The 115,343-nt window shown below is 54.3% G+C and carries 91 protein-coding genes, 1 tRNA gene and 25 pseudogenes (1 of these 117 running past the window's edge); 45 read left to right on the top strand and 72 right to left on the bottom strand.

Annotated elements, in window-relative coordinates; translation table 11 throughout:
- Positions 1 to 39: 39 nt before the first annotated feature.
- Complete coding sequence (locus TKWG_RS09165; RefSeq protein WP_014750563.1) at positions 40 to 801, bottom strand: SDR family oxidoreductase; 762 nt, start codon at positions 799 to 801, stop codon at positions 40 to 42.
- 257 nt (positions 802 to 1,058) lie between these two features.
- Here TKWG_RS09165 and gmk point away from each other — a divergent pair, with 257 nt between their 5' ends.
- From gmk to TKWG_RS09150, 3 genes and pseudogenes are all read left to right on the top strand, one after another.
- On the top strand, positions 1,059 to 1,667 hold the full coding sequence (gmk, locus tag TKWG_RS09160) for a guanylate kinase (RefSeq protein ID WP_014750562.1): 609 nt from the start codon (positions 1,059 to 1,061) through the stop codon (positions 1,665 to 1,667).
- Between the two features lie 42 nt (positions 1,668 to 1,709).
- The gene (rpoZ, locus tag TKWG_RS09155; protein ID WP_014750561.1) at positions 1,710 to 1,916 is read left to right on the top strand and encodes a DNA-directed RNA polymerase subunit omega; all 207 of its coding nucleotides are present in this window, start codon (positions 1,710 to 1,712) and stop codon (positions 1,914 to 1,916) included.
- A 237-nt stretch (positions 1,917 to 2,153) separates the two neighbouring features.
- Positions 2,154 to 4,287 (top strand): annotated as a pseudogene (locus TKWG_RS09150) (RelA/SpoT family protein).
- Here the strand turns inward: TKWG_RS09150 and TKWG_RS09145 are convergent.
- Positions 4,259 to 4,954 (bottom strand): ABC transporter ATP-binding protein, encoded by a 696-nt coding sequence (locus TKWG_RS09145; protein ID WP_014750560.1) that lies wholly within the window; start codon positions 4,952 to 4,954, stop codon positions 4,259 to 4,261. The pseudogene TKWG_RS09150 and the gene TKWG_RS09145 overlap by 29 nt on opposite strands.
- On the opposite strand from TKWG_RS09145, the gene TKWG_RS09140 reads away from it, so the two are divergent.
- Complete coding sequence (locus TKWG_RS09140; RefSeq protein WP_014750559.1) at positions 4,953 to 5,609, top strand: arylesterase; 657 nt, start codon at positions 4,953 to 4,955, stop codon at positions 5,607 to 5,609. The genes TKWG_RS09145 and TKWG_RS09140 overlap by 2 nt on opposite strands.
- Here TKWG_RS09140 and TKWG_RS09135 read toward each other — a convergent pair.
- Positions 5,584 to 7,548 carry a SurA N-terminal domain-containing protein gene (locus TKWG_RS09135; RefSeq protein WP_014750558.1) on the bottom strand — a complete coding sequence of 655 codons (1,965 nt, stop codon included), beginning with the start codon at positions 7,546 to 7,548 and terminating at the stop codon, positions 5,584 to 5,586. The two genes, TKWG_RS09140 and TKWG_RS09135, sit on opposite strands and share 26 nt — an antisense overlap.
- A gap of 220 nt (positions 7,549 to 7,768) precedes the next feature.
- Between TKWG_RS09135 and ugpQ the strand changes: the two are divergent.
- Both ugpQ and TKWG_RS09125 read left to right on the top strand, forming a co-directional pair.
- Positions 7,769 to 8,529, top strand: a pseudogene (gene ugpQ / locus TKWG_RS09130) (glycerophosphodiester phosphodiesterase).
- A gap of 11 nt (positions 8,530 to 8,540) precedes the next feature.
- Positions 8,541 to 9,398: a 23S rRNA (adenine(2030)-N(6))-methyltransferase RlmJ gene (locus TKWG_RS09125; RefSeq protein WP_014750556.1), complete on the top strand. Its 858-nt coding sequence runs from the start codon at positions 8,541 to 8,543 to the stop codon at positions 9,396 to 9,398.
- Here the strand turns inward: TKWG_RS09125 and greB are convergent.
- The 4 genes and pseudogenes from greB to TKWG_RS09105 all read right to left on the bottom strand — a co-directional run bounded on the left by greB (position 9,379) and on the right by TKWG_RS09105 (position 14,404).
- Positions 9,379 to 9,934 (bottom strand): annotated as a pseudogene (gene greB / locus TKWG_RS09120) (transcription elongation factor GreB). The gene TKWG_RS09125 and the pseudogene greB overlap by 20 nt on opposite strands.
- A gap of 4 nt (positions 9,935 to 9,938) precedes the next feature.
- A pseudogene (locus TKWG_RS09115) lies at positions 9,939 to 10,786 on the bottom strand (3',5'-nucleoside bisphosphate phosphatase).
- Positions 10,787 to 10,999: 213 nt separating this feature from the next.
- Entirely contained in the window at positions 11,000 to 11,923 is a 924-nt protein-coding gene (locus tag TKWG_RS09110) for an alpha/beta fold hydrolase (protein WP_014750554.1), read from the bottom strand.
- A 135-nt stretch (positions 11,924 to 12,058) separates the two neighbouring features.
- A complete protein-coding gene (locus tag TKWG_RS09105) occupies positions 12,059 to 14,404 on the bottom strand; it encodes a DNA internalization-related competence protein ComEC/Rec2 (protein WP_014750553.1) in 2,346 nt (781 codons plus the stop codon).
- Positions 14,405 to 14,654: 250 nt separating this feature from the next.
- Here TKWG_RS09105 and TKWG_RS23620 point away from each other — a divergent pair, with 250 nt between their 5' ends.
- On the top strand, positions 14,655 to 15,041 hold the full coding sequence (locus TKWG_RS23620; RefSeq protein WP_041709259.1) for a hypothetical protein: 387 nt from the start codon (positions 14,655 to 14,657) through the stop codon (positions 15,039 to 15,041).
- 61 nt (positions 15,042 to 15,102) lie between these two features.
- Here the strand turns inward: TKWG_RS23620 and TKWG_RS09095 are convergent, their stop codons facing one another.
- The 5 genes and pseudogenes from TKWG_RS09095 to TKWG_RS09070 form a co-directional block, all read right to left on the bottom strand.
- Complete coding sequence (locus tag TKWG_RS09095) at positions 15,103 to 15,903, bottom strand: TatD family hydrolase (RefSeq protein ID WP_014750551.1); 801 nt, start codon at positions 15,901 to 15,903, stop codon at positions 15,103 to 15,105.
- Between the two features lie 44 nt (positions 15,904 to 15,947).
- Entirely contained in the window at positions 15,948 to 16,658 is a 711-nt protein-coding gene (gene lolD / locus TKWG_RS09090) for a lipoprotein-releasing ABC transporter ATP-binding protein LolD (protein WP_014750550.1), read from the bottom strand.
- Positions 16,651 to 17,882 (bottom strand): annotated as a pseudogene (locus TKWG_RS09085) (lipoprotein-releasing ABC transporter permease subunit). The gene lolD and the pseudogene TKWG_RS09085 overlap by 8 nt, the downstream one beginning before the upstream one ends.
- Before the next feature lie 616 nt (positions 17,883 to 18,498).
- Positions 18,499 to 19,005 (bottom strand): OmpA family protein, encoded by a 507-nt coding sequence (locus TKWG_RS09075; protein WP_171815151.1) that lies wholly within the window; start codon positions 19,003 to 19,005, stop codon positions 18,499 to 18,501.
- Positions 19,006 to 19,130: 125 nt separating this feature from the next.
- Positions 19,131 to 19,610, bottom strand: a complete 480-nt coding sequence (locus TKWG_RS09070; RefSeq protein ID WP_014750546.1) for a hypothetical protein — start codon at positions 19,608 to 19,610, stop codon at positions 19,131 to 19,133.
- A 444-nt stretch (positions 19,611 to 20,054) separates the two neighbouring features.
- Here TKWG_RS09070 and TKWG_RS09065 point away from each other — a divergent pair, with 444 nt between their 5' ends.
- The 9 genes and pseudogenes from TKWG_RS09065 to lysS all read left to right on the top strand — a co-directional run bounded on the left by TKWG_RS09065 (position 20,055) and on the right by lysS (position 28,950).
- Complete coding sequence (locus TKWG_RS09065) at positions 20,055 to 20,264, top strand: hypothetical protein (RefSeq protein ID WP_014750545.1); 210 nt, start codon at positions 20,055 to 20,057, stop codon at positions 20,262 to 20,264.
- 261 nt (positions 20,265 to 20,525) lie between these two features.
- The gene (locus tag TKWG_RS09060) at positions 20,526 to 20,858 is read left to right on the top strand and encodes a DHCW motif cupin fold protein (protein WP_014750544.1); all 333 of its coding nucleotides are present in this window, start codon (positions 20,526 to 20,528) and stop codon (positions 20,856 to 20,858) included.
- A gap of 663 nt (positions 20,859 to 21,521) precedes the next feature.
- Positions 21,522 to 21,917, top strand: a complete 396-nt coding sequence (locus tag TKWG_RS09055; RefSeq protein ID WP_014750543.1) for a hypothetical protein — start codon at positions 21,522 to 21,524, stop codon at positions 21,915 to 21,917.
- Between the two features lie 445 nt (positions 21,918 to 22,362).
- On the top strand, positions 22,363 to 23,322 hold the full coding sequence (locus TKWG_RS09050) for a hypothetical protein (protein WP_148274512.1): 960 nt from the start codon (positions 22,363 to 22,365) through the stop codon (positions 23,320 to 23,322).
- A pseudogene (gene recJ, locus TKWG_RS09045) lies at positions 23,310 to 25,020 on the top strand (single-stranded-DNA-specific exonuclease RecJ). The gene TKWG_RS09050 and the pseudogene recJ overlap by 13 nt, the downstream one beginning before the upstream one ends.
- Positions 25,021 to 25,163: 143 nt before the next feature.
- Entirely contained in the window at positions 25,164 to 25,310 is a 147-nt protein-coding gene (locus TKWG_RS23615; protein ID WP_171815150.1) for a hypothetical protein, read from the top strand.
- A gap of 141 nt (positions 25,311 to 25,451) precedes the next feature.
- A protein-coding gene (gene prfB / locus TKWG_RS09040; protein ID WP_148274511.1) for a peptide chain release factor 2 occupies positions 25,452 to 26,556 on the top strand; the annotation gives its coding sequence in 2 pieces (ribosomal slippage) (positions 25,452 to 25,532 and positions 25,534 to 26,556; 1,104 coding nt in all).
- Between the two features lies 1 nt (position 26,557).
- Positions 26,558 to 27,310: an SDR family NAD(P)-dependent oxidoreductase gene (locus TKWG_RS09035; protein WP_014750540.1), complete on the top strand. Its 753-nt coding sequence runs from the start codon at positions 26,558 to 26,560 to the stop codon at positions 27,308 to 27,310.
- 114 nt (positions 27,311 to 27,424) lie between these two features.
- Positions 27,425 to 28,950, top strand: a pseudogene (gene lysS / locus TKWG_RS09030) (lysine--tRNA ligase).
- 60 nt (positions 28,951 to 29,010) lie between these two features.
- On the opposite strand, the gene TKWG_RS21430 reads toward lysS, so the two are convergent.
- Both TKWG_RS21430 and TKWG_RS25955 read right to left on the bottom strand, forming a co-directional pair.
- Positions 29,011 to 29,808, bottom strand: a complete 798-nt coding sequence (locus TKWG_RS21430) for a hydantoinase/carbamoylase family amidase (RefSeq protein WP_171815149.1) — start codon at positions 29,806 to 29,808, stop codon at positions 29,011 to 29,013.
- The gene (locus tag TKWG_RS25955) at positions 29,705 to 30,256 is read right to left on the bottom strand and encodes a M20/M25/M40 family metallo-hydrolase (protein WP_014750536.1); all 552 of its coding nucleotides are present in this window, start codon (positions 30,254 to 30,256) and stop codon (positions 29,705 to 29,707) included. The genes TKWG_RS21430 and TKWG_RS25955 overlap by 104 nt, the downstream gene beginning before the upstream one ends.
- A 361-nt stretch (positions 30,257 to 30,617) precedes the next feature.
- Here TKWG_RS25955 and TKWG_RS09020 point away from each other — a divergent pair, with 361 nt between their 5' ends.
- A complete protein-coding gene (locus tag TKWG_RS09020; RefSeq protein ID WP_148274510.1) occupies positions 30,618 to 30,833 on the top strand; it encodes a hypothetical protein in 216 nt (71 codons plus the stop codon).
- A gap of 102 nt (positions 30,834 to 30,935) precedes the next feature.
- On the opposite strand, the gene TKWG_RS09015 is transcribed toward TKWG_RS09020, so the two are convergent.
- Complete coding sequence (locus TKWG_RS09015; protein ID WP_014750534.1) at positions 30,936 to 31,700, bottom strand: alanyl-tRNA editing protein; 765 nt, start codon at positions 31,698 to 31,700, stop codon at positions 30,936 to 30,938.
- A gap of 380 nt (positions 31,701 to 32,080) precedes the next feature.
- Between TKWG_RS09015 and TKWG_RS09005 the strand changes: the two genes are divergently transcribed.
- Positions 32,081 to 33,967, top strand: a complete 1,887-nt coding sequence (locus tag TKWG_RS09005) for a PhoX family protein (RefSeq protein ID WP_014750532.1) — start codon at positions 32,081 to 32,083, stop codon at positions 33,965 to 33,967.
- A 148-nt stretch (positions 33,968 to 34,115) separates the two neighbouring features.
- Here TKWG_RS09005 and TKWG_RS09000 read toward each other — a convergent pair whose 3' ends face one another.
- Together TKWG_RS09000 and TKWG_RS08995 are read right to left on the bottom strand one after the other, a co-directional pair.
- Positions 34,116 to 34,898: an IclR family transcriptional regulator gene (locus TKWG_RS09000; RefSeq protein ID WP_014750531.1), complete on the bottom strand. Its 783-nt coding sequence runs from the start codon at positions 34,896 to 34,898 to the stop codon at positions 34,116 to 34,118.
- Entirely contained in the window at positions 34,891 to 35,685 is a 795-nt protein-coding gene (locus TKWG_RS08995) for an IclR family transcriptional regulator (protein ID WP_014750530.1), read from the bottom strand. Before TKWG_RS08995 ends, TKWG_RS09000 begins: the two co-directional genes overlap by 8 nt.
- Before the next feature lie 165 nt (positions 35,686 to 35,850).
- Here TKWG_RS08995 and TKWG_RS08990 point away from each other — a divergent pair.
- The 8 genes and pseudogenes from TKWG_RS08990 to TKWG_RS24790 all read left to right on the top strand — a co-directional run bounded on the left by TKWG_RS08990 (position 35,851) and on the right by TKWG_RS24790 (position 43,338).
- Positions 35,851 to 37,016, top strand: a pseudogene (locus TKWG_RS08990) (acyl-CoA dehydrogenase family protein).
- Between the two features lie 69 nt (positions 37,017 to 37,085).
- Positions 37,086 to 38,056 (top strand): annotated as a pseudogene (locus TKWG_RS27030) (Bug family tripartite tricarboxylate transporter substrate binding protein).
- A gap of 20 nt (positions 38,057 to 38,076) precedes the next feature.
- Positions 38,077 to 38,670 (top strand): Bug family tripartite tricarboxylate transporter substrate binding protein, encoded by a 594-nt coding sequence (locus TKWG_RS25950; RefSeq protein WP_264300289.1) that lies wholly within the window; start codon positions 38,077 to 38,079, stop codon positions 38,668 to 38,670.
- A 32-nt stretch (positions 38,671 to 38,702) separates the two neighbouring features.
- Positions 38,703 to 39,038, top strand: coding sequence for a Bug family tripartite tricarboxylate transporter substrate binding protein (locus TKWG_RS25945; protein WP_264300288.1), 336 nt, complete (start codon positions 38,703 to 38,705; stop codon positions 39,036 to 39,038).
- A gap of 18 nt (positions 39,039 to 39,056) precedes the next feature.
- Positions 39,057 to 40,213: pseudogene (locus TKWG_RS08975) on the top strand (acyl-CoA dehydrogenase family protein).
- Between the two features lie 10 nt (positions 40,214 to 40,223).
- Positions 40,224 to 41,213, top strand: a complete 990-nt coding sequence (locus TKWG_RS08970) for an acrylyl-CoA reductase family protein (RefSeq protein ID WP_014750529.1) — start codon at positions 40,224 to 40,226, stop codon at positions 41,211 to 41,213.
- A 23-nt stretch (positions 41,214 to 41,236) separates the two neighbouring features.
- Positions 41,237 to 42,709: an acetate--CoA ligase family protein gene (locus tag TKWG_RS08965; RefSeq protein ID WP_238534345.1), complete on the top strand. Its 1,473-nt coding sequence runs from the start codon at positions 41,237 to 41,239 to the stop codon at positions 42,707 to 42,709.
- The gene (locus tag TKWG_RS24790; protein WP_238534344.1) at positions 42,703 to 43,338 is read left to right on the top strand and encodes an acetate--CoA ligase family protein; all 636 of its coding nucleotides are present in this window, start codon (positions 42,703 to 42,705) and stop codon (positions 43,336 to 43,338) included. Before TKWG_RS08965 ends, TKWG_RS24790 begins: the two co-directional genes overlap by 7 nt.
- 859 nt (positions 43,339 to 44,197) lie before the next feature.
- Here the strand turns inward: TKWG_RS24790 and fdx are convergent.
- The 11 genes from fdx to rimM form a co-directional block, all read right to left on the bottom strand.
- On the bottom strand, positions 44,198 to 44,539 hold the full coding sequence (gene fdx / locus TKWG_RS08960) for an ISC system 2Fe-2S type ferredoxin (protein WP_014750528.1): 342 nt from the start codon (positions 44,537 to 44,539) through the stop codon (positions 44,198 to 44,200).
- Positions 44,540 to 44,563: 24 nt separating this feature from the next.
- On the bottom strand, positions 44,564 to 46,426 hold the full coding sequence (gene hscA, locus TKWG_RS08955; RefSeq protein WP_014750527.1) for a Fe-S protein assembly chaperone HscA: 1,863 nt from the start codon (positions 46,424 to 46,426) through the stop codon (positions 44,564 to 44,566).
- Positions 46,427 to 46,438: 12 nt separating this feature from the next.
- Positions 46,439 to 46,966: a Fe-S protein assembly co-chaperone HscB gene (hscB, locus tag TKWG_RS08950; RefSeq protein WP_041709245.1), complete on the bottom strand. Its 528-nt coding sequence runs from the start codon at positions 46,964 to 46,966 to the stop codon at positions 46,439 to 46,441.
- A gap of 2 nt (positions 46,967 to 46,968) precedes the next feature.
- Positions 46,969 to 47,292 (bottom strand): iron-sulfur cluster assembly protein IscA, encoded by a 324-nt coding sequence (gene iscA / locus TKWG_RS08945; protein ID WP_014750525.1) that lies wholly within the window; start codon positions 47,290 to 47,292, stop codon positions 46,969 to 46,971.
- A 5-nt stretch (positions 47,293 to 47,297) separates the two neighbouring features.
- The gene (iscU, locus tag TKWG_RS08940; RefSeq protein WP_014750524.1) at positions 47,298 to 47,681 is read right to left on the bottom strand and encodes a Fe-S cluster assembly scaffold IscU; all 384 of its coding nucleotides are present in this window, start codon (positions 47,679 to 47,681) and stop codon (positions 47,298 to 47,300) included.
- Between the two features lie 20 nt (positions 47,682 to 47,701).
- Positions 47,702 to 48,913, bottom strand: a complete 1,212-nt coding sequence (locus TKWG_RS08935) for an IscS subfamily cysteine desulfurase (RefSeq protein ID WP_014750523.1) — start codon at positions 48,911 to 48,913, stop codon at positions 47,702 to 47,704.
- 15 nt (positions 48,914 to 48,928) lie between these two features.
- Positions 48,929 to 49,432: a Fe-S cluster assembly transcription factor gene (locus tag TKWG_RS08930; RefSeq protein WP_014750522.1), complete on the bottom strand. Its 504-nt coding sequence runs from the start codon at positions 49,430 to 49,432 to the stop codon at positions 48,929 to 48,931.
- Positions 49,433 to 49,743: 311 nt separating this feature from the next.
- The gene (locus TKWG_RS08925; protein WP_014750521.1) at positions 49,744 to 50,235 is read right to left on the bottom strand and encodes a low molecular weight protein-tyrosine-phosphatase; all 492 of its coding nucleotides are present in this window, start codon (positions 50,233 to 50,235) and stop codon (positions 49,744 to 49,746) included.
- A gap of 301 nt (positions 50,236 to 50,536) precedes the next feature.
- A complete protein-coding gene (locus tag TKWG_RS08920; protein ID WP_014750520.1) occupies positions 50,537 to 51,541 on the bottom strand; it encodes an LLM class flavin-dependent oxidoreductase in 1,005 nt (334 codons plus the stop codon).
- A gap of 210 nt (positions 51,542 to 51,751) precedes the next feature.
- Positions 51,752 to 52,519, bottom strand: a complete 768-nt coding sequence (trmD, locus tag TKWG_RS08915) for a tRNA (guanosine(37)-N1)-methyltransferase TrmD (RefSeq protein ID WP_014750519.1) — start codon at positions 52,517 to 52,519, stop codon at positions 51,752 to 51,754.
- On the bottom strand, positions 52,519 to 53,109 hold the full coding sequence (gene rimM, locus TKWG_RS08910) for a ribosome maturation factor RimM (RefSeq protein WP_014750518.1): 591 nt from the start codon (positions 53,107 to 53,109) through the stop codon (positions 52,519 to 52,521). Before rimM ends, trmD begins: the two co-directional genes overlap by 1 nt.
- Between rimM and TKWG_RS23610 the strand changes: the two genes are divergently transcribed.
- Entirely contained in the window at positions 53,102 to 53,377 is a 276-nt protein-coding gene (locus tag TKWG_RS23610; protein WP_171815148.1) for a hypothetical protein, read from the top strand. The two genes, rimM and TKWG_RS23610, sit on opposite strands and share 8 nt — an antisense overlap.
- Before the next feature lie 172 nt (positions 53,378 to 53,549).
- On the opposite strand, the gene rpsP is transcribed toward TKWG_RS23610, so the two are convergent.
- From rpsP to alaS, 3 genes and pseudogenes are all read right to left on the bottom strand, one after another.
- Positions 53,550 to 53,807 carry a 30S ribosomal protein S16 gene (gene rpsP / locus TKWG_RS08905; protein WP_014750517.1) on the bottom strand — a complete coding sequence of 86 codons (258 nt, stop codon included), beginning with the start codon at positions 53,805 to 53,807 and terminating at the stop codon, positions 53,550 to 53,552.
- Positions 53,808 to 53,927: 120 nt separating this feature from the next.
- Positions 53,928 to 54,149, bottom strand: a complete 222-nt coding sequence (locus TKWG_RS08900) for a sulfurtransferase TusA family protein (RefSeq protein WP_041709240.1) — start codon at positions 54,147 to 54,149, stop codon at positions 53,928 to 53,930.
- A gap of 98 nt (positions 54,150 to 54,247) precedes the next feature.
- Positions 54,248 to 56,862 (bottom strand): annotated as a pseudogene (gene alaS, locus TKWG_RS08895) (alanine--tRNA ligase).
- Positions 56,863 to 56,974: 112 nt separating this feature from the next.
- Here alaS and TKWG_RS25940 point away from each other — a divergent pair.
- The gene (locus TKWG_RS25940; protein ID WP_264300287.1) at positions 56,975 to 57,109 is read left to right on the top strand and encodes a hypothetical protein; all 135 of its coding nucleotides are present in this window, start codon (positions 56,975 to 56,977) and stop codon (positions 57,107 to 57,109) included.
- Between the two features lie 87 nt (positions 57,110 to 57,196).
- Here the strand turns inward: TKWG_RS25940 and TKWG_RS08890 are convergent, their stop codons facing one another.
- From TKWG_RS08890 to TKWG_RS08880, 3 genes and pseudogenes are all read right to left on the bottom strand, one after another.
- The gene (locus TKWG_RS08890) at positions 57,197 to 58,237 is read right to left on the bottom strand and encodes a CDP-6-deoxy-delta-3,4-glucoseen reductase (RefSeq protein WP_014750515.1); all 1,041 of its coding nucleotides are present in this window, start codon (positions 58,235 to 58,237) and stop codon (positions 57,197 to 57,199) included.
- 4 nt (positions 58,238 to 58,241) lie between these two features.
- Positions 58,242 to 60,568: pseudogene (parC, locus tag TKWG_RS08885) on the bottom strand (DNA topoisomerase IV subunit A).
- Entirely contained in the window at positions 60,568 to 62,574 is a 2,007-nt protein-coding gene (locus tag TKWG_RS08880) for a DNA topoisomerase IV subunit B (RefSeq protein WP_050981575.1), read from the bottom strand. The pseudogene parC and the gene TKWG_RS08880 overlap by 1 nt, the downstream one beginning before the upstream one ends.
- A 294-nt stretch (positions 62,575 to 62,868) precedes the next feature.
- Between TKWG_RS08880 and trxA the strand changes: the two genes are divergently transcribed.
- Complete coding sequence (gene trxA / locus TKWG_RS08875; protein ID WP_014750513.1) at positions 62,869 to 63,195, top strand: thioredoxin; 327 nt, start codon at positions 62,869 to 62,871, stop codon at positions 63,193 to 63,195.
- Between the two features lie 85 nt (positions 63,196 to 63,280).
- A pseudogene (gene rho / locus TKWG_RS08870) lies at positions 63,281 to 64,536 on the top strand (transcription termination factor Rho).
- 225 nt (positions 64,537 to 64,761) lie between these two features.
- Here the strand turns inward: rho and TKWG_RS23605 are convergent.
- From TKWG_RS23605 to metE, 16 genes and pseudogenes are all read right to left on the bottom strand, one after another.
- A complete protein-coding gene (locus tag TKWG_RS23605; RefSeq protein ID WP_171815147.1) occupies positions 64,762 to 65,232 on the bottom strand; it encodes a DUF5339 family protein in 471 nt (156 codons plus the stop codon).
- A gap of 26 nt (positions 65,233 to 65,258) precedes the next feature.
- The gene (locus tag TKWG_RS23245) at positions 65,259 to 65,492 is read right to left on the bottom strand and encodes a hypothetical protein (RefSeq protein WP_148274507.1); all 234 of its coding nucleotides are present in this window, start codon (positions 65,490 to 65,492) and stop codon (positions 65,259 to 65,261) included.
- A gap of 13 nt (positions 65,493 to 65,505) precedes the next feature.
- Entirely contained in the window at positions 65,506 to 65,757 is a 252-nt protein-coding gene (locus tag TKWG_RS08855) for a hypothetical protein (RefSeq protein ID WP_014750511.1), read from the bottom strand.
- Between the two features lie 342 nt (positions 65,758 to 66,099).
- Positions 66,100 to 66,674, bottom strand: a pseudogene (locus TKWG_RS08850) (fumarylacetoacetate hydrolase family protein).
- A gap of 264 nt (positions 66,675 to 66,938) precedes the next feature.
- Positions 66,939 to 67,472, bottom strand: a complete 534-nt coding sequence (ppa, locus tag TKWG_RS08845; RefSeq protein WP_014750510.1) for an inorganic diphosphatase — start codon at positions 67,470 to 67,472, stop codon at positions 66,939 to 66,941.
- 24 nt (positions 67,473 to 67,496) lie between these two features.
- Positions 67,497 to 68,924 (bottom strand): heme biosynthesis HemY N-terminal domain-containing protein, encoded by a 1,428-nt coding sequence (locus tag TKWG_RS08840; protein WP_014750509.1) that lies wholly within the window; start codon positions 68,922 to 68,924, stop codon positions 67,497 to 67,499.
- Between the two features lie 3 nt (positions 68,925 to 68,927).
- Complete coding sequence (locus tag TKWG_RS08835; protein WP_014750508.1) at positions 68,928 to 70,787, bottom strand: uroporphyrinogen-III C-methyltransferase; 1,860 nt, start codon at positions 70,785 to 70,787, stop codon at positions 68,928 to 68,930.
- 93 nt (positions 70,788 to 70,880) lie between these two features.
- Positions 70,881 to 71,468 carry a uroporphyrinogen-III synthase gene (locus TKWG_RS08830; RefSeq protein ID WP_041709235.1) on the bottom strand — a complete coding sequence of 196 codons (588 nt, stop codon included), beginning with the start codon at positions 71,466 to 71,468 and terminating at the stop codon, positions 70,881 to 70,883.
- The gene (locus tag TKWG_RS08825; RefSeq protein ID WP_041709232.1) at positions 71,432 to 71,695 is read right to left on the bottom strand and encodes a uroporphyrinogen-III synthase; all 264 of its coding nucleotides are present in this window, start codon (positions 71,693 to 71,695) and stop codon (positions 71,432 to 71,434) included. The genes TKWG_RS08830 and TKWG_RS08825 overlap by 37 nt, the downstream gene beginning before the upstream one ends.
- 9 nt (positions 71,696 to 71,704) lie before the next feature.
- Complete coding sequence (gene hemC, locus TKWG_RS08820; RefSeq protein ID WP_014750507.1) at positions 71,705 to 72,661, bottom strand: hydroxymethylbilane synthase; 957 nt, start codon at positions 72,659 to 72,661, stop codon at positions 71,705 to 71,707.
- A gap of 392 nt (positions 72,662 to 73,053) precedes the next feature.
- On the bottom strand, positions 73,054 to 73,776 hold the full coding sequence (locus tag TKWG_RS08815; protein ID WP_014750506.1) for a TerC family protein: 723 nt from the start codon (positions 73,774 to 73,776) through the stop codon (positions 73,054 to 73,056).
- A 258-nt stretch (positions 73,777 to 74,034) separates the two neighbouring features.
- Entirely contained in the window at positions 74,035 to 74,730 is a 696-nt protein-coding gene (locus tag TKWG_RS08810) for a TerC family protein (RefSeq protein WP_014750505.1), read from the bottom strand.
- A 236-nt stretch (positions 74,731 to 74,966) separates the two neighbouring features.
- A complete protein-coding gene (gene sucD / locus TKWG_RS08805) occupies positions 74,967 to 75,848 on the bottom strand; it encodes a succinate--CoA ligase subunit alpha (RefSeq protein ID WP_014750504.1) in 882 nt (293 codons plus the stop codon).
- 14 nt (positions 75,849 to 75,862) lie between these two features.
- Positions 75,863 to 77,022 (bottom strand): annotated as a pseudogene (gene sucC / locus TKWG_RS08800) (ADP-forming succinate--CoA ligase subunit beta).
- 87 nt (positions 77,023 to 77,109) lie between these two features.
- Positions 77,110 to 77,685, bottom strand: a complete 576-nt coding sequence (locus TKWG_RS08795) for a DUF2889 domain-containing protein (RefSeq protein ID WP_041709228.1) — start codon at positions 77,683 to 77,685, stop codon at positions 77,110 to 77,112.
- Between the two features lie 269 nt (positions 77,686 to 77,954).
- Positions 77,955 to 80,248 (bottom strand): annotated as a pseudogene (gene metE, locus TKWG_RS08790) (5-methyltetrahydropteroyltriglutamate--homocysteine S-methyltransferase).
- 305 nt (positions 80,249 to 80,553) lie between these two features.
- On the opposite strand from metE, the gene TKWG_RS08785 reads away from it, so the two are divergent.
- Both TKWG_RS08785 and cfa read left to right on the top strand, forming a co-directional pair.
- Positions 80,554 to 81,474, top strand: coding sequence for a LysR family transcriptional regulator (locus TKWG_RS08785; RefSeq protein ID WP_014750502.1), 921 nt, complete (start codon positions 80,554 to 80,556; stop codon positions 81,472 to 81,474).
- 189 nt (positions 81,475 to 81,663) lie between these two features.
- Positions 81,664 to 82,797 (top strand): cyclopropane fatty acyl phospholipid synthase, encoded by a 1,134-nt coding sequence (gene cfa / locus TKWG_RS08780; RefSeq protein ID WP_014750501.1) that lies wholly within the window; start codon positions 81,664 to 81,666, stop codon positions 82,795 to 82,797.
- Positions 82,798 to 83,036: 239 nt separating this feature from the next.
- Here cfa and recX read toward each other — a convergent pair whose 3' ends face one another.
- Together recX and recA are read right to left on the bottom strand one after the other, a co-directional pair.
- Positions 83,037 to 83,516 carry a recombination regulator RecX gene (recX, locus tag TKWG_RS08775; protein ID WP_014750500.1) on the bottom strand — a complete coding sequence of 160 codons (480 nt, stop codon included), beginning with the start codon at positions 83,514 to 83,516 and terminating at the stop codon, positions 83,037 to 83,039.
- A pseudogene (gene recA / locus TKWG_RS08770) lies at positions 83,509 to 84,587 on the bottom strand (recombinase RecA). The gene recX and the pseudogene recA overlap by 8 nt, the downstream one beginning before the upstream one ends.
- Positions 84,588 to 85,185: 598 nt before the next feature.
- On the opposite strand from recA, the pseudogene TKWG_RS08760 reads away from it, so the two are divergent.
- Positions 85,186 to 86,090 (top strand): annotated as a pseudogene (locus TKWG_RS08760) (recombination-associated protein RdgC).
- A gap of 295 nt (positions 86,091 to 86,385) precedes the next feature.
- Here TKWG_RS08760 and TKWG_RS08755 read toward each other — a convergent pair.
- Both TKWG_RS08755 and uvrB read right to left on the bottom strand, forming a co-directional pair.
- A complete protein-coding gene (locus TKWG_RS08755) occupies positions 86,386 to 86,838 on the bottom strand; it encodes a hypothetical protein (RefSeq protein ID WP_171815146.1) in 453 nt (150 codons plus the stop codon).
- A gap of 189 nt (positions 86,839 to 87,027) precedes the next feature.
- Complete coding sequence (gene uvrB / locus TKWG_RS08750; RefSeq protein ID WP_014750495.1) at positions 87,028 to 89,049, bottom strand: excinuclease ABC subunit UvrB; 2,022 nt, start codon at positions 89,047 to 89,049, stop codon at positions 87,028 to 87,030.
- Positions 89,050 to 89,150: 101 nt separating this feature from the next.
- Here uvrB and TKWG_RS08745 point away from each other — a divergent pair.
- From TKWG_RS08745 to TKWG_RS25930, 4 genes and pseudogenes are all read left to right on the top strand, one after another.
- Positions 89,151 to 90,349, top strand: a pseudogene (locus TKWG_RS08745) (amino acid aminotransferase).
- Between the two features lie 138 nt (positions 90,350 to 90,487).
- A complete protein-coding gene (lexA, locus tag TKWG_RS08740; RefSeq protein ID WP_014750494.1) occupies positions 90,488 to 91,159 on the top strand; it encodes a transcriptional repressor LexA in 672 nt (223 codons plus the stop codon).
- 28 nt (positions 91,160 to 91,187) lie between these two features.
- Positions 91,188 to 91,775 (top strand): annotated as a pseudogene (locus TKWG_RS25935) (benzoate/H(+) symporter BenE family transporter); the annotation flags it as partial.
- Positions 91,742 to 92,386 (top strand): benzoate/H(+) symporter BenE family transporter, encoded by a 645-nt coding sequence (locus TKWG_RS25930; RefSeq protein ID WP_322786625.1) that lies wholly within the window; start codon positions 91,742 to 91,744, stop codon positions 92,384 to 92,386. The pseudogene TKWG_RS25935 and the gene TKWG_RS25930, both read left to right, overlap by 34 nt.
- Before the next feature lie 85 nt (positions 92,387 to 92,471).
- Here the strand turns inward: TKWG_RS25930 and TKWG_RS08730 are convergent, their stop codons facing one another.
- Positions 92,472 to 93,065: a transglycosylase SLT domain-containing protein gene (locus TKWG_RS08730; protein WP_014750491.1), complete on the bottom strand. Its 594-nt coding sequence runs from the start codon at positions 93,063 to 93,065 to the stop codon at positions 92,472 to 92,474.
- Positions 93,066 to 93,183: 118 nt separating this feature from the next.
- Between TKWG_RS08730 and TKWG_RS08725 the strand changes: the two genes are divergently transcribed.
- Positions 93,184 to 94,299 (top strand): AI-2E family transporter, encoded by a 1,116-nt coding sequence (locus TKWG_RS08725; RefSeq protein WP_014750490.1) that lies wholly within the window; start codon positions 93,184 to 93,186, stop codon positions 94,297 to 94,299.
- Between the two features lie 123 nt (positions 94,300 to 94,422).
- Complete coding sequence (locus TKWG_RS08720) at positions 94,423 to 94,641, top strand: YdcH family protein (protein WP_014750489.1); 219 nt, start codon at positions 94,423 to 94,425, stop codon at positions 94,639 to 94,641.
- 443 nt (positions 94,642 to 95,084) lie between these two features.
- Here TKWG_RS08720 and TKWG_RS08715 read toward each other — a convergent pair whose 3' ends face one another.
- The gene (locus tag TKWG_RS08715) at positions 95,085 to 95,540 is read right to left on the bottom strand and encodes a DIP1984 family protein (protein ID WP_014750488.1); all 456 of its coding nucleotides are present in this window, start codon (positions 95,538 to 95,540) and stop codon (positions 95,085 to 95,087) included.
- 402 nt (positions 95,541 to 95,942) lie between these two features.
- Positions 95,943 to 96,027: transfer RNA gene (locus TKWG_RS08710), tRNA-Leu, on the bottom strand.
- Between the two features lie 315 nt (positions 96,028 to 96,342).
- Here TKWG_RS08710 and TKWG_RS08705 point away from each other — a divergent pair.
- A pseudogene (locus tag TKWG_RS08705) lies at positions 96,343 to 97,375 on the top strand (Bug family tripartite tricarboxylate transporter substrate binding protein).
- Between the two features lie 84 nt (positions 97,376 to 97,459).
- Here TKWG_RS08705 and TKWG_RS08700 read toward each other — a convergent pair.
- Complete coding sequence (locus TKWG_RS08700) at positions 97,460 to 98,089, bottom strand: LysE family transporter (protein ID WP_014750485.1); 630 nt, start codon at positions 98,087 to 98,089, stop codon at positions 97,460 to 97,462.
- Positions 98,090 to 98,738: 649 nt separating this feature from the next.
- Here TKWG_RS08700 and TKWG_RS08695 point away from each other — a divergent pair.
- The 5 genes and pseudogenes from TKWG_RS08695 (at position 98,739) to TKWG_RS08675 (ending at position 104,630) form a co-directional block, all read left to right on the top strand.
- Positions 98,739 to 99,911 (top strand): ABC transporter substrate-binding protein, encoded by a 1,173-nt coding sequence (locus TKWG_RS08695; protein ID WP_238534342.1) that lies wholly within the window; start codon positions 98,739 to 98,741, stop codon positions 99,909 to 99,911.
- A 172-nt stretch (positions 99,912 to 100,083) separates the two neighbouring features.
- A pseudogene (locus TKWG_RS08690) lies at positions 100,084 to 102,002 on the top strand (ABC transporter permease).
- Entirely contained in the window at positions 101,999 to 102,814 is an 816-nt protein-coding gene (locus TKWG_RS08685; RefSeq protein ID WP_014750483.1) for an ABC transporter ATP-binding protein, read from the top strand. Before TKWG_RS08690 ends, TKWG_RS08685 begins: the two are co-directional and overlap by 4 nt.
- Positions 102,815 to 102,821: 7 nt before the next feature.
- Complete coding sequence (locus TKWG_RS08680) at positions 102,822 to 103,568, top strand: ABC transporter ATP-binding protein (protein WP_238534400.1); 747 nt, start codon at positions 102,822 to 102,824, stop codon at positions 103,566 to 103,568.
- 303 nt (positions 103,569 to 103,871) lie between these two features.
- Positions 103,872 to 104,630 carry a helix-turn-helix domain-containing protein gene (locus TKWG_RS08675; protein ID WP_041710027.1) on the top strand — a complete coding sequence of 253 codons (759 nt, stop codon included), beginning with the start codon at positions 103,872 to 103,874 and terminating at the stop codon, positions 104,628 to 104,630.
- A 150-nt stretch (positions 104,631 to 104,780) separates the two neighbouring features.
- On the opposite strand, the gene TKWG_RS08670 is transcribed toward TKWG_RS08675, so the two are convergent.
- From TKWG_RS08670 to rfaE1, 14 genes and pseudogenes are all read right to left on the bottom strand, one after another.
- Positions 104,781 to 105,035, bottom strand: a complete 255-nt coding sequence (locus tag TKWG_RS08670) for a hypothetical protein (protein ID WP_014750480.1) — start codon at positions 105,033 to 105,035, stop codon at positions 104,781 to 104,783.
- A 2-nt stretch (positions 105,036 to 105,037) separates the two neighbouring features.
- Positions 105,038 to 105,280, bottom strand: a complete 243-nt coding sequence (locus TKWG_RS08665) for a FixH family protein (RefSeq protein WP_014750479.1) — start codon at positions 105,278 to 105,280, stop codon at positions 105,038 to 105,040.
- A 14-nt stretch (positions 105,281 to 105,294) separates the two neighbouring features.
- A pseudogene (gene ccoG, locus TKWG_RS08660) lies at positions 105,295 to 106,790 on the bottom strand (cytochrome c oxidase accessory protein CcoG).
- Between the two features lie 24 nt (positions 106,791 to 106,814).
- Positions 106,815 to 107,717: a cytochrome-c oxidase, cbb3-type subunit III gene (gene ccoP, locus TKWG_RS08655; RefSeq protein ID WP_014750478.1), complete on the bottom strand. Its 903-nt coding sequence runs from the start codon at positions 107,715 to 107,717 to the stop codon at positions 106,815 to 106,817.
- The gene (locus TKWG_RS08650; protein ID WP_014750477.1) at positions 107,714 to 107,884 is read right to left on the bottom strand and encodes a cbb3-type cytochrome oxidase subunit 3; all 171 of its coding nucleotides are present in this window, start codon (positions 107,882 to 107,884) and stop codon (positions 107,714 to 107,716) included. Before TKWG_RS08650 ends, ccoP begins: the two co-directional genes overlap by 4 nt.
- A gap of 24 nt (positions 107,885 to 107,908) precedes the next feature.
- On the bottom strand, positions 107,909 to 108,568 hold the full coding sequence (ccoO, locus tag TKWG_RS08645; protein WP_014750476.1) for a cytochrome-c oxidase, cbb3-type subunit II: 660 nt from the start codon (positions 108,566 to 108,568) through the stop codon (positions 107,909 to 107,911).
- Positions 108,569 to 108,578: 10 nt separating this feature from the next.
- Positions 108,579 to 110,048: pseudogene (gene ccoN, locus TKWG_RS08640) on the bottom strand (cytochrome-c oxidase, cbb3-type subunit I).
- 200 nt (positions 110,049 to 110,248) lie between these two features.
- Entirely contained in the window at positions 110,249 to 110,455 is a 207-nt protein-coding gene (ccoS, locus tag TKWG_RS08635) for a cbb3-type cytochrome oxidase assembly protein CcoS (RefSeq protein WP_014750473.1), read from the bottom strand.
- A 7-nt stretch (positions 110,456 to 110,462) separates the two neighbouring features.
- Positions 110,463 to 111,443, bottom strand: coding sequence for a P-type ATPase (locus TKWG_RS08630; RefSeq protein WP_050981710.1), 981 nt, complete (start codon positions 111,441 to 111,443; stop codon positions 110,463 to 110,465).
- Between the two features lie 102 nt (positions 111,444 to 111,545).
- Complete coding sequence (gene cysM, locus TKWG_RS08625; protein ID WP_085946388.1) at positions 111,546 to 112,463, bottom strand: cysteine synthase CysM; 918 nt, start codon at positions 112,461 to 112,463, stop codon at positions 111,546 to 111,548.
- Between the two features lie 151 nt (positions 112,464 to 112,614).
- Positions 112,615 to 112,944 (bottom strand): hypothetical protein, encoded by a 330-nt coding sequence (locus tag TKWG_RS24780; RefSeq protein ID WP_041709220.1) that lies wholly within the window; start codon positions 112,942 to 112,944, stop codon positions 112,615 to 112,617.
- A gap of 23 nt (positions 112,945 to 112,967) precedes the next feature.
- Positions 112,968 to 113,162, bottom strand: a pseudogene (locus tag TKWG_RS27025) (ComEA family DNA-binding protein); the annotation flags it as partial.
- A gap of 338 nt (positions 113,163 to 113,500) precedes the next feature.
- Entirely contained in the window at positions 113,501 to 114,493 is a 993-nt protein-coding gene (gene rfaD / locus TKWG_RS08615; protein ID WP_014750469.1) for an ADP-glyceromanno-heptose 6-epimerase, read from the bottom strand.
- Positions 114,490 to 115,343, bottom strand: the 3' portion of a protein-coding gene (gene rfaE1, locus TKWG_RS08610; RefSeq protein WP_014750468.1) for a D-glycero-beta-D-manno-heptose-7-phosphate kinase. The gene runs 76 nt beyond the window's last position; the window shows 854 of its 930 coding nt (coding positions 77-930); its start codon lies beyond the right edge, outside the window; the stop codon is at positions 114,490 to 114,492. Before rfaE1 ends, rfaD begins: the two co-directional genes overlap by 4 nt.

The raw sequence follows: 115,343 nt of genomic DNA, 5'->3' as shown, positions 1-115,343 counted from the left end.
GGTTCCTTCCCACGCAAAGCCAGTTGCTTCCCGCGCTAATCAGCCACGTCCGACATAAGGCATTTTGGTGGCCATGATGGTCACGAACTGCACGTTGGTTTCCAAGGGAAAGTCACACATGGCCCGCACAGTCTGGGCAACATGCGCCACATCCATGACCGGTTCCACACGCGTCTCGCCGTTGGCCTGGATGATACCCTTTTGCATCCGCTGCGTCATGTCGGTCCCGGCGTTGCCGATATCCACCTGGCCGCAAGCGATATTGTAGGCACGCCCGTCAAGCGACAGAGATTTGGTCAAGCCGGTCACGGCGTGTTTTGTAGCGGTATAGGCGATGCTCATGGGCCGTGGCGCATGGGCCGATATTGAGCCATTATTGATAATGCGCCCCCCTTGCGGATCTTGCTGGCGCATGACACGGAACGCTGCCTGGGCACACAGGAACATCCCGGTCAGATTCACGTCGACGATATCACGCCACTCCTGCACCGAAAATTCGTCGACAGGCACCGGCGTACCACCCCGCCCCGCATTGTTAAAAAGCGCATCAACGCGTCCGTACTCGCGCTGCGCCGTATCAAACAGCCTGCGTACCTCCTGTTCGCTGGTCACATCGGTTGGCACCACCAATGCCCGGGTCGCGTCGACGCCGGCCGCTGTACGGGTCTTCTCCAGCGCATCGGCGCGCCGACCGGCCAGCACAACGGCGTAGCCGGTACCCAGCAATTCCAGCGCGACTGCACGCCCGATGCCGGATCCTGCTCCTGTGACCACGGCGACTTTAAGGGAGGGGGTATTCATTCTTATTACTCCTTTGAAAACGGAACCGCTATGCTATCAGGTTTGAAATAATTCCTACAGGCATGCACCGCCTCTTTTTTTCATGCTGTTTCACGCCATGCTCAATTTCAGACGTGGGTGCCGATCGTTTCTTACGCCATCACCACGACAAAAAACGTACCGGTTCAGGCAATTGCCGAAAAGTGCTGGTTTTTTTGCTATGATTTTCTTTTGCCGCCACCGTCATCATTATGCTTAAATTTCCCGGTAATGTCTTCATGATTATCGCACCCAGCGGTGCGGGCAAATCAAGTCTGGTCAATGCGCTGCTTGCCCAGGACAACAACATTTCCCTGTCCATTTCCTGCACCACGCGCGATCCACGCCCTGGCGAGCAGGAAGGCCGCGAATACTATTTCACTACCAAACAAGACTTTCTGCAATTGCGCGAGAGCGGGCAATTGCTTGAATGGGCCGAGGTCCATGGCAATTTTTATGGCACGCCACGACCGCCTATAGAAAAAGCCATCGCCCAGGGCAAGGACATTCTTCTGGAAATCGACTGGCAAGGCGCGCGCCAGGTCCGTCAGCATTTCCCGGGCGTAACGGGTATTTTTATCCTGCCCCCATCCATCGAGGTGCTGGAAACCCGGCTGACCCAGCGCGGACAGGATTCGGCCAGCGTCATCACCCGCCGGATACTGGCGGCAGGAAGCGAGATCGCGCACGCTCCCGAGTGCGAATATGTTATTATCAATGAAGATTTTGCCACAGCCCTGAATGAATTACAGAAAATCGTTGCAGCCGCCAGGCTCCGATACCAGTCTCAGGCCGCCCGGCATGCCCAACTCTTCTCCCAGCTCGGAATTTCCGATTCCGTTCGGTAATTTGACTTTAAACTTTTTTGCTTACCCGCTAAGGACAACACCATGGCTCGTATTACTATCGATGATTGCATGACGCACATCCCCAACCGCTTCAATCTGACGCTGGCTGCGACCTACCGCGCCCGCGAACTGGCTCAGGGCCATGAACCCCGTGTCGATCCCGACAAAGACAAACCGACCGTGATCGCGCTGCGTGAAATAGCCAAAGGTCTGACCGGAGCGGAAATGCTGCGTAAAGTGCCTACCTGATTTCAGGCACAGGCAGGTCATATGGGACTCAAGGACGCATCTTCCTCGCTGTTGCACGCGCTGCGTGCCGGGTCCCCTTTCCGCCGACGAAACCGCAGGCAGTCTGCACAGGCTGCCACCTCCATTGCCAGCGCGTCAATACTGCAGGACGACGAGCAGCGCATCCCACCCCAAGCTGTTCCCAATAGCGCCACGCGCCACGAGCCGGCCATCGCCTCGCTGGCTCATTTGACCGAAATGCTGTCTACCTATATGGACAGCAAGGAAATCGACAAAGTACGGGAAGCCTATCGCTTTGCCGATCAGGCGCATCTGGGCCAGTTCCGCTCATCTGGTGCACCGTATATTACCCATCCCATTGCGGTTACCGAAATCTGCGCCGGCTGGAAGCTGGACTCCAACGCGCTGATGGCGGCGCTGCTGCATGATGTTATCGAAGACCAGAACGTATCCAAGGCAGAGCTTGCAGAAAAATTCAATCCGGACGTAGCCAACCTGGTTGATGGCCTGACCAAGCTGGAAAAACTCAATTTTGCCACCAAGGCAGAACAGCAGGCCGAAAGTTTTCGCAAAATGCTGCTGGCCATGGCCAAAGATGTTCGCGTCATTCTGATCAAACTGGCCGACCGGCTGCATAATATGCGCACGCTGGATGCCGTGGGAGCGGAAAAACGCCGGCGGGTGGCCAACGAGACGCTGGAAATCTACGCACCTATTGCGCACCGGCTGGGCTTAAATGCCTGGTGCGAGAGTTGCAGGATCTGTGTTTTGAAGCCAGCAACCCGAATCGCTACAACGTTTTGAAGAAAGCCGTGCTGGCCGCACGCGGCAATCGTCGCGAAGTACTCACCCGCATTGCCGAAAATATTACCTCTGCCATGCCTGCCAATGGCATTGAAGCGGAAATCAGCGGCCGCGAGAAGTCGCTGTTCAGTATCTACAACAAGATGCGCGAGCAGAAGAAATCTTTCTCCGAAGTCCTGGACATTTATGGCTTTCGAATCATTGTGCACACCCTGCAGGAATGTTATCTGACGCTGGGTACCATCCACCAGCTGTATCGTCCGGTGCCGGGCAAGTTCAAGGACTACATCGCCATCCCGAAAATCAATGGCTATCAGTCCCTGCACACTACGCTGGTCGGCCCCTACGGCACGCCCATCGAGTTTCAGATTCGCACGCGCGACATGGATCACATTGCCGAAAAAGGCGTCGCCTCGCACTGGATGTACAAGGAAGACGATATCTCGCTGAATGATCTGCAAAAGCAGACCCATCGCTGGCTGCAGTCATTATTGGATATTCAGAGCCAGACCGGTGATTCGGGCGAATTTCTTGAGCACGTCAAGGTCGATCTGTTTCCAGATGCCGTCTATGTGCTGACGCCCAAAGGAAAAATTGTTTCGCTTCCACGCGGTGCAACGCCGATTGATTTCGCCTACGGCATTCATACCGACATCGGCAATCAGGCGGTCGCGGCAAAAATCAATGGCGAATTTGTCCCATTAAAAACTGAAATCAAAAGCGGCGATACCATCGAAATTGTCACCTCGCCCGCATCGGAGCCCAACGTACAGTGGCTCAATCATGTACGCACCGGTAAGGCGCGCTCGGAAATCCGTCACTTCCTGAAAACCGTCAAATATGAAGATTCCATTCATTTTGGCGAGAAAATGCTCAAACAGGCCTTGCAGGAACTGAACATCCCCCTGCCCGACGCCGACAATGCCGAATGGGAAAAACTGGCACGCAGCTCAGGCGCATCCTCGCGTGAAGAGATTCTGGCCGATATCGGCCTGGGGCGCCGGCTGGCCGCCGTGGTCGCCCGCCGCTTTGCTGTCGAAAACGCCATGCTGGCCACCAGTGCCGCCGTTATTGACGAGGTTTCCATTGCTCACGCCGGGATGATCTTCATTCAGGGTAACGAAGGCCAGGCCGTACAACTTTCCGGTTGCTGCAGCCCCATTCCCGGTGACAGCTTGGTCGCACTGATCCGCCCAGGGCATGGGCTGGTGGTTCACACCGATGACTGCCCTACCGCGATGCGCCTGCGTTCCCGGGAACCGATCGCTGGGTACAGGTTTATTGGGACGAGGAAACCGCCTCTCACCTGCCGGTGCGCATGGAAATCGTTATCCGCAACGAAAAAGGGGTGCTGGGCCGTATTGCCGCGCAAATCTCGGCGGCTGACTCCAATATCCTGACCATGTCCATGAATGAAGATGCCCAGAATCTGGCCGTGGTGCACCTGACGATCCAGGTCCATGATCGCAAGCATCTGGCGCGGGTATTTCGCATGGTCCGCCACGTATCGCAAGTGCAGAAAGTGGCACGATTGAAAGTCAGACCAAATCAGGATCCGGTACTGTAGCGGCAAGGCGACCCGAGATCAGTGTAATCTTCTGATCACAACGCGCAGCCAGATTCTGGTCGTGTGTGACCAGCACCAATGTCGCGGCCTTCTCCCGATTCATTTCAAACATCAAATCCGCAATACGCTGGCCGGTTTCGGTATCCAGGCTGCCCGTCGGTTCGTCTGCGAACAGGATCGCCGGACTCACCACGAAAGCACGAGCCAAGGCCACGCGCTGTTTTTCACCTCCAGACAGCGTTTTGGGATAATGATGCATGCGTGATGCCAGCCCGACCCGCTCAAGCATCTGCTGCGCAGCCTCCCGCGCCGGCTGGCCCTGCAGTTCCAGCGGAAGCATGACGTTTTCCAGGGCAGTCAGGTTTGGTAGCAGCTGAAACGACTGAAACACAAAACCGATATTCTGGGCACGCAGCACGGCGCGGGCATCTTCGTCCATCTCAAAAATATTGCTGCCCATCAACCGTACCTGACCCGAAGATGGGGTATCCAGGCCGGCCAGAATACCCAACAGCGTTGATTTTCCTGATCCGGAACTGCCTGTAATGGCTAATGTTGCGCTGCGTTCGAGCTCAAAGGAAATATCATCTAAAATGTCCAGCGTACCGGTTGCCTCGGCAACGTGTTTTTTCAAATGAGAAACTTCAATGACAACCTCTGCGTCCATGATTCGTGTTCTGTCCATTCTGATAAGTCTGTGGGTGTTTGTCTGGCCGCAGGCGACCAAAGCCCAGGAAAAACCGGTATCGGCCAACGCACCCGTCATTCTGGTCGTGGGTGATAGCCTGTCTGCCGAATATGGTATCAGACGCGGTGCTGGCTGGGTGCAGTGGCTGGCGGAGAATAAAAAAGAAGCGCTGGGCAATGCAAAACTGGTCAATGCCAGTATCAGTGGCGATACCACCGCAGGAGGACGCAGCCGCCTGCCCGCACTACTGAAAAAACATCAACCTGCCATCATGATACTGGAACTGGGCGCCAATGATGCGTTGCGCGGCCTTTCGCTTGAAGCCAGCCGTGACAATCTGCAAAACATGATCGATAGCGCCCAGGCCGTCAAGGCCGAAGTGGTGCTGATCGGTATGCAGATTCCGCCCAATTTCGGGCCTGATTACGCCCGCCAGTTCCAGCAGATGTTCGGTGCGCTGGCAAAAGAAAAGGACACCTATCTGGTGCCCTTTCTGTTTGCTTCATTTGCCCTGCAACGGGATATGTACCAGGATGATGGCATTCACCCGGCTGAACAGGCCCAACCGCTAATGGCTCAAACGGTTTGGCCCGTGCTGGAAAAAGCGCTTACTGATTACCGGCAGCGTCGTTAACTACTTTGTCCGCCTCCGGATAAACTTTGACGTCGTGCGTCTGGCGAATCAGGCGGGTTACGCTCTGTGCTACCTGCCCACCGGTACCGGCGATCATTGCCTGGCGCAGATACTGATCGAACATATTGCGAGCTTCGGCTGTTGGCTCGGTCACTTTCTCGATCTGGGCAATGGCATAGCCATTAGGCAGTTCAAAGCCGACAAAGGCAGGCAGATTGTCTGCCGGTGCGTTCATGATCGCATTGAGCATGGCCGGCGGCAACTGCGATTGCGTCAAGCGGCTGATAGTGGTTTCCTTGCCAAAGCCGGTCAGCTCGCCCGGTCCTTTTTCCTTGAGCATGGCCAGTTCGGCTACGCCATCTTCACTTGCCTGCTGTTTACCTTTTTCATCACGAATGCGATTTAGAACGGTCTCACGGACGTCGTCCAGCGCAGGAACCGCGGCCGGCACGTCCTTGGCCACGCGCACGACCATCAGCTCGGATGGAGAAATCTCGATCACCCCGGAGTTCTTTTTCTGCTTGAGTACTTCGTCGGAAAACAGCGTTTCCCGAACCCGGCCTGATTCAAAATAGGCGGCATCCTTGCTGTCAGTCGCAGCATTCTCACCCACTTGTTCTTTTGTCAGCAAAGCTGTCTGGCTTACACCGCTGACATGGCGAATGTCCAGCTGGAGCGCATCGGCCAGCGGTTGCAGGGAGTCACGCTCCGTGCTGGACAGCTGAGTCAATTTGGTAGAGAGGTCGGCAAATTTTTCAGAAGCCTGCTGCAGCGCAATTTCCTTTTTCAGGCTTTCCTTCAGTTGCGCCAGCGGTTGAACCTGGCCAGGCTCGATATTGGCAATCTGCAGCACATGCCAGGCGTTGTCGATTTTAATCGGATCGGTAATGCCGGGGGCCTGCAGACCAAAAGCGGCATCGTCCAGGGGCGCTATATCGCCTTTGCTCAAGGTGCCCAGACTGCCGCCCTGATTTTTTGAACCCGCATCGTCGGAATAGGTTTTTGCCAGCTCGGCAAAGGACTCTGGATTCTGCTTGGCCTTTGCAGCCACTTCAATGGCCTTGTCCTGAGCTGCTTTCTGTGCGGCCTCATCGGCACCGGCAGGAATCTGGATCTGGATATGATTAATCTGGCGCCGCTCTTTCTTGGTGTACTTGGCGATGTTTGCCTTGTAATAGCTTTCAAGATCGGCGTCGGAAATCTCGCCGACGGTTTTCAGGGCTGCATCCTGATTCAGGACGATGTAGTCCACATTGACATACTCAGGTACCTGCAGTGACTGCTTGTTCTTTTCGTACCAGTCGGCAATTTCCTGGTCGCTGACCTGTACAGATTGTTCGTAGGCCGCCGCCTCGAAGGTCTTTAGCCTGACCGTGCGCTCCTGCGTCATGGCCGTTTGAAGCAGCGCCGCTGTTTGCGCAGGAATGCTTACAGTACTGGCAACCGGTTCGAGCAATTGCGCAAATGCCAGGCTCTGGCGCACATACTGTTCATAGTCAACGTCGCGGATATTGCGCTCGGCCAGAAACTGGCTGTATTTCTGAAAAGAATATTTGCCGTTGTCCTGAAAATCGGGGGTGCTGGCAATGGCCTGACGCACCATATTGTCAGTCGCATTGAAATGCTGGTCCAGCATTTCCTGCTGCAGCACCTGATTGTCCACCAACTGATCAAGCCAGGCCTGACGATTGGCCGGGGTATCGACGGCATTGATGTTGAAATTGCTGCCATTTTGTTCGCGCAGCTGGTTCAGACGCTCACGCCAGGATTGGTCAAACTGCGCCTGGGTAATGTCGTTTTTCCGGACCGAAGCCAGTTTCACGTCATTATTGGTAAACGACTGATAGTCTGCAACACCTAAAAAGACGAAAGAAGGCACGACCAGAACGAACAGTACAACGAGCAATAAACGTTTATGCGTGCGAAAGGATTCTAGCATTGTGTTCCCGACCAAAATGAATGTCTGATGCGAAAGCGAAACGCCGCCCGATGGCAAAGCGATTCAGAATAACCGCTTATTTTAAGCGCTTTTTCAATTAAAATAAAACTTTAGCATCAATTCAGGCAATTGGCTGGCATGAGGCTGCAGCGTGCATTGCGCCAGCCTGCATGCGACAATACCTGCTGTTGCCCCTTATTTCACGCCCCCTGGTGCCTGCATGTCTTCGAAATCTCCTATCTCCTGGCCGTATCCCGCCGTTATCGCACATCGCGGCGGTGGCTGTATCGCTCCTGAAAATACGCTTGCCGGCCTGCGCTGCGGCTACGACCATGGCTTTATCATGTCGGAGTTTGACGTCAAGCTCAGCGGCGACGACGTATTGATCGTGCTGCACGATGATACGGTGGATCGCACCTCTGACGGCACCGGCGCGGCCGCCGGCATGACATTCAAAGCCCTGGGTCAGCTGGACATGGGAAGCTGGCATTCGGCCTGGTACGCCGGGGAGCCGCTGCCAGCCTTCAGTCAGTTTGCCCGCTTCATTCTCGAAAACCGCCTGCTGTGCAATATCGAAATCAAACCGTGTCCTGGTCGTGAAGTGCAAACCGGCGCCGCAGTGGCCCAGGCCGTTACACAATTATGGGCAAATGGCGGGGTCGCCCCGCTGGTTTCGTCTTTTTCACGCGAAGCGTTGGCTGCATTTGCACGCGATGGCGCCGATGTGCCAAGGGCGTTGCTGATCGACACCCTGCCCGACGATTTTGAAAGCACACTCGAATCACTGGCTGCCAGGCCATCAATCTGAACCAGAAATATCTGGACGAGCCAACGATCGCGCGGATCCACGCCGCCGGCTACAAAGTATGCGCCTATACCGTCAATGATTTCCGTCGGGCCAAACAGCTACTTGCCTGGGGCTGCGATGCCATTTTCACGGACGAACTCGTCCGCATTCCTGCCGATCTCGGCGCCTATTAAAGTATTGCCACATGTTCAGCTACCGTCACGCCTTTCACGCCGGCAATCATGCCGACGTACTCAAACACGCAGTCCTGTTGCACATTCTTGAGTATTACAATCGCAAGGACGCGCCCTACTGGGTCATTGACACGCATGCTGGCGCAGGCGTCTATGACCTGACCGATGCCTGGGCCGAGAAAACCGCCGAGTTTCGCGACGGTATTGAGCGATTGTGGCACCTGCCCCAGTTGCCCGTCCTGCTGGCCGACTACATCGACCATGTGCGGCAGCTCAATGATCAGGGCGGCCTGAGCGTCTATCCTGGCTCGCCATGGATCGCATTGCAGTTGATGCGTCCTGCCGACAGGCTGCGCCTGTTCGAACTGCATCCCACTGAAATCACGCATCTGGATGAAAATATACAGATGCAATCGCGGGATGTGGCAAGACAGGTCAGCGTCTTTGAAAAAGACGGGTTTACCGGCCTGCTCTCGCAACTGCCACCCGCCCCGCGACGCGGCATTATCCTGATTGATCCATCCTACGAAGACAAGAATGACTACCGCCATACCCTGACAGCCGTCAGGGAGGGCCTGAAGAAATTTGCGACTGGCTGCTTTGCAGTCTGGTACCCACTGGTGCGCCGCAAAGAGGTGCACGACATGCAAAAGCAGCTGGAAAAAATCAGCGACGCCAGCTGGGTGCATGTTCGCCTGGCGGTAAAAAGGCCACCGGAAAACGGCTATGGCCTGTATGGCAGCGCCATGTTTGTCGTCAATCCGCCGTATACGCTGGTGTCGGCGCTGCGCGAAGCCATGCCCGTACTGGAAAAACAGCTGGCACAGGACGATCAGGCGCAGTTTTCACTTACTCATCAGGATAAATAATTTCCAGCACTTCCAGTTGTTTGACGCCTGAAGGCGTGCGTAATGTGACCGTGTCGCCTTCCTGAGCCTTGAGCAGCGCCCGGGCAACCGGCGAAATCCAGCTGATTTTTCCCTGCAGAGGCTCGGCTTCGTCAACGCCAACAATGGTGACCCGAAACTCTTCGCCCACCTCATCGCAATAGAGCACCTGGCGCCAAAAAATACACGATCGCGGTCAGGCTGCTTGCCGGGATCCACCACTTCGGCCATCTCCAGCCGCTTGGTCAGAAAACGGATCCGCCGATCAATTTCACGCAATCGTTTCTTTCCATAGAGATAATCACCGTTTTCAGAGCGATCTCCATTTGAAGCAGCCCATGACACAATCTGGACCACTTCAGGCCGCTCTTCATTCATCAGATGCGTCAATTCATCGCGCAACGTGTTGTAGCCGTCGCGCGTCATGTAATTGCGGGTGCCTGGCGGCAGGCAACGGCCTCGGGACTCTGATCGTCCTCGTCGTCGTCTTCCTTTTCCTTGACAAATGCTTTGTTCATAATTTCAGTTGAATGCTTTCCATACGGGTACAAGATCACTGGGCATGGGGGGTAACCGGCCCAGGTCCATACGGCTTTCCTTGGGGCTATGAAAATCTGATCCGCAAGACGCCAGAAAACCATACTGGCGCGCCACATTGGCGTACTGGTGGTACTGATCGGGCGTATGTGAACCGGTGACCACTTCGATTCCCTTGCCCCCATCAGCTTGAAGGTGCGAAACAGCGTCGTGAACTCCCGGCGTGAATACTTATAGCGACCGGGATGTGCTATGACCGCGATGCCTCCGGCAGCATGGATCCAGTCGAGCGCCTCATCCAGCCCGGCCCATTCGCCGGCCACATAGGCGGGCTTGCCATCGGCCAGATAGCGATCAAATACTTCCTGCATGGTTTTGCAGTATCCCTGCTCCACAAGATAGCGCGCAAAGTGGGTTCGGCTTAGCAAATTCGGGTTGCCAGCATAACTGAGGGCGCCCTCATAGGATCCGGTAATTCCAAGTTCAGCCAGTTTGTCTGCCATCAGATGAGCGCGTGTTTCGCGATCGCGTCGAATCTGCTCAAGCCCCTGGTTGAGTCGGCTGTTTTCAATATCGATATTGAGGCCTACCACATGCAAGGTGCGCTCGGCCCAGCTCACCGAGATTTCAATGCCTGAAACGAATTGCATGCCCAGCGAACTGGCGGCCTGACTGGCTTGCGGGATTCCGCTGATTTCATCATGATCCGTCAGGCTCCACAAGGTCACGCCATTGGCGTGTGCGCGCGCTGCTACCTCGGCAGGCGCCAATACGCCATCCGATGCGGTAGAGTGGCAGTGTAAATCTGCCTTGAATGCGAGCGACTCTGTCATGGCCCTTCCTGTTATGCCGATTGATATTCTACGTTGCCCGGCGATCTATATAAACAGCGTTGTCCCGACCGGGTTGTTGCGGATGCGCGCTCAAGACAGGGTTCTGCAAAAACGCCCGTATAAAAGCGGTCATCCTGCTGACATTTTACGCCCTCTGTCCCGCAAAGACATCTTTTAAGCGGTTTCAGGACGCAACGCTAGCCCTTGCACGACTCAGGACAGCAGGAACTGACGCACGGCCTGTACCTGTGGCTGCGGCAATAATGAAGGCGCATGGCCGGTTTCGGGAATTTCGATCATTTGCAGGTGCTTATTGCGCGCCTGCATTTGTTCCGCTGTCGTTTTACTTAACAAATCGGAACGCTCGCCTCGGATCAGCAAAATCGGGCATTGCAGCGCCTCAAAAGCCCGCCACAGCATGGCTTCGCCGGCTTTGAGCATTTTTTCGTCTTTCAGGCTCGCAAAAGCCTGGGCGATCGCCAGATCATAGTGCTGGGTCCAGACCTGCCCTTTTTGCACCATGGCCGCCTTGGTAAACGCCGCCCATTGCTCATCGCTTAGCGGACCGAAAGAGGCCGCGTTGGTTTTCATATGGTTGACCGCAGCTTCGAATGAGTCAAATTGCAGTGGAAGGCCGACATAGCCGGCGATCCGCTCGATAGAGGCCAGCTCGATCGCCGGCCCGACATCATTCAGGATCAGCTTGCCCAGGGACAGGCCGGTGGTCTTGGGCAATGCGCTATTGCCCGCCGCTGCTATGGCCGCGTGCTTGGCGCCGACCACGGCGGAAAAAGCCAATGCGATCAGACCGCCCATCGACGTGCCCAGCCAATCGAGCGATTGCGGCTGCAATCGTGCCAGCAATGTGGTGATATCCGAGACATACTGAGGCACAACATAGCTGGCTGGATTGGTCAGAAAATCGGATGCGCCGCGTCCGGCGATATCCGGGCAGACGACACGATACTCTTTGGACATGGCCCTGGCCACTTCATCAAAGTCATTGCCGTTACGTGACAGGCCGTGCACGCACAACAGCACCCGCCCATTGGCCGGGTCGCCCCATTCCCGATAGGCCATGCGATGAATACCGGCAGGACTCATGCAGTTGACGAAATTCAAACGGGGCGATTGCATAAAAACTCCTTGAATGGCATAGCGTTAAACAGGCGCAAAACAGCATATTGCGAGGTGTGCGCGTATAGGCTTTGTCGCGTCGGCACAAAAAAAACTGTTGCCGGCTTAGGCGTGCCCGGGCCTGATTATCATAAGCTAAAAGCCATCCCAATAGCGTTGTCCCGATACCCGTGCACAATTTATCCATAAGCCGGCTGCGCTGGATCGCATCTGAATCGCGCCGGCCGCAATGGTATCCAGATATAGCTGCGCGGTATCGCGCCAACGCCTGGCGACGTCGCTGGCCGGATGTCCGTAACGATTCAGGTACCCCGCCTGGGCAAACACAAACATCGGTTGCATGGCCTGGACCAATGTCAATGACGACGAACCAGCGGAGCCGTGGTGCGGCGCCATGATCACATCACTCGCAGGAATGGGCGATGAGGCTCGCAGCAACCGGGCTTCAACAGCAGCGCCGATATCGCCGGTCAATAACGCAGAATGGTGCCTGCCCTGTATCCGCAAAACACAACTGTGATCATTATCCGCCTTGACGGGCATCCCCTTGATTTCGAAAGGATAAGAGAAACGGAATTGAACGCCATCATATTCAAAGCTCACATCGCGCCGGCAAAAATCAAAAGTGGCTTGACGGTTTTTCACAAGAAAATTGCGCTGCAAGAGATCCTGCTCGCGTTCCAGATAATGATTCAATGCAAATGAGGCATAGGCGTGCTGCACATTCACCTGTTGCAACACACTGCCCGCTCCACCCACATGATCAAGATCGGAATGGGAAATGATCAGCTCATCCAGCGCATGAATGCCGGCTGCTCGCAGATAAGGAACGATCACCTGGTTGCCACTATCGCTATCGACGCTGCTGCGCAGACCCGTATCAAACAGCAGGTGATGCTGCCGCGTACTGACCAGCACCGCAGCGCCCTGCCCCACATCCAGCACAGTCATGAACCAGTCTCCCGTCAATGGCCGCGCCGGCCGAAAAAATAGCACAGGGATCAGCAGGAGTAACCCCAGCGTACGACCTCGAATGCCCCTGGGCAGGACGAACACAAACAGTCCGGCCATACCCAGACCAATCCAGTGGCCAGGTACCGCGGGAAAATCTAACGTCGCCCATTCGATGCCGGCTAATACACGTGCCCCAGCCAGCACAATCTCAAGCAACCAATGCACGCTATCGGCCAGCCAGGCGGCGGCCGATGGCCACAAACCGCTTGCACAGAACACGGCCAGCAGCAGCGCCAGCGGCGTCACCAGCCCACCGATCACCGGGATAGCAAAGGCATTGACCAGTGGTGACACAAAAGCATATTGTTGAAACAGGCCAATGAGCAACGGCGCCAGGGCAACGCTCATGAACAGCTGCATTTTTGCGATGTCCCACAAGCGCTGCAAACCCCTGCCCACCAGACCTGGCGTTGCCGACACGTGTTGCTTGCTACGGTATCCCCACAACATCAGACTGGCAATAGCAACGAAGGACAGGCAGAATCCGATAGACAGCACTGCCCACGGATCCAGCAACAATATACACAAGGCAGCGAGGGCAAGCAGGGTTGTACTTTTGATACGGGCGCGCCAGATGACCGACAGCCAGAATATCGCAAGCATCATAAAGGTACGCTGCGCCGGAACGCCCCATCCGGCCATCACCGAATAGCTCGCAGCAACCAGCAAGCCTGCGCTGGCGGCCACGATCTGGGCGGGCCTGCGTTCGGCCAGCGGCTTGCCTTGCAGGCGCAGACGCCGCCACAGCCGAAACACGCCAAGACTGCCCAGGGCTGCGAGCATGGTAATGTGCGAGCCGCTGATAGAAACCAGATGCGTGATGCCAGTGAGATTGAATATTTTCCAGTCTTCGCTGCGTATGCCGTTCTGGTCTCCCATGACAAGTGCAATAATTACCGGACCATAGCGCTTGTCTTGCAGTACCTGATTCAATGCACGACGCAATGTAAATCGGGCCCGTTCAATACAGGGTCCCCATGCGCGACAGACCTCATCGCTCAGCAGGCGCCCTGAACCGATAACCGTACCGCTGGCGCGGACACCCGCAGCAAACAGGAAGGCATCGTAATCGAAACCATGAAAGTTGCGCAAAGCATGATTGCGTTTGAGCTTTACCGTCATTTGCCATATCTGGCCGGGGCGTAGATCGGGCAAGCCTGCGGCCGGTCGTTGCGGCGGTGTAAAGGGCCCACTGCGTGCGCCTGCATACCAGCGTAGCAGCACCCGTTCGGGCACGCGCTGCGCAAGCGCTCCCGGGATAATGCGCGCCTCAAATGCCCAACCGTTGACCAGATCACGCGGCAACCCGGTCACCTGCACCTGCACCGCCAGCGGACGGTTCTCCAGGCGCCGATCAAGGCTGTCTGCCAGACGCCATTGCGCGCGCCAGATCGAGTACAACATTCCACTGAGCAGGCACAGGCCCAGCACACTGAGCGGCAGCGCGACCCAAATGACAATTGGCATAATCCTGCAGGGGCGTGTAGCTGTATTACTAGCGGCGTAGTTATTGATGCCGCTATGAGCGTGGTACCCGGCGTTGCCCCGCCTTACCAGGTTCGCTGTATGCATCCGCTTCAATCGCCAGAGTAGTGGTGCTCGAAATCCGTTTAATGACGTCTGCACTAACGTCTTTGACAGCCACCAAATGCACAGGCAGGCAAGCCACGCCGGGATCAGCGCAAGGAGCGAAGGCAGCGCGGAGCACCATTGCACCATGGCAATGCCCAACGCGACACTGCTTATCCAGATGAACGCCGGTAAGCGCAAGGGCTGCGCAAACGGATCGGGGCTGTCGGCCGGCAATGTGCCGCGCGCAGGCGAACAACGCGCTATACGCTCTAGAGATGAACGATGGAAAACGGAAGGCGTAGCGAACGCATGCATAAGGCCGGATCAGATCAACAATCTTGCTGCTGTCATTGTTCACCTGCCCGCCCTGCGCAACAAGGGGGTTGCGACCGAATTATCAACCGGGCAATACGTGAGGGGCTTACAAGAATCGCGTGTTTGCCGTCAGGTCAAGTATGGCACTGCCCATCCTGCGCCGTTGTGGCAGATGGTCGCAGTCGAGACGACACCCGGGAGTAGCGTGTCCGCCTGATAAATACAATTGCTACATTCGAGCGATACACACCACTAATATACGCGGCCCGATTCAATCATCAGGACGTGGCCAGTCGCGGCAGCACCTGTAAAGACGTGGCAGCGGTAGCCTGAGCAATCTCATCGACCGACTGTTGGCGCAATTGCGCCAGCACCTGGGCGATGGCCGGAATCTGCTCCGGTGTATTGCGGGGGTGATCTTCCTGTAACCAGGCAGGCGGAATATCCGGTGCATCGGTTTCCAGCACGATATTGGCCAGGGGAACGCGGCAGGCCAGCCGACGAATCTGATGCGCCCGGGTAAACGTCATCGCGCCACCGAAGCCTAAAGCAAACCCCAGACCAACAAAATGGTCAGCCTGCTGGTCACTGCCATTGAACGCATGGGCAATACCGCCGATGCCCGGGTAGCGACGCAAGTACTTCAAAATAATGTCCTGAGAACGGCGCACATGCAGCAGCACGGGCAAATCATACTCGCGTGCCAGTTTGAGTTGTTGCTGATAGAAGTACTCCTGGCGTTCACGCGGCGGCCCCTGGGCAATATCCTTCACGAAAAAATCCAGGCCGATTTCGCCGATGGCAACGAATCGTGGATCGGTCATGGACCGTTCTACTTTCTGCGCCAGAATATCCAGATCCTCATCGGCCGCAAGCGCAACGAACAAGGGATGAATGCCAAGCGCATAATAGCCGCCGGTAAAAGAGTGAGCCAGTTGCCGAACCGTGGCGAAGTTGCTGCGCCCGATGGCGGGGATGACGATTCGCCTGACTCCTGCGCGTTCTGCACGCGCAATCACGGCATTGCGATCATCATTAAATTCGGATGCGTCGAGATGACAATGTGTATCTATGAACATGACCTCTCCTTCGCGTTGCAGGGCATGCGGCGCCTTGCCGGCGATTATGCGGCCTGCAATACGCCGCGTTCCATCAATAGTTGCCGGTCTGCCAGCGACGCCAGTTTGGCATCGTGAGTCACAATGACAAACGCCGTTTTGAATTCCGTGTTCATCTGCTTGAGCAAGGCAAACATGCTGGCAGCCGTTTCCCGATCCAGGTTACCTGTGGGTTCGTCAGCCAGCACGCACACCGGTCGAGTTACCAGGGCGCGCGCCAGTGCCACACGCTGACGCTCGCCGCCCGACAATTGTCCTGGCGTATGATGGATCCGCTCTTTGAGGCCTACACGCTCAAGTACTGCCTCGGCCTGGGAACGTGCCTGCTTTCGATCCATCCGTCGCACAATTAACGGCATGGCCACATTATCCAGCGCGTTAAATTCATTGAGCAAATGATGAAACTGATAGACAAAGCCCAGGCTCTCATTGCGGATACGGCTGATGGCCTTTTCAGGCAGCGCATGGGTCTGCTGCCCATTAATCAGAATCTGGCCCGAAGTCGGCTTGTCCAGCAACCCCAGCATATGCAGCAAAGTGCTTTTGCCCGAGCCCGAAGCGCCAATAATGGCAACCATTTCGCCGGCAGAAACCTGCAGCGATACGCCCTTCAGAATATCCAGGCGCGCATTGGCATCTTCATAGTATTTGACCACATCGCGCGATTCCAGGGCGTAAGAACCCTGCCGCACTGGGAGATTTTCCGGCTTAATCATGGCGCAGTACCTCTGCAGGTTGCAGGCGGGAAGCCCGCCAGCTTGGGTAAATGGTAGCCAGCAACGACAGCACCAGCGAGGTGATGCCGATCAGGCCGATGTCGTCCACTTCGGGATGCGATGGCAACGTACTGACAAAGTAAATGCTGGGATCCAGGAAGTGAATGCCGAACAGACGCTCAATGAACGGAATCACCACGTCGATATTGTAGGCAACCAGACAGCCGCACAACACACCCAGAAAGGTGCCGATAAAGCCGATCAGTGAGCCCTGCACCAGAAAGATCTTGCCGATCTGAAAGGGACTGACGCCCAGCGTGCGCAAAATCGCAATATCCGATTGCTTGTCCTTGACTGCCATCACCAGCGACGAGAGCAGGTTGAAGGCAGCGACCGCGACAATCAGAACCAGGATCAGGAACATCATGCGTTTTTCTGTTTTGACTGCGGCAAACCAGGTTCGGTTATCCATGGTCCAGTCACGCGCCACCACGCCTGGCGGCAATGAATTGGTCAATTGCGTGGCAACCTCAGGCGCACCGATCATGTCATGGATTTTCAGCCGAACCCCGGCTGACCCGACGTCGCGAAACAGCACGGCAGCGTCTTTGACTGCAATAAAGGCCATATTCGAATCATATTCGTAATGGCCCGAGGAGAAAACACCGGATACGGTGAACTGACGCATACGGGGAGAAAAGCCCGAAGGATTGATTGAGCCTGGGGCGTCATCAGCAACAGCGTGTCGCCGACCGTCACACCCATATACTGGGCCAGGTTGCTGCCGATAACCAAATTGAAACTGCCCGGCTCGAGGCTGTCGAGCGAGCCATTAATCATTTGCTCCGGCAATTCCGACACGTTGCCTTCGTTTTTGGGATCAATGCCACGTATCTCTACTCCTTTGAGCACATCGCCCCGGGCCAGCATGCCGCCAGCGGCAACAAAGGCCGAAGCGCCCTCTACTTGCGGATTCTGCTTGGCCTCCTGAGCCAGCTTCTGCCAGTTATCCGTGACCACAACCGGATCTTCGTTGGGAACGACCAGCTGGATATGCGGCAGTACCGATAGCATGCGATCGCGCACATCAACCTGGAAACCATTCATGACCGACAGCACGATGATCAGCGCGGCAACGCCCAATGCAATCCCGACCATGGAGGTGCCTGCGATAAAAGAGACAAACCGGTCGCCTTTCCTGCCCCGCCCACGCGTGCGTGTCAGGCCGGCGTACCGGGCACCAATCCATAATTCAAAAGGTATTTTCACGTATATTGTTCTTTACAAAGATTAGCATTCCAGCATGGAACAACAAAATTAAAAGAAAATTTCATTTATCTATCATGCGCTTACCGGATAACCGGCAAACCCGACCGTAATCGGCGAGTGCAGCAGACAGGAATCAAGCCCCCGATGATATCTGAAAACCCCTATGGCTGACAGGCAAGCCCAGACTCCACCATAAGATTGTATTTCAGTCGATTTTGTTCCCTTCAATTTGCAGTGCCAATACCAATACCCATTTGCCTGCACTACAGATTCTGCCCCCGGCAGTGCCGACTACAGTGTCCACGACGCGCCCATTACCTGGAGCCGGCACCTTCGGAAAAATGGTATCCTCCGACACAGGCCGGGCAATGGCCAATGAAATATCGTGAAAAAGAACACGCCATCCCGACCGCTGTCACGTGAACGCGGCAACACAAACAGCGTATATGGCGTGTTATCCGATTGGCACACCCACAGCACGCTCAGCGCGATTCATACAAAAATAGATGAATATCCGGCGATAGATGTTCAAAAAATAACCGATATGACGTGCATCCTGGGCTGAGTGCACCTACTTGGGAAGAACGAATTCAACCCGCCGGTTTTTCGCACGCCCTGATGGGTTATCCTTGCCGTTAATTTCGTTTTCGGCGACGGGCTCGGCTTCTCCGCGCCCCAGCGCGCTGATTCGTGATTGCGCCACCCCTTCCCGGACAAGAAACGCCGCCACTGATTGAGCGCGCGCCCTGGACAATTTTCGATTGTAGGCATCAGTTCCCCTGGCATCGGTATGCCCGACCACTTTGACTCCTTTTACCTGACTATCATTGATGATGGTGCTGATATCCTTCAGTGTTGCCTGCGCCTTCGGGGTCAAATTCGCGCTATCGAACGCAAACAGAATATCGCTGGCAACAGACAGAATAGTGCCACCATCGGCCTTGCGCACGGAAATGCGGCCGTTTTCTTCAATTAATTTTCTCGCGTTTTCGGACAAGTCGCTGGTTACTGCATTCAAATCAGACGAAGCATCCTGCAAGTCAGAGGAAGTGGCCTGCAGATCCAGTATCTGAGGCACCAGATCCAATATGTACTGGTCTGGGTCATAATCGTTTTGTGCGTTCGCCAGGCCTGACAGTCTCCAGCGCCATCAGCATCCAGGATAGCCGCGCCATTCGGATAAGATAGCCGCGCTGCATTGGCTCATTCACCCGTAACGGAGAACGGGCCGAGCGGCTCGATATTCGGCAGAAATAACATCAGGCTCTCGCCCGCTGGCGGTGCAGGAAAGGTGCCGTACCAGATGCCGCGCAACTTCCCCTTACCGGCCAACATCAGTTTTTCCGGCGCCAGTGGCTTGCCTGCGGAATCTTTCAATAAAAGATACTTTTTATCTCCGGCCAGAAGATAAAAATCGTTTTCGTACGCCGCTTTATCCAGACGCGAATACAAGACACTGATCTTGTTGATTTCCGGACCCGTTTCCATGAAACGCACTTTGATCGTCACGCGATTACCCGTTTTTACGACCGAAGTCAGCTCTGCCGAGATGCCCCCATCGGCCACCAGACCGCTTGCCAAAGAACTTTGCTTGGCGTCCGGTGCAGTCTGTGAAAAAGAAGAAATAGGAAGTGTAGCTGCAATAAGCAACGACAGCGAAGTGACGGTAGTGCGAAATTTCATCTGATTGTAGTCCTCGTTGGTCAGTGTGGCGGATCAGGGTATCGGGATATTTCCAGCATGAAAGGCTAGCGGCAAGGCCTTGCCGTCACCAATATGCCGATTATATTGACGCGACTATGCCCATATACTGATATTGCATGAGGGTGACAATTATTACATTTGTACACAAGAGCGGTGAGAGGTAATACACCAGGTGTGCTCACCTGGGTTGCAGTGTCTATTTCGTTTGTGATTAGTTACCAGTCATTTTTCTATCAATTGCTGAAAACGAAACGTCAGACTTTGCAATGTTAAATATCAGGAAACGAAAACCCAGGCAGATCGCTGATCTTGATTATTCCAGCCGCGACCTCATATAAATGTCATGGGTGATCCCATATAAGTGAGGGCGACCAAAATCAACAATGCACCGCCTCGCTTATATCAGTTCATCTGGAGGTTTCTATGAATCACATCAAGTCTGTAAGTGTACTTTATGAATACGGTCAGCCCGGTGTCAAGTTTCATTATCAAAATGGTGAAAGCCGTGAGTTGCGCAACGAGGAAGCCGAACAATTTATTACACTGGTAGAAAAGCAGCGGCACCGGCAGGATATTGATTTTCTGAATATGTCGCGGATACGGCGTTACGTTGCCAATCAGTATTTCCATTAGCATTTTCGGGTATGTGCAGACACTGGGTCTGCTCTCGGAGCATGAGCTGCAGCACGGTCTATAGCCCCGTGTGACGTATATCCCTGTAACGGCTTGGTTCAGCGGGAAATGGCGGAACACTCGGGTTTGCCTGAAGCATGGCGAAAAAATGGCGCCATGACGATTGTCATAGGCGCTATCCTGGTTCATATCTGTTTGATAATAAATGCAGTGGCCGCGCTATAATTGCAACCGGACAATTAATTTGCGCAAAGGTTTACTTTGAAGATACCTGCCCTGGCCTTTACCGTTACCGATTGGGAAAAATTACCAGCTACCGAACATCCGGGCGAGCAAGGCCAGGCATTATGGCGCACACTCAATATCGGCGACATTCGTGTACGCGTAGTCGAATATTCCCCGGGTTATCTGGCCGATCATTGGTGCGATCGCGGGCATATTCTGTATGTGCTGGAAGGCGAGCTGGAATCACAACTGAAAGATGGTCGCACATTCATGCTCACTGCAGGCATGAGCTATCAGGTCTCCGATTTTGGCGATGCGGCCCACCGGTCATTCACCCGTACCGGCGTTAAACTGTTTATTGTGGACTGATGCTATGAAAAATACCCGCTTCACGTGCCGGATTAGTGTTCCTGTCCGCTCTTGTGGGCACTTGCCTGCGCTTTTTTTTACGCTCATGACAAATGACATTGAGCGTCATAAAGACAGACAAAGCGCCATATAGCCGACCCTATCCCCCTATCACATAATGCGTAGGCTATCAAAATACGATTACTCATTCGCCTGACATGGCAGTGCAACAAGGTACCAGGCAAACCGGCCTGCGCACGTTGCTGCAACTGACGAAAACTTCGACGCAATGGCAAGGAACCGATACTTGGGCCTGGACGTCATCCCCCGACTTTGACGCATCGTCGACATCGCCTTGAGGCAGATCGGGCAGTCGTGTCCATTCAGACCATTTATCACTGGATGACGACATGTTTTGCCTGTTCGATTGCCAGATGGAACCATCATTGGCCACAGTGATTAACACGACGCCACCGGCGTTTAACGGTGAGGTTGAGATTTGTATGGCTTTTCTGTTCATGTCGTATCCATTTTGATGGTTGGCTAACCATTATGCCCCTATGAGGCCTGATCAATGCCATAAACCCTGAAAATGCAAAAACGGTTCGTCATAAAAGACCAATACCTTACCTAAGTGGGCAAATGATAGGTAAGATCCTACCCTTACCTAAATGAGGATAACCAATGAGTATTGATAGCGTATTAATTATTGCAGGTATAGCTGCATTCCTCATTTTTCATTATTTTTTCCGCCCGAAACACAATACTGAAGAACAGATCTGGAAACTGATTTCCCGGGAACGTATCTGTCGTGATACCCAGGTTGACCAGAAAGACCTCAGGATAAATGTCACCAGCTACTACGAAGTGGATGAGAGCAAGAGCCGCCTTCCGGCGCAAAGCCAGTACAATTTCAAGGTATCTTGCAAAATGGCGGGGCCAGGCGGTAAACGCAGAAAATGGGTAACAGTTGGCGACGGATACAGCGTTAACATCACTTCAGACGCCGGGTTGATCGAAGAGAGCATCATTCAGGATATCAAGCACACGCAGGATGCGTTGATGCGTCCAGGAAAATGACCACACAATCCTGACTGATCCATCTGACCTCCCTTATCTTACCCGCCCGACCGACCCTTACTGTTAAGTCGTCTTTCCCTTAGTCGTCCGGAGCCTGGCTAGATTTTTTGTGACAGCGCTACCGTTGCCCGTAGACCACGCTGTTGTTTACTGCCAAAACACAACACCGGCTATAAGCTGTATCCAGGAATAAGCCCATCCCCGTTCTGGCCCAGATACGTTTACTGCCGCGACTTAGCCGTTATAATTCCCCGATTGGTCACTTAAATTGAAGCCGTCTGAGTGCCCTGCAAACAAACCCCGTAGCGGGACGCGATGCACTGGCAATGAACGGCGCCTCATACAAATCCATGTTCCAAGCTATTTTATTTTCACCCTTTCTCAAAAAGCCAGAATTCCTGGCGCTGCATAGAATCAGGATTTTCATTATGTATGCATGTCCAGCATGGAACTGATCATTCCCGGGGCGCTTCCCCCGCTTTCGGTGGCAGGCGAAACCGCCGTCCATTTGGAAAAAACAGCAACGCTGCTGCGACGCCTGTTCGAATACGCCACCCCGCATATTCACCCGGCCGACCCGGACCAGACCGGCTGCACCCCTTACGAAGCCTGGTTGGTGCAGCGTTATCATTTTGCGCCCATGCCTGATCAGGCGCCCTGCGCCGCCCTGGCACCCATTTTGGTGCCAGTAGCACAAAATACTGAGCCCGTCTGGCTGTTTCAACTGGCGCACTTTGGCCTGAGCAACAGCGGTGCACACATGCTTACCGCCAGCGACATTGCAGTGACCGAGCAGGAAAGCGTGGCGCTTTATGAAAGCGCGGCGGACATTTTTACAGATACCCCATTTACGCTGACCGGCCACACCCGGCAGGGCTGGACCGTTGCCGTACCAGATGGTTTCAGTTTGCCGTCACGCAGCCCGACGCTGATTGCCAGCGCCGATCTGGCACATGTCTGGCCTCAGGAGGATGCTTTCAAACCCTTGCGTCGCCTGCTTAGTGAACTGCAGATTGCATGGCATCATCACCCCGTGAATGAAGCGCGACGCGACAGGAAAATGCCGCTAATCAATGGCGGCTGGCTGTTTGGCGGCGCCGCAGCGGCACAATTGACTGCGCCATCAACAGCAATGCCGATCGTGATACCCGACCTGGAAGCGGCCCATCGCCAGCGTCAATGGGGTCACTGGCTGGCGCTGTTGCCGGCGGTGGAACAGACACTGACGCGTGAACTGGCGACAGCCCTTAAAACCCACTCGGGCGGCAACCCTGTTACCATGCCAGTCAGCCTGATCCTGACCGGCGACGACCGATGGGTCACACTCACCCTGGAACCTACGCCGGCGCTGCTCAAGTGGCTGCCCGGTCAACGCAAGCAATGGAAGCAATGGTGGTCTCAGTAAAAATCACAGCCCGTTCGGTCAACCCGGACTACGAAAAACAACTGCAGGAAAGCGGCATTCACACACTGCTGGCCCGCCTGTGGGCCGCGCGCGGCGTGGCCACGTCCGAACAAACGCGCCTGTCCTGGGCCGACCTGATCAACCCGTCTGAACTCAATCAGGCCGACAAAGCTGCAGCCATTCTTGCCGATGCCATCGCCGCCGGCAAAAAACTGCTGATTATTGCCGATTACGATTGCGATGGCGCCACCGCGTGCGCTGTTGCCCTGCGCGGTTTGCGCGCCTTTGGCGCCGATGTGGATTTTCTGGTGCCAAACCGATTCGAAACCGGCTATGGCCTGTCGCCCGCAGTGTTGAGCTGGCCAGCCGACACCATGCCGGCAAGCCGGATATGCTTATCACGGTGGACAATGGCATTGCCAGCATCGAAGGCGTACAGGCGGCCAACGACCTGGGCATGCAGGTGCTGGTTACTGACCATCACCTGCCCGCGGATGCGCTGCCCGATGCCATCGCCATTGTGAACCCAAACCATCCCGAGTGCCAGTTTCCTTCCAAGAACCTGGCCGGCGTTGGCGTGATTTTTTACGTCTTGCTGGCGCTGCGCGCGGAGTTCCGCCGCCGTGGCTGGGTGGATGCCAAAGAAGGCCCCAGGCTTGACGCCCTGGCTGACCTGGTCGCGCTGGGAACCGTGGCCGATGTGGTGCGGCTGGACGCCAATAATCGCCTGCTGGTATCGCAGGGACTGAAAAAAATCCGTAATAATCAACTGCAGCCCGGCCTCAAGGCCCTGTTCCTGGTCGCCAGTTGTGATAACCGGGATGCGACGGCACTGGACCTGGGTTTTCGTATCGGCCCGAGGATCAATGCAGCTGGCCGCCTGGCCGACATGAGCATAGGCATCCGCTGCCTCACCACAGACGACGAGGCCGAAGCGCTGGCGCTGGCTCGCGAACTGGATACGATGAACCATCGACGTCGCACCATCGAACAGGATATGAGCGAACAGGCCCAGGCCAGCCTGGAAGCACCGGAGAAGGCCCGCAACGCCACTGTATGCGTCTTTCATCCAGACTGGCATCAGGCGTGGTGGGGATCGTTGCTTCACGGCTGAAGGAAAAATTCTGGAAGCCCACCCTGGCCTTTGCCCCGGGAGACCCGGGCGAACTGCGCGGCTCAGGCAGATCAGTACCGGATGTGCACTTACGGGATGTACTGGATCTGGTGTCCAAAACCCATTCGGGCATGATTCTTAAATTCGGCGGCCATGCCATGGCCGCCGGCCTGACACTACGGCAAGAGGCTTTTGCCGAATTCGAAGAAGCCTTTGACCTGGCCGTACGCCGTATCAGCGGCAAAGACAGCTTTGAACCCCTGATCGAGACTGACGGCTCGCTCGATCCGCTTTTTACAACTGCGGAAGTGGCCGGCATGTTACACCAGCATGTCTGGGGCGCGGGTTTCCCGCCGCCGCTTTTCCGGGACACGTTCCGTGTGCTCAACCAGCGCCTGCTCAAGGAAAAACACCTCAAATTACGCCTGGAACGCATGAACCAGCAATACGATGCGATCTGGTTCAATCATGCGGAAGCACTACCGGAATACACTGATCTTATCTATGAAATTGCCCCTAATGCCTGGAACGGCGTTGTAAATGTGCAACTAATGGTGCGTCACGCCGAGCCTGCTGCCTTCTAGAAGTACCGCCGCGCCACGCCATTTATTGCGATCGCTATCAAAAGGACGGTTTTCGGGTATTCTTGTTACAACGTTTACCGTCCCGACAAGGCAAGCACTCAGGCATTTGTTACGCTGCCTCTTTATTTGCCCAAAAAATACTTATGAAATTTACCAGCGCCCTTTTGCTCACCCTTCTGGCTTTGACCGCCTGCACGACAACCGGCACACCCGGACAGCATATCGACGGTGTGGTTGGCACGGTCGGGGGCGCCTTTGGCAACGTGTCAGGTCAGCAACCGACACGCTGATCGCTGCAGTAACAGTTCCCATTGCGCGTACCATGCACCGGGGAAGTTTTGCGGCCAAATATCAGCATTCGCCCGGCCATAGCGCCCGCGTGCGTTAAAATAAAGGGTTAAGCAAAATTACTCAGCAAGGGAATAACACGCATGGAAGCAGAACGTCAAAACCAACTCGCCGCCCGTCTCGAAGACTACGCTGAGCGCGAGGACGCGCTTCGGAGGTATCTTTGACGTCGAATCCAAATCGGAACGACTGCAGGTAGTGAATCTGGAGCTGGAAAATCCAGACGTCTGGAACGACCCCGAGAAAGCCCAGGAATTGGGCCGGGAGAAAAAGACGCTGGAAAATGTCGTCCTTGTCCTGGATGAACTGCAGCAAAACATCCGCGATACACAAGAACTGTTCGAACTGGCCAGTGCCGACGATGACGATGCGACCCTGCTTGCCATCGAAGAAGATACCGACGGCTTTGGCAAGATCATCGAGGGCTTCGAATTTCGCCGTATGTTCTCCAACCCGGCCGACCCGCTCAATTGCTTTGTCGACATCCAGGCCGGCGCCGGCGGCACCGAGGCTCAGGACTGGGCTTCCATGCTTTTGCGCCAATATCTCAGATATTGCGAACGCAAGGACTTCAAGACAGAAGTACTGGAAGAGTCTGATGGCGACGTCGCCGGTATCAAGTCGGCAACGATCAAGGTCGAAGGCGAATACGCATTCGGCTACTTGCGCACGGAAAGCGGTGTCCACCGGCTGGTGCGCAAAAGCCCGTTCGATTCTTCCAATGGGCGTCACACCTCCTTTGCCAGTGTTTACGTCTACCCCGAAATCGATGACTCCATCGAGATTGAAATCAATCCAGCGGACTTGCGGGTCGATACGTACCGCGCCAGTGGTGCGGGAGGTCAGCACATCAACAAAACCGATTCGGCCGTGCGGCTTACCCATACGCCGACAGGCATTGTTGTACAGTGCCAGAATGACCGCTCGCAACATCGCAACCGCGCCGAAGCCATGTCCATGCTGCGCTCCAAACTGTACGAGCTGGAAATGCGCAATCGCCTGGCCGAACAGCAGAAACTGGAAGACGCCAAGACCGAGGTGGGCTGGGGGCATCAGATCCGCTCGTACGTGCTGGACAATAGCCGCATTAAGGATCTGCGCACCAACGTCGAAATCTCCAATACCCAGAAAGTACTGGACGGCGATCTTGACCCGTTTATCGAAGCCAGCTTAAAGCAGGGAGTTTGATATGAGTGGAACCATCGCTATCGTTACCGGCGCCTCGCGTGGTCTGGGAGCTGCCCTGGCCCGCAGTCTGGCGGGCAGCGTGCGCCAGCTCATTACGGTATCGCGCAACAGCGATCCGGAAACACAACAGCTGGCCGAGGCATCGGGGTGCCAGCATGTTCATTATGGCCATGACCTGTCAGATGTTCAGCATATCGAGGCGGCCGCGCTGGGCATTTTTGCCCAGCTGGATCAGACGGCAGACCAGTACCTGCTGATCAACAACGCCGGCTCGCTGGGTCCGGTCGCCCAGTACGATACGCTTGACGACGCCCATGCGATATCCAGCACATTCAATCTGAATGTGACCAGCGCCATGCTGCTGACCACCGCTCTGCTACGCGCCACCCGTGCACTGGGCGCAGATGTACGCGTGGTCAACATATCCTCTGGCGCCGGGCGCTCACCCACTGCCGGCTGGGGTGTGTACTGCGCCACCAAGGCTGCGTTGGACATGTATACACGCGTCGCCCGTCTTGAAGCGCCGCAAGCCAGGCTGGTTTCGCTTGCCCCCGGCGTCATCGACACCAGCATGCAGGCTACCATTCGGTCCGGCAATACAGACGACTTTCCCGATCTGGCGCGCTTTAACACAATGAACGAAACCGGTGTGCTGCGCAGCCCCCAGGCCGTGGCAGAGAATATTATTAGGTATATCAATAGCGAGCACTTTGCCAGCAAAGAACTTGATGATATACGCCAGTACAGCCAGTAAGCAGGCAATAGCAGCGACGTTGCCCTGTCCGGGCGGCGCGCCGCAATGTTGTAACCCATTCACCCTGGCATGTCACATGTGTCTGACATGCCAAGCTAAACATCAGCAAACCCTATGAACGACAACCAGAAAGACGCGCCCGTTACCGAAGTGGACGAAAACAAACTCATCGCCGAAAGGCGCGGAAAACTGTCGCGCCTGCGCTCGGCAGGCGTGGCTTATCCCAATAGCTACAAACCGCAACACAAGGCACAGGCCCTGCACGAGCAGTTTGACCAGTTCGACAAAGAAACCCTGGACCCTCAGGCCAATCCTGCCTGTGTTGCCGGCCGAATGATGCTCAAGCGTGTTATGGGCAAAGCCAGTTTTGCCACCATCCAGGACGCTAGCGGGCGCATTCAGATTTATCTGGACAAAAAAGGCGTGGGCGAAGAGGTTTACGAACAGTTCAAGACCTGGGACATCGGTGACATCATCGGCGTCAGTGGCCGCGTCTTCAAGACCAACAAGGGCGAGCTGTCGATTCACGCAGAATCGATCAATCTGATTTCCAAATCCCTGCGACCCCTGCCCGACAAATTCCACGGCATCGCCGACCAGGAACTGCGTTATCGCCAGCGCTATGTCGATCTGATCATGACCGAAGAGTCGCGCAACACGTTCAAGGTGCGCAGCAAGGCCATTGCCGCAATGCGCTCGGTCATGAACGACGCGGGTTTTCTGGAAGTGGAAACCCCCATGCTGCACCCTATTCCCGGTGGTGCCGCGGCCAAACCGTTTGTGACGCATCACAACGCGCTGGATATGCAGATGTTCCTGCGCATTGCACCCGAACTGTATCTGAAGCGGCTTGTCGTGGGTGGTTTCGAACGCGTATTTGAGATCAACCGCAACTTTCGCAACGAAGGCGTCAGCCCGCGGCACAATCCTGAATTCACAATGATGGAGTTCTATGCGGCCTACACAGACTACCAGTGGCTTATGGACTTTACCGAGCAGTTGCTGCGCGATGTTGCCATTGAAGCGACCGGCAGCGCGGTTCTGACGCATCAAGGCAAACCACTGGACCTGAGCCAGCCGTTCGATCGCCTGACAATCACCCAAGCTATCATGAAATACGCCGAGGGATATACAGAACCACAATTGAATGACATCGAGTTCCTGCGCACCGAATTGCGCAGACTTGGCGCAGAAGTAGATGGCCCGGTATTGGCACGCGCCGGTATTGGCGCATTGCAGCTGGCGTTGTTCGAAGAAACGGCCGAATCAAAATTGTGGAACCCGACCTTCATCATTGATTACCCGGTAGAAGTCTCTCCATTGGCACGTGCCTCGGACAGCAACCCGGAAATCACTGAACGCTTCGAGCTATTCATTACCGGCCGCGAAATTGCCAACGGTTTCTCAGAGCTGAATGATCCCGAAGACCAGGCAGCTCGCTTCCAGCACAGGTTGTTGCCAAGGATGCCGGCGACGAAGAAGCCATGTACTACGATGCCGATTATATTCGTGCGCTCGAATACGGCATGCCGCCAGCCGGCGGCTGCGGCATTGGCATTGACCGGTACATTATGTTGCTGACCGATAGCCCGACTATTCGCGATGTACTGCTCTTTCCGCATCTGCGCAAGGAAGACTGATCCCTTAGTAATCAACTGATGCAGTGTTGGAGGAAAAAGGCGGCGATCATGCCGCCTTTTTTATTGGTGTACGCCATCGAATCGCTCGATCGCATCGATCAGCACGCTGACCCCCTGGGCGAGCTCTTTTGCCGATGTCCACTCCTGCGCGCAATGGCTTTTACCCTCTTTGCTGGGCACGAAAATCATTGCTGCAGGACTGATATGGCTTAAAAATGCGGCGTCATGACCAGCACCGCTGGGCATGACTTTATACGGCAACCCAAGGCTATCGCTGGCATCGCGTATATGCGCCATCAGTTGCGGCGCGCAAACAACGGGCTGGGTATCAGTGACCGTCTCGCAAGAGAGCAGCGTCACCTGATTCATCGCTGCCGCCTGAGCGGCAATGTGCCCGAGCTGTCTGTGCAAGGCCTCCATGCTGGGTCGATGGTCCGAGCGCATTTCAACTGAAATCTCGGCAAACCCCGGCACCACATTGCTGGCATTCGGTTTGACATTGAACTGACCACAAGTGGCCACGACATAATGTTCCGGCTTCTGGCTGCTCATCTGAGCCGCAACATGACGAATATCACAGGCGGTCTGTGCTGCGGCAAGCAGTGCATCGCTGCGCATATGCATGGGCGTTGTCCCCGCATGCGCAGCCTGCCCCTTAAATTTGATGCGCACCCTGATAATGCCAACAATGGCGCTCACCACGCCTATCGGCAACGCCTCATTTTCCAGTACACAACCTTGCTCAATATGAATTTCAAAAAAAGCCTTGATATCCTCGCGCTGGCCAGGGCACTTGGCTTGCCACCCATACGAATGATCGCTTCTGCGAGCTGCTCGCCGGTCTGCGGGTGCGTGCAACGCAGTATATCCTCTGACAAATAACCACTGATACCCCTGCTGCCAATGCAAGACTGGCCCCACTCACTGGCTCTTCGGCCAGAAAATCAATGACTTCGAGCGTATGATTCAACTTGATATTGCGTTCCTGTAGCGAGGCCACGCATTCGAGCCCGGCAACAACGCCGGCAACGCCATCAAAGCGTCCGCCACCGGGCACCGTATCGCTATGTGAACCGATAGCGATCACTCCAGCATTCTTATCCCTACCAGCCAGACTTCCCACGAGATTGCCGGCCGCATCCACATGAACAGGCATACCCAGCTGTTGCATCCTCTCGGATATCCACTGGCGCCCCTTCAGGAAAGTGTCGCTAAACGATCGCCTTGTGTAAGGCAATGCCGCATCGGTAATTGTGCCCAGTTCCATCAGTGCATCCCAATAGCGCTGCTGATTGGCTTTCATCATAACGATAATCCTGCTGTCGATAAGAGACAAATAACCCGATAGCCACCGCACTGCACAATAACGTTACTGTCGCTGACTACCTGGTTGTCTCGTCCCTCGGTTTTATTCAATTTATAGTCGATCGTATCATCATCGCACAGGCCCGTATCCGAAAGTTGTGCCCGCAGTCTCACTATATAAGTCTGCTTGACTTGTCTGTACCCGACTGAAATTTGGCTTACAACTGAGCAATACACATTGAAGTTGAACCTGTTTACTATATCGGCAAAATAAACAGGGAGAACTTTAATGAAGAAATTGCTTGTAGTTATCGGCTTTCTGGCGATTTTTCTAAGCGGTTGTGTGGTGCACGATCGCCATTATGGATACCGTGATGGCTATCGATACAGCGGACCAAAGTACGAAAGAAAATACAGCCATTACAGTCGTCATCGCCACTATCGCCCTCGGTCTTACCACAGAGGGTATCGGGCCCACCGAGAATACCGTGGTCATCGGGATTACCGTGGCCATCGGGACTATCGCGCTCACCGGTCACACCACCGGCGTCATCACCGCGATTAATACATTTTGCTAACGCGTCTGCATCAACGGCTTTTACTATCCCCACGGGCTGGATTAACGCTCAGCCTATGGGGCCACCTTAAAGCCAGGGTATATTTAATTGTGGAGCAGACGATTAATAAAAGCGTGTCGTATCAAAGACGGCATCAGGAAAGCTGCAGCTCAAACGCTCTTTGCCCGTTCCCAGGCTTTTGCGTTTCACTACCAGCCTGCCAACGGGCCCGGTACGATTCAAATGAGTGCCGCCACAAGCAATCTGGTGCTGCTCGCAATGCCAACTGCGCAAATCCGGTTCCTGCGGATGTGCGCTCATCGTGATGGCCGCATTCCGCAAAACCAGGTCATAGGCACAGGCTTCGATCTGGCTGATTTGCTCGGCAGTAAAACGCTCACTTACACCGAAATCAAACCGCGCCCCATCGGTTCGGATATGACAGCCCAGCGTAGACTGTACGGCATCCGGCCGGATCATACCGACAGCAACATAAAGAATATGAGATGCCGTATGGCTGAGCGACAGGCGCGCTCTTCGATCCGTATCGATACAGATCGCGACGTTGTCGCCAATATGCAGATCGCTTAGCAGTGACACATCATCCGGATGCACTTTGTGCCAGATGACGCCACCGACCTGTACATCTGGAAAACCATTAATCCCGGGCGCATGCCCGTACATTTTTCTTACGTCGATAAACCTCAGAACGCGGCCATTGTTCAGTGTAATGGTGCCATGGTCTGCCTCCTGCCCACCGCCTTCGGGAAAAGCCACCGTAGCATCCAGCTCGATCATGTCGGCTTCAATTTTTATAACGCTGGCCTGACAGTGACCGGCATAACTGTCCTCGTAATAACGCTTTCGGGTTTGGCGATGAAATTTCATGATGTCTGGTTCTTTGGGACTATTGATGCTCAGTTTCTGAGATTACTCGAAGACGATGCAACGCGAAAGCTGCCTTGCGTCTTGCGAAACAACAAAAACCGTCTGAAAATCTGCGAAATATACATTTATCATATGCGTTTTACCTTGATTCAATGCAATTTTCGATCAATCGACCGAATTCAGCAATGAGCGATCAGGTCAGGATAACAATCGATATCCCTGCCTGATATCCCCGCGATTTATTGTCAGCCAACGTACGAATTCCTGTCATATTAAACCTGTAACATCTGTGCATTATCGTCAACAGGATCACGTCATATGAAATCCGCTCAATTTTCCCCAGCCGTCGTCGCAGCCTCAAAGCCCTGGCAAGTGCGCCCATGTTGCCGCTTACCACCGGGGTTCTGGGTAGCTTTGCCGGCTTTGCCACCGCCCAGACCGCCGATGCGGTACAAAAGGCATTTGCCTCTGCAGAGTTTATTGGCATGGCAGCACCCACGCTGGACAATCCTGCCGCGCTGGCCGACACCACAGTGGGATCTTCCCTGAAGATCAACTGGGCCGACAAAACCGACACGACGTTTGAACTGGCTTACAAGCCATTCTTTCTGACCGGCGACAAAGTACCCGACGGCAAAGGCGGCCAGATCATCGCTGGCGGTTATTTTGATATCAATAACAAGCCCATCATGGATACATCGGTTGCCGGCAAAGAGCGCCAGATCTTCTCCAACAGCCCCGATGGTACGTCCCTGCTCAAGCTGGACAATGCCAAGGTTGAAGGCGTCAAAGGCAATGCGGTATTTGCGGTAGTACAGTTCGAATACACCACCCGCAACCTGAATGGCGACGATATGTACGGCAAACTGCCCTCGCCCATCGCCGTGCTTACCCTGGATCAGGATCCTGATACAGGCCATCTGTCCCTGGTGAAGTATCACAATGTCGATACTTCCGGCGTACATGGCCTGTGGATCACCTGTGGCGCCTCACTCTCGCCATGGAATACGCATCTGTCCAGCGAAGAATACGAACCCGATGCCTTTAAAGTGGCCAAGAATGACGAATTCAAAGGCTTCAGCAAGGCGCTGTTCGGCGACGAGAAAAAAGCCAACCCTTATCACTACGGTCATATGCCTGAAGTGACGGTCAACCCCGACGGCACCGCCACCATCAAGAAGCATTACAACCTGGGCCGTATTTCACATGAATTGATCCAGGTGATGCCGGACAACCGTACCGCATTGATGGGCGACGATGCCAACCACGGCGGCTTGTTCATGTTTGTTGCCGACAAGGAAAAAGATCTGTCTGCCGGAAATCTCTATGTCGCAAAATGGCACCAGACCAGTGGCGAGGGCCCCGGCTCGGCCGACCTGACGTGGATTCATCTGGGTCATGCGACCAGCGATGAAATCGAGGCGCTGGCTGACAAGCTGGCGCCCGAAGACATCATGGAAGTGAAAACCGAAGACCCCAGCGATGATTCCTTCAAGAAAATCGTCTTTGACAAAAAGGTCAACTGGGTCAAGCTGAAACCTGGCATGGAAAAAGCCGCCACCTTCCTGGAAACCCATCGCCACGCGGCTGTTGCCGGCGGCAGCATGGGCTTTTCAAAAATGGAAGGAACAACGGTCAACGCCAAAGATAAAATTGCCTACTCGGCCATGTCCTACGTGCGCGATTCCATGCTGGATGGCTCCAGTGACATTAAGGTCCAAGGTCCGTACGCAGGCGCCGTTTATGCACTGAATCTGAAAGCCGGACAGAAAGACCATACTGGCAAGCCAATCAACAGCGAATGGGTCCCGGTCGACATGAAACCACCGGCAGAACTGGTCGGCGAAGATCTGCCAACGCCCGATGCGCTGGGCAACCTGGCGAACGCAGATAAAATTGCCAACCCGGACAATATCAAGTTCTCAGAAAAGTTGCGCACCCTGTTCATTGGCGAAGACAGCGGCACGCACGTCAATAATTTCCTGTGGGCCTACAACGTGGATACCAAGCAACTGGCACGTCTGCTGTCCTGCCCTGCCGGCGCCGAATCAACAGGCTTGCAATCTGTAGACGAGCTCAATGGCTGGACCTACATCATGAGCAACTTCCAGCACCCTGGTGACTGGGAAAAAGGCAAAGGCGGCAAACCCGGCCTGCATGATGTGGTCAAGGACAAGGTCGCCCCGTTGATCGATGAAAATTATCATGATCGCTTCAGCGCTGCAGTTGGCTATTTGACCGGCAAGGAAAAAGCCGTAAAGATATAATTCAAAAAGAACCACTTCTAAAACGGCCACTGGAGCCTGTGCAACGCAGGTTTTGGTGGCCGTTTTTTTACCAACAATCCCAGTAATAGCCAATTTTCTGACTACCCCACAGGATCATCATTCCAAGCACTACTTGCTCATAATACGGTCACAGGCCTAGCGTATTTTGTACACTGTTTACCAGTACCTGCAACCGTTTGGGAATTTCCCCATTCCGCTGGACAAATGACCCGTCAGTAATTGGGACACCGCAATTGAGGACAAAAATATTGCCATCTATCGGCTTCGCAAAGGGAACCGCAAAACCAAATGAATGCGACACCCATTGCTGATTGTTCGAGCAATAGCCATAGCGCTCGAATTCTCGATATGTCTCGTCCAGGCTATGATGATGCGCCTTGTAGTGATCCGGCTGCTCCACCCGAATGCGATTCAGGGTGGCGTTGCGCTCTTCTACAGAGGCGCGGCACAGCCAAGCCTTGCCGGCGGCAGTCGACATCATGGGTAAAGCGGCACCAATATCGGGATGAGCCTGCAGGGTTTCATTGGCGCGCGCCGTTTCCACATAAACCATATTACAACGATCACGAATAACCAGAGAAACAGCTCCATTCACTTCAAGCGCCAGCCGCAACATCAGAGGGCGAGCAATCTGTCTGAGCTGCAGGCTCGCAAGTAACGGATAGCTTAATGTCAGCAACGCTGGCCCCAGCTGATAGCGTCTACCCTGCGGTGCGCGCCGCAAATACCCCAGTTGCACAAGCGTATGGGTCAGTCTGACCACCGTACTCGGAGACAATCCGGAGCGCACTGAAATTTGCTTGTTTCCCAAGGTCAGCTCTCCCGATCTAAAGCAGGCAAGCACATCGATTGCCTGAGCCAGTGTGGAGGCAAATTGCGGATCGGTTGTTTTGCTATCGATGTCAGCCATTCTGTACATCCTGCTGCCTGCATTCATTTATTTCGTCTACCATCGCGAGCAATGGGCCTGCAGCGACCTCCTCAATAGTTCTATTTTTCAGTCTGGATACCGGCACCCCGCAATTGAAGACCAGATAGTCGCCGTTCACCGAATCACGCAAAACAACGGCCACCGCGTGAACATCTGCCTGCCAGTCGCCAAACGAGAGGCAATAGCCTTTTGAGTTCCAGTCATGCAAAGCCCGTTCCCAGGCGGCACCATGCGTCTGCAACTGCGACGCGTCTTCCCTACGAATCTGAGCCAGCACGCGTTCACGTGTCTCAGTAGACACATTGGCCAGCCAGGCGCGTCCCATTGCTGAAGCCAGTAATGGCAGACGCGCACCGATATCAGGGCGATAGCCGATGACCTCGTGACCTCGACTGGTTTCGATGTACACCATATGCAGCTTGTCATTCAGGCCAAGCGACACAGACCCTTCGCAACGATCTGCCAGCGCTCGCATATAGGGCCTTGCCATTTGACGCAAACGGATGCCGCTAAGCATGGGGTGTGCCAGCGAAAGAATACCGGCACCCAGTCGGTATCTTCGCAGCTGTACGTCATACAGCAATAGCCCCTTGAGCGCCAGAGTATAGGTCAGCCGCGAAATAGTAGCTTTGGACAGGCCCGTGCGCTCAGCCAGCTCTTTGTTGCTGAGCGCTGGCTCTGTCATCCGGAAACACTGCAAGACCGACATGCCGTGTGCCACTGTTGTCGCAAAACGGGGGTCGCTATGCTTATCTGTGTCTTCCATCCTGAAAATCTCTCCTCAAAAAAACGGCAAAAAATTAAAGTTTATTAGATTTAAATTCAATATATCGAAACAATAATATCGCTATTAAATATAAATTGCTATGCTTTTCCAACAATCACACACTATCGCCATCACCACTAACAAAAGCAGAGAAGGAGAACCAATATGCTGCGGGATCCCGAGTCGTTCACTATTTTTTTAGATTCACTGCAACGTTTTGTACATGAACGCCTGGTGCCACAAGAAAAGCACGTTGCACAATCGGACGAAGTTCCTGAAGATGTTGTCAGAGATATGGCAGAGCAGAATATGTTCGGCTACTCGATTCCCGAGCAATACGGCGGGCTGGGCATGACAACCGAAGAACTGGTTCTTGCCGCCATGCAGTTATCCCAATGCTCGGTCGCATTTCGAGCACGTGTGGGTACCAACACCGGTATCGGATCCGAAGGCTGGTGGCCGATGGTACACCCGAACAGAAGCAGCGTTATCTGCCGGAGCTGGCCAGCGGACGGATGACCGGCTCATTTGCTTTGACAGAACCGGAAGCCGGTTCAGATGCCACAGCATTACAGACCACAGCAAGACGCGAAGGCGATCATTATGTGTTGAACGGTACAAAATGCTTTATTACCAATGCGCCGATAGCCGATGTTTTCACTGTGATGGCACGCACCGATCCGGATAATCGCAAAGCCAGCGGTATTTCCGCATTTCTGGTAGAACGCACCACTCCAGGCCTGACTACCGGGCAGCCCTACGAAAAAATGGGACAAGCCGGTTCACCCGTGTCCGAAGTGCATTTCGACAACTGCCGCGTGCCCGCGTCCAACCTGATTGGCGGGACAGAAGGGATGGGTTTCAAAACTGCCATGAAGGTATTGAATAAACAGCGTATTCACCTGGCGGCGCTGTGTATTGGTCCGGCAATTCGCATGTTGGACGAAGCCATGAAATTTGTGGGTAATCGCTCTCAATTTGGTCAACCTCTGATGAATTTTCAATTGATTCAGGCGATGATCGCCGATTGCAAAACGGACATTGAAACGGCAAAAGCACTCGTGCTGCAAACGGCACGAGAACGCGACGAAGGCAAGGATGTCACGATGAATGCATCCATTTGCAAATATTTTTCCTCTGAAATGTGCGGACGGGTCGCCGACCGCTGTGTCCAGATGTTCGGCGGATATGGCTATATCGCGGACTTTGGCATTGAGCGCTTTTACCGCGATGTACGCCTGTTCCGCCTGTATGAAGGCACCAGTCAGATCCACCAGCTCAACATTGCGCGTCTGACGTTAAAAAATGCCGGCTTCGAACCCGGCCGTTAAGACCTCCTTCCATTTCATTCGCAATACAACGATGCCTCGTCAGAAGGCCCAATAACAACGGAGACAATCATGTTCAAAAGATCCATATTCACGATTATTTCAACTGTCATAATCGGTGTCGCGCCCGGCTTGGCCAGCGCGGCCTATCCCGACCAGCCGATCAGGATGATTATTCCATTTGCGCCGGGCGGATCAACCGATATCCTGGGGCGGCTGCTTGCCGAGGCCATGCGCCCTATTCTGGGCCAGGCAATCGTAGTCGAAAACAAACCAGGTGCAGGCGGCAATATAGGAGGCCACTTTGTCGCCACGGCAAAACCGGACGGGTATACCGTCCTTTTGGCCGCGGCAGGCCCGACGGTCATCAATCCCAGCCTGTACAAAAACATGAACTACAGCCCCAGCAAAGATCTGCTGCCGGTGACTGCGCTGACCCGGGAACATAACCTGATGGTCGTCAACCCCGAAATCCCCGCCAAAAACCTCAAAGAATTCATTACCTATGCAAAGAGCCATCCGCAGACCATATCCTTTGGCTCTCCCGGTGCTGGAAGTCCTGCGCATCTGGCTGGCGAACTTCTGAACAAAATGGCGGGCCTGAAAATGCAGCATGTGCCTACAAAGGGTCGGGTCCGGCCATTAGCGATCTGCTGGCCAATCACATCAACGTGATGATTGACAACATGCCACCGCTGTTACCGCATGCCGTAAGCGGAAAATTGCGCGCACTGGGCGTACCCAGCTCAAAAAGATCCCAGGCGCTGCCCAATATTCAGACATTTGAAGAACAGGGTCTCAATGGCTATGTCATTATGGCCTGGAAGGGCTTGATGGTGCCCAAAGGAACCCCCGGACCCATTGTCCGGCAACTGCATGATGCAGCAGTACAAGTGTTAAAACGTCCCGACATTCGCAAGCGCCTGACCGAACTGGGCGCAGAACCTGAAGGAAATACACCCGAAGCCTTTGCCAAGCAGATCAGCGACGAAACACGCTGGTGGGCCGATATGATCAAACAGACCAATGTCAGTGTCAATTAACAGGCTACCGGAGCAATGATATGAAAAAAACAATCGCCCTCGTCTCCCTGGCTACAGCTGCCGGGCTTCCTGTACCAGCGCTGGCAGGCGAGTATCCGGACAGGCCTATCACACTTGTCGTTCCTTACGCCGCTGGCGGCGGGACGGATACAGCTGCGCGTATTATTGCCAAAACACTTGGTCAGCGGCTCAAGCAGCCGATTGTGGTCGAGAACAAGGCAGGCGGTGCGACACAGATTGGCACTCACTATGTAGCGCGCGCCAAGCCCGATGGCTATACTCTGTTGATGGGCACCGCCAACCTGGCTACCAATCCCGCCTTTTATAAAACGCTACCCTACAACGTAAAAACAGATCTGGTTCCGGTCGTGCTGGCAACCGATGTGCCCGTTTACATTTTTACCAGCCCCAATAGCAGCGTTAAAAAGATTCAGGACATTCTGACCCAAAGTCGACAAGGCGAAGCATTGTCTTATGCCACCGCGGGGGTTGGCAGCATTCCTCATATGGCCGCTGAAATCTTCAATCGCAGAACGGGTCTGCATTTACAACATGTGCCATACAAGGGTAGCGCCGAAGCGGTAGTTGCCACCTCCGGCACGCAAGTGCACTGAGTTTTGACAACCTCGCTCCCGCTTACGGGCAGGTGAAAGCCGGGCGTCTGGCGCCGTTGGCCATTGCCTCCGATAAACGTAGCCCTGCCTTGCCGGACGTACCCACGCTCACCGAACTGGGAATTCCGGTAGTGGCCGCTTCATGGTGGGGTGTGCTTGCACCGGCCGGCACACCGCCCGCAGTGATCCGCAAGTTGAATACACAGCTTAACGACGTGCTGAAAGATAAAGCGGTACAAGGCTTTTTACTTGAACAGGGTATCCACACCGTCGGCGGAACACCGGAACAGTTTACGCAATACATCCACGAAGAATCCGAAAAATGGCAAGCCATTGTTCGTGATGCCAACTTGCATCTACAAAATTAAACCAGGACATGTTCATTTATGTTGGATGAAAAAATAGAAACGCTCACAGATAAAGTCGTGCAATTTATCAACACGGCGGCTATACCCCTTGAGCAGCCGGCGCTGGAAAAAGACGTTGCCGCACTGGATGTCGCTTGCGGGCAACTGCGTGCACAAGCCAGAGCCGCAGGCATCTACGGCCCGCAATTGCCCATCGAATGGGGCGGGCTCGGTCTGAACTGGAGTGAATGTGCCGTCATTTTTGAAGAGGCAGGCCGCGGCATGCTCGGTCCGCTTGCGCTCAATTGCGCCCCACCCGACCAGCCGAATATGCTTACCCTGTTGCATCTTGGCACCGAAGAACAAAAGCAGGCCTACCTCGGACCGTTGACCCGCGGTGAAAAGCGTGCGTGTTTTGCCATGACCGAGCCGGCGCCCGGCGCAGGTTCCGATCCGAATATGTTGCAAACCCAGGCAACACGAAATCGAAACGGATGGGTCATCAACGGCCATAAGAAATTTATCAGCGGTGGCGTCGCTGCCGATTTCGCCATTTTGCCTGCCAGGACCGATGAAGGCGTGACGCTGTTTATCATTCCCACCAACATACCGGGCTATCGTGTCATCCGGGATATCACGACCGTCACCAGCTACCAGATCGGCGGGCATGCTGAAATCCTGCTTGAAAACTGCCATGTACCTGATGATGCCGTGCTGGGCCAGATTGGCATGGGGATGAAGCACATCCAACTTCGTCTGGAGCCGGCTCGTCTGTCGCATTGCATGCGATTCATCGGCCGGGCCAGGCGCGCCCTGGAAATTGCGCAAGACTATGTGCAGACAAGAGATGCCTTCGGCAGCCGTCTATCGGACCTGCAGCAAATCCAGGCCATGATTGCCGACTGTCATATTGACTTGCATGCAAGCCGGCTGATGGTCCGGGAGTGCGCCATGCTAATGGATCGGGCAGTATCGGTAAAAAATGAATCTGCAATGGCAAAGATATTCGTATCGGAAGCATCGGACGAGTTGCCGACAGATGTATGCAAATGATGGGGGCACTTGGCGTATCGGATGACACTGTTGTCTCGTGCATCTGGCGCGAAGCGCGTCCGTTTCGCATTTACGATGGTGCCAACGAGCTGCACAGGGCTTTTCTGGCAAAACGCATCTTACAGTCGTCCATTACTCCATAAGGAAATCAGCATGACTACATTTTCAGCTTTTCGCGTGGAAATTCCAGGTGCAGGCGAACCTGCAAACAGCCATATCCGGCACTTACACATTGACCAGCTGTCGCCGGGCGACACGCTCATTAAAGTGGCTTTTGCCGGGGTGAATTATAAAGATGCGCTCGCAGCAAACGGTCAGGGAAAAATTATCCGGGATTATCCGCGTATTAGCGGAATTGATTTGAGCGGACACATTGTCTCGTCTGCGAACCGGCAACTGAAAGAAGGAGATCCCGTGGTTGTCCACGGTTTCGGCCTGGGTGTCGAGCACGATGGCGGACATGCTCAATACGCGCGCGTATCATCTGACTGGGTCTTGCCCTTGCCTGCCGGACTCAGTCTGTGCGAGGCCGCAACCCTGGGTGCTGCCGGATACACCGCGGCACTCGCACTGCACTGGATGGAACTGTGCGGACTCAGCCCCGAACAAGGGGAAGTTGCAGTCACCGGTGCGACAGGCGGAGTCGCCAGTATTGCAATTGATATATTGAATCATTGCGGCTATCAGGCAGTCGCCATCACCGGCAAGCACGCTGCACATGACTATCTAAAAAAACTTGGCGCGGCCCGAGTGATCGCAGTTCCCGATCTTGAACCAAGCGGTCCCCTTGCTTCGGGCCAATGGGCCGGTGCGATTGACTCGGTAGGTGGCGCGGTTCTGGTCTGGCTCCTTCGAACGACAAAACCGGAAGGTATTATCACCGCCTTTGGCAACGCGGGCGGCGCCCACTTGGATACCAGCGTATTTCCTTTCATTCTGAGAGGCGTCAAGCTGCTAGGTATCAACGCGGGCGGCCCGATGGCGCTACGCAGGGAAATCTGGAACAAGCTGGCTACAGTATATCGACCCAATCATCTGGACGATATCTGCCAGGTGATATCACTGGACAGCCTTCCACAAGTCACAAAACAAATGCTGGAACGCAAGAGCACCGGCCGTAATGTCATAGACATGGCGCTGTGAAACTCCTAATCGACCTACTTAATATGAATACCTGCCAAACACTGAACTCTCTGTTTTCGCCCAAGAGCATTGCAATTCTGGGCGCATCCAATACCGCCGGCAAATCGGGGGCGGTGCCTATTGCGCTTCTACTTGAGGCCGGATATGTCGGAAAAATTTATCCAATCAACCCCCGGCAAGATACGGTTTACGGCCTACCCTGCTACGCCAGCCTGGGGGATATCGAAGAGGCGATTGACCTGGTCATTATTGCCGTTCCTGCCAGCCATGTACTTGCTGCGTTAGAAAAATCCCGGCCCGGGCAGATCAGAAATGCCGTGATTTTTACTTCCGGATTTGCCGAGATCGGAGATGCCGGCCTTCAATTGCAACAACAGCTTCAGGCCTTTGCACGAGAGAGGCACATACGGTTGCTGGGCCCGAACTGCCTTGGCTTTATTAATGTTCGTAACGACATCTATGCGACATTCTCGCCGGCTCCGCTCAACGGTCGATTACCTGCGGGCGATGTCGGCATGGTCACCCAAAGTGGCGCTTTCGGTGCGTATGCCTATTGCCTGGCGCGAGAACGCCGTCTCGGCCTGTCATTTTGGATCAGTACCGGTAACGAAAGCGATCTTGATGTCGCCGACTGCATCCAATGGCTGGTCGACGATCCAGAGACTAACGTTATCATGGCCTATATCGAAGGCTGTAAGAATGGCGACAAACTCAAGCGTGCATTGGCGGCAGCAAATCAGGCAGGCAAGCCTGTGGTTGTGACCAAAATCGGCAGGACAAACTCAGGGGCTCAAGCCGCCGCATCACATACAGCGGCGCTCGCCGGTGACGATGCCGTTTATGACGCGTTGTTCAAACAATACGGCGCAATTCGAGCCTACACGATTGAAGAGTTTTTCAACGTAGGGCAAGCGCTGAGCAAATGGACTCACCGCTCAGGCAACCATAACCTGGCCATTATTTCAATATCCGGCGGTGTTGGCGCGTTAATGGCCGATGAAGCCGATGAGCTTGGGTTAAATCTGCCAACACCACCAGATGAAGTGAAAGCCAGATTACTGGCCCGCATTCCGTTTGCCGGCGCCAATAATCCTGTCGACGTCACCGGCCATGCCCTGAGCGACCTGTCTATCCTGCTGGATACCAGTCGCGATTTGCTGGCTACCGGCAACTACGGTGCCCTTGCCATTTTCCTGGCGGCAGCAGGATCATCGGAGTCGCTCTGGTCATATTTGCAGGAACTGGTAAGCGTGCTTCGTACTGAGTACCCGCATATACCACTTACAATCAGTGCGCTGTTGCCTCCCGAACGCAAAAACACCTTGCAGCAAAACGGATCGATGGTGTTCGCTGATCCAAGCGCGGCGATCCGTACTCTTTCAAAAATTATGCATCACCGGCCGCTAATGATCTCGCCAAGAACTGACGGGCAATCTGCTGTGAGTCTGCCTGAAGGCGTCGGCGCGTTGAATGAACCGATTCACTGGCAGTGCTGAAGAAAGCGGGAGTCCCGGTAACACCGTTTTCCGTTGCAAGTTCAGCCTCTGAAGCACAAGCCATTGCCCGAAAATGGAATAGCCCAGCCGTGATGAAAATTGTGTCGGCTGATATTCTGCACAAAAGCGATGTCGGCGGCGTCAAGCTCGGCATCAATGGCGAACAGGCCGTCTCACACGCCTACGACGACATACTATCGTCTGTGCAATCTAAAATGCCGCAGGCGAAAGTTGATGGTGTACTGGTTGCGCCCATGCGCAATGGAGGCATCGAGTGCATCATGGGCGTGCATCGTGATCCTGTCTTCGGCCCTGTCGTCATGTTCGGATTGGGAGGCATTTTTGTCGAAATACTGAAAGATGTCAGCTTTCGCCTTGCGCCGTTCGACCGTGATGTAGCTCTTTCAATGATTCAGGAAATCCGGGCTACCGCGTTGCTATATGGCGCCAGAGGCCAGGGCCCGGCGGATATTTCGGCACTGGCCGACACGCTGGTAGCACTCTCCCGGTTGGCCTATGACCGACGTGATCAAATTGAATCAATCGATATCAATCCGATTCTCGCTTTACCTGAAGGACAAGGGGTGCTGGCACTGGATGGCGTAATTGTTCTCAATCGAACTGCGTAAACGGCGAACAAAGTCGAGTAAATCGGCAATCGAAGCGGCATTGACACGGAAACGGTCAATTGCATACCTGCCCTAGCTTGTCAAAAGGATGCCGGTTCACTTAATGCTGAAACAGTGAATCTGGCATTCGTGAAACATTACTGGCACGCCAGCCACGCCAGTGCGACATAGTTGATACCTGCTTTTATTACTGCACAAGCTCCCATTGTCGCCTCTGCCGCAATCTGCCTGAGCGTATATAAATTTTCACTGGCAACGCTCCTTTTCTTGATTCGCATCAATTCGATTTTGCATCACATGCGTCATAATTGTGCACTTGCAGCATAGTTACTCCGGCCTGCAGCTGCCATGTCGATATGGTGCTGCCTGCCACTGCCAAATGTTCCCAAGATAAGCGCCCCTTTCGCTGAAACCTGATCAAGTGCAGCATATAAGGCTGTCCCGGCAAAATAGGAGCAACCTTTACATCAACGTTAAGAGAAAGACAACGATATGATTCCGAGCCAATCCAATATAATCGTCGGTATACTTGGTGGAGTAATCTGTGGGGTTTAGGACATGGGTTGCGTTTATAGTGTTGCTGATCGTTGTTTACCAGCTATGGGTAAGCGCTACGCCGCCAGCCCGTGAGTATCCGCAAGCATTTCCGCCGACAATGGTCACTGGCCTGCTTGGCAGCATCTACCCTAACTTTGTTTCTAAGTAAATTTCTTTTAATTTTGAAATAGCAGCGTCAACCCATGTTTAAGTGCTGCCCGGCACACACAGCGTGTCCAAAATATAAAAAACGCCCCTGAAAATCGCAAATGGATTCAGGGGCGTTTTTGTTCAGCCCGCACGACCGGTCTGAGACGACCTGTCAGTGGTTTTCCTTGGCATGGTTGATGGTGTACTTGGGAATTTCCACCACCAGATCCTTATCGGCCACCATGGCCTGACATGACAATCGCGATACCGGGGTCAACCCCCAGGCCTTATCGAGCAAGTCTTCCTCGTCATCACTGGCTTCTTCCATTGAGTTGAAGCCTTCCTTGATCACGACGTGGCAGGTAGTGCAGGCACAGGACAGTTCGCAGGCGTGTTCAATCTCAATATGATTGTCCAGCAGAATCCTGCAAATGGATGTGCCTTCTGGTGCATCGTTAATGACGGCACCTTCCGGGCAGACATCGGGATGCGGCAATACAGTAATCTTGGGCATAAACTTGGGTCCGTTATGAGGTCGTTAAGCGATATCGTTAAGCGATTTGCCAGCAAGCGCATCGCGGATGCTTCTGTCCATGCGACGCGCAGCAAAATCCTCGGTGGCCTTGGCCAGTCGGTCAGTGGCGTCACGCCAATCGACAATATCATCGGTATCGGACAAACCCGATAGCGATTCAATCTGCTCGGTAATGTCGCGAATTTCCTCTTCGCTCAACAAGTCCCGGTCTTTTTCCATGGCGGCCTTGACTGAATCGATCAACTGGCGTGCGTCTACCTGCTGTTCGCGCAGCATGCGCTGCGCAGAATCTTCACCGGCGTTTTGCATGCTTTCCTGCAACATGGCAGTAATCTGTTCGTCGGTCAAACCATAAGACGGCTTGACGGTAATTTGTGCTTCCTTGCCGGTGCTTTGCTCGGCGGCAGTGACACTAAGCAGCCCATCGGCATCCACCTGGAAAGTGACGCGGATGCGCGCAGCACCGGCCACCATTGGTGGGATGTCACGCAGCTCAAAACGCGCCAGTGACCGACAGTCGGTGACCAAGTCACGCTCGCCCTGCAGTACGTGGATGCTCATGGCGGTCTGACCGTCCTTGTAGGTCGTAAATTCCTGAGCCCGGGCTACCGGAATGGTGCTATTGCGAGGAATGATTTTTTCAACCAGGCCGCCCATCGTTTCCAGTCCCAGCGACAATGGGGTCACATCCAGCAGCAGCCAGTCTTCGCCAGGCGCACGATTACCGGCCAGCAAATGGGCCTGACGTGCGGCGCCCAACGCCACAACTTTGTCCGGATCCAGATCGGTCAATGGTTGTTGATTGAAATACTCACGCACGCGGTTGCGCACGACCGGCATACGGGTTGCGCCGCCCACCAGCACGACGCCATTGATCTGTTGTATGGTCAGCCCGGCGCTGTGCAGCACGTCATCTACCAGCGTCAGCGTCCGCGTAATCAGATGACGGCTGATGTTTTCGAAATGATTTTGTGGAAACATCTGGTCGATATTCAAACCATTGGATAACGACACCTCAAAGGCCGCTTTGGTAGCGCCAGAGAGCTTTTCACGCATCTGACGTGCGCGGCTGAGCAACAGCCGGCGATCTGCAACGGTCAGTTGTTCCTGGCTGTGATGCTTCATGATATCGGCCACAATGGCTTCGTCAAAATCGTCGCCGCCCAACTGTGTATCGCCGCCCGTGGCAACCACTTCAAACACGCCTTTACTCAGGCGCAGAATGGAAATATCGAACGTGCCGCCGCCCAGATCGTACACAGCGAACACCCCTTCGGAGGCATTATCCAGTCCGTAGGCAATCGCCGCCGCTGTCGGTTCGTTCAGCAGGCGCAGTACGTTCAGGCCAGCCACGCGCGCAGCATCGCGGGTGGCCTGGCGTTGGGTGTCATCAAAATAAGCCGGCACGGTAATAACAGCCCCCACCAGATCATCACCCAGCACATCTTCGGCACGCTGGCGCAATTTGGCCAGGATCTGCGCCGAGACATCTACCGGTGTTTTATCGCCCTGGCGGGTACGGATGCGTACCGTCCCCTCGCCGGGAGAAAACTCATAGGGCAGTTTCATGCTGATCGCTTCGTCATAGGAGCGGCCCATAAGCCGCTTGACGGAAACCAGTGTGTTCAAAGGATCGGTGTTTTGCTTGCGAACGGCGGGGTAGCCGATTTCCACACTGTGGCCGTCCAGGTATCGCACGACAGAAGGCAGCAGTTCCTTGCCGTTCTCGTCGGCCAGAACTTCGGGAATGCTGTTGCGCACTGCGGCCACCAGCGAGTGGGTCGTGCCCAGATCAATGCCTACCGCGAAACGACGCTGATGAGGGACCGGAGAGTCTCCGGGTTCGGAAATCTGTAAGAGTGCCATGCTTTGAAAATTCTATTTAGGTTGACGCAACAACGCTTTGGCGTCCTGATGGATTTTCGAAATGAACATGCCTTCGCGCACTTTTGCGGTTGCCGCCGGGATGTCTTTCCGGACATCTAGCAGCGTGTGCAGCTGTGCGTACAAGTCGGTTTCGGCCTGCTCCAGCGTGTGCAAAAATTCGCGCACGCGCTCGGCATCTGGCTGGTCGCGTAACTCGTCCAGCGCTTCGTGCCACTCCATTTGTGCCATCAGAAATTGGGGAGCCATGGCCGTATTGTTTTCGGCGCCAATATCGGCCCCTGCCCGCTCACACAAATAGCGCGCCCGCGCCAGCGGATTTTTTAGGACCTGATAGGCTTCATTGATACGCGATGACCATTGCATGGCGACCCGCTTCTCGGCAGCAGATGCTGTAGAGTAACGGTCCGGATGTACCCGGGCAGACACGGTTTTCCATGCCTGTTCCAGGTCAGACAATGACACGGCGAACTGCTCAGGTAAACCGAATAACGAGAAATGCGATGCTGCCTGCTCTGTCACGTTTACACCGTAAATGATTCGCCGCAACCGCAGGCTGCTTTTTCATTGGGATTGGTGAATTTAAAGCCTTCATTCAATCCCTCACGGGCATAATCAAGCTCGGTGCCGTCGATATAAGGCAGGCTTTTCGCATCTACGAAAACCTTCACGCCGTGGCTTTCAAATACTTCGTCAGCCGTATCCGGTTCGTCAACATATTCAAGTTTGTATGCCATACCTGAACAACCGGTAGTGCGTACACCCAGGCGCAGACCAATCCCCTTACCACGCTTTTGGAGGTAGCGTTCAATGTGCTGCGCCGCTTTCGGAGATAAGGTAATTGCCATTGTGCTTAACCTGTATGTTTGTCTTTGTAATCCTGAACCGCCGCCTTGATGGCGTCTTCAGCCAGAATTGAGCAGTGAATTTTCACCGGCGGCAGTGCCAGTTCTTCGGCAATTTGCTTATTGCGAATATCCAGCGCCTGATCCAGCGTCTTGCCTTTGACCCATTCGGTCACCAGCGAGCTGGAGGCAATGGCCGAGCCGCAGCCATACGTTTTGAAACGTGCGTCTTCAATCACACCTTCCTTGTTGACTTTGATCTGCAGTTTCATTACATCGCCACAGGCTGGCGCGCCAACCATACCGGTACCGATAGACTCGTCGCCTTTTTCGAACGAGCCTACGTTACGAGGATTTTCATAGTGATCAAGAACTTTGTTGCTGTATGCCATGATAATTTCTCCTGAAACTGTTAATGCGCTGCCCACTGAACACTGTTCAGATCGATGCCTTCCTTGGCCATTTCCCACAAGGGAGACATATCGCGCAGTTTGTCGACCCGGGACTTGATGAGTTCGACAGCGTAATCGATTTCTTCTTCGGTTGTGAAGCGGCCAATGGTAAACCGGATGGAACTGTGCGCCAGTTCGTCATTGCGGCCCAGTGCGCGCAGCACATAAGACGGTTCAAGGCTGGCAGAAGTACAGGCAGAGCCACTGGATACGGCCAGTTCCTTGATCGCCATGATGAGCGACTCACCTTCCACATAATTGAAGCTGACGTTCAGGTTATGCGGTACGCGTTTTTCCATATCGCCGTTCAGATACACTTCTTCGATCGTGCACAACCCGTTCCACAAGCGATCGCGCAGCGCGCGGATACGTTCGTTTTCAGTATGGCCTTTTTCCTTGGCCAGGCGGAACGCTTCACCCATGCCCACGATCTGGTGGGTTGCCAGCGTGCCGGAACGGAATCCTCGTTCATGGCCGCCACCATGAATTTGCGCTTCAATACGAATGCGCGGTTTACGACGAATGTACAAGGCGCCAATACCTTTGGGGCCGTTTGTTTTGTGTGCCGAGAAGGACATCAGGTCCACTTTCAGCGTGGCCAGATCAATATCTACCTTACCGGTGGCCTGGGCTGCATCCACGTGGAAAATGATACCTTTTTCACGACACAGCTCGCCAATGGCAGGAATATCCTGGATGACGCCGATTTCGTTATTCACGAACATGACTGAAATCAGTATGGTGTCAGGGCGAATGGCCGCCTTCAGAACGTCCATATCGATCAGACCGTTTTCCTGGACGTTCAAATAGGTCACTTCAAACCCCTGGCGTTCCAGTTCCCGCATGGTATCGAGCACAGCCTTGTGCTCTGTTTTCACCGTAATCAGATGCTTGCCACGTTCCTTGTAGAAATTGGCAGCGCCCTTGATCGCCAGGTTATTTGATTCGGTTGCACCGGAAGTCCACACGATTTCACGTGGATCGGCGTTGACCAGATCAGCTACCTGCTTCCTGGCGTTTTCCACGGCCTCTTCTGCTGTCCAGCCAAAAGAGTGACTGCGCGAGGCGGGGTTGCCAAACTCTTCATAAAGCCATGGCACCATTTTCTCAACTACCTCAGGATCTACCGGGGTGGTCGCTGAATAGTCCAGATAAACGGGTAATTTAAGCATTCTATACTCCACTGATTAAGCGATAACAGATGCCAGGGCATCAGGTGTCTTTTTCATTTGTACAACCGGGGAATCGGTCTGGTGTTCAAGCTGGCGCATGCGCTGCTGATCGACCAGATCCTGCAGGGAAACGGAATCCAGATAGTCCACAACAGTACGATTTAACCGGGTCCACAGGTCGTGCGTCATGCATTTGCCGCTAAGCGACCCGTTTTTGCCGGTTGAACAGTCCGTCTTGCTGCCGCAGCTGGTGGCGTCAATAGGCTCATCAACCGCGAAAATAATGTCTGCTATGGTGATTTCACGGGCAAACTTGGCCAGGGTGTAACCACCGCCGGGCCCACGCACACTGTCGACCAGTTCGTGACGACGCAGCTTGCCGAACAGCTGCTCCAGATAGGACAGGGAAATATTCTGCCGCTGGCTGATTGCCGCAAGGGTAATAGGCCCGCCATTCTGGCGCAGGGCGAGATCAATCATGGCGGTAACAGCGAAACGACCTTTTGTAGTAAGACGCATAGCGAATCCTTTGCCAATAAACCGAGTAATTTACTCAAGTATAGCAAAATCCCTAGTAAATTACTAGGGATTAATGCAATGCAATAAAAAGGTGTTGCGAAATGCCCTTTCAAGGAGGGAAAATGCCGGCGGAAAGCCTATAGAAAGGAACCCAGACAGAATGAAACTGTTTTCTGTCGAAGAGCACACCGGGCATCAAATTGGGAATGTCAGATTGCCTGCTTATCCCTGGACCGCTGGCTGAGTACCCTATCGGTCCGACACTCAACACGACTGGCCCGCGTACGCAAGCCAGCCCTGAGCGCGCAGCGTTAAGCTGCCTGATATTGTTTAACGCGCTTGCTGATGATCTCGAACACGCCCTGACAGGCGTCTTCCAGGTAATCAAGCATACGCGTGAAGCTGTCCAGACCGCCATAATAAGGGTCCGGCACCGTTGCTTCTTCGTAGTCGTTAGCAAATCGCATAAGCAGCATCAGCTTGTGCTGCTGTGGCTTCGGACAAATTTGCTGCAGATACGACAGATTATCCCAATCCATTGCAAGAATCAGATCAAACTCCTTGAAATCATTGGGAGTGACCTGCCGGGCGCGGCATTGGGAAATATCGTAGCCGCGCTTTCTTGACACCAGTTGGGCACGACCATCCGGAGGATCACCAATATGGTAGTCCTGAGTTCCGGCCGAATCTGTCGTAATGGAGTCCTGTAAGCCTGCCTCTTCGACAAGGCGACGAAAGACCCCCTCCGCAGCGGGAGAGCGACAAATATTGCCCATGCATACAAAAAGAACTTTAGTGACCATAGCCATATAGTGTGATGGAAAACCCTAAGAAAGGCAAGAGTTATTTACGTTTCAATACGAGTTATATAGCGATTTTTTCTTAAAAATCAAGATGCTAAGACCCGTGATTCAAACCGCAAGACGATACTTAAATCATACACGCTTTAAATTCAAGTGAAAATAGCCAAAAGCCAAATATTTAGTGCACAGCACAACTTTCATGCAATCTACGCACCAAAAAAGTGCAAGGGCGAAAAATGTTGTTGCAATGCACACAAATGACGTGCACTGCCGGTTCGCAGCAATACCTTAAGTGTGTGAATCAGGCGTTTGCGGTAACGTTCGGGTTGAATATGGGTGCCGTCAGCGCCAGGGACGTAAGCCTGGCCTGCACGTCATAAATGCGCGACGTAATCATCAGTTCATTGACGCCAGTCGCCTCGATGAAGCGCTCTATGCCGTGCTGTACCGTAGCAGGCGAGCCAACCATGGAATACGCCAGTTTCTGCTCAACCCCGGCTTTTTCCATGGGCGTGACCAAAGTATCAATATTATCCACCGGCGGCGGCATTTTGCCTGGCTTGCCCCGGAACAACTGAACCGAAGCCAATTGCATAGAGGTGTAGTGAAACCGAGCCTCTTCATCCGTCTCGGCGGCAATGACATTGATACAGGCAACCGCATATGGCTTTTCCAGATAGGCAGACGGCTGGAACATGGTCCGGTAGACTGACAACGCGGGCATCAAATCAGTCGGCGCAAAATGCGATGCAAACGCAAACGGCAGGCCCAGATGCGCCGCCAGCTGGGCGCTGTATAAACTGGAGCCCAACAGCCACAAGGGAACACGCAAGCCGGTACCCGGCACCGCCCGCACAGCCTGTCCAGGCCGCGCATCCTCAAAATAAGCCTGCAATTCCTGAACATCTTCAGGAAACCGCTCTGCGGCAGCATGGATGTCGCGTCGCAATGCCCGGGCCGTTGTCATATCCGTACCCGGTGCACGCCCAAGCCCCAGATCGATACGATCGGGATACAGCGAAGCCAGTGTGCCAAACTGCTCGGCAATCACCAGCGGCGAGTGGTTGGGCAGCATCACACCTCCCGAGCCCACCCGGATCGATTGCGTGCCGCCGGCAATAAAGCCAAGCGCAACCGAGGTTGCTGCGCTGGCAATCCCCGGCATATTGTGGTGTTCAGCCATCCAGAAGCGACGATAACCCAGTTTTTCGGCGGTTTGCGCCAGTTTCAGGGAATGATGCAGCGCTTCGCGGGTGGTTTCGCCTTCATTGACGGGAGAAAGATCTAGTACTGAAAATGGAATCACAACGGCCTCGCAAAAATCAGACAGCAGGCGCCTTTGACGGGCCTGAAGGTATATGCGCAGATGATCAGCGTGCCGCGGCCGGCAAGTGATGCAAACGAACAGCGCATGGGCTGAGCGCAGCGATCCGCACAGAAAAATAGTTGACTAAGCAATAGTAATACAGGCAATGACCCAAAGCGACAAAAACCCTGCCCTTAGCATGACTGTCCACTACACGCCGGTTGACAGTGTTCGCAAAAATGCTTCATCTTCGTTTGTCAGCCAACCCTTTTGCCGGGCAGCCTCGATCAGATCCGGACGACGACGGGCCGTGAGCGCAAGCGAAGCCTCTCGCCTCCAGCGTGCGATATTCTTATGATGACCAGAAGACAGCACCGACGGTACCGGCACGCCATTAAACAGCTCCGGACGCGTGTAATGAGGGCTATCCAGCAGGCCGGACAATGATGGCTGGAATGAATCCTGGATCGCCGAATCAGCCGTATGCAGCACTTCGGGCAGCAACCGAACAACGGCATCCATGATTGCCATGGCGGCTATCTCTCCGCCCGAGAGCACAAAATCACCCAAAGACAGCTCGTCGTCTACATACTGATCGATAAAGCGCTGATCAATGCCTTCGTAGCGACCGCAAAGCAGAATCGCACCCGGCGTGGCAGCAAGCGAGTGGGCAGCCGCCTGGTCAAAACGCCGCCCTACGGGGCTCATCAGAATCACCGGCAAGGGCGGCAAGCCCTGAGCTTGCTGATGCGAGCGTGCCGCCAGCAATGCATGCTCAAGCGGCTGGCTGAGCATAACCATGCCCGGTCCGCCGCCATAAGGGCGGTCATCAACTGTATGATGCACGTCTGTAGTGTAGCTCCTGGGGTTCCAGGTATTGACCGACCAGATTCCCTGCCGATGCGCCCTGCCGGTAACACCCGAATCGCTCACCGCTGTGAACAATTCAGGAAACAGGGTAATCACGTCAAACCGCATCAGAAATCCAGGGGAAAGCGCGTGACGATGCGGCGAGCGGCCACATCCACTTGCGGCACGTGCTCATTGACAAAAGGCACCAGCCATTCCTGGACCCGCCCCTTGGCGTCGAGTAGCGGCGTCGGCTCGCCCTGTGCGTCGGCCTGATGCCGAGCAACCCGCAGCACCCCGTGCGCGCCATTATCCATCACTTCCAGGACAATACCCGCAAGCTGGCCATCATCCTCAAGATAAACCCGGCTACCGATCAGATCGACCCAGTAATATTCGTCGTCTGGCGCCGAAGGAAACAGGCTTCTGGACGCAAAAATCGATGTGCCTTTCATGGCTTCGGCCTGATCGCGATCAGCAACACCCTCCAGGGCCGCCACCAGATCGGAGCCCTGCTCCCGCACTCGCTGCGCGCGAACAGGGGTGTGCGCAGACAACAGAGCGCCATTACGCGGCGATACACGTGCCAGCCACCACTGGTCGATATCCAGCAACGCGCTGCGCTCGTCCGAATAGGGCTGGATTTTTACCATTCCCTTGACACCATAGGCAGACACAATTCGGCCAAGCTCGACCAGATCCTCGGGTAGCGTGCTCATTCCAGCTCCAGGCATTGAAAATTCAAATGATGATAAAACAAAAAGGGACGCCACAAAAAAGGACGCCAGACCAGAGGCGCTCGCAGGCTGGCTTCAGCCACAAACGCGACCATCAGGCGGTTTATTGGACATCCCACTGGATGATCTAATAGACGCTCTAATAGACGATCCTATGGACAACCCATTGAACGGCTCATTGAACAGCCTGCCGGGCGATCTGTCGGACGGTTCATCAGACGATCTGTCGCATCGGTTTATTTTACTCTAAACCGGTTTGCCCAATAGCTACAGCGCAAATGGCAAAGCCCCGGCATGAAGCCAGGGCCAGAGCCAGTACTTTTACCCGTTAGATACAGGCGCAAGCCACGCCGACGCTTGATTCAGAAGCAAACCTTAAGCAAAATCTGCTTTTGAATAAAGCTGCTTTGAACGCTTTGAATTTAAGCGTTGGCTACTTTTGCCGAGTATTCTTTAACCAGACGAGCAACAGCAGGAGACAGCTGAGCGCCGTTATCAACCCAGTATGTAACGCGGTCAGATGCGATGCGCAGGGCTTCTGTGCCTTCTTTGGCCACAGGATTGTAAAAGCCGACGCGCTCAATGAAACGACCATCACGACGGTTGCGCGAATCGGCAGCAACCAGATTATAGAATGGACGTTTTTTTGAGCCACCGCGGGCAAGACGAATAACCACCATAGGTAGACCTTTGTGAATGAGTTCAGGAATTCTTAAAACAGAAGATGATAGCACTAATTGCTGCCTCCTGCCAAGAAGATTCCACGAATTGATCTGAAAAACCGAATTAAAACAACAGACTTAGCGTCTTTGAAGGTAATGGACGGCACCCGTCTGCGTTTCTTCCTGGGATAAAAGCGGATTATGCGTCTGCTTGGAAAATGCCTGGAAATCACGAATCGCGTTGCGGTCTGTGGTAATGATTTTCAATACTTCGCCGCTTTGTATGGTCGCCAGCGCCTTTTTTGCACGCAAGATCGGCAGCGGGCAGGTCAAGCCCGACGCATCAACACCTGAACAAATGCAACTTCTTCCGACATAGCTATTTCCTCTAGATTAGCCAGCGCGCGCCCCGCAAATGGTTGCCGGGCCCGGGATCCGGCCGGATCCTCTGCGGCGATTTACAGCCGCGATTCCACCCATTCACGAACGCCGCCCACGGCGCCCGGCAAGGCCGCCGCATCGGTACCGCCGCCCATGGCCATATCGGGGCGGCCACCACCTTTGCCGCCGATTTGCGCAGACACATGGGACACCAGGTCCCCCGCCTTCACTTTGTCGGTCAGATCCTGAGTGACGCCGGCAGCCACGCTGACTTTACCGTCGCTTTCGGTGGCCAGCAGCACAATGGCGCTTTTGAGTGTGTTCTTCAGATTGTCAATGAGACCACGCAGCGATTTGGGATCGGCATTCGGGATGACCAGAGCCAGTAATTGCGCTCCCTTGACCTGGACAGCCTGTGACGACAGATCGGCACTGGAAGCCGCCGCCAGCTTGGCTTTAAGGCGGTCCATTTCTTTTTCCGCTGCACGCAACTGTTCCTGCTGCAAGCGGGTTCTTTCCACCAGATCAGCAGGATTACTTTTTAGGATGGCAGCGGCCTGCTGAACCGATGCATTCAGGTTTTGCACCCAGCCAAAGGCATTGTGACCGGTGATCGCTTCCACACGTCGCACGCCCTCGCCCACCCCACTCTCGGACACGATTTTGAACAGGCCAATATCGCCGGTGCGCGCCACATGCGTGCCGCCGCAAAGTTCGCGTGAAAAACCAATATCCAGGACCCGTACGCTGTCGCCATATTTTTCACCGAACAACGCCATGGCCCCATCGGCCACCGCGTCATCAAAGGACATCACGCGTGCAGCCACGTCATTATTGGCCAACACCTCGTTATTGACTATTGCTTCCACATCCCGGATCTGCGCAGCGGTAACCGGCGCGCCGTGAGAGAAGTCAAAACGCGTTTTATCGGCATCAACCAGCGAGCCTCGCTGCTGTACATGCCCGCCAAGAACCTGCTTGAGCGCCTTATGCAACAGGTGCGTGGCCGAATGATTGCGCACTGTGGCAGCACGCCTGTCGGCATCCACCTGAGCCTGAACCTGGTCGCCAACTTTAAGACTGCCCAGGCTGACCGTACCATGATGGCCAAATACATTGGCCTGGATTTTTTGTGTATCGACAACATCAAAAGCCGAACCAAAGCCGGTCAGAACTCCGCTGTCGCCAACTTGCCCGCCGGACTCGGCATAAAACGGCGTATTGTCCAGCACAACAATGGCATCCTGGCCTTCCTGCACCGCATCGACCAATGTGCCGTCTACATAGATCGCCTGGATGGTTGCGGTGGTTTGCAAATGCTCATAGCCTTCAAAGCGGGTTTGCGCGCCCTCGTACTGCAGGTTCGCTGCCATCTTGAACTTGCCGCTGGCCTTGGCCTGGGCCTTCTGGCGTGCCATGGCCTCATCGTAACCCGCCTGATCAACGCTAAAACCGCGCTCACGGCAAACGTCGGCGGTCAGATCGAATGGGAAACCGAATGTATCGTACAGGCGAAAGGCCGTCTGCCCATCCAGCACACCATCCTTGCCCAGCGCAGCCAGCTCATCGTTCAGGATACGCATCCCGTTAACCAGGGTTTCCTGGAAGCGCACTTCTTCCTGACGGATCACGGAAGCCACGCGTTCGGCCGATTTGGACAATTCAGGATAGGCTTCGCCCATCTGCTGGACCAGATCTGTCACCAACTGATGGAAAAACGGTGTGGTTTTGCCCAACTGGTGGCCGTGGCGCAAGGCGCGGCGAATAATACGGCGCAGCACATAGCCGCGACCGACATTACCCGGAATGACGCCGTCTACGATCATAAAGCTACAGGCACGAATATGATCTGCAATGACCTTAAGCGAATTGTTGGACAGATCGCTCGTGCCGGTCTCGCGGGCAGCAGCCTTGATCAGGCTTTGGAAAAGATCGATTTCGTAATTGGAGTGCACGTGCTGCAACACTGCAGCGATACGCTCCAGACCCATGCCGGTATCAACACAGGGCGTGGCAGCGGCGTCATATTGCCTTGCTGGTCGCGCTCGAACTGCATGAATACCAGGTTCCATACCTCAATGTAGCGGTCGCCGTCCTCTTCGGGCGATCCCGGCGGGCCACCCCAGACGTCAGGCCCGTGATCATAGAAGATTTCCGAACACGGACCGCAAGGGCCGGTATCTGCCATTTGCCAGAAATTATCGGACGCATAGCGTGCACCCTTGTTGTCGCCGATGCGGATAATGCGTTCTGCCGGAACGCCGATTTCCTTGAGCCAGATATCATAGGCTTCGTCGTCTTCCTGATAGACCGTCACCCACAACTTCTCGGCCGGCAGACCGTAGACAATGGTCAGCAACTCCCAGGCGTAGCGGATGGCATCCTGCTTGAAATAATCGCCGAAGCTGAAGTTGCCCAGCATTTCAAAAAACGTATGATGCCTGGCGGTATAACCGACATTTTCCAGGTCATTGTGCTTGCCGCCGGCGCGCAGGCAACGCTGCGAGGTGGTGGCACGCGAATATGGCCGCGCCTCCTTGCCAGTAAATACATCCTTGAACTGCACCATACCGGAGTTGGTGAACAGCAAGGTGGGGTCGTTTCCCGGCACCAATGAAGAAGACGGCACAATGGTGTGGCCCTTCGATTCAAAAAAATGCAGGAATTTCTGGCGGATGTCAGCGACTTTCATTGTAAGAAATGGAAGAAAAATTTGGTAACCCGTTATTATAAGATGACTTTGGACAATTGCGCGTATCGGCACGGCAAATGTCAAAGTAATGTGTCGCTTCCTGACCTCGATCGTGCGCAGCACACTGACTATGCATCACGCAGGCATGCTGCGCAATGCCCTGACTGCCTGTCTTGCTGGTAACGCTGTACCCTTTGCGCTCGAGGCGCAACAGCAACTTACCGAACCCTTGATGCCCAATTACTGACAAGGCAATCGCAGATCCGGGCCAGATGAATAAAAACCGGTGCGTCGCTGTGACACACCGGCTTCAAAGCAGCCCCTGCGCGGTGAGTTAGTTATGGATGGCGTCCGCTTCCGACGTAAACGAATCGGCGAAAAACTCGTCCTCGGGCAATCCGCAAAGGCCAGTGTATTCGTTGCGGGCACTGTTGACCACGATGGGCGCACCGCAGGCATACACCTGATGTCCAGACAGATCAGGATAGTCCTGAATCACGGCCTTGTGCACGAAACCGATACGGCCCGTCCAGGCGTCTTCTGGCGTAGCATCGGAGATGACCGGAACATACGTGAAAAAAGGCAGATCGCGTGCCCACTGCTGGGCCAGATCGTCCATATACAGATCCTGCGGCCGGCGCCCACCCCAGTAAAGCGTGACCGGGCGGGTAATGCCCTTGGCAATAATGTGTTCCATCATAGCCTTGATGGGTGCAAACCCAGTACCACTGGCCAGGAAGATAATCGGTTTATCGCTTTCGTCACGCAAGAAGAACGAACCCAGCGGGCCTTCTACGCGCAAGATTTCACGCACCTTCATTTGCGTAGCGCCGGCGCCAAAAACATGATCTGTAAACACGCCACCGGGCAGATGACGGATATGCAGCTCTACCGGCTCGGTACCATTGGGCGCAGTCGCCATGGAAAAACTGCGGCGTTTGCCATCTTTCAAAATGAACTCGATATATTGCCCGGCATAATAGCGAAACGGCTCAGTAGCCGGCAGCTGCAAACTCATGACCATCACATCATCGGTTTTTTTGTCCAGCGCCATGACCCGGGCAGGCATCTTGCGGATTTGAATGTCGCTGGCCATGCGTACTTCACGCACCTCGATATCCATATCGCTGGTCGCGTGCGCCTGACAAAATAGCGTATAGCCGGCGCTGATATCTTCTGCCGACAGAATCTGTGCAGGCGCCGGGCCTGCATCAAAGGTACCGCTAATCACTTTACCCTTGCAGGTAGAGCACGATCCGCTGCGGCAACTATAAGGCAGCACATAGCCCGCGCTCAGCGCAGCATCCAGAATGGTCTGCCCTTCTGTAGTCTCAAATTGATGGTTGCTGGGATGCACCGTCACTTTATATCCCACGACTCTACTCCTTGTTTGCTGCCATGACCGGCAACAGTGTAATGTTTTTCATGCGCACCACGAACAGGCGTCCCTTGCGGGCGCGTTTGCCAATGTATTCGGCCAGCGCCTGCAACGAAAGCGTATCCTCGGTCTGTTTATTGCGATAAATACCCGACACGATAATGCCGCCCTCACCTACGGGAATGATCTGGGCCAGACTGTCGCTGGCATCCAGCGTCATCAATTGGGTTCCCCGACCGCCGCCGGCAAGCGATTTCACTTCAGCCAGGTCTACGATCAGGATTTTCCCTTTGGCGGTATACATCGCCAGATGGGTACTATTATCGAACACCGGTATGGGGCGCAGCAAATGCTGCTCTGCCTCGACCGTGACAAACTGCTTGCCGGCTTTCTGACGGCTGATCATATCCGACAGTTTTGCTGTAAAGCCCAGTCCGTTGCTCTGCATGAGTAACCAGCGACTGTCCGCGGCGCAGCGATAAACTGGGTTACCTGGGTGCCGCGCTCCAGATCAACCATGGTGGTGATGGGCTGACCATCACCCCGCGCCGACGGAAGGGTGGACACGGCTACGGAATAGACTCGGCCGTTGCTGCCCAGCGCGATCAGGGTATCGGTGCTCTGGCACTCGTAGGCGGCATACATGCGATCGCCGGTTTTGAAACCGAACTGCGTGTGGTCATGACCATGCCCCTGACGCGAACGCAACCAGCCTTTTTCCGATACGATGACGGTCACGGGCTCCTGAACGATACGGGTTTCCAGCACTGCCCTTTCAGCCTCCTGGATGATTGTGCGGCGCGGGTCGCCATACTTTTTCGCGTCGGCTTCAATTTCCTTGCCGATCATGCGCTTGAGCGCAGACGGGTTGTCCAGCAGCTCCTGCAATTTCTTCTCTTCATCACGCTTGTCATTGAGTTCCTGTTCAATCTTGAACCCTTCGAGTTTTGCCAACTGGCGCAGCCGCATTTCGAGAATATCTTCGGCCTGTCTTTCCGTCAGCGAGAAGCGCTCCATCAGCGCCGCGCGCGGCTCGTCGGACTCACGTATGGTCTGGATCACTTCGTCCACGTTCAGATAGACCAGCATACGGCCTTCCAGCACATGGATACGATCAATGACCTTGTCCAGACGATGTCGCGTACGACGTGTGACAGTGAGTGTACGGAACTGCAGCCATTCTTCGAGCACGGTACGCAAATTGCGTTGTCGCGGACGGCCGTCAATACCAATGCAGACCAGATTGACCGATACCGTGCCTTCCATGCTGGTCTGGGCCAGCAGCAGATTGACAAATTCGTTGCGATCAATGCGCGAGGACTTGGGCTCGAACACCAGGCGCACCGCCGCTTCCCGTCCGGACTCATCACGTACGGCATCAAGCATACCCAGCATGGCAGATTTGTTTGCCTGCTGATCCGGCGTTAAGGCTTTCTTGCCTGTTCGCACCTTGGGATTGGTGATCTCTTCAATTTCCTCCAGCACTTTCTGGCCCGAGGTATTGGGCGGCAGCTCCGTGATAACCAGTTGCCACTGGCCACGCGCCATTTCTTCAAACTCCCAGCGCGCCCGCGCCTTGAGCGAGCCACGACCTGACGAATAAATGGCTGCAATATCGCTGGCCGGGGTAATGATCTGGGCGCCGCCGGGAAAATCCGGCCCCGGAATCAGCGTATACAACTCTTCATCGCTCATACTCGGATGGCGCAGCAGACCCAGGGCTGCTGCCGCCACTTCCTGCAAATTATGCGAAGGAATTTCAGTTGCCATGCCAACAGCAATACCGGAGGCGCCATTGAGCAGCATGACAGGCAGGCGCGCAGGCAGCATTTGCGGCTCCTGCTGACTGCCATCGTAGTTGGGAACGAAATCGACCGTGCCCTCGTCAATTTCACCCAGCAGTACATCGGCAATAGGCGTCAGTCGCGCCTCAGTATATCGCATGGCTGCAGCGCCATCGCCGTCGCGCGAACCGAAATTACCCTGGCCGTCGATCAAGGGATAGCGCAAGCTGAAATCCTGTGCCATCCGCACCAATGCATCGTACGCCGCCTGGTCCCCGTGCGGATGAAACTTACCCAGCACATCGCCGACAACCCTGGCCGACTTGACCGGCTTGGCACCGGCACGCAGGCCCATTTCGCTCATGGAATACAAAATGCGTCGCTGTACGGGTTTTTGTCCGTCGCCTACGTCAGGCAAGGCTCGTCCACGCACGACAGATACCGCATAGTCCAGATACGCCTGCTCGGCATACAAACCCAGGGTGATGGTTTCGTCTTCGGGAGGCGCTGCTTCAAACAGGTCCGTCTGGTCTTGATCACTCATTACACATCCACTTCCGCTAAATTACCTTTGTCTTCGAGCCAACTGCGTCGCTGCGCAGATTCGCCTTTACCCATCAGCATATTGAACATTTTTTTCGTCTCTTCGGACGTCAGCTCGCCATACCCCACAGGAAGCAGGCGCCGCGTGTCCGGATTCATTGTGGTTTCCCACAGCTGTTCGGCGCTCATTTCGCCCAGGCCTTTGAAGCGGCTGATACTCAGGCTGGCAGGCTTGACGCCATCCTTTTGCACCAGCTTGTCCTGGACAGCCTCCAGCTCAGATTCGTCCAGGCAATACAGCTTGCGCGCCGGGCGCTTGCCCTGAGCCGGAACATCTACCCTGAACAACGGCGGCTTGGCAATGAACACAAAGCCGTTTTCCACCAACCTGGGGAAATGACGGTAAAACAGCGTGAGCAGCAGCACCTGGATATGCGAGCCGTCAACGTCGGCATCGGAAAGAATACAAATACGCCGATAGCGCAGCCCGGAAAGATCGGGATTGTCATTGGCGCCGTGCGGGTCTACGCCAATGGCAACGGCGATATCGTGAATCTCGTTGTTGGCAAACAAGCGATCTTTTTCCACTTCCCATGCATTGAGCACCTTGCCGCGCAGCGGCAGGACGGCCTGAAATTCCTTGTTACGCCCCATCTTGGCAGAACCGCCCGCAGAGTCGCCCTCAACCAGGAACACTTCGGTGCGGGTGCTATCGGATGATTCGCAATCGGTCAGCTTGCCGGGCAGCACAGCCACACCGGAACTCTTGCGTTTTTCCACCTTCTGTGCAGAACGTGTACGCACTTGTGCCTGGCGGATCGCCAGCTCGGCCAGCTTTCTGCCGGCTTCCACATTACTGTTCAGGCGCAATTCGAATGAGGTTTTGGCAAAGCCACCAACCAGCCTGACGGCATCGCGATTGTTCAGCCGCTCTTTGATCTGCCCCTGGAACTGCGGATCCAGCACCTTGGCCGAGAGCACGAAGCTTGCCCGGGAAAATACGTCTTCGGGAAGCAGTTTGATGCCTTTGGGCAGCAGATTGTGCATCTCGATGAAACTCTTGAGTGCCGTGTATAGCCCTTCGCGCAAGCCGGCTTCATGCGTGCCGCCCGCCGAGGTGGGAATCAGGTTGACGTAGGATTCGCGCACCACTTGCCCTTCGGCAGTCCAGGCCACGGCCCATTCTGCGCCCTCGCCATCGGCAAAATATTCGTGCGACTTGTCTGCATACTGGCTATCGGCAAACACCGGCACCAGCAACTCTTCCCCCGCCAGCGATTCGGTCAGATAACCGGTCAGCCCGCGTTCATAAAGCCATTTTTTCTGTTCGCCGGTTTTTTCATTGTTCAGGACAACCGTAACACCGGGCATAAGCACCGCCTTGCTTCGCAGCAAACGCAGCAGCTCGTTCATTGGAATCTGGGCAGTGTCAAAATATTTGGGGTCGGGCCAGATGCGCACCCGTGTGCCGGTCTTCTTGCGTGGCACGGCGTCGCCAAGCCGGGTCAGTGGCGCCTCGACCATTCCACCATTGGCAAATACCAACTGGTATTCACTACTGTCGCGCCAGACAGTTACTTCCATCCGGGTTGACAGCGCATTGGTTACAGACACCCCCACACCATGCAGGCCGCCCGAGAATGCGTATGCCCCGCCGGCTTTCTTGTCGAACTTGCCGCCAGCATGCAGCCGGGTAAAGACAATTTCCACAACCGGCGCTTTCTCCTCGGGATGCAGGCCAACGGGAATACCTCGCCCGTCGTCTTCAACCGTTACGCTGCTGTCGGTGTTGACCGTAACGGTAATTTGTCTGCCAAAACCCGCCAGGGATTCGTCGGCAGCGTTGTCGATGACTTCCTGAATGATATGCAGCGGATTTTCCGTGCGGGTGTACATGCCCGGGCGTTCGCGCACGGGCTCCAGGCCCTTGAGGACCCGGATTGATGCTTCGTCATAGCTTTGCTTGGCGGCCACGTGTTTCTCAATACTGTTCAAAAAAACAGACATTTTACGTGCTCAAAGCGTTTTTTGTCGCCTAATAATCACGCTTTTGAACAATCTTTATCGATAAATGGTATTCTTACATTTAACTACAGACGCATTTGGCTGCTGTTTGCCTTTCAGGAGTATCCGTCCTTGACTGGCCCGGCATCATACGCCGGCTTCGGAATTCAAACTGAAAAATCCATTCCGTTGCAGCTCACATCAAACCTATCCGCTTTGATCGACCTCAAATCGAGGCATCCCAAATACGTTATATTCCATTTCCGATTATTCTTGACCATTGTCACCTGAAACATTATGAGCGATCTGATCAAACACGCAACCGAGAAAACATTTGAAGCCGAAGTGCTCAAGTCGGAGCTGCCGGTGCTGGTAGACTACTGGGCCCCATGGTGTGGCCCGTGCAAGGCGATTGCTCCCCTGCTGGAAGAGGCATCCCGCGACTATGAGGGCCGTATCCAGGTCGTCAAGGTTGATGTCCAGGACCATCCGGAAGTGGCTGCCAAGTTCGGTATTCGCGGCATTCCAACACTGATGCTTTTCAAAAATGGCGAAGCGGTTGCAACCAAAGTCGGTGCAGTCAACAAAACCCAACTGACCGGGTTCATTGACGAATCCATTTAATAAGTTATATTTTTCGCGCGGGCTCATTCGTCAGCCCGCCGCCATGACTCTTATTTCAATCCTTATCTATCCTTACTAATAAATAATGCACCTTAATGAATTAAAGGCACTGCATGTGTCGCAGCTGCTCGAAATGGCTGCTGGCCTGGAAATCGAAAACGCCAACCGCTTCCGCAAGCAGGAATTGATGTTTGCCATCATGAAGCGTCGCGCCAAAATGGGAGAACAAATTTTCGGCGATGGCGTGCTGGAAGTCCTGCCTGATGGCTTCGGCTTTCTTCGTTCCCCCGAAACTTCCTACCTTGCCAGCACCGACGATATCTACATTTCCCCTTCGCAAATCCGCCGCTTTAATCTTCACACAGGTGATTCGATCGAAGGTGAAGTACGCGTACCCAAAGACGGCGAACGCTATTTCGCCCTGGTCAAAGTGGAAAACGTCAATGGTGTCTCTCCGGAACTGATGAAACACCGCATCATGTTCGAGAATCTGACGCCCCTGCACCCGGACGATCCCCTGATTCTTGAACGCGATATCAAAAGCGAAGAAAACAACACCGGCCGAATCCTGGATATTTTCTCACCCATCGGCAAAGGCCAGCGTGCCTGATCGTCGCCAGCCCCAAATCGGGTAAAACGGTCATGATGCAGCACATCGCGCATTCCATTACCACGAATTACCCCGATGCAACGCTGATCGTCCTGCTGGTTGACGAGCGCCCAGAGGAAGTGACAGAGATGACCCGCACCGTACGCGGTGAAGTGGTCGCCTCTACCTTCGATGAGCCGGCCACCCGTCACGTACAGGTTGCCGAAATGGTTATCGAGAAGGCCAAACGCCTGGTCGAGCTGAAAAAAGACGTGGTCATTGTGCTGGACTCCATTACCCGCCTGGCACGCGCCTACAATACTGTCGTGCCGTCCTCAGGCAAGGTCCTGACCGGCGGTGTCGACGCCAATGCGCTGCAACGCCCCAAGCGTTTCTTTGGTGCGGCCCGCAACATCGAAGAAGGTGGGTCACTGACGATTATCGGTACCGCGCTGATTGAAACCGGCAGCCGCATGGATGAAGTCATTTATGAAGAATTCAAGGGCACGGGCAACTGCGAGGTCCATCTCGAACGCCGCCTGGCGGAAAAACGGATTTACCCCGCTATCAATCTGAACAAATCAGGTACTCGCCGTGAAGAGTTGCTGATGAAACCCGAGAAGCTGCAGCGGGTCTGGGTACTGCGCAAATTCATTCACGATATGGACGAAGTCGAGTCAATGGAATTCATTCTGGACAAGATCAAATCCACGAAGAACAATGACCAGTTCTTCGATATGATGAAGAAATAAACCACTGGCATGCCAGACAAAAAATACCTTCCGTTGCGAAGGTATTTTTTTCATATACTGAAGGAAGCATCAAGGGCCATGTGGCCGCTGTCGTTTTCTGATAAAAAAAAGCGACCAACAATGTGATTGTCGAGTCGCCCAGAGAGAGTAATCATGATGGAGAGACTTTGCAAAAACTCCATCGTCGTTATAGCGCCGCAAACCCTAAGGAATGCACGCAAAAATTTATTGTGGCATTTGTTGCTGCTGCTGATTCAGCATATCCAGAGCCTGTTTGCAGCTGGACTCCAGTTGAGCCTGATCCTTGATAGCAGCCATTTGCGAGCGCTGTTCATCAATCATCTGCTTCATCTGATCAGCAGACCCGCCTGCCTTCACAACCATGTCCTCGGCTTTTTTGAAGTAGTCCTGGCAAGTTTGCGGCAAGCTGCTGTTAGCACTGGCTGCCGAATCGGCTGCCGGCGCCGGTGCATCACTCGTACTGGATGAAGACTCGGCACCCGGTGCCGCACCAGAATTGGCAGGCGCGGTTGATGATTCTGCCGGTGCAGCCGGTTCAGGCGCAGGTGCGGTAGTGGCTGGCGCTTCAGAGGTTGCCGCAGGCGTTTCAGGCGCCGTGGAATCGGCACCCTTATCGCAACCGGCCAGACCGAACACCCCTGCCACCACAGCAGCCAGAATCGCGGAACGTGTCATATTCAAATTCATGCGTTCCCTTTCAGTTATTGAGGCTGGCTGCCGCCAGATGCAGGCGCCTCACCAGACGGTGCTGGTGTGGTTCCGGAATCAGCGGGAGCTGCGGGTTCAGCAGCGGGTGCTGGTGTTGCCGGCGCTTCAGATGAAGCCGGTGGTGTTTCCGGTGCCGACGAATCTGCTCCTTTGTCACATCCGGCCAATCCCAACAAGCCTGCGAGCGTTGCCGCCAGGGCTACAGAGCGTATTGTATGAAGTTTCATGATATCTCCCGTCTTATTGTGGCTGACTGCCAGAAGCAGGCGCTTCGCCAGAAGGCGCAGGTGTCGTGCCGGATTCGGCAGGTGCTGCCGGATCAGCAGCAGGGGCCGCCGGTTCAGCCGCAGGAGCCGGTGCTGCCGGCGCTTCAGACGTTGTACCCGGTGCTTTGGGTTCAGTCTCATCGCCACCGTTGTCGCAGCCGGCCAGACCTACCAAGCCAGCGAACACCGCCGTCAAAACCAATGATCGTGTCGTATTGAATTTCATGACTTAACCTCTTTATTTTGAATTGCGAAATCAGTACAAACCATTATTCGCACTTTCACTCCAAAGGTCATTACAGAACGACTATAAAGTGCTTGTATTTGTAACATTTGCAATTTTTTCAGGCAGCGATCAATTTGGCTATCTGCTTGATTTGGCTTGCAAAAGCCTGAATAAACTACTTTGCCGGTGTCTTAATATTTAACGTTTTGAACCGGCATCAGGCAATCTGATTGTGTGCAGATGCGACTGAAAATGGCTTTGGGAGACGCATCTACATTCGTAAAAAGACGTCATTCGTCCCTTGCCGCGTGTTTTTTGCGACAGGAACGAATGCAAAGACGATTAAACAATGCGTACGTTCAACTGGCCCAGCCCGTCCACTTTGCCGACCAACTCATCACCAACCGCGACAGCACCAACGCCTTCCGGCGTGCCAGAGAAAATCAGATCGCCTGGCTGCAGCTCAAATAATCCCGACAAATAGGCAATAGATTCCGGAATGGACCAGATCAGCGACGCGATCGTGCTGCGCTGGCGTGTCTGGCCATTGACGTCCAGCGAGATTGCCGCCGAATCAATGCCCTTGACCGTTGCTGCCGGATGGACAGGCCGATTGGGCCTGACAGATCGAATGCCTTGCCCACTTCCCAGGGTCTGCCCTGCTTCTTGGCCTCGCCCTGCAAATCGCGTCGCGTCATGTCCAGGCCTAGCGCATATCCGAAAACCATCTGCGCCGCCTCCTCTACCGAGACATCCTTACCCGCTTTGCCAATAGCGACGACCAACTCCATTTCATAATGCAGGTTGGCCGTTTTGGACGGATACGGCATTTGCCCGGTCTGACCGTCGGCGATAGGTAGCAGCGCATCGGCCGGCTTGCAGAAAAAGAAAGGATCTTCACGGCCGGTAAAGCCCATTTCCTTTGCATGTTCGGCGTAATTGCGTCCTACGCAGTACACACGGCGCACCGGAAAGCGCGCATCGCTACCGACAACGGCAAGGGAAACAATCTCGGGGGCGGGAAATACATATGTCATAGCAGTCTCTTAAATGGTCTTGGTTATCGTTGATCAATAAAACGTGGCGGCAGGCTTACGTGAACGCCATTGTGCGCACCATCAAAAAAAGGGCCCGGTCGTGTACTGCCGTGCCCTTTCTAAAAGTGGATGGAAACCAGCGGATTACTTACCTTTCTGGAATCGCTCGATACTGCTGGTAATCTCGGTGTGCGCCGCGTCGATCCCTTCCCAGCCTTTGACCTTGACCCACTTGCCTTTTTCAAGATCTTTGTAATGCTCGAAAAAGTGCTGAATGCGCTGCAGGTCCTGCTCGGGCAAGTCAGTATGCGCCTTCAGGTTGCTATAGGGGGGGTACAGCTTGTCAACCGGACGGGCCAGCAATTTGGCGTCGCCACCGGCTTCGTCATCCATTTGCAACACACCCAGGGCACGGCATTTGATGACCGATCCGACCGCAACGGGAAACGGCGTCAGGACCAGCACATCGACCGGATCGCCATCATCTGACAGCGTATCTGGAATATAGCCGTAGTTGCACGGGTAGTGCATGGCCGTCATCATGAAGCGATCTACAAACACCGCACCGGTGTCTTTATCCACTTCATATTTAACCGGATCGGCGTTCATCGGAATTTCAATTACAACATTGAATTCTTCCGGCGTCTTGGAACCGGCCGGGACATTTTTCAAGCTCATAGTCAACTCTTCTGGTTACTGTGGTTACGGTTTTTCGTGGTTACGATTTTCATTCAATTCATCCGCCCCGATACCCGGGATGGGTGCACTGTCAAAGTACTCGTCATCGGCTTCCGGCCGTTTGGCATAGATTGTTTTTTCAGACGCCTCATCTGCATGTTCCTGTTCGATTTGCTGATCGGCACGCTTGCGGTCAGGCGGGCCATCGGGATCCATGCGCGTATCGGCCGCAGGTAGATATTTTTCTCCTGCCACTGTGGGCAACATCGAAATGGAGGCCGAGGCAAACCGCCAGTGCTTGACGGCCTCGGCTGGCTTGCCCAGGCGGTCATAAAGTGCACCAAGCAAGGTGTGCGTGCGCGGATCCTCACGCAGCTTGAGGCTGCGCGTCAGATAGCGTTCAGCCTGACCCCACAATTGTGCAGCCAGGCACAGGAAGCCAAGCGCATTGAGCAGATCTGGATTATTTTCATCTTTTTCGAGCCATTGCTGCGCTTTGGTCAGGCGTGCATTGACCTGTTCTGCCGGACACTGTACATAGGCATTGAGCAGCCGTGCATCAATATGTTCCCGCAACGACGCTTCCAGTATCTGCCCTGCTGTATCGGACTGCCCGGCGGCCTGCGCTTTTTCAGCGGCAGCCAGCGCAATAAGCGGCATGGCCTTTTCCGACGCGCTGAACGATTTCCAGGTATTGGTCCAACTGTCCCGCGTGGTCGCTTTCATGACTGCCGCGCCGGCATGTTCAATGAGACGCTGGCCCTCGAAACTATCGATGGTTCCTTTCTTGTTCAGTGCTCGCGCTACCTGCAGCAGTTTATCCTGATTGCCAATTTGCTTGTAACCACGCAGCAGCAGCTTCTGAATATGATCCTGGTTGGCGCCTCCGGCTTTTGCCAAGGGTTCAAGCAATGCCAGCGCCTGTTTGGATTCACCCTGTTCCAGCAGCATTTCCGCACGGATAGTGGTGGCGGCATCCTGCATTCTGGGGTTGCCCTGCGCCTTGGCCTGTGCTGTCAGAAGCAACGCATCCCGTTCAGCATAACGCGACTGGTTGTGCGCTGCCTTGGCTGCCGCCAGACTGGCCAGCGCCTGCCGGCCACTGTCGCGACTGCGATTGAGCAGGCGGGTCAAATCCTTCTCTGCCGGGCTGCTTCGCCCTTCCAGCAATTCAACCCAGCCCCGTTCCAGGAGATCATAGTCCTTGCGGGTATGCCGGCGCTGATTCCAATCGCGCCATCGCGTGGGCGCATCCATCAGGACACCAATAAAGCGAAAGATCAGATAAAAGACGAAAAAAGCGATGACAATAAAGACCAGGCCGGCGGCCAGCGATACCGTGCGGCGCTCATCGCCAGTCACAACCATGAAATAGCCGCTGGAATCACGCAGCAAAAGTGCGGCAGCAACAGCAACAGCAAACAGGACAAGTAATTTCAAACTGGTACGCATGCATTACTCCTGTCCGGGATTCATGGATTTAAGCTGCTTGCGGGTTTCCTGGACCGCCTTCACACTCTGCGTGATGGGCGGCAACTGTTGCCTCACACCAGCCTTGAGCAGTTGCTGAAGCTGGGCCAGCACCTCTTGTGTTTCAACAGAATCCTGATTGAAACTTTGTCTGATACCCTTGACGACGGTTTCAAGCGATGAAGTCCAGATCCCCTGTTGTCCATTGAGCAATGCCTGCTGGGCAAAATGCAAATGCTGCTTCAGATTCGCCCGCAACTGGGCGGCCTGGTCAACCGTGAGCAACACCTGATTCGGATCGGCCAGTTTCTCTACCCGCACAATACCACCAAGATCTGAACGTAATCCGTTCCAGGCAGCCAGCGGCCAGGTTTTCACCTCGTTCCAGGCACGCTCATACCAGACCTCTGAAGGTGCCCCGGGGTTCGTATCGTTCGCGCCTTGCGCAGGTGAGGACGTCACATCTGCAGACTGCCCGGCCATGGGTTTGGCACCCGCCTGATCGGGAGCCAGCATGGGAAGTGCATCAATTTTCTCGGACAGCGCCGCCACTTTGGCAAATTGCGCATCCACGCCCATCGCAGGTGCTGCTTTCAGGGTAACGATATCGGCCGACAGAGCACCACGCAGCCCTGCCAACACCGGCGCATCGGCCTGGTCTATGGCTTTGATTGCCGTTTCCAGCGAAGTCACGGCATTCTCAAGATTGCCAGCAATGGCAAGCTCATTCTGCGCCATAGTAACCAGGCGGCTCACATCATTGACCACAAAAAGAGTTGTCTCGTCACGAGAGGCCTGCAGACGGCTGGTTTGCAACTGTTGCAGTTGTTTCTGCGAAGACTCCAGCTGATCGCGCAGCGCAATGATCTGCGCCGACTGGCGATCAAGCTGATCACGAATGTCCGCCGGCAGCGAGCCGTTAAAACCGCCCGTGCCCATCACTGCAGCCGATGGCGTGCCCGATGCCTGAGACGTATCTGCGGCCGTTCCCGATGCGCCAGCAGCGGATGCAGGAGTGGCAGCAGCGTCTTGCCCAGATGAGGCGGCTGATCCGGTCTTATCGACCGTCCCATCATCAGAGGTAGCCTCATTCGGTGTTGTACTGGATGATTGTGCTGTTGCGTTACCGCCCGTCGCAGTTCCAGTCTGCGCTGGCTCGCTATTGGTTGCCGCTGGCCCCATGGGCGTACTGCTGGTGCTGCCGCTGACCGCATCCGAAGTCGTCGACGCTGTGTCGACAGGCGATGCGCCTTCGCTTGCACCGTCCGTACCGGCCTGAGCATCGCCACTGGCTGTCGTGGCTGGCGTTGTGCCGCCGCTCTGGACAGACCCGGTTTGGCTCGTTGCGTCAGATTTTGCAGAATCCGAAGAATCAGCTGCACCTGTTGAATCAGATGTGCCAGGCGCCTGGCCCGATTGCCCGGCATCGGACTCCGGCGTCTTTGCCGGTGCGGATGAAGCAGGTTCACTGGTCGTCTGACTGCTGCTGGCAGGCTCGGACTGATGATTCTGGGCGTAGTAATAACCACCAGCGGCAATTGCCGCCACGACCACAACCGCAGCAATCAACGGACCTTTGGTGCCGTTGCCTGCATTGCTATCGTCTTTGCCCGTCGCAACAGGAGGAATGGCACCGCCTGCAGTGCCAGAAACCGGCTTGCCCGCGGCTGCCGCATCGGCCTTGCCTGCCTGTGCTGCCGTTTTCTCAGGCGTGCTTTTTTCGTTTGCCAGCTCTACATCTGTCACTGTATCCGGCGCCACGCTCCCTGGCTTCGCATGCTGGCCAGCCGCTTCCGGCTTTTTTTCATTTTCCGTATTTCGCGCGTCGTCCTGTTTTTTTTCCATGTTTTTCAATTCCTTACTATCCAGAAAACCAATACACCGCTTGGCGATACGTTCGTGAAAGATTTGTACATTGTAGTGGATTACAGCAGGCTTTTAATCCGAGATTGTAACGGTGTGGAAAATTGCGTCGTCTTGCGGCAATGCCTGCACGATGTGCAGTGCGCCGGCATCCAGCACAGGCAGTTGTTGCTGCATGGCATGCCTCAAACTATCGACCTGTCCTGCGTGGGTGACTACAAAGGTTGTGGATCGCGCCAATGAGTCTGGGTCTATCTGCACTGCAGCCAGATTATCGACGAATGCTGCTATCCCCTGGGGGCTGGTCAGCACCACATATTTTTTCTCCGCCGGATCAGCAAACAGGCTGCGCATCAGGTGCTGCTGCTGCACATCCCACTGTCTGGCATCCCTTCTGTACAAGGGCAGGCGCGTAACTTCAAGCGACAGATCCTGCAATTGCCCGGCAAGCCACGGGTTGCCGGTAGTGCCACAAGCAATCAACACAGTGTTGACGCAAGCAAAAACGGCGCTGGCCTTGAACCGGGCCAGAAAACCACTGGAATCGTAGGGCTGATCGTCTGTCGGACACAGAATCTGCTGTTGCGCAACGCCCTGGCGCTGCAGCGCCTGTACAGTTCCCGGGCCTACACAACCGGCATGCAGCCCTTGCGGCCATTGCATGCCTTGCTCAACCAGCAGATCAAAAAGCAATCAACGGCAAAGCCGCTGACAAAAAACACCAGATCGAACGCGGCGGGGTCAGGAACCGGGCCAGTAATAGCGATGCGCTGCAACGTCAAAGCCGGGAGCGTGGTAACACGCAGCCCTGCCTGTTCGAAACGCATTTGCAGGCCCTGGTTTTTTCCTTGTGGTCGCGTGAGAATGACCGTTGTGCGCAGATGATGCACGACCTGGACTCACGCCTTGTCGGCGTCGTTTTGTGATGCCTCGTGCAGTGCCGCCAGTATTTGGTCGGCCCCCTGCTCCTGCAGCGCTTGCGCGACCTCGACACCCAGCTGATCGGCACCTTCGGCACCGGATGTCCGTGTGCTGCGCAATACACGTGAACCATCAGGCGTTGCCACCAGCGCATTGAGCGTGACCGCATTATCTGTGAGCGTCGCGTAGGCGGCAATCGGCACCTGGCAAGATCCGCCCAGCGTCCGGGATACTGCGCGTTCCGCAGTAACACAAGCGGTGGTTGCCGGATCGGCCAGGCCGGCCAGGATCTCCAGCAATTCCGTACGTGATTCCAGCACCTCAATGCCCAGCGCGCCCTGTCCCGCCGCCGGCAGACTCTCGGAGACTTCCAGCCGCGATGCAATGCGATCACCCAGTCCCAGGCGTTGCAAGCCGGCGGTGGCCAGTACGATAGCATCATAGTCGCCGTTATCCAGTTTGGACAAACGGGTGTCAAGGTTGCCCCGCAAAGGTTTGACCACCAAATGCGGATAGGCGGCCCGGATCTGCGACTCACGGCGCAAGCTGGATGTTCCCACCACGGCACCGGCCGGCAATTGACTAAGCTGATGGTAAGTTGGCGACACAAAGGCGTCAGTTGGGTCGGCCCGTTCCAGGATTGCCGCCAAAGTAAAAGGAGATTGCAGATCGACCGGCACGTCTTTGAGTGAGTGCACGGCAAGGTCTGCCCTGCCGTCTACCAGCGCCGTTTCCAGCTCCTTGATAAACAGCCCCTTGCCGCCAATCTTTGACAACGTACGATCCAGAATCTGATCGCCCTTTGTCGTCAGTTCCAGAAGTTCGACCTGCAACTGAGGATATTGGGCCAGCAGCAAATCACGAACGTGATGCGCTTGCCATAGGGCAAGGCGGCTGGCACGGGTTGCGATGGTCAGTTTTTTAAGTTCGGTCACGCGGGGTTCCTGCTAAATATATTTAAAATCACAAATCAGGGGGTAGGACGGACAATAAGGCCAGCGATAAGGCACGATCGACCGGCGCCTGCAAAATACAGGATCAGGAACACGGAAGTCAAATCTGTGGCCACGCCCCTTCTGCTAACGTAAATAGTTGATGGCTACGGTAACGATGATACCGATCACTGCCAGAATAAGCAGACCTTGCAAGATGCTGCGTTTGGGTTTTTCATCCATGGTGTCAGACCTTCATACGAGTGGCAGACCTGGCGTCTGCGAACATGCAAAACAATAAACCCCGCCGGGGCACGAAGCCTGGCGGGGTTGCCTTCCGACGCTACCGGATCAGGAGAGCTTCCGGGCTGTCTCGGACTATAAGTCAGTTCAGGTTAGTGCGTTTCAGTTACCTGCGACTTGCCCTTGCGGGAAGCCAGCCATTTACCTAAACCAACAACCACGATTACGCCAATGACTTCTACTGCAATCTTAACAGTTTGCGGTGCATGTTCGCCATTGAAGAATGTTCTCTCGGTAAATACATCGGAAACCAGCATGCCACCGGCCAGCCAACCCAACAGACCCGCTCCCAGCGTAATCACCAGCGGATACTTGTCGATCAGTTTGAGCACCAGGGTGCTGCCCCAGATAATAATTGGCACGCTGACGATCAGACCGAAGGCCACATAGGCTACTTCATGTCCGGGCGTGGTTTTCTGCGCAGCTGCAGCGATGGCAATAACGTTATCCAGACTCATGACAAAGTCGGCAATCAGGATTGTTTTGACAGCGGTCCAAACCGATGTACCGCCGGCAACATTACCATGTTCGTCTTCTTCCGGAATCAGCAACTTGATACCAATCCAGATCAGCAAAGCGCCACCAACGATTTTCAGATAAGGAATTTCCAGCAGTTTGAGCGCGAAGGCGATCAGGATCACCCGCATAATGATGGCGCCGAACGTGCCCCAAAGAATGCCTTTCATGCGTTGCGCTTTTTCCAGATTGCGGCATGCCAAGGCAATGATGACGGCGTTGTCACCACCTAAAAGTATGTCAATGAGAATAATCTGGAATATTGCGGTCCAGCTCAGGGTCTGAAAAAACTCAAGCATAATGAAAGATCACCTCTGTTAGATTTGTATGATATGCAAGTGGGGCCTGGCGCTTGCCAAATGCCTTCTGATGGGCCGGCACCTGCATCGTATCGCGCCGCGCATTGGCGCGCAGTAACACAACGGACACAACCTGATCGACCATCCGAGCCGCTACAGTTCGGTGTAATTGCCGAGAAGGTATAAAAAAAGGGCACTTGCGCGCCCTTTCCTGCTCCAGACTGCGAGCAATTATAAAACAGAGTGTTCAGTACTAAGTCAGTTTTTTGTACGAGCCACAAAAATTTTGCCCAGCACAACAACCAGAAGCGCACCGGCAATACCCATGGTGACAGCCAATTGATGATGCGTCATGTGCGCCAGCGACGCCCAGCTCTCGGTACGCGGTTCAATCACCGGGTCACCGACAAACATCTCACCTGCAATATAACCGAGTAGCGCCGCACCCAACCATACAATGAGCGGAAATTTTTCAATCACGCTCAGCAACAAGGTACTGCCAAAAATCACAAGCGGAATACTCAGCGCCAGACCGATCACCAGCAGCGTAGTATCGCCATGAGCGGCAGCAGCAACCGCGACAACGTTATCCAGGCTCATTACCAGATCAGCCACCAGAATGGTGCGAATCGCGCTCATTAGCGTGCTATGGGATTTTTCATGCCCGCCCTGCTCGTCATCCGAGTTAACCAGAGAAACCCCGATATAGACCAGCAGCACCGCGCCAATGATTTTCAAATAAGGAAGCATCAATAGTTTGGCGGCGACCAGGGTGAGAATAATCCTCATCACGATGGCTGCGCCCGATCCAATCACGATTGCCTTTTTCTGCTGATTTTCCGGCAACGTGCGGGCGGCCAGTGCAATGACCACTGCATTGTCACCCGACAGCAGAATATTGACCCATACAATTTCAAGCAAGGCGAGCCAGAACGCCGAAGAACCTATATCCATAGTGAACCTTCCAAAGAGACTTTAAAATGAGAAAACGTTGTCTGTGTTGGCACCGCGATACTGCTGCAGGTGCATATTTATTCGTGCCATCATTCTATGAATCTTTGCTTACAGCGCCCTGATTTTAGAACACGCCTGAAAAGAAAACGCCCTGTAAATCACATAAATACAGTTGTGATTTACAGGGGCGCTTCGGCAGTTATCGCCCACATTGAGCGATAAACCGCGGCGGGAACTTACAGTACTGATTTGAGCAATTTGCCCATTTCAGACGGATTACGCGTGGTGCGAATACCGCAAGCTTCCATGATTTCCAGCTTGGCATCTGCCGTATCGGCACCGCCGGAGATCAGTGCGCCGGCGTGGCCCATGCGTTTGCCCGGAGGTGCAGTCACACCCGCGATAAAGCCAACGATCGGCTTTGTCATATTGTCTTTGGCCCATTCTGCGGCATTGACTTCGTCAGGCCCGCCAATCTCGCCAATCATGACAACTGCGTCGGTTTCGGGATCTTCATTGAACATTTTGAGGATATCAATGTGCTTGAGCCCGTTGATCGGATCGCCACCAATACCAACGGCACTGGACTGCCCCAGACCAAGCTCGGTCAACTGGGCAACCGCTTCGTACGTCAGTGTGCCTGAGCGGCTGACTACGCCGATGCGGCCTTTTTTGCAGATGTGCGCTGGCATAATGCCGATCTTGAGTTCATCGGGGGTGATCAGACCTGGGCAGTTAGGGCCCAGCAGCAGCGTTTTCTTGTTTTCCTGGCGCATACGGTTGCGAACGGCCAGCATATCGCGGACAGGAATACCTTCGGTAATGCAGATAACCAGATCCAGGTCTGCCTCTACTGCTTCCCAGATCGCATCGGCAGCGCCAGCCGGTGGAACGTAGATCACAGACACATTGGCGCCGGTTTGCGCTTTTGCATCCTTGACCGACGCGTAAATAGGCACGCCTTCGAAATCTTCGCCTGCGCGTTTGGGATTGACGCCAGCCACAAAGGCTTCTTTACCATTGGCGTAATCGCGGCACATACGTGTGTGGAACTGACCGGTTTTGCCGGTAATACCCTGAGTGATAACTTTGGAGTCTTTATTGATCAGAATTGACATGAAAAATTCCTTGCTTACTTAACGGCGGCTACGACTTTGGTCGCGGCTTCAGCCATGGTATCGGCGCTGATGATTGGCAGTCCGGACTCGGCGAGCATTTTTTTGCCCATCTCTTCGTTGGTACCCTTCATCCGTACAACCAGAGGGACCGAGAGGTTAACGGCTTTGCAGGCTGCGATGACGCCTTCGGCGATGACATCGCAGCGCATGATGCCGCCAAAAATGTTCACAAGAATCGCCTTGACTTCCTTGTTTTTGAGCATGATCTTGAATGCTTCGGTGACCTTTTCCGCTGTCGCACCACCACCCACATCCAGGAAGTTGGCGGGTTCCCCGCCAAACAGCTTGATCGTATCCATCGTGGCCATGGCCAGGCCGGCACCATTTACCAGCAACCGATGTTGCCATCCAGTTGAATGTACGCCAGGTCAAACTTGCTGGCTTCGATTTCGGCAGGATCTTCCTCATCCAGATCACGGTACTCAACGATCTCTGGGTGACGAAACAATGCATTCGAGTCAAAGTTGAATTTGGCGTCAAGTGCGACAATATCGCCTGAACCGGTCAGGATCAGCGGGTTGATTTCAGCCAGGGAAGAGTCGGTATCCCAGTATGCCTTGTACAGTTTCTGGAATTCAACGGCAGCCTTCTCGACCGACGCTTCGGGTACGCCAATACCGCGCGCCAGTTCCCGTGCTTCGTCATCGGTAAAGCCCTGAGCAGGATCTACAAACACTTTCAGGATTTTTTCCGGTGTTTTTTCCGCTACTTCCTCAACATCCATGCCACCTTCGCTGGAGGCCATCACGCATACGCGCTGGCTGTTGCGATCGGTCACGATGCCGACGTAATATTCTTTCTTGATATCCGCGCCTTCTTCAACCAGCAGGCGGTTCACTTTCTGACCCGCTGCGCCGGTCTGATGGGTAACCAGTTGCATACCCAGAATTTCGGAAGCCAGCTGGCGTACTTCGTCAATGGATTTAGCCAGTTTCACGCCACCGCCCTTGCCGCGGCCGCCTGCATGAATCTGCGCCTTGACAACCCAAACCGGGCCACCGAGCTTCTCTGCGGCAGCAACTGCCTCATCTACGGAAAATGCGGGGATGCCGCGAGGCACCGTCACGCCGAATTTTTTCAGCAGCTCTTTGCCTTGATACTCATGGATCTTCATGTATTACCTATTAGCGTAGGATAAAAAAACAAATGCTCAGCGTTGCGCGAGCACACGAAATGAGACTGTTTGAAGCCTGTACAACGATCATGACTGCCTGACCCTGCGTTTACTGCCATCTTGCGGGTTGACATACCACTCCGGATAATACTCCCGGACCACCGGAGAAGTGAGCGCCAGCGCGTGGCACCCTTCCAGCTGGAACGGCTTTTTCCCGGTTTTCTCAGCCTGCTCGCGGCGCTGTGCCGACAAGCTCTGTACAAAAACAGTAGGCAGTAGCACAACCAGCTCGGACATATGCGTACAGCCATCGACACGACCAAAGCGTTCGCGCACTGCTACCCGGAATTGGCGCAGCAGATGCAATCCGACCAGACCACGGTAGGCGTCTTCAATGGCCATACAGGCTGAATCATACGGCGCAGCCTGATATTTGGCCCGGACATCGGAAATCATCCCCTCAGGCGTAACCAGCAGAACAATTGTCATATCGTGCACCGGATCGCCTGCCAGGTGCATTGCACCGACTTTGGTGGGAAAGTCATAAGCTTTGACATCGACCAGATGCGCTTCTAGCTCCCAGAGGGAATCCTCCCGGAGATAGGCATCCATGGTGATACGACGGGTGTGAATTGGCTTGCGTGCCGAAGAACCCAGAGACATGTTCGAACGATTGAGGAGTTATTGGTCAGTAAACCGATAAAGTATAGCGTACTCCCTTATGCGCTCGCCCACAAAAAGGCCGTATTTGCGAAATTTTGCTGCAAAGCAAAATCAGCGTAAAGCGCGCCGGAACAAAGCCGGCCAGGCTCGGGACAAGGCCAGGCAAAAAAACACGGAGTAGCGGCAAGCCGCAATCTCCGTGGTAAAGGTTGGTAAACACCACGCGTTCAAATTACAACGCGGTATTCATTTGACAACGCGGCAGGCAATTAAACCGCGGCACGCAATGCCTGTGCTGCGTTGACCATCTCGATCAATGCGCTGCGCGTCTCTGGCCACTGACGGGTTTTCAGCCCGCAATCGGGATTGACCCACAACTGCTTGCGATCCAGGCGACTGGCCGCCTTGTTCATCAGCTGAATCATCCACTGCCGATCCGGGACATTGGGTGAGTGAATGTCATAAACACCGGGGCCGATATCATTTGGATAGTTAAAGCGTTCAAATGCTTCAAGCAGCTCCATGTTTGATCGCGAGGTTTCAATCGTAATCACATCCGCATCCATTGCGGCAATGGACTCGATAATGTCGTTAAACTCCGAATAACACATATGCGTGTGGATCTGTGTCGTATCTTGTACGCCCGACGTGCTAACCCTGAAGCAATCGACCGCCCAGTCCAGGTATGCCTGCCAATCTGCCTTGCGCAGCGGCAGCCCCTCACGAAAAGCAGGTTCGTCAATCTGAATCACCCGGATACCGGCTTTTTCCAGATCCTGAACTTCATCACGCAGCGCCAGCGCCAGTTGCAGGCAGGTTGCCTGGCGCGGCTGGTCGTCGCGTACAAAAGACCATTGCAGCACCGTGACCGGACCGGTCAGCATCCCTTTCATGGGCTTATCGGTCAGCGATTGAGCAAAGGCTGTCCACTCTACCGTCATTGGAATCAGCCGCGCGACATCCCCGTAAATGATGGGCGGTTTAACGCAACGGGAGCCGTAGCTCTGGACCCAGCCATTTTGTGTGAAGGCAAATCCGGCCAGCAGTTCGCCGAAATACTCCACCATGTCGTTGCGCTCGGGTTCTCCGTGAACCAGGACATCCAGGCCAGCTTCTTCCTGGAACTTGACCACTTCACGAATTTCCTGGCGAATGGCCTCTTCATATTTGGTATCGCTCAGGGCGCCGGCCTTCCAGTCGCGCCGAACCTTGCGAATCTCCGGCGTCTGCGGGAACGAGCCGATGGTGGTTGTGGGAAAATCAGGCAATCTGAGCGCTTCACGCTGTTTAATGATGCGCTCGGCAAAGGATGTCCGCTCGCGTGCAACGGATGCGGCTCCCGCCACCCGCTCGGTAACCGCCGGATTGTGAATCCTGCGCGACACTTTGCGATCTGCCAGTGCCGCGCGCTGCCCGGCAAGCGCAGCAGTCTGGGCTTCGGTCAGCGTGCCGTTCAATTTCGCGGCCAACAGGTTAAGTTCGTCTAGCTTTTGTACTGCAAACGACAGCCAGCTTTTTATTTCTTCGTCCAGCTGAGCTTCCTCTGCCAGATCGACCGGAACATGTAGCAATGATGAAGCCGGCGCCAGCCACAGCCGCTCACCCAGTTGCGCCAATGCCGGACCAACCAAAGCGGCAGCCTGATCCAGATCGGTGCGCCATACATCGCGCCCACTGATAATGCCGGCGGACAGCACACGGTCAGCGGGCCAGGCGGGCAGCACGCGGGCCAGTTGCTGTGGAGCGCGAACCAGGTCAAAATGCACCCCAGCCACCGCGAGCGAGGATACCAATTCGGTATTGTCAGCCACATCACCAAAATAGGTTGCCAGCAGAATCTTTACCGGCGTTGTGGCCAGCGCCGCGTACACCTGCCGGTAGGCGTCCTGCCAGGCAGGCGGCAGATCCAGTACCAGGCAGATTCGTCAACCTGCACCCATTGCACACCGAGTTCGGCCAAGCGTGTCAGCACCTGCTTATACACCTCGAGAAGCTGCGGAACCAGCGCCAGTTTGCGCTCATCTTCTGCGCTGGAAAACGATTCGCCCTTGCTCAGCCACAAATAGGTCAGCAGGCCGGGAATCACCGGCTTGACCTGATGCCCCAATATCTGAGCCTGAGCAACCTGATCAAACAGGCTGGAGCGTGCCAGGTAAAATGCCTGATCGGCAGCCAGCTCTGGAACAATATAGTGATAATTGGTATCAAACCATTTGGTCATCTCACATGCGGCTGCTGGTTCACCGCTTGGGGCACGGCCACGCGCCATTCTGAACAGCGTATCCAGACTGACCGGATCCCCCTTCGGATGGTTAAAGCGTGGCGGCACAACGCCCAGCGTGGTTGACCACTCCAGAATATGGTCATACCAGGCGAAGTCGCCCACGGTCACAAACGTATTACTCGCCGCTTGCTGGATTGCCCAGTGCCGCTCGCGCAGCTGCCTACCCGTCTCGATTAATTCCTCTTCGGTCGACTGCCCCGCCCAATACGCTTCCAGCGCTTTTTTCAATTCCCGTTTTACGCCAATGCGCGGGAAGCCCAAGTTGTGTGTCAAAGCCATAAGTATCTCTATTAATAATATTCAACAGCCACTTTCATTCCGTATTAGGGCGTGAAGTGGCCACGCATAAGCGCCGATGAAGTCAGTAGGCAGATTGTGCCGCGCTTGGAAAATGAAGACAGCTCAAATTCATTGATGTAATATTAGAAAAATTCATATTTCAAGATAGCTGATTGATTTTTAAAGTTATTTCACCGGCCGATATGCTTATAACTAATGATGTTGTCGCGCATGGCAGTAGATTGAAGCTTTCTTGATACCATTCAAACCATAAATGAAAAATTCTCACCCAAGCTATAATTACCATGATTGAAATTAAACATCTTGAAACGCTGACCGCTATCCGCGAAGCAGGCAATTTGCAGGATGCCGCCGAACGCCTGTCGGTAACGCAATCGGCACTTTCGCACCAGATCCGCGAACTGGAAAGCAGACTCAATCTGAACTTGCTGAATCGCCGCACGCGCCCCGCTCGCTTCACTACCGCGGCATTGCGCCTGCTAACGCTCGCTGATGATGTCCTGCCACGCATCCGCAGCGCCGAGCGCGAAATGCAGAAACTGGCAGCGGGCAGCACGGGTCGCCTGTATCTGGCGATTGAATGCCACTCCTGTTTCCAGTGGCTGATGCCTACCCTGGATGCGTTTCGGCTGCAATGGCAGGACATTTCACTGGACCTGTCCGCTGCCTTTTCCTTCGCTCCCATTCCCGCCCTGATGCGCGGTGATCTGGATCTGGTCATCACCTCGGATCCAGTACCGAATGAATCCGTAGAGTATGTGGCGCTATTTAAATATGAACTTGTACTGGCGGTGGCCGCAGACAATCCACTGGCCCGCAAGCGCTTTATCAAGCCCACAGACCTGAGCAACCAGGTTCTGATTACCTACCCCGTGGAGGAAGAACGCCTGGATATCTTCACAGCCTTCCTGGATCCGGCCGGCGTAGAACCGGCGTCTATACGCAAGTCGGAACTGACGCCCATGATTATCCAATTAGTAAACAGCAATCGCGGTGTGGCCGCCTTACCTAATTGGGCACTCACTGAGTATCAGGCACAGGACTGGCTCAAAATTGTCCATTTGGGAGAAGCGCCCGGTATCTGGCGTACGCTGTATGCAGCCATTCGCACGGAAGACCGAGAGACCCCCTATGTGCAGGCGTTTGTGGAACTGGCCAGGGAAATCTCGTTCAAGCACCTTGCTGGCATTCGTATGGCTTCCTGACCTATTGGCTTCTTATAGTTGTTAAATGCACACGCAAATGTATTTGTGGGTTGCAAACCGTAGCGCCATGGATATATATTTCCTTTAGGGAAAAAATATTGCTATGCGCAAAAACATCAATTTTTTCTATGTTGCAGCGTTTCGCAATACTTTCTGTTTAATTCTTCCAAAAGACAGGAGCAGAGGGAAATGGCCGTGGGCAGTCAACATTCAGCATCCTTAGATCACTTGAGCAAAATTGCTGCAATGGCAGGTGTAACGATCAATGGAGATGCGCCGTGGGACCTTCGTCTCACAGATAACAAAGCAGCAGACCGCATCCTTGCCCAGGGGAGCATGGGCCTGGGTGAAAGTTATATGGACGGTCAATGGGAATGCGACCAGATTGATGAAATGATCACCCGCCTGCTTAGGCACCGCATTGATGACAAAGTCAGGTCCGCCGCCACCCTCTGGCATATTCTGCGTGCCCGTTTTGTGAATAACCAGACTCGCTCCAAAGCCTGGGAAGTAGGCGAAAAGCACTATGACCTGGGTAACGAGTTTTTTCGGGATATGCTCGACGCGCGCATGACCTATACATGCGGCTACTGGGATAACGCCAGCACACTGGACGAAGCCCAGGAAGCCAAGCTTGACCTGGTATGCCAGAAAATGGGGCTCAAGCCGGGCATGACCGTGCTGGATATCGGATGTGGCTGGGGTAGCTTCATGCGGTTTGCCGCTGAACGTTACGGTGCGCATTGCACCGGCATCACTATTTCCAAAGAGCAGGCCGAATACGGACAAAAAATGTGCGAAGGCCTGCCGGTACAGTTTCTATTGCAGGACTATCGTGACCTGACCGGCCAATATGATCGCATTGTCAGCCTTGGCATGTTCGAACATGTGGGGCGCAAGAATTACCGTACCTACTTTGAAGCGGCACGCAGGAATCTGAAAGAAGACGGACTATTTCTGATGCACACCATTGGCGGACGAGTTCGCGATCACGATCCCGATCCATGGATTCACAAATATATTTTCCCCAACGGAGAAATCCCTGTGATCGGTCAGGTGGCTGATCATACTCAAGGATTGTTTCTGATTGAAGATCTGCACAATTTTGGCGCCGATTACGACAAAACGCTCATGGCGTGGCATGCCAATTTTGAAAAACATTGGCACAAACACGCATCGCAGTATTCTGAACGTTTCTATCGCATGTGGAGATACTACTTGCTCATTTGTGCCGGTTCATTCCGGGCGCGCGACAACCAACTATGGCAGTTTGTCCTGTCGCCCAACGGTGTACCCGGCGGTTATCGACGGCCCAAGCTCTAAACAAAGCAGGTAATGCAGTTCGACAGTGCCTGAAGATGCGGGGTTGGTATTCATATCGAGGAATGCCGCTGGTGCCGTTGGCTGGATGCGATTGTGTGACTGCTGAAGTTTGATTACGTCTGTTGAATCACATTGTTGGCCGTCACCATGCAAGCTCAGCCTTGCAACCGTCACGACCAGATTGCGACAATTTGATCGGAGTTATAACGAAGGCTGTTGAAGCGCATTGGGTATGCGATTTAGTCGTCTGACGGCGCGCGGATAATCTTTCTTACGATATCTGCGGAGAAACCGCGGCTGAGCAGGAAGCGCATTTGTTTGGCATATTCCTGGGGAGTGGTGTATGCCTCTCCCTTGAATTTTTTTTCCCAGACAGCTTTGGCGCGTTCGTATTCGGAGCTCTGTAAATTGTGAAGGGTCGCATTGACATCCTCTTCAGAAAGATGATGTTGCCGCAATTTGGCGGCAATACGCATTGCCCCCCATTTTTGCGCAGCGACATTCGCCGTCGCCTGTAGAAAACGACTGTCCGATTGCCAGTTTTCTTTCTTCAGGCGCAGCATGACCGCGTCAAGCTCTGCAGGACTTTCAGCATGGGGAGCAAGCTTTTTCCTAAGCTCGTATTCCGAATGTTCACGCCTGGAGAGATAAGAAATACCACGGGCAAGCAGGCTGCGACCAGGGCCGCGCCTGCCCTGCCCTTGGGAAAAATCACTCATCAGCTTCCGCGGCTTGAGCAAGGTCTTCCGGATCGGCGACAAATTCCTGCGCGCGCGCGATAATGCCCATGTTCTCGCGTACCTTGTTTTCAATTTCCACAGCCATTTCCTTGTGCTCTTTCAGATAGTCGCGGACATTGTCCTTACCCTGGCCAATACGCGTGCACTGTAGCTATACCAGGCACCCGCCTTGTCCACGACACCGGCCTGCACGCCCAGATCGATCATTTCGCCTTCGCGTGAAATGCCGGCACCGTACATGATGTCGAACTCCGCCTGTTTGAACGGCGGCGCAACCTTGTTCTTGACCACCTTGACACGCGTTTCATTACCGACAACTTCGTCGCCCTTTTTGATGGAGCCGATACGACGAATATCCAGTCGAACCGATGCATAAAATTTAAGCGCATTACCACCCGTCGTGGTTTCAGGACTGCCGAACATGACGCCAATTTTCATTCGAATCTGGTTAATGAAGATAACCATGCAATTGGTGCGCTTGATGGAAGCGGTCAATTTACGTAGCGCCTGGCTCATGAGACGCGCCTGCAAACCAGGCAGGCTATCGCCCATATCCCCTTCGATTTCTGCGCGAGGCACCAGTGCGGCAACCGAGTCAATAACAATCAGGTCAACGGATCCGGAGCGCACCAGCGCGTCAGTAATTTCCAATGCCTGTTCGCCTGTGTCGGGCTGGGAAATGAGCAGATCAGCCAGATTTACGCCCAGTTTGGAGGCATATTGCACATCGAGCGCATGCTCGGCGTCGATAAACGCGCAGGTGCCACCGATTTTTTGCATTTCAGCAATAACCTGAAGCGTAAGCGTGGTTTTACCGGACGATTCCGGCCCGTAGATTTCGATCACACGACCACGCGGCAATCCACCTACGCCCAGCGCAATGTCGAGCCCGAGAGAGCCAGTGGAGACAACCTGGATGTCGTGCGACACTTCGTTATCGCCGTAGCGCATAACAGAGCCTTTGCCGAACTGCTTTTCAATTTGAGAGAGTGCTGCGCTGAGTGCCTTGGCGCGGTCGGCGCGTGCGGCTTTGGATTGCTTGTCGTCCATGGAGGGTCCTTGTGACTAAATAGAGAAACCTGATATCGCAATATATAGCCAAACTGCGGATGAATAAAGTCGTGAATACCGTAATTACAGTATTTTCATCCAACACAGAATTCGTACATATTGTGATAATCGGATATTATCGCATTAAATTATACTGTATATTTAGCCAGTATTATCATATTGCCTGCATTTTTTTATGAGTTGTTTGTTCTTTACCAATCCGATTCAGGACATTGTCAGAGCATACGCATTATATTGCGTCCCTGATGGTGACGAAATGACAAGTTTCAATCCCCTTTTGAAGTTTCGTCAGCATTGTCAGTGCTACACCCCGTAAGTTTTACGTAGCACTGAAACCCGTATTAACCTGCCCCCGGGCAGGTTTTTTTTGGCCATTTCCAGCTCACCGGCAAGCGCTCTGCCACAGTTCGCAAGCAGCCCGCCGGCAAAGCGGCCAGCGCTCGCGCCGGTTGCCCGGCACCATTTGCGCAGCCCGCAGCCTATTGCATGACTGTGTAAAGTTTTCGGCGGCAAGGCAAGCGCCTGGCGCATGTGCGACAACGATAGCCGGTACAATAAATGCTTTTGGCGTAAAAGTATGTGGTTTAAGAATCTGAGCGTTTACCGGCTGGCTGCCGACTGGAAACCCACGCAGGAAGAGCTTGAAGACAAGCTGGCAAAAGCCGCTTTTGTTCCTGGCAACAAATCGGACATGAACAGCATGGGATGGTCCCCGCTCGGGAAAACGGAATGCTCGCCCATGCCCTTAGCGGCCAGTACCTGCTGTCGCTGCGCACCGAAAAGAAATTGCTGCCTGCTACCGTCATCAATCAGTTTACCCGTGCCCGCGCACAGGAAATCGAAGAACAGCAAGGGTACAAACCTGGCCGCAAGCAAATGCGTGAAATCAAGGAACAGGTTACCGATACCCTGCTGCCCAAGGCATTCAGCATCTTTCGCGATACCCGCGTATGGATCGACACCCAGAATCATTGGCTGGTCATCGATGCCGCCTCGGCGACCAAGGCCGACGAAGTGATCGGCGCCCTGGCCAAAGTTATCGATCCGCTGCCGCTCAAAAGCCTGTACACGGAACAGTCGCCCTCTGCCGCCATGACCGAATGGCTGCTTGCCGACGAAGCGCCGGCCATGTTCACGATCGACCAGGATACAGAGCTGCAGTCATCGTCTGAGAACAAGGCGACCATTCGTTACGTTCGCCAGAGTCCCGAAAAGGAAGACGTGCAAAAACATATCCAGTCGGGCAAGCAATGCACCAAGCTGGCGTTAACCTGGTCGGATCGCATTTCATTTGTGTTAAGTGACAATCTGATCATCAAACGTATCGCGCCACTGGACATCCTCAAAGAGAATCAGGATATGTCGGCCATGGACGACGATGAACGTTTCGATGCCGATATGACGCTGATGACCGCCGAACTGGCCGGACTGCTGGCGCGCCTGGTCGAAGCACTGGGCGGCGAAAAACAGACTGCCAAGTAAACATAGCAGTATTGCAAAATACAGCTATTTGACAAAAGGGGCGAAAGCCCCTTTTTTTGACAGCCTCTTTCGGCTTTCGAGTTTTTATATTGAAACAGCCGCCGCTCAGGTAGCTTGCAACCTGGGTATTTTGCCGCGCCAGGATGTACAACACGGAAATTTGACGAACCGGATCTGCTATAACCAGTAGCAGCAAGCCGCAGTCTGCCGCCGCGCCCCCCCCTTTTATCAGGCCGACGAGACCGCGATCGCTAATGGTCCAAACGCGCCAAACGCGCTATCGTATGCTTTACTGTTACTGCAAATTGATCGTGATGGTGTAAGGCACCGGCGTCGCCTTGTGAGCGATGGCAGCCTGTTCCTGGCGTGATTCCATGTCGGTCTTGAACAGAACCCGCAGCTCGTACAGTCCTTCGGACGGAATGATATATTCGGTATCTCGCTGCAATGAATAGGCTTCCTGACCAAATAGCGCCAGATCAATAGAAGCGTCTCCCTTCAAATTGACTTTCAATTTCTGGTCCTTGAAGGCCCGAAACTGATAGGAAGAATATCCCGCCCCCAGAATGTAGCCCGTATACATAATCGCGTGCTCATTCAACGGAAAGCGAACGCTCTGCGTCATATTCGTAAGCGAATTGATGAGCGCTTCATTATGCTTTTGTTCGGCCTCCTGCTTTGCGGGAACCGGCTGCGCAACAGTTTCGACGACCTGCTGCTCTATATATCCGACAATAATGACACTCAAAACCGTCACCAGGGCAATGAGCGCTATGAATTGTTTACTGAAAGAGTTCACACGCATTTTTTGTCAGATCGAACTTGTTGAAAAACGGACTGTATCATAACCTGATTTAGAGGCAGCTTAAACCGCCACCATGACCCGAATGAAATATTGATTATGGTTGATCGGCAGGTATTGCTGCGCCTGTGACTATCAACGCAACAACACCATTTCCTTGAGACGGGTTAACTGATCCCGGGCCGCCGCTGCCTGTTCGAACTCCAGATTGCGGGCATGATCCTGCATCTGTTTTTCCAGTCGGCGAATCTCTTTGGCCAGCGCCTTTTCATCCACCAGCAATGACTCAAGACGGATGTCCTCGGCACTCAATACGTCGGGGGCATCCTGGATCACACCGTCGATCATTTCGCGCACCGATTTGCGTACCCCTTGCGGCACAATACCGTGCTCAGTATTGAAGGCAATCTGCAGATTGCGCCGCTTTTCGGTTTCTTCCATCGCCCGTCGCATGGAATCGGTAATGCGATCGGCATACAGGATGGCGCGTCCATTCAGATTCCGCGCCGCACGGCCGATGGTCTGGATCAGACTGCGTTCCGAACGCAAGAAACCTTCTTTGTCGGCATCCAGAATAGCCACCAGCGACACCTCGGGAATATCCAGCCCTTCGCGCAGCAGGTTGATACCCACCAGAATATCGAAATGGCCCAGACGCAGATCGCGAATAATCTCGACCCGCTCGACCGTATCGATATCCGAGTGCAGATAGCGCACTTTCATGCCGCTTTCGGTCAGATAGTCGGTCAGGTCCTCCGCCATACGCTTGGTCAGCGTAGTGACCAGCACCCGCTCGCCAACCGCGATACGCAACTTGGCTTCTCCCAGCAGGTCGTCCACCTGGGTAAGCGCCGGACGCACTTCGACCATCGGGTCGACCAGACCAGTGGGTCGCACCACCTGTCGCACTATATTGTCGGAATGTTCATTTTCATAGTCCGCAGGCGTGGCCGAGACAAATACGCTTTGCCGCACGCGCTGCTCAAACTCTTCCATCTTCAGCGGCCGGTTGTCCATCGCCGATGGCAGACGAAAGCCGAACTGCACCAGGGTTTCCTTGCGTGATCTGTCGCCACGATACATGGCGCGCAACTGCCCCATCATCCAATGGCTCTCGTCAAAGAACATAAGGGCGTCCTGTGGCAGATAATCGATCAGTGTCGGTGGTGGATCGCCGGGCGCCGCGCCAGATAAATGACGGGAATAGTTTTCGATCCCTTTGCAAAAACCCAGCTCCTGCAGCATTTCGATGTCGAAACGGGTACGCTGCTCGATGCGCTGCGCCTCAACCAGCTGGTTATTGTCGACAAAGAATTTGGTGCGATCGCGCAGCTCTTCCTTGATGGTTTCAATGGCGCGCAACACCGTATCGCGCGGGGTCACATAATGGGAACTCGGGTAAACGGTGAACCTGGGTACGCGCTGACGGATTTTGCCGGTCAGCGGATCAAACAGATCAATACTTTCGAGCTCGTCATCAAACAGGCTCAGCCGGACGGCCAGCTCGGCGCTCTCTGCCGGGAAAATGTCAATCACTTCGCCGCGTACACGGAACGTGCCCCGCGTGAAATCTATATCATTGCGCTCGTACTGCATGGACACCAGACGCGCAAGAATTTCCTGGCGTGGCGTGCGATCGCCGGTGCGCAACACCAGCACCATGGCGTGGTAATCTCCCGGATTACCAATACCGTAAATGCAGGAGACCGTACCGACAATAATGGTGTCGCGCCGCTCCAGCAGGCTTTTGGTTGCCGAAAGACGCATCTGTTCTATATGTTCGTTGATGGACGAGTCTTTTTCTATGAACAGATCGCGCGTTGGCACATAGGCTTCGGGTTGGTAGTAATCATAATAAGAGACAAAATACTCCACCGCATTGCGCGGGAAAAATTCCCGGAACTCCGAATACAGCTGGGCGGCCAGTGTCTTGTTGGGAGCCAGTACCAGCGCCGGGCGGCCCAGACGGGCGATGACATTGGCCATGGTGAAGGTTTTGCCCGAACCTGTGACACCAAGCAGCGTCTGGTACATCAAGCCATCTTCTACGCCCTGGGTGAGCGCTTCAATGGCGGCGGGTTGGTCCCCTGCTGGCGGGTAGGGCTGGTATAGCTGAAACGGGCTGTCGGCAAATTCGATAAATCCGGCTTCGCTCATAGATTGTGCATCCAGGGTTAAATTGGCACTGATTTAGGCGTACAATCGTTCATTATCCACTTTAATTGACCTTCCCTGCAACCTTACCTCTTCTTATTACGATGACCACTCTTTTCAATGCCGTCGAGCTCGCCCCCCGTGATCCGATTCTGGGTCTGAATGAACAATACAACGCCGATACCCGTGATACCAAGGTGAATCTGGGTGTAGGCGTTTATTACGATGATAATGGCAAGATTCCCCTGCTCAAGGCAGTTCAGGAAGCCGAAAATCAGCGTGTGAAGGCGCATGCAGCACGCGGCTACCTGCCCATTGAAGGCATCGGAAATTACAACAAGGGCGCGCAGGAACTGCTTTTCGGCAAGGACGCCGATGTCATCACTGAAGGCCGCGCCCTTACTTTTCAGGCACTGGGCGGCACAGGGGCACTGAAAATCGGCGCCGATTTCTGAAACAGCTGCAACCGGATGCAACGGTTTATATCAGCGACCCGAGCTGGGAAAACCACCGGGCGTTGTTCGAGCGCGCGGGCTTCAACGTACAAACCTATAGCTATTATGACCCGGCCACTCACGGCTTGAATTTTGACGGATTCGTGGCCGCGGTCAAAGCCATGCCGCAAGGGTCCATCATCGTGCTTCATGCGTGCTGCCACAATCCGACCGGCGTTGACCCGAGCCTGGAACAATGGCAACAAATTGCCACCCTGGTCAAGGAGCGCAACCTGGTGCCATTCCTGGACATCGCCTATCAGGGTTTTGGCGAAGGCCTGCAGGAAGACGCTGCCGTGGTGCGCCTGTTTGCTGATCTGGGTATGTCTATGTTCATCAGCTCCTCATTCTCCAAATCCTTCTCCCTGTACGGCGAACGTGTGGGCGCACTCACAGTGGTAACAACCAGCAAGGATGAGGCAACACGCGTCCTGAGTCAGATCAAGCGGGTTATCCGCACCAACTATTCCAACCCTCCTACTCATGGCGGTATGGTGGTGGCGCAGATTCTGAATACGCCGGAACTGTTCGCCCAATGGGAAAGCGAACTGGCGCAAATGCGCGAGCGCATTCGCGACATGCGCAAGCAGCTCACAGACAAACTGAATGCCGCCGGCGTCAAACAGGACTTCAGTTTCGTCATGTCCCAGCGCGGTATGTTCTCCTATTCAGGCCTGACCAAAGAGCAGGTGGAGCGCCTGCGCAATGAGCACGGCATATACGCGGTCAACAGCGGACGTATCTGCGTCGCTGCGCTCAATAGTCGTAACATTGACAGCGTGGTAAAGGCGATTGCTGCCGTGCTGTAATCAGTAGCGTCGCAAATCCGCGGCCTGCAGGCAATTTGTCACTGAAAACGCTTGCCAACCGCTGGTGAATGCGTCAGAATACGGACTGTATATACATACAGTCCGTTTTTTATTCTGTCTCTTTCATTACGGGGAATCATGAGCCTGAAACTTACCGCGCGCCAGCAGGAAATTTTGAATCTGATCAAAGCCGCCGTGGATCGTACCGGCTTTCCCCCAACTCGCGCAGAAATTGCAGCGGCGCTGGGATTCAAGTCTCCCAATGCCGCGGAAGACCATTTGCGGGCGCTCGCTCGAAAAGGGGCCATTACGCTGACGGCAGGCGCTTCGCGCGGCATCCGCCTTGTTGAAGATACCGAATCGGCAACAGCAGGCGCGCCGTCCGGCAGCGCACCCGCCAGTGCCGGCGTTTCCCTGGCCGACAGTCTGCGCCAGCTGATATTGCCCGTGGTCGGCAAGGTGGCCGCCGGCAGCCCTATCCTGGCCACCGAACATATCCATCGCGAACTGTCGGTAGATGCATCTCTTTTCGAGCAGCAGCCCGATTATCTGCTCACGGTCAAGGGTCAGAGTATGCAAAACATCGGCATCATGGACGGCGATCTTTTGGCAGTCAAACGCTCGCCAGATGCTCGCAATGGCCAGATCGTGGTTGCCCGTATTGACGATGAAGTGACAGTCAAGCGCTTTAATCGCCGGGGACGTATTGTCGAACTGCTGCCTGAAAACGACGATTTCTCCCCATTATCGTCTCAGATGAAAATGATTTTGCCATCGAAGGGATTGCAGTCGGCTCATCCGGCCGCATAATCTACACTGATTCCCTTTCGGTGCAGCTATGAATGCCTGGCAGTATTTCAAAAAAGACTTTTCCACCTCGGCGTCCATAGCAGGACTAATTACCGTCCTCGTATCGCTCACAGGACCGGTAGCCATTATTATTCAGGCAGCCAAGGCCGGCGGACTCAGCCAGATGCAACTGACAAGCTGGATCTGGGCTATGTCCATCACCAGCGGTGTGTGCGGCCTCTGGCTTAGTGTCCGCTACCGCACGCCCATTGTCTGCGCTTTTTCCACCGGCGGTGCGGCGCTGCTTATTGATGCGCTTCCTCACTATTCCTACAACGATATCATTGGCGCGTATATCTTTGCCGCACTGCTGGTTGTGTTGCTTGGCGTCAGCGGCCTGTTTTCCCGCCTGATGCAGCATGTGCCGCGCAGTATCGTCTCGGGCATGCTGGCCGGCATACTATTCGCATTTGGCGCCCATCTGTTTGTCTCTCTGCAACAGGCCCCGGCGCTGGTATTGCCAATCATTCTGGCCTACCTGATCATCAAGCGCGTCATACCGCGTTATGCGGTACTGGCGGCACTGCTGACTGGCATTGTGGTGTGTATTGCGTTGGGTCAACTCAACACGCAGGTACTCAGTTTCAGTCTGGTCATTCCGGAGTTTACAGTGCCAGGCCTGTCAATACCGGCGCTTGTCGGGTCGGTATTCCACTGGCTTTTGTGGCGCTGGCTTCGCAATACGCACCGGGTGTCGCCGTCCTGCAATCTAGCGGATATCACCATACACCTATCTCTCCACTCATTACCACCACAGGTATCTCGACCGTTCTGTTTGCTCCTTTTGGCCTGCACGGCACCACCCTGGCCGCAATCACAGCCGCCATATGCACCGGCCCGGAATGCCATCCGGATCCGCAACGCCGATATGTGGCAGGCATTGTTTGCGGCGTATTCTATATATTTTTTGGTTTGTTTGCGACGTTGGTGACCACACTGTTTATTGCCATACCCGAAACATTCGTTGCCTCGCTGGCCGGCCTGGCGCTGCTGGGTGCCCTTTCCTCTGGCCTGGCTGGCGCCATGGCCGAGGAATCAGAACGTGAAGCCGGCGTTATCACCTTTCTGATGACCGCATCCGGCGTCTCTTTTTTTGGTGTGGGCTCGGCGTTCTGGGGCTTGATTGCCGGTGTGGCTGCGTATGCCATTCTGGTGTGGCGGCGCAAACCGCAGAGAGCAGCGCCATAACGACATGACGGCTTATAAGCCGGGGTATTGGCTATACTCCGGATGATCTCTCTGCGTTCTTTTGGGGATCAGAGTCGCGATCGCACTACATCAACTGGCTACGACACTGATTATACTGAGCCGTGTAGCGAGCCGCCCGCTCCCGCACAATTTCAGCCGTCCGCATAAGCCAGGCTTTGGCCTGGTAGCTTTGGTTGCGATAGCCGCTCCAGCCTTCGTGATAATTAAGGTACTGTCCGTAAGCATCCCATTTGGATGTGCCGTTAAGAACCTGCGCTTTGGACATATACCAACCCATGAAATCCAGCGCATCGTCAAAATCATCGCGACTGGCGCTCTGACCGGTTTCGCGTTCGTAATCGCCCCACACTTCGTCTTTGGCCTGGGCATAACCGTAAGCTGAACTGACCCGCCCCCAGGGAATAAACCACAGCAGATAGTTTTTAGGCGGCTTGGCATCGTGCCGATATGACGACTCCTGATACATCATGGCAAAGGGTACCGGAATAGGAACGCCCCATTTTTTCTGCATATCCAGCGCCGCAGTGTGCCATTGCGGCTTCTCCTGAAATATCGCGCACAAGTCTTCCGCATTTTTTGGCGGCGCCGTAGCGCAACCAGCCAGTGTGACAGTACCGGCCAGCATGCCGATTGTAAATATTGTTTTCAATTGCAGCATGGGTTAATTACCTTAATTGCTTTATTGCCTATTTGCAAATATTGTAAAGAATATGGTCTTGAATCGGAAAAAAATCATCTAGAATGGGCATCATCCTAATTTAGGGTCAAGCACCATTATGGCTTATCTGAACCGCTCCGGTATTTACTTCAATACCTTTATCATCATTCTGATTGCGGTCTCGCTCGCATTCCTGAGAATGCTTGTCCCCTTTTACGGCGCAATTTTCTGGGCAATTGTCCTGGCAGTGCTGTTCCGTCCACTGCAACTGTGGATACTGGAGCGCATGCCCGGCAGAAACACCACTGTATCGATAATCACACTTATTATCTGCCTGCTGATTGCCATTATTCCCCTGATCCTGATTTCCATCTCGCTGATTAATGAATCGCTGTTGTTCTATCAACGTATCGAATCCGGCCAATTTAATATCGCCGAATACATCCGTCAGGTATCGGATGCGCTGCCCGCTTCGGTCCGTGACTTTCTTGCCAGATTCGAAATTTACAACCTGTCGTCGCTCTATGCCAAAATTTCATCTGGCATGATGCAAGGCAGTAAGTATCTGGCCACGCAGGCGCTCGATATTGGCCAGAACTTCTTTGCGTTCCTGGTTGAATTCTGCATTATGCTGTATTTGCTGTTCTTCCTGCTCAAGGATGGCCCCGCGCTCACAAGCCGTATCAAAAACCTGATTCCATTGACCGATGACCACAAACAGTTTCTGTTCCAGAAATTCAATACAGTGGTACGGGCAACAGTCAAGGGCAACGTAGTCATCGCCGCAGTACAGGGCGTACTCGGCGGGGTGATTTTCTGGATTCTTGGGATTCAGGGTGCCTTGCTCTGGGCCGTGGTCATGGGCTTTTTGTCATTGTTACCGGCCGTGGGGGCTGCCATTGTCTGGCTGCCTGTCGCCGTTTATTTTTTGATTACAGGCAATCTGTGGAATGGTATCGTCCTGGTTCTGTTCGGCTTCCTGGTCATCGGCTTGTCCGATAATATTCTTCGCCCATTGCTGGTGGGCAAAGACACAAAAATGCCGGACTACCTGGTGCTGATTTCCACGCTCGGCGGCCTTTCCCTATTTGGCCTGACCGGTTTTGTGATCGGCCCGCTGATTGCTGCCATGTTCATCGCCATCTGGGATTTGTTTCCTGCAGCAGTCAATCTGAACGATAAGAACAAGGCCACGCCGGTAACGCACCGTCGCCCGCCACCCCCTGCCAAATAGTCGGAATTATTTCATAACATACTGTTTTTATTAGAAAATTAATGCCGCAACAGAAATTTTGGTTGCGGCATTCTTTGTCTGTATAATGGATTTTCCAACTCACAACAGACGGAGGTCGTCGGTATGTTCCCTGAATATCGTGATTTAATATCCCGGCTCAAAGAAGAAGACGCCAATTTCAAGCGCCTTTTCAAAAAACATAATGATCTGGATCAGGAGTTGCAAAATCTTGAGACGCAGGATTTCAGTGAGAAGCATACTGAAATCGAGAAGAAGAAAAAAGAAAAACTGCAGCTCAAGGATCAGCTCTACAGCATGCTGAAGGAAAGAGCAGCCACCTGATCCACAGCATCGTGAAACGGGGTGCAATGCCCCGTTTTAGTAAAACCCGCCATCAGCCCGCAGCCCCTGCCTGCTTGTAGCAGCAATCGCTGAAACCATACATTTTGATTAATTGACGGTCATGGACAAATCGGCTGGTACAGCCTCATTATGCATGGGGTACTTGAGTGCTTTACGCCTAGCATCACGCGTGCCGATGGCGGTCGAAACCTGACAGAACACCCAATGCGCATGTCGGCATTGCATCCCCTGACCCACCCTCACCGACTGGCGACCAACACATGGTTGTAAGCTGTGATATGTGCTGCGTATTGGTGTCACAATGCTGGGCGTGCCTTGTTAATTGGGCCTGAACCCACGGTGCAGCCCCTTGCACCACTATGCTCCAGCTTGCCCCGCTGGAAAGGGTTGTGTTCGCATCGCCACCGGTTACCGGCATTCTGTCAATCCTGCAAACTCACCTGCCAGTTTACCTCCTGAATCCGTGCATCCAGCTCACGTATGGCCCTTGCCAGCAAATCTGCCTTTTTCTGCACCGTCGCCACATCAATGGCGCTTTTAAACCGCACCTCTGAACGCGTAACCACCGAACGCGAAATAGTGCCCGCTTCAGCCAAATCCAGATAGGTCGCGTGCCGCTGCTTAAGAATATCGCGTTCAGCCAACGCTTCGGTCATGGTTTTACCTGCGACAGAGGTCACCGAATTAGTCTGATTGATACGGCGAATCAATTGCACCAGCTCGGTACACAGTACCTCGTACTGCGCCAGCAATGCGTTGGGATCTTCGGCAGGCACCTCTCCCTCCTGCACAGTCGCGTTGCGCAGCAAACGCGCCTTTAGCTGCGCCAGTCGCGTCTGACAATCACCGCGTAACGCCAAAGCTTCGGCCAGTTTCATTGCTCATCTTCCTTTGTAAAACATCTATGGCATTGCGAGTCGCATCCGCCCTTCCAGGTGATCTGTCCTTGCAGAGGATTCACCGGCCAGACGGTAACAAAATTCTAGCATAATCAATCTATCGGCCGCCCGTCGCGATATCAAAGGCTTTTGCATAGCCATCAAATGAGATGTCCGCGCGATGCGTATGGATTCGGAAAATTGAGAAAACCGTTTGAACATCGCAGCCCAATGCAGTTGGCCTGCTGTAACGAATAGTGTTTGGTGTTTGAAGGTGCCCGTCCTCGTTTATGGAGTAGAGCTAAAGAATACTGACTTTAGACAAAGAATATTGTCTGGAAAACTACCGGAAATAACTGGCTGATATTTGCGACTGTTTTAAATAACAATCATAAAAACCAGTGGTGCCCAAGGGGGGACTCGAACCCCCACACCCGAAGGCACATGGACCTGAACCATGCGCGTCTACCAATTCCGCCACCTGGGCAATACAGAAAACTGTTGTTTACTGTTGAAGAGCTAAGACAAGGATTATATATACTCCCCAAAAAAAACACCAGTAGGTACGCCTGTTTTCATGAAAAAATCGGCGAAAAAAGGCTGCCTGTTGTAAAAATACTTCAAAGCCGATACAGAACCTGACAAGCAGATCCCTGGAACAGCACATATTACGTTCTCTGGCCGGTTCCCGGCTTCTCGTCCACATTGCTTTACCATGCAGGCCCAGCGCGTACGCAGGGTCCTGAAAGCAATGTCATATGTCATATAATCTCTACTGACGCGCAGAGCCCGCTAATAGCACATGCTCTGCCCCTTCCTTATTGCCTATTACTTTTCTTTTGCCAACATGACAACCTTTTCCAATGCTTCACGGCTCCTGTCACGGTTCATCGCCGTTGCCATCAGCACCACAATCATTCCCCTGGCTGCAGCCGGCGAATTTCCCGAAAAGGCCATCCGGCTGTCAGTGGGCTACCCCGCTGGTGGTCTGAGTGATGTCGTAGCACGCAAGCTGGCTGAGAAAGTGGCCGAAACACTCAAGGTCCCGGTTATAGTGGAAAACCGCCCTGGCGCCGGTGGCACGATTAATATTGCAGAAGTGTCCCGGGCCAAACCCGACGGCTATACACTGGCCTTTTCGGCCACCAGCCCACTGACCCTGACGCCGTACTTCTCCAAAGTCAATTACGAACCCGAGAAAGCCGTCACGCCGGTCATCGGCGTCATGTATTCTCCGGTAGTTCTGCTGGGAACACAAACGCTGCAGGCCAGCGATTTCAATGGCTTTATCACGGCGGCAAAACAGGCCCCGGGCAAGCTGCGCTGGGCTACCTCAGGCATGGGGACAATCGGGCACATCATGTTCGGTCAGATCTCGCATGACGCGGGGCTGGACATGAACCTGATTCCATATAAAGGCGGCAGCCAGCAAATGAACGATGCGCTGGGTGGACAATTCGAAGTATTCTCAACCAATGTCTCCGCTACCCTGATAGAAAACATCAAGGCCGGCAAGCTGCATGCGTTGGCTATCGGCGCCGAACAACGTATCGATGGCCTGCCTCAGACCCCACGTTTACCGAACTGGGCAGCCCAAGGCAAATCTGAAATCCAATTTTGGTATTGTCGCTCCAGCCGGTACACCCACCCCGGTGATCGAAAAACTGAACAAGGCATTTGATGCGGCCTTGCGTGATCGTGATATTGCAGACAGCCTGCGCCAATCGGGCAACATCCCCAGCGGCGGCAACGCTGGAGACTTTCAGCGGATTATTGATGAAGAGTCGCGTAATAACCGGGCGATTATTCAGCAGGCCGGATTGGCTGCGAAATAATCGATACCGGCAACCCCTTTTTTATTAACCATTCCTGTGGACCGGCCAATACTTTTTGGCCGTGCATCCACGCGTTTTACCGCGTTACTTACCCGCCTGGTGAACAAGAGACAGCAGACCGGCAGCCAGGGTAAACAGGCTGGCGAATCCGCGATTAAGGATTTTCTGCTGTTTGGCCGAATGCATCAAACGCAAGATCCTGGCCGCCAGCCATGTATAGGCGCTCATGACGATGACATCCACTACCGTCATGGTGATAAACATCACAAGGTATTGCTGTGCAAGCGGCGCGCGCGGGTCGATAAATTGCGGTAACACAGCAAGCAGAAATACCATTGCCTTGGGATTGCTCATGTTGACCAGGAAGCCGCGCAATACCAATCGATGTGCAGGCACGTCTGACACGGGGGCGTCCAGCTGTATCACACGCACCGGAGCCCGCCACTGTTGCCAGGCCAGATAAAGCAAATATAAAACCCCGAACCACTTGATTAGCGCAAAGGCCCAGCTGGTCGTTGTCAGCAATACGCCCACGCCGGCGGCGACAATCGCGATCTGCGCCGCCAGCGCCAGTTGCAGGCCCAGAATATTCCAGAGCCCGCGGCGCACGCCGTGGTTGACGCCGGCAGACATGGAAGCGATCGCGCCCGCGCCGGGCGAAATGCTGATAATCCAGCATGCCAGGAAAAACGCTGACCACAATTGCCATGACATAATCAAAATCCTCTAAGTGCGAAACGGTATGGGCGGTCACCGGCACACAGCCTCGTCAGCGCTTGGCCAGCGACATCTGCAATGACAGCAACTAAAAAATTGGAAAACGAAAACGTTACAAGACTGGCTGCGAAACCACAAGGATGGCAAAAGCCCGGGAGATCGGCCCCCCTATGGCAATCATATAACTGCAGCAACAAGCGGGCACGAACGGCCTGCTTTGACCAGACACAACATTATAGATCAATCTGTCTGTTTTATTCGCAGCTTTTCCGGGCGCCTCAGCTCGTTGGCAAAGCGCTCGTTTGGTAATGTGAGAACCATGCCACATTCTTCCAATTGCCATCATGCCGCTTGCCAGCTACCATGACCGCGATCGCATCGGCGCGCGCGGCCTGCCGCAGATCAATTTTTGTCCTTGCCGATTCAGTACTATGCCAGCGCCTGTCGCAGCCTTGCCAACGCCCATGCTCCAAGCGTAAAAAGCCGCGAATACGCCAGCAACAAAATCCATGATCAAGATCACATTATTTATCAAAATAGCGGTAACTAAATTACACTTAGGGATACATCAAAAAAATGAGGCATTATCAGGAGATATCATGCAAAAAGGCGCCCCGAAAGGTTGTTGGCGATCATCACGAGTGTAATGACGTGTCTGGCTATGGCACCCACCGTCCATGCGCAACCGGCAGATGAAATACGTATCGGCGAAATCAATAGCTACAAGATTTTTCCTGCTTTTCTGGAACCCTATAAAAACGGCATGGTATTGGCGGCGGAGCAGGCCAATGCTGATGGCGGGATCAATGGTCGCAAGCTGAAAATCATTATCCGCGACGATGCAGGCAATCAGGGCAATGCGATCAAGGAAGCCCAGGCTCTGGTCAGCCGGGACAAGGTACATGCGCTGACTGGTGGCTTTTTGTCCAATATCGGGCTGGCGCTAGCCGATTTTGCAGCTCACCGAAAGGTGTTTTATCTGGCCAGCGAACCGCTGACCGACAAACTGGTCTGGGCTGACGGCAATGACTATACCTACCGTCTTCGCGCTTCTACCTATATGCAAGTAGCTATGCTGGTGCCTGAAGCGGCCAAGCTCAATAAAAAACGCTGGGCGATCGTCTACCCCAACTACGAGTATGGGCAGTCTGCGGCCGAGACTTTCAAAACCCTGTTGAAACAGGCGCAACCAGATGTGCAATTCGTGGCCGAACAGGCCACGCCACTGAATAAAGTTGATGCCGGCAATGTGATCCAGGCACTGGGCGAGGCCAAGCCCGATGCTATTTTCAATGTCCTGTTCGGCCCTGATGTCACCAAGTTTGTCCGCGCCGGCACCACCCGCAAATTCTTTGATAACATGCCCGTTGTCAGCCTGTTGACCGGGGAACCCGAATATCTGGATACCCTGGGAGCCGATACGCCAAAAGGCTGGATCGTTACTGGTTACCCATGGCAATTTATCGACACGCCCGAGCACAAGGCATTTCTTGAAGCGTATCAAAAACGATTCAACGACTATCCGCGGCTCGGTTCCATCGTCGGCTATATGGCCATCAAATCACTTGCAGAAGGATTTCGCAAGGCAGGCGCAACCGATACCGAGGCAATCCGCAAGGCATTCTCAGGTCTTGAAGTTGTATCGCCGTTCGGCCCGATTTCCTATCGTCCGCAGGATCATCAATCGACCCTGGGTGCATATGTCGGCAAGCTGGACGTCAAGGACGGTCGCGGCATCATGACAGACATCCGCTATATCGATGGCGCCACTGTCCAGCCCGATGATGCGCAAGTGACCAAGATGCGCCCCGCAAAGTAGCGATGCGGCCCGCGATGATCCATTTATCAAGAGAGGGTACCCGGTGCAGTCACGGAGCCCGCCAGCCACCCCTGCACGCGCCTGGACACTTATTTGAAGCCGGTACCACGCGTTGCGTAACGGCAATTGGCCGGCGCCGGACAACCGGCGCAGACTGTGCACAGGAGTGCTCATGGATCTGAGCGGATTTGCGGTTCTGTTTCTCAACGGCCTGGCCGGTACCTCATCGCTATTCATGGTCGCTTGCGGTCTATCGCTGATTTTCGGTGTCAGCCGCATTGTCAATTTTGCCCATGGGTCGCTGTATATGTTCGGTCTGTATTTTGCCTACAGTCTGGCGACACATTATTTGCCCCCAAACCCGGGCGGGTTCTGGCTCGCATTGCTGCTTGCCGCGCTGCTGGTCGGCGCGCTGGGCGCGGTCATCGAACTGCTGGTGCTAAGGCGTATCTACCAAGCCCCCGAGCTGTTTCAATTGCTCGCCACCTTCGCCCTGGTTCTGGTTCTCAGTGACCTGGCCTTGTGGTTGTGGGCCCCGAGGATCTGCTTGGTCCGCAAGCGCCCGCTCTGGCCAGTTCCGTACCCATCTTCGGCAGGCAATTTCCGACCTATAACCTGCTACTGATTCTGGTCGGCCCGATTGTACTGCTACTGCTCTGGCTACTGCTTAATCGCACGCGCTGGGGCACGCTGATCCGTGCGGCGACCCAGGACAGACAGATGCTTGAGGCACTGGGCGTAAACCAGAGCTGGCTGTTCACCGGCGTATTCGCACTGGGCGCATTCCTGGCCGGACTGGGTGGCGCGTTGCAGCTGCCCATCGAGCCGGCCAGCCTGACCCTGGACTTGTTGACCATTGGCGACGCCTTTGCCGTGGTGGTGATCGGCGGCATGAGCTCCATCCCGGGCGCTTTTGTTGCAGCGTTTATTATTGCCCAAATCAAAGCACTGTGCATCGGGCTGGGAACCGTGCATCTGGCCGGCATTGACATTGCCCTGCCCCAACTGACCCTGGTTGTCGAGTTTCTGATCATGGCCGTCGTGCTTGTCTTCAAGCCGTGGGGACTATTTGGCGCCCGTACCGGAACACCGCGAAATACCGGCGTACCCGAAGCGCCTTACCGTCCGGCCGGTGCACTGCTTAAAACAATCGGTATATGCATCATTGCGCTACTCATCAGTGTGCCCCTGGCGATCGATATTTATCCCTATTTGCCAGTATTGATACAGGATATCCTCATTGCCGTGCTCTTTGCCGCAAGCCTGCATTTCATCATGGGTGCAGGCGGCATGCACTCGTTTGGCCATGCCGCCTATTATGGTGTGGGCGCCTATGCTGCTGCATTGCTGCTGCAGCGGTATGCCCTTCCCATGCCCTTTGCGATGGCACTGGCGCCCTTCGTCGCGGCCATCGCTGCGCTGATCTACGGCTGGTTTTGCGTGCGCCTGTCCGGTATTTATCTTGCCATGCTCACGCTGGCCTTTGCCCAGATTACGTGGTCCGTGGCTTATCAATGGAATGATGTCACCGGCGGCTCCAACGGCATGATTGGCATCTGGCCGGCCGCCTGGCTGGAAGACCCCGTCCATTTTTATTACTTTGTGCTGGCCGTCGTGCTGCTATCGGTGCTGGCGCTGCGCTGGTTATTGTTTTCACCGCTGGGCTATGCGCTTCGGGCCAGCCGTGACTCAATACAACGCAGCGGCGCCATCGGCATCGACAGCATGCGTGTGCAGTGGATTGCATTTGTCATAGCAGGTTTTTTTGCCGGACTGGCCGGTGCACTCTTTGTCTTTTCCAAAGGCAGCATATCGCCCGAAGAGCTGTACGTGAGCAAATCAATCGATGGCCTTGTCATGGTCCTGCTGGGCGGCATTCAATCGATCACCGGTCCCTTAAGTGGCGCAGCGTTTTATGTTCTGCTCCATGACTACATTACTGGCATTACTGAGTACTGGAAAGGACTGTTCGGTTTGATTATCCTGTTATTGGTAATGCTTTTCCCGCAAGGCCTGGGCGGCCTTGGACATCGGATTGGACAGTGGTTTCGCACTGAAAGTCGGATCCAAGCAGCAGGAAAACAGCCATGAATTTGCTTGAGGTCAATCATCTGAGCCGCCGCTATGGCGACTTCATTGCCGTGGACGATATCAGTTTTAGTTTACAGGCCGGCGAACTGCTGGCGCTGATCGGCCCGAACGGGGCAGGCAAAACAACCACATTCAATATGATCGGCGGACAATTGCCGGTTACGCGTGGCAGTATCCTGCTTGCCGGCGAGTCCATTGCCAATCTGCCGGCACGACAGATATGGAAAAAAGGCGTGGGCCGCACCTTTCAGATTGCTGCCACCTTCAGTTCTTTTACCGTGTTGCAGAACATTCAAAATGCCCTGCTCGCCTATCGACGTCGCACCTATCACATATGGCAGTCGGCCGACAGGCTGTACCGACAGCAGGCCAGTTCCCTCCTTGAACAGGTTGGCATGCTGACGCAGGCCGATCGCCCATGCTCGGAACTGGCTTATGGCGATGTCAAACGTGTTGAACTTGCCATGGCGCTGGCCAGTGAACCCAGGCTCCTGCTGATGGATGAACCCACCGCAGGGATGGCACCCCGCGAGCGCCAGGAGTTGATGACATTGACACGCGACATCGCCCAGGCGCGCAATACTGCTGTATTGTTTACCGAACACAGCATGGACGTGGTCTTTGGATTTGCCGACAGAATACTTGTGCTGGCCCGGGGCCAACTCATCGCACAGGGCACGCCGCGCGAAATTCGCGACGACCCTAACGTGCGGCAGGTGTATTTCGGTACAGGCCTGAACCTGCAGCAAGACAGTGTCCCATCTGCCCTCTCGCACGCCGGGACAGATACAGCAACCGGGGTACGCCCATGACCCGTTTATCGCCTGCTACCGGCACGCATCAACAGCAAACACTATTGCAAGTTCAGAATCTGACGCCTGGTATGGTGCCGCCCATATCCTGTTTGATATCAACCTGTCTGTCGGAAAAGGTGAAGTGGTGGCCTTGATGGGCCGTAACGGCGCCGGTAAATCCACGACCATAGAAAGCATTATGGGGCTGGTACACCATCGCGGTACGCTCCAGTTTATGGGCCACGATATTGGTGCCTGGAAACCATATCAGATTGCGCGGGCCGGTATCGGCTTCGTCCCTGAAGAACGGCGGATTTTTGCCGATCTGAGTGTCATGGAAAACCTCGATACCGGCAGACAGCCCCCTCGCGTCTGGCCAGATGGCCAGGCTGTCGCCCATTGGTCGGTTGAGTCAATTTTTACGCTATTTCCCAATCTGGCAGGCATGCGTTCACGGCGCGGAGGGCAAATGAGCGGTGGCGAACAGCAAATGCTTGCCGTTGCGCGCACCCTGATGGGCAACCCCTACCTGCTGCTGCTGGACGAACCCTCCGAAGGCGTAGCGCCCATTGTGGTCGAACAGATGATAAAGATGGTGCTTGCCCTTAAAGAGCAAGGCGTAAGCATTCTGTTGTCGGAACAGAACATGGATTTCGCCCGGCAGGTATGCGACCGGGTCTACATCCTGGAAAAAGGCCAGATCAAATATGAAGACACGATGCACGCGCTTGTCCACGACGCGCAGGCCAAAGCACATTTTCTGGCGGTCTGATACAAGCAACACCAGGCTGCAAGGCAAAAACTTCGCTAGACGCATACTCCCGCAGGGCGCTGTTTGCGCCTGACCGATCCGAAAGCGATAGATCGACTATGTTATAATATGTAAGAAATATATATGAAAAAACATGGGGATTACAGGGATAATCCTCTTGCATTACACGTTGTGATGGTTACCTGCTGTACGAGTAGTGTCGTGTCGCTGCAAGCCTTCCATCGGCTGCGTTACCCGATCATAAAAACTACAATTAACCGCCGTTCCCGCATTTTTAATTGCTATCAAGGTCACGCGCATACCATGATTAAACATCAGCTTCTGAACAAGGATTCCGTTTACTGCAATACTTGTGTGCTGGGGCATATTTGCGTACCGCAGGGGCTCAGTGCACAAGACGCGGCACGACTGAATGAATTAGTCAAGGAACGAATCCGTATCCCCAAAGGCACCCTCTTTTTTAAAGCGGGCGATCGACTCACGGCCCTGTATGGTATCCGCTCGGGCTCCATGAAACTGCAACTGGAGAACGAATCAGGCCATATGCAAATTACCGGTTTTGTCTTTGCCGGTGAAATCATTGGTCTTGATGCGCTTGCAGAGAACGTACATGTATCCAATGCAATCGCCATGGAAGATACAGAGGTATGTGTCATCCGCATGAACGACCTGAGTTATCTGTCTAAGGAAATTCCCGCCCTGGCCTATCGCGTCACACGGTTGATGAGCCAGGAAATCTCGCGCTCGCACAGCATGGTGCTATCGCTGGGCGCGATGCGCTCCGAACAACGGCTTGCTGCATTCCTGATCAATTTATCGCAGCGCTTCGCCTGCCTGGGCTATTCGGGAAGTGAATACGTGCTTCGCATGAGTCGCGAGGAAATTGGCAATTATCTGGGGCTGACGCTTGAAACGGTGAGCCGCCTGCTGTCGCGGTTTGCCAAGGAAGGGTTGATTCGTATTCATCAACGTGAAGTACGAATCCTGGATTTTAACGGGCTGCAAACATTGATTCAAAACGAGAATATACACCGAGCTGACTTGCGCAAGGCGCTTGCCTGAATGCGCCTTTTGTGAGGCCGCCAAGCCAGCAATGGTGGCTGGCATTTTTATCATCACCTCATACTGATGCATCCCGAGGCTGAGCGCACAAAACCTGCCGTTCAATTACCAAGAGAGACTGCCACTCACAGAGTGCGCTCTGGCGCATTGTTAATCGTCCAGTTCGGTTTGCCGGGAAAACAGTGAGAGTTGGTTGCCGCTGTTAGCCATGAAAAAACTGAGTGTGCTGGAGAACGCGGCGGTCAACCAGAAGAGGAAAAATCCGGCAGCATAGGCCAGCTCACTGGATATGCGAATATGCCCAAACAAGGGAATATCCCGCGGATCAACCAGCGCAAATACCACGCCACTGGCAAATCCGGCAGCGAGAAAGGATGGCCAGAGTATCCACATGATCGTGCGCATAATTACTCCCGCTTGACGTTGGTATGGATTGGCGGCGCATGCGGGACCAGCGGCCCGGTTCCTTCACGCGTCACAACCAGCCCCTGCTTGCGGGCATCCAGTCGTACATCGCGGTCGGGGTTGTTCTGGAATGCCAGAACAATGGTAATCACGCAGCCGACAATGGCCACAAAAGGACCGGCCATCAGCAGCCACGGCCAAGGCTCCCGGTACCACGGTCCATTATCTCGTTCCTGCAGTTGCATCCTTGTGCTCCTTGTCAATTAGGGACAAAAAAAGTAGTTTCCTGTTGGGCCGATAATGCGCCATCGGTCTTATCCGTGTTTTCAATATGCAGACTCAATGGATGCAATCCCTTGGCCGAGCCCTGTACCGGCACGCGAATGACCATGGGAACCCATTGGTTGGAAAAAGCCGGCACATCGATCTGTTGCTCATTGTCTTCCCCGACTAATACCGTGACTTGCGGCATCTCTTTGGAGGTGGCTTTAAGAACAAATTTCTGATCTTTTTCCGACATATTGATAACCTGAATACGATAGATATTCTCGATCATTCCACCCGGTATCTCTCGCCCAAGCACGCCACGGTCACGCACGATATCAACCCTTAACGGTGAGCGAAGCGAGAGCGAAATCAGCAGGCCGATAATGAAGACGCTCAGCAGTGCGATGTACACATAAATACGAGGCTTGAACAAACGCTGACGGGCCTGTTTGCTGTCAAGCCCATCGAGCATACCGCTTTCCGATGTATAGCGAATCAGTCCGCGCGGATAATTCATTTTGTCCATCACCTGGTCACAGGCGTCAATACAGGCGCCACAGCCAATGCACATATACTGCAGACCGTCCCTGATGTCGATTCCGGTTGGACAGACTTGTACGCATATGGTGCAGTCAACGCAATCGCCCAGGCCGGCCTGGCTGGGAATCACTTTCTTGGAGCGACGACCGCGCGGCTCGCCGCGGATCCGGTCATAAGTCACTACAAATGTATCCTTGTCGACCATCACGCTTTGAAAGCGCGCATAGGGCACATGTACTTACAGACGGACTCCCGCAAGAAACCGGCGTTGCCCCAGGTCGCAAAGGAATAAAAGATCATCCAGAACCACTGCCAAAAACCCAGTTCCAAATGGATGAGCTCAACGCCCAGTTCCCGAATAGGCGAAAAATAGCCAATAAAGGTCGAGCCCGTCCACCAGGCCACCACAATCCATAAAAAATGCTTGGTGGCTTTTATCCTGAACTTGCGCAAGCTCATTGGAGATTCATCGAGCCGGATACGGGCAACACGATCACCTTCGATCTTGCGCTCTATCCACATGAAAATTTCGGTATAGACCGTTTGCGGACAGGCATACCCACAAAACAGCCGGCCGGCAAGTGCAGTAAACAGGAACAGCCCATAGGCCGAAATGATCAGGATGATGGCCAGATAAAAAACATCCTGCGGCCAGAGCACAATGCCGAAGATATAGAATTTGCGCTCTGCCAGATCGAATAACACCGCCTGGCGCCCATTCCATTGCAGCCAGGGCAAGCCATAGAACACCGCCTGCGTGACAAGCACCAGAATGATCCGCCATTTGGCAAACACACCGGTTACAGAGCGCGGATATATTTTTGCGCGAATCTCCTCGATCTGCGTGCTGCTGTCATCGGCGGAGGCGGCCTGCGCCGGGACCAGCCTGGGTGGTTGCCAGGCAGGCACATCCTGATTGGCAGACGGCTCTGGTTGCTTGTCAGACATGATTGATGGTTCTTCTATGCGTGATTATTTATTGGATAAACCCCAAACATAGGCGGCCAGCATGCGGATCTGATCTTCGGACAAATTATGTTTCTGTGCTGGCATCACACCCTGGCGTCCGTGCAAAATCGTGTTGACAATAGTCTCGCGGGAGCTGCCGCCGAGCCAGATCGCATCGGTCAGGTTGGGTGCGCCCAGCGCCTGGTTTCCCTTGGCGTCCATACCATGACAGGCGAAGCATACCTTTTTGAACCCGGCCTCTCCGGCAGCCAGCAAGGTCGGATCGCTGGCCAGACCGGAAAGCGAACGCACATAGTGGGCAATTTCATTGGCCTGCGAAGGTGTAATGACCGCAGCAAGAGGCGCCATTACGCCGTGCCGTCCTTCGGTGATGGATTTGACAATCACTTCGGGTGTGCCACCGTAGAGCCAGTCGCCGTCAGCCAGATTAGGAAAGTTGGGCGAACCTTTGGCATCGGACCCATGGCATTGCGCACAGTTATTCAGAAAGAGCCGCTTGCCGATGGCGTTTGCCTCGGGATTGGCCGCCAGTTCCTGAACAGATAACGCAGAGAACTTGTCAAATAAAGGTTTGATTTGCGCCGCCTGTTCCTCGCGTTCGGCAACGACCTGCTTGGCAGCGGTATATCCGAGCAGCCCAGGATATGAGCCGAGCGCCGGATACAGCACCATGATACTCAGTGCGATAACACAAAGCCCCAAGTACATGACCGTCCACCAGCGCGGCACGGGATTATTGAGCTCGCGCAAGTCTTCATCCCAGACATGACCGGTATCTTCGACTTGCGGCGTTGCGCTCTTGAGCCATCGACGCTGGGTAAACAGCAGCCACACGCACCATACCACCCCGGCCAGAGACACGATGGCAATGTAATAACTCCAAGAATTACTGAAAAAATCACTCATTTTTTATACCCTTCACCACGAGTTGTCGTTGCTTCGTCGGGGACGGCAAACGGCAGATACGATGCCTCTTCGTTATCGCTCACCCGATGCCTGGACCAGGCCCAGGCAATGATCCCGAAAAAGGTCATAATGGATACGATGGTCATGATCCCGATCACGAGGTCCATATGTTCACCTGTCCCTGTTCCCGTCTAGTTGGACGCCGCTGCGTCCTGTTCACGCATTGCAGCCAGATATCCGATGCCCAGGCTTTGCAAATAGGCAATGATGGCGTCCTCTTCCGTTTTACCCTTGAGCGCAGCCGGTGCTTCGTTGATTTGCTGATCGGTATATGGCACGCCCAGGGTCCGCAATGCCTTCATGCGCGCTTGAATATTTTCATTGGACACGTCCTTGTTCTGCAGCCAGTAATAACCCGGCATATTGGACTCCTTCACCACGTCGCGCGGATTGCGCAAGTGGATACGATGCCATTCATCTGAATAGCGCCCGCCCACCCGGGCCAGATCAGGTCCGGTCCGTTTGGAACCCCACAGGAACGGATGGTCGTACACGAACTCGCCAGCCACCGAATAAGGGCCGTAACGGGACACTTCGGACTGCAGCGTACGGATCTGCTGGGAATGACAGCCGACACAGCCTTCTTTGATGTAAACATCCCGGCCGATGAGCTGCAGTGCCTGCAGAGGTTCAACACCAGGCGCTGCCTTTGTTGTGTAGTGCTGGAAAAACAGCGGCACGATTTGCACCAGACCAGCGACGGCAACGACGAGGATCGAAAAGATAATCAGAAGCCCGACGTTTTTTTCCAGTGTTTCATGGGTGAACAAACGCTTTTTTTGATTCGTCATGATAAATCTCTTAAACAGCAGTAGCGGGTTGAGCAATACGGGCATCGTGACCGACGAAATCAGGCACTTGCGGGTTGACACCCTTGATTCCCTTGATGGTCATGATCATGTTGTAGAACATCACCAGCACGCCACTCAGGAAACACATCCCACCGACAATGCGGATGATATACAGCACATATTTAGATGCCAGCGCCTGAACAAAAGCGTAGGTCAGCGTACCGTCGGCTTCTGTCGAACGCCACATCAGCCCTTCCATCACACCGGCAATCCACATTGATGCGATATACAGCACGACGCCGATGGTGGCCATCCAAAAATGGGCCTCAATCAAGGAATTGCTATACATGGACTCGCGTCCGTACAAACGAGGAATCATGTAATACAAGCTGCCAAAAGTAATCATGCGACCCAGCCCAGCGCACCCGAGTGCACATGTGCGACAGTCCATTCGGTGTAGTGGGACAGCGCATTCACGGTCCGGATGGACATCATTGAACCTTCAAAGGTAGACATGCCATAGAACGACAGCGCCACAACCAGAAACTTCAAAATAGGATCGGTACGCAGCTTGTGCCACGCGCCGGACATGGTCATGATGCCGTTGATCATGCCACCCCAGGAAGGCGCCAGCAGAATCAGGGAGAACGCCATGCCCAGGCTTTGCGTCCAGTCAGGCAATGAGGTGTAGAGCAAATGATGCGGGCCGGCCCACATATAGGTAAAGGCCAGCGCCCAGAAGTGAACAATGGACAGGCGATAGGAATAGATCGGACGATTGGCCTGTTTTGGCACGAAGTAATACATCATGCCCAGGAAACTGGTGGTAAGGAAAAAACCCACCGCGTTATGGCCGTACACCATTGCACCATGGCGTCCTGTGCGCCCGCGTAAGCGGAATAGGAGTTGAACCAGCTATAGGGCAACTCGATGTTGTTGAAGATATGCAGAATGGCGATCGTCAGGATGAACGAGCCGTAGAACCAGTTGGCCACATAAATGTGCTTCATCTTGCGTTTGGCCACCGTCCCGAAAAAGACGATCGCGTAGGCGACCCAGACCAGCGTAATCAAAATGTCGATAGGCCATTCAAGCTCGGCATATTCTTTACTGGTGGTGTAGCCGGCCGGCAGTGTGATCGCAGCGGCACAATGACCAGTTGCCAGCCCCAGAAAGTAAACGAGGCCAGTGGCCCACAGAACAGGCGTGTCTGACAGGTGCGCTGGACGACGTAATAGGAGGTCGCAAACAGTGCACTACCACCAAAGGCAAAAATAACCGCATTGGTGTGCAGCGGGCGCAGACGACCGTAACTGAGCCAGTCCACGACGTTCAGTTCCGGCCAGACCAGTTGTGCTGCAATGTAGACACCCACAAACATGCCAACAATTCCCCACACAACGGTCATGATGGTGAACTGGCGCACGACTGTGTAATTGAAGTTCTCCGCGTCTGCGGAGCGCGCATTCTGGGTACGCATAAAATTTCCCCTAAAAAAAACCCTATTGTTCAATCTTAAATAGATCCGAACGCAGCGATTTGATAAATATCAAGTTGCTCCAAGACATAGGTTAAACAGGCGCAAAACCATGCTTAGCCAGCCGGGCTGTGACGAGGAAAACAACAGTTTTATCAAGTGACTCTCGACACGCGGACGCAGTGGCAGCGGTGATTCAGCCGCTACGATTTGGCAGAAGAAGCGCGGACGGCGACGCCGTCGCGCCCGCTATCGGACGATCCGATAACAGCATCATCATCTTGCAATATCACGCTTGCGTTGGTGTCGCTGTCTTCGAACTGACCGGACATCACTGCCCAGTACAGCACGCCGCCGATACTCATGACGAACAGAAAAGCCAGGAAAACCAGAAGAAAGAATACGTCCATGGCAGTACTAGGCCGACGACGAGTTAACCGCGATAGTGCCGGAGCCGACGGGCTTGCCGAAGGTGTAGTTCTTATAGAAATGCCAGGCATAGAACGCGACTGCCAGCGATGAAACCAGCATGGTTATGGCTGCAAGCCATGGCTGCACCAGGCCAATCATGGCAAATGGAATCATAAGCAGATGCCACAACAACGAGCCGTAAAGAGAACGGCGAGCGACGCTAACGGTTTGCGCACGCAAGCCAGCAAGTGCTTGCTGGCAAAGTGGCGGACTACCAAGAACAATGGCGCGCGCCGCTGCCTGTGCAGAAGGAACTGCCATCGCCATGGCGCAGGGACAACTCATGACAAACAGCGCAACCAATACTGGCAAGGCGTGCTCGGCATCAATATAGAAATACCAGACGAGCGCAGAAACCAGGGAGAGCGCAATTTGTATACTCACGAAATACAGCCCGATCCGGTCGGCTGTATCGGCCAGCAATCTGAACTCCTGATCGAAAAGCTGATCGAATGCCGTGCCGCCCGACTGCCTGGCAGCAAGCGCCAGATAGCGCGCCGTAAGCACGAAAGCGACGAACATGGCAATGGATTCGAAATAGACGTCGCCGGATTGGCGAAAGGTTGCGATGGCGCTGGGAATAAACGCCACCACAATACCCAGGCCAATGGGCCAATTCATGGATTGTTGATGGGTATCCTGTGGATCCCGGCTGACAAAACCCCGCCAGATGGGCCAGGCGCAATAAAGCAGCACCGGCACGGTCAGAAGCAGACTGCACCAGTTCATGACGATAATTGCTGTATCCAGCGTATCGACCGTTTCCGCATCAACGTAGCTGGCACGCAGATAGCCCGGGAAGGCGAACATCATGACCTGCATCATGACCAGCCAGGCCAGCCCGAGCCGGGCAAGCATGTGCCTGCGCTGCAGGCGTTCCTGAACGCCCAGGTCGCTGGGAATCGAGAAGATGGAGGCGGGTTTCATGCCCCCGATCATAGTATCGATTCCAGAAAACTATCTTGATCTATATCAAACTATTCGGCACCTGATGCGCATTGTGCTCGACCGTGGCCGATCATGGCCTGTTCACACAGGATTGAATACGCCCTGGGACAAATAGCGATCCCCGCGATCACAGACAATGAAAACAATGGTGGCGTTGTTCACGCGTTCCGCGGTACGCAAAGCAGCCACCAGGGCACCCGCAGACGAAATACCGCCGAAAATGCCTTCGTTGGCGGCCATATGACGAGCCATGTCTTCGGCCTCCTGCTGCCCGATCAGCTCAAAGTGATCAACACCTGCCCGATTATAGATAGCCGGCTGATATTCTTCGGACCATTTTCTGATACCGGGAATGGACGCGCCAGGAGCCGGTTGTGCACCGATGATCTGGATCTGGGCATTACGCGATTTCAGGTAAGAGCCAACCCCCATGATCGTGCCGGTGGTTCCCATGGCGCTCACGAAATGCGTCACCTGTCCATCTGTTTGCTGCCAGATTTCCGGCCCGGTGCCTTCGATGTGGGCGCGTGGGTTATCGGGGTTGGCAAACTGGTCGAGCACCTTGCCCTTGCCTTCGGCTTGCATCGATTGAGCCAGATCCCGCGCATACTCCATCCCGCCTTTGTCTGCCGGCGTCAGGATCAGCTGGGCGCCGTAAGCATTCATCGATGCACGACGTTCCACAGACAGGTTATCTGGCATGATCAGAATCATTTTATAGCCACTGATGGCCGCTGCCATGGCCAACGCAATACCGGTATTGCCGCTGGTGGCTTCGATAAGCGTGTCGCCGGGCCGGATTTCACCGCGTGCCTGCGCATGTCGGATCATGGACAATGCCGGCCTGTCCTTGACAGAACCGGCCGGATTATTGCCTTCAAGCTTGGCCAGAATCACATTGCCGCGCGCCTCGCCCAGGTGTGCTGGGATGCGCTGCAGGCGCACCAGAGGCGTGTTGCCGATGGTATCTTCGATTGTAGGGTACGATTTTGTCATGATAGGTCTGAATGGAATGTGGGATACCCCGAAAATCCATGTGGGCATCGTAAGTTGCGAACAACCCTGGCCACCCGAAGTGGGCTGAACAGGCGCTTGGTGAGGGTAATCATAGCACTCATAATAAAGCCTGCATGGCTTATTCCCTGACCCATCAATGGGTTTTGACCTGTGCGCCGGTGCCGGCAGGACCCTTTCCCAACCCTGCCGGTTCGCTGCCTGCCCGCGGGCGTGGCCGGATCAACATTGGCATGGCCGGAATGGGCGCGTACGTCAGGTGCTCGCCGGCACGCTTCTGATCATCTGTTGATTCGCGACCAACAACCAATTTATCTCTGACCGACGCGAACTGACCAGGATCAGAACGGCCAGGCTTGCTGCTGCGTGACCGGGCACTGACCGACGGGTGCCCGACAGGGTACCCGGCAAGTGCGCCCACCCGAACGCCCTGTTCGCGCAATACCTGCAGTTTTTTCGGCCCCACCCCGGCAACCCGGCCGCCAGATCCTCCAGGGAGACAAAGCGGCCTCGCTGCCGGGCCGTCAGAATGCGGTCAGCCAATTTATCGCCAACGCCCTTGATGGCACGCAGTTGGGCCCGCGTTGCCTGATTCAGGTCTAGCGCATGAACGGGAGAAAACCCTGATACAAGAAAAAAACAAAACAGCAAAAGCTGGCAACGGCAGTCACGGACAAATGACATAAGCAAGACGACACGAAGAACGGTAAAAAAAGATGCCTATAGTGTGCCATAGCGACGCTAGCGGAACCTGGCTGGCAGATAGAATGATCCGATGGCGGAAACCGAGGCGAGCAAACCGATAGGTTCAGGTGTGGGAGACATAGGGACAGGACCTGATTTGGGTGGCCATCGTCAACGACAATAGAAAACCCGGACGCACTTGATGTGCTCCGGGTTGGTTCAACGACCATGATAGACCTGACGGACCTGATCAGTCGGATACCTCTGATACGTCTGGTACAGTGGATTTGCCTGAAGTGGCCCGCAAAAGCCTGGACGCAAACTCCCGGCTGCAAGCGCTATGCGTTATCCGAACGCAAGCGGCGAATATAACTGGATACGCCCTGCTCCACATCGTTCATCTCGGCCTTGAAACCAGCAGCCCGCAGCCGGGTGGTGTCAGCCTGCGTAAAGCTTTGATAGCGTCCTTTGAGATCATCGGGGAATGGAATATAGCGAATCAGCCCCTCGCGGACCAGCGCATCCAGCGACAGGCGCGCTTCGTTTCTCTCTTCCCTCAGGGTATTGACGACCGCGCAGGCGATGTCGTTAAAGGGCTGCGCCCGGCCGGTACCGCAATTGAAAATACCAGACTGTTCCGGATGATCCAGGAAAAACAGGTTGACTGCGACCACATCATCTACTGAAATAAAATCGCGCCGCTGACCGCCGTCTTCGTAGCCATCCCAGCCGCCAAAAAGCCGCACATGACCTTCCGTCAGAAACTGGTTCATATTGTGAAAGGCAACAGAGGCCATACGGCCCTTGTGCTGTTCGTTCGGACCGTACACATTGAAGTAGCGAAGACCCACGACTTGTGCCGTACGATGCTCAAAACGCTCGCGCACGACCTGGTCAAACAGGAACTTTGAATAGCCGTATACGTTCAGTGGCTTTTCATTTTCGAGCGCCTCGATGTAATCGGGTCCCCCACCGTACACTGCGGCGGAAGAGGCGTAAATAAAGGGAATACTGCGTGCCTGGCAGAAATTAAATAGCTCCAGCGTCACCCGATAGTTGTTATCCATCATGTAACGACCGTTTCTCTCAGTGGTGTCCGAACAGGCGCCCTGATGAAAAATGGCCGTAATCGGGCCGAACTGGCCGCTGTTGACGCGGGTACGAAATTCGTCCTTGTCCATATAATCGGCAATGATTCCTGACCGCAGATTGACGAACTTGTCGCCATCGGTCAGATCGTCTACAGCCAGAATATTGGTAATGCCCCTGTTGTTCAGGCCACGCACGAGATTGCTGCCAATGAAACCCGCGGCTCCGGTTACGATAATCATGTCAGTTCCTCTGCACTTACAATAGATGTTCCGAGTTTACCTACTACTATACCACCGGCCTGGTTAGCCCATTCGACGGCCTCATGCCAGTCTGCGCCAGCGGCTCGGGTCACGGCCATGGTCGCCAGAACCGTATCGCCGGCCCCGGAGACATCAAAAACCTCTTGCGCAGCTGCATCCACATGGAATCGCCCGGCCTCGGTGTATAACGTCATTCCCTGTTCCGAGCGCGTAATCAGCAGCGCCTCAAGCGCAAGCCGTTGGCGCAGGCTCTGTGCAGACAACGTCAGTTCTTCTTCCGTCTTCCACTTGCCAACTGCCTGCTGCATTTCTCCGCGGTTCGGAGAAATCAGGTTCGCGCCCGCATAACGGTCATACTCTTCCCCTTTGGGATCAACCAGGACCGGTATGTCGCGTTCGCGCGCCAGTTTAATCAGCAGTGCACAATGCGTGAGCACACCTTTGGCATAATCGGAGAGAACCACAATATCATGATCGTCCAGCAGGCGGCGATACTGTTGTTCCAGCCGCTGCAGGGTCTGTTCGTCGGGCAGATAGTCAAAGTCAATTCGCAACAATTGCTGCTGACGCCCCAGTACACGCATTTTCAGCGTTGTATGCATGGAGGCGTCGATCAATAACTGGGTATCGATACCGGCTTCGCGCGCCAGCCTGGCGATCTGCTCGCCGGCCTCATCGTCGCCCACGATGCCCAACAAGGTGACCCCACCGCCGAGCGCAACAATGTTGCGGGCCACGTTGGCCCCGCCGCCCAACCGGTCTTCCCGTTTGGCCACGCGCACTACCGGCACTGGGGCCTCTGGCGAAATACGCTCGACTTCTCCGAACC

Origin of the sequence: Advenella kashmirensis WT001, from assembly GCF_000219915.2 — a bacterium.
GTDB lineage: Bacteria > Pseudomonadota > Gammaproteobacteria > Burkholderiales > Burkholderiaceae_B > Advenella > Advenella kashmirensis.
The sequence above is the reverse complement of the archived record's forward strand: the minus strand, read 5'-3'. Positions and strand labels throughout refer to the sequence as shown.

Excerpts from the sequence above, each read along its gene's own strand:
- uvrB (WP_014750495.1), bottom strand. The coding sequence starts at position 89,049 with ATGAGCGAAGCCGGATTTATCGAATTTGCCGACAGCCCGTTTCAGCTA.
- TKWG_RS08880 (WP_050981575.1), bottom strand. The coding sequence starts at position 62,574 with ATGTCTGTTTTTTTGAACAGTATTGAGAAACACGTGGCCGCCAAGCAA.
- TKWG_RS08665 (WP_014750479.1), bottom strand. The coding sequence starts at position 105,280 with ATGCAACTGCAGGAACGAGATAATGGACCGTGGTACCGGGAGCCTTGG.
- TKWG_RS08725 (WP_014750490.1), top strand. The coding sequence starts at position 93,184 with ATGGCTTATCTGAACCGCTCCGGTATTTACTTCAATACCTTTATCATC.
- iscA (WP_014750525.1), bottom strand. The coding sequence starts at position 47,292 with ATGGCAATTACCTTATCTCCGAAAGCGGCGCAGCACATTGAACGCTAC.
- iscU (WP_014750524.1), bottom strand. The coding sequence starts at position 47,681 with ATGGCATACAGCAACAAAGTTCTTGATCACTATGAAAATCCTCGTAAC.
- TKWG_RS08685 (WP_014750483.1), top strand. The coding sequence starts at position 101,999 with ATGAATTTGCTTGAGGTCAATCATCTGAGCCGCCGCTATGGCGACTTC.
- TKWG_RS09035 (WP_014750540.1), top strand. The coding sequence starts at position 26,558 with ATGAGTGGAACCATCGCTATCGTTACCGGCGCCTCGCGTGGTCTGGGA.
- TKWG_RS08815 (WP_014750506.1), bottom strand. The coding sequence starts at position 73,776 with ATGCTTGAGTTTTTTCAGACCCTGAGCTGGACCGCAATATTCCAGATT.
- sucD (WP_014750504.1), bottom strand. The coding sequence starts at position 75,848 with ATGTCAATTCTGATCAATAAAGACTCCAAAGTTATCACTCAGGGTATT.
- TKWG_RS09165 (WP_014750563.1), bottom strand. The coding sequence starts at position 801 with ATGAATACCCCCTCCCTTAAAGTCGCCGTGGTCACAGGAGCAGGATCC.
- TKWG_RS08925 (WP_014750521.1), bottom strand. The coding sequence starts at position 50,235 with ATGGTCACTAAAGTTCTTTTTGTATGCATGGGCAATATTTGTCGCTCT.
- rpoZ (WP_014750561.1), top strand. The coding sequence starts at position 1,710 with ATGGCTCGTATTACTATCGATGATTGCATGACGCACATCCCCAACCGC.
- hscA (WP_014750527.1), bottom strand. The coding sequence starts at position 46,426 with ATGGCACTCTTACAGATTTCCGAACCCGGAGACTCTCCGGTCCCTCAT.
- TKWG_RS09070 (WP_014750546.1), bottom strand. The coding sequence starts at position 19,610 with ATGAAATTTCGCACTACCGTCACTTCGCTGTCGTTGCTTATTGCAGCT.
- TKWG_RS08965 (WP_238534345.1), top strand. The coding sequence starts at position 41,237 with ATGAATACCTGCCAAACACTGAACTCTCTGTTTTCGCCCAAGAGCATT.
- TKWG_RS09000 (WP_014750531.1), bottom strand. The coding sequence starts at position 34,898 with ATGGCTGACATCGATAGCAAAACAACCGATCCGCAATTTGCCTCCACA.
- TKWG_RS09135 (WP_014750558.1), bottom strand. The coding sequence starts at position 7,548 with ATGCTAGAATCCTTTCGCACGCATAAACGTTTATTGCTCGTTGTACTG.
- TKWG_RS09065 (WP_014750545.1), top strand. The coding sequence starts at position 20,055 with ATGAATCACATCAAGTCTGTAAGTGTACTTTATGAATACGGTCAGCCC.
- TKWG_RS08855 (WP_014750511.1), bottom strand. The coding sequence starts at position 65,757 with ATGAAATTCAATACGACACGATCATTGGTTTTGACGGCGGTGTTCGCT.
- TKWG_RS08630 (WP_050981710.1), bottom strand. The coding sequence starts at position 111,443 with ATGAAACCCGCCTCCATCTTCTCGATTCCCAGCGACCTGGGCGTTCAG.
- TKWG_RS08695 (WP_238534342.1), top strand. The coding sequence starts at position 98,739 with ATGACGTGTCTGGCTATGGCACCCACCGTCCATGCGCAACCGGCAGAT.
- ppa (WP_014750510.1), bottom strand. The coding sequence starts at position 67,472 with ATGAGCTTGAAAAATGTCCCGGCCGGTTCCAAGACGCCGGAAGAATTC.
- TKWG_RS08675 (WP_041710027.1), top strand. The coding sequence starts at position 103,872 with ATGATTAAACATCAGCTTCTGAACAAGGATTCCGTTTACTGCAATACT.
- cfa (WP_014750501.1), top strand. The coding sequence starts at position 81,664 with ATGGCCGTGGGCAGTCAACATTCAGCATCCTTAGATCACTTGAGCAAA.
- TKWG_RS08715 (WP_014750488.1), bottom strand. The coding sequence starts at position 95,540 with ATGAAACTGGCCGAAGCTTTGGCGTTACGCGGTGATTGTCAGACGCGA.
- ccoO (WP_014750476.1), bottom strand. The coding sequence starts at position 108,568 with ATGACGAATCAAAAAAAGCGTTTGTTCACCCATGAAACACTGGAAAAA.
- rpsP (WP_014750517.1), bottom strand. The coding sequence starts at position 53,807 with ATGGTGGTTATTCGTCTTGCCCGCGGTGGCTCAAAAAAACGTCCATTC.
- trxA (WP_014750513.1), top strand. The coding sequence starts at position 62,869 with ATGAGCGATCTGATCAAACACGCAACCGAGAAAACATTTGAAGCCGAA.
- TKWG_RS23605 (WP_171815147.1), bottom strand. The coding sequence starts at position 65,232 with ATGACACGTTCCGCGATTCTGGCTGCTGTGGTGGCAGGGGTGTTCGGT.
- TKWG_RS09095 (WP_014750551.1), bottom strand. The coding sequence starts at position 15,903 with ATGTTCATAGATACACATTGTCATCTCGACGCATCCGAATTTAATGAT.
- fdx (WP_014750528.1), bottom strand. The coding sequence starts at position 44,539 with ATGCCCAAGATTACTGTATTGCCGCATCCCGATGTCTGCCCGGAAGGT.
- lolD (WP_014750550.1), bottom strand. The coding sequence starts at position 16,658 with ATGATTAAGCCGGAAAATCTCCCAGTGCGGCAGGGTTCTTACGCCCTG.
- TKWG_RS09105 (WP_014750553.1), bottom strand. The coding sequence starts at position 14,404 with ATGCCAATTGTCATTTGGGTCGCGCTGCCGCTCAGTGTGCTGGGCCTG.
- TKWG_RS23245 (WP_148274507.1), bottom strand. The coding sequence starts at position 65,492 with ATGAAACTTCATACAATACGCTCTGTAGCCCTGGCGGCAACGCTCGCA.
- TKWG_RS23615 (WP_171815150.1), top strand. The coding sequence starts at position 25,164 with ATGAAATTTACCAGCGCCCTTTTGCTCACCCTTCTGGCTTTGACCGCC.
- TKWG_RS08795 (WP_041709228.1), bottom strand. The coding sequence starts at position 77,685 with ATGTCTCTGGGTTCTTCGGCACGCAAGCCAATTCACACCCGTCGTATC.
- rfaD (WP_014750469.1), bottom strand. The coding sequence starts at position 114,493 with ATGATTATCGTAACCGGAGCCGCGGGTTTCATTGGCAGCAATCTCGTG.
- TKWG_RS25955 (WP_014750536.1), bottom strand. The coding sequence starts at position 30,256 with ATGATGAAAGCCAATCAGCAGCGCTATTGGGATGCACTGATGGAACTG.
- TKWG_RS25950 (WP_264300289.1), top strand. The coding sequence starts at position 38,077 with ATGAAAAAAACAATCGCCCTCGTCTCCCTGGCTACAGCTGCCGGGCTT.
- TKWG_RS08970 (WP_014750529.1), top strand. The coding sequence starts at position 40,224 with ATGACTACATTTTCAGCTTTTCGCGTGGAAATTCCAGGTGCAGGCGAA.
- TKWG_RS08785 (WP_014750502.1), top strand. The coding sequence starts at position 80,554 with ATGATTGAAATTAAACATCTTGAAACGCTGACCGCTATCCGCGAAGCA.
- TKWG_RS08810 (WP_014750505.1), bottom strand. The coding sequence starts at position 74,730 with ATGGATATAGGTTCTTCGGCGTTCTGGCTCGCCTTGCTTGAAATTGTA.
- TKWG_RS08830 (WP_041709235.1), bottom strand. The coding sequence starts at position 71,468 with ATGCAATGGCCGCAAGGGCTGCATGCCGGTTGTGTAGGCCCGGGAACT.
- gmk (WP_014750562.1), top strand. The coding sequence starts at position 1,059 with ATGATTATCGCACCCAGCGGTGCGGGCAAATCAAGTCTGGTCAATGCG.
- TKWG_RS08670 (WP_014750480.1), bottom strand. The coding sequence starts at position 105,035 with ATGCGCACGATCATGTGGATACTCTGGCCATCCTTTCTCGCTGCCGGA.
- TKWG_RS08650 (WP_014750477.1), bottom strand. The coding sequence starts at position 107,884 with ATGGACCTCGTGATCGGGATCATGACCATCGTATCCATTATGACCTTT.
- TKWG_RS08930 (WP_014750522.1), bottom strand. The coding sequence starts at position 49,432 with ATGCGTCTTACTACAAAAGGTCGTTTCGCTGTTACCGCCATGATTGAT.
- TKWG_RS09015 (WP_014750534.1), bottom strand. The coding sequence starts at position 31,700 with ATGAAATTTCATCGCCAAACCCGAAAGCGTTATTACGAGGACAGTTAT.
- TKWG_RS08730 (WP_014750491.1), bottom strand. The coding sequence starts at position 93,065 with ATGCTGCAATTGAAAACAATATTTACAATCGGCATGCTGGCCGGTACT.
- TKWG_RS09050 (WP_148274512.1), top strand. The coding sequence starts at position 22,363 with ATGGAACTGATCATTCCCGGGGCGCTTCCCCCGCTTTCGGTGGCAGGC.
- TKWG_RS08700 (WP_014750485.1), bottom strand. The coding sequence starts at position 98,089 with ATGTCATGGCAATTGTGGTCAGCGTTTTTCCTGGCATGCTGGATTATC.
- trmD (WP_014750519.1), bottom strand. The coding sequence starts at position 52,519 with ATGCGGTTTGACGTGATTACCCTGTTTCCTGAATTGTTCACAGCGGTG.
- TKWG_RS23620 (WP_041709259.1), top strand. The coding sequence starts at position 14,655 with ATGGCAATGCCCAACGCGACACTGCTTATCCAGATGAACGCCGGTAAG.
- TKWG_RS09055 (WP_014750543.1), top strand. The coding sequence starts at position 21,522 with ATGAGTATTGATAGCGTATTAATTATTGCAGGTATAGCTGCATTCCTC.
- TKWG_RS09140 (WP_014750559.1), top strand. The coding sequence starts at position 4,953 with ATGATTCGTGTTCTGTCCATTCTGATAAGTCTGTGGGTGTTTGTCTGG.
- TKWG_RS08935 (WP_014750523.1), bottom strand. The coding sequence starts at position 48,913 with ATGCTTAAATTACCCGTTTATCTGGACTATTCAGCGACCACCCCGGTA.
- ccoS (WP_014750473.1), bottom strand. The coding sequence starts at position 110,455 with ATGGACGTATTCTTTCTTCTGGTTTTCCTGGCTTTTCTGTTCGTCATG.
- TKWG_RS08995 (WP_014750530.1), bottom strand. The coding sequence starts at position 35,685 with ATGGAAGACACAGATAAGCATAGCGACCCCCGTTTTGCGACAACAGTG.
- TKWG_RS08720 (WP_014750489.1), top strand. The coding sequence starts at position 94,423 with ATGTTCCCTGAATATCGTGATTTAATATCCCGGCTCAAAGAAGAAGAC.
- TKWG_RS08835 (WP_014750508.1), bottom strand. The coding sequence starts at position 70,787 with ATGGAAAAAAAACAGGACGACGCGCGAAATACGGAAAATGAAAAAAAG.
- lexA (WP_014750494.1), top strand. The coding sequence starts at position 90,488 with ATGAGCCTGAAACTTACCGCGCGCCAGCAGGAAATTTTGAATCTGATC.
- TKWG_RS09005 (WP_014750532.1), top strand. The coding sequence starts at position 32,081 with ATGTTGCCGCTTACCACCGGGGTTCTGGGTAGCTTTGCCGGCTTTGCC.
- TKWG_RS09020 (WP_148274510.1), top strand. The coding sequence starts at position 30,618 with ATGGATACCGTGATGGCTATCGATACAGCGGACCAAAGTACGAAAGAA.
- recX (WP_014750500.1), bottom strand. The coding sequence starts at position 83,516 with ATGAGTGATTTTTCCCAAGGGCAGGGCAGGCGCGGCCCTGGTCGCAGC.
- TKWG_RS09145 (WP_014750560.1), bottom strand. The coding sequence starts at position 4,954 with ATGGACGCAGAGGTTGTCATTGAAGTTTCTCATTTGAAAAAACACGTT.
- TKWG_RS08840 (WP_014750509.1), bottom strand. The coding sequence starts at position 68,924 with ATGCGTACCAGTTTGAAATTACTTGTCCTGTTTGCTGTTGCTGTTGCT.
- rimM (WP_014750518.1), bottom strand. The coding sequence starts at position 53,109 with ATGAGCACGCTACCCGAGGATCTGGTCGAGCTTGGCCGAATTGTGTCT.
- TKWG_RS09125 (WP_014750556.1), top strand. The coding sequence starts at position 8,541 with ATGTTCAGCTACCGTCACGCCTTTCACGCCGGCAATCATGCCGACGTA.
- TKWG_RS09110 (WP_014750554.1), bottom strand. The coding sequence starts at position 11,923 with ATGCAATCGCCCCGTTTGAATTTCGTCAACTGCATGAGTCCTGCCGGT.
- ccoP (WP_014750478.1), bottom strand. The coding sequence starts at position 107,717 with ATGAGTGATTTTTTCAGTAATTCTTGGAGTTATTACATTGCCATCGTG.